The sequence below is a fragment of the Bacillus sp. SIMBA_005 genome (genome assembly GCF_046535585.1).
In the GTDB taxonomy this organism is placed as follows: Bacteria; Bacillota; Bacilli; order Bacillales; family Bacillaceae; genus Bacillus; species Bacillus pumilus.
In genome coordinates, this window is record NZ_JAWRWI010000009.1 from 1 (window position 1) to 115,343 (window position 115,343).

Below are 115,343 nucleotides of genomic sequence, written 5' to 3' on the forward strand. Positions count from 1 at the left end.
CACTGTCAAAGAATACATTTATTATTATAACAACATTCGTATTCAAACGAAACTAAACAACCAATCACCGATAAACTGTCGGCAATTGGCTGTATAAAGGTGTTTTGATCCCTGTCTCAATAACGGGGGTCAGTCCCCGAGATTGGGTGTTTTTTGTGTGCTCAAACTACACAATTCCTGCTAGACTTTGCGCTTGCTTGTCTAAACTGCGGGCTGCTTCTCCTATATTGATAAATTCCTCGTTTGCCTGCTTCACAAGATCACGATTTGTAAACACCGTTGTTTTGGCCCGGCTCGTTCCGCTGCTGACCTTCTCTACTTCCGCATGAATCGCCTTTACATATTGATCTACTTTGACGATCGCTTCTTTTGAATTCGTTGCAAGCTTTCGAATTTCTGTCGCCACTACACTAAAGCCATTTCCATAGGAACCTGCGTGGGCTGCTTCGATCGCCGCATTTAATGCAAGGAGCTGGGTTTGTGAAGAAATGCTGTTAATTGTTGTAGCGATGGAGCTGATGGACTCTACCTGCTCTGTTAATCCTTTTAGTAAGCTCATATTTTGATCTGTTTCGTTTGCTATATGATCAAAGGAGACATTGACTCTTTGACTATGCTGGATGCCCACTTCTGCTCGCTCCATTAATTTTGCAGACATCTCCTTTAAATCGTCTACGACCTGTTTCATCGTGTTTTCTCTCTCTGTTATGTCTGTTGCGACTTTCACAACACCCACTATGTTTCCCTCTTCATTACGGACAGGTGTATAGGTTGCTTCAAGCCATAAGCTGTCACCATTCTTCGTCATCCGCTGCACCTTTTCCTGAAAGACTTGCCCCTCTTTCAAACGCTTCCAAAACATTTGATAGCTTGCGTGCTCTGCAATATGACGAGGACAAAACTGTCTATGTTTTAAACCAATCATCTCTTGCTTTGAATATCCCATGGCTTTTGCAAAAATATCATTGACCCATAGGACTTCTCCTGTCACATCAAATTCAATCATCGCCAGTGAGTGTTCCAATGCACGAAGTACTGCTGATCGCTCCAATACTTGTGATGATAAAGTGTTTGTTGTTTGCATCATCGCTTTCATTCCCCCAATCTAACTCGAATCAATAGTACATACTTACCCATACTTTCGTACTATCTAAACGTATCATTCAAGGGACTGGATCACCAGTGGAGGATTTTTCCCAAGAAAAAGCCAGTGATCTAAAGAGAAAGATCACTGACTGCTTCGTTTGAAAAAGATTATTTTTTCGCTTCTGCCACTGCATGTTTCACAAAGGCTTCAAGATCCATCGTTTCTGAATCTTGCTCTCCGTATTTTCTAACATTGACAGCGCCATTTTCTGCTTCTTGATCTCCGACGACGAGCATGTACGGGATCTTTTGCATTTGCGATTCTCTAATTTTGTATCCGATTTTTTCATCACGGCTGTCAAGCTCTACACGAAGACCTTCAAGCTGCAAACGTTCTTGTACTTTTTTCGCATAGTCTAAATGGACAGACGGTGAAACCGGGATGACTTGGAATTGTACAGGTGCCAGCCAAGTTGGAAGGGCTCCTTTGTATTCTTCAATTAAGAAGGCTACAAAACGCTCCATTGTAGAAACAACACCTCTATGAATCACGACTGGACGATGGTGCTTGCCATCTTCTCCGATATATGTGAGATCAAAGCGCTCTGGAAGTAAGAAATCAAGCTGTACAGTAGACAATGTCTCTTCTTTTCCAAGAGCTGTCTTCACTTGAACGTCAAGCTTCGGACCATAAAATGCCGCTTCGCCTTCTGCCTCATAATAGTCATGACCAAGCTCGTCCATTGCATCCTTTAGCATCGATTGCGCTTTATTCCACATCGCATCATCGTCGAAATACTTCTCAGTATCTTCTGGATCACGGTAAGATAAGCGGAATGTGTAGTCATTCAAGCCAAAGTCTTGATACACTTCTTCAATTAGGCGAACTGTACGAATGAATTCGTCTTTGATTTGATCTGGACGAACAAAGATATGGGCATCGTTTAATGTCATACCGCGTACACGCTGAAGGCCGGATAAAGCACCTGACATTTCATAACGGTGCATTGTACCAAGCTCTGCAATACGAATTGGCAATTCGCGATAGCTATGCGGCTCGTTTTTGTAAATCATCATATGGTGCGGACAGTTCATCGGACGAAGAACAAGATCTTCGTTGTCCATTTCCATCACAGGGAACATGTCTTCTTGATAATGCGCCCAGTGTCCTGATGTTTTATACAATTCAACATTTGCAAGAACTGGTGTATACACATGCTCATAACCAAGGCGTACTTCTTTATCAACAATATAACGCTCAATGACGCGGCGGATCGTAGCACCTTTTGGCAGCCAAAGTGGTAGACCTTGACCTACCTTTTGAGAGTTCGCAAACAGTTTCAGCTCTTTTCCTAGTTTACGATGATCACGTTCTTTCGCTTCTTCAAGCAGACGTAAATGCTCATTTAGATCATCTTTGCTGAAGAAAGCTGTACCGTAAATACGCTGAAGCATTTGATTGTTGCTGTCACCTCTCCAGTATGCACCTGCAAGGCTTAACAGCTTAAACTCTTTGATTTTCCCTGTTGATGGCAAGTGAATGCCGCGGCAGAGGTCAAAGAATTCACCCTGCTCATAAATCGTAACAGCTTCACCTTCTGGAATCGCCTCTAACAGCTCAAGCTTTAATTGATCACCAATCGCTTCAAAGCGTTTTTTCGCTTCTTCTCTTGATACTTCAATTCGTTCGATTGGCAGATTGCTGTTAATGATTTTTTTCATTTCTTTTTCAATCTTTGGTAAATCTTCCGGTGTGATGGCAACATCGATGTCCACATCGTAGTAGAAGCCATTTTCAATCACAGGACCTACGCCAAACTGAACGTGATGCTCTTTTCCATACAGACGTTTGATTGCCTGTGCTAGCAAATGAGCTGTGCTGTGGCGCATAATGTCGAGCGCTTCATCACTTTTATCTGTAATGATCTCAATTGTTCCACTTTCTAATAGCGGCGTACGCAGATCTATTTCTTTGCCGTTCAATTTACCGGCAAGCGCTTTTTTCTTTAGGCCTGGGCTAATTGATGCCGCGATGTCTTCTGTTGTAGCTGTTTTGTCAAACTCCTTGACTGCTCCATCTGGAAATGTAAGTTGAATTTGTTCTGACATCTCTGGTCACTCCTTTTTTTGGCAATATAAAAACCCCGCCCCCTGGAAAGGGACGAGGTTGAATAAAACGGAATCGTGGTTCCACCCTTTTTCCCGTATTTGCAGCTTACTTTTTCATAAGCAAACACGGCTTGTGGTTCGATAACGGGAATTCCCGTCAGCCATTACTAAAACGTTCACAGCTGATGTTCAAAGGTGGTAAAGCAAATGGTCCTCTGCTAGGAAGCTTTCAGCCGCGGCTTCCCTCTCTTTAAGCGGGTGTTCATTTGTTCATGTCCTTATCAATACGGTCTCTGTATGAAGTTACACCGTATTATAAAACGTTTTTTCGTGAAAATCAAGAAAGCTTTTCACTTTTCTGTTCCAAATGGTCATGGACAAATTGAACATTGTGTTCTTGAAATGAATGAGCCGGGAATACCTCAACCCTTTCTTGAAAAATATTTTGAATGGTCTGTACCATCGAGTGACCTGTATCATTTGTAAACAGATCAATCTTTTGGGGCGCTATGGATACGAGTGGTGCAATCAGCTGCGAATCAATATACATTGGATGCTCTCTTACAAACTGTCTGTCTATGTATTGTTTTTGATCACGCTCAGAAGCGTACCGAAATTCCCAAATCATCAGGCGATCCTGATGCACAACATGTACTTTTTCGAGCTTTGGTTCTTTTGCCATCACATAGTCTCGAAGCGATTGAATGAAGTTTTGATATTCTTGTTCCATTTTGTATTCTTCAATGGAGACTTCAACATAGTTCTTCAGCCTCCTGTCATACTCTGACAGTCTGAATGTCATAAATGAACCAATTGAAAAAATACCTTGCTGTAAAGAAATCGTCTCAAGCTCCTTTGTTAACAGGGCTTCTCTTGACGGTTCTTGATGAATGCCGGGAATATCATCTAAATCCCCATTCATGATGCTGTGGGCGATGGAAAGAATTTGGTGCTGCTCTTCAGGATCTTTAAATAAATACGTGTTTTCAAGAATGTTGCGCATGCGCTCATTTTCTTTGCATTCCAAAAAAAAGTGAACCAGTAATGGCCGCACAATAGGCTCAAGTCCTTCTTTTGATTCCTTCGCCTCTATGAGAAGCCGGTCTTTCCCTTGTTGAATTGACATGTGATGCCGACTGTCCAAGTGTTCAGCAAGATGTAAAAAAGCGGCGGTATCATATTCATCTTCAAAGATTATTTCAAGCATGTTTGTCCCCCCTAACGACATCTGTTACATATATATGGGGAGAACATAAAAAATAGACGCCTAAAATAAATCAGGCCTCTTTCTTTTTAAAATAAGTGGAACTGAGATAAAGATCAGATAAATCAAACAAACGATTGCTAAGGCGGCATAATTGCCGCTGACAAAGCTTGATCCAAGGACATTTAATGCCACTGTACCCGGTATTAACCCTAAAAAGGTAGCTGCCGTAAATGCACGATAATTCGCACGTGAAGCTGCTGCCGCATAGCTGACAAAGTCAAAATGGATTGGGGCAATACGCAATAACAAAATGTAAAGAAAGCCATGCTCCTGAATGCGGGATGTCACCGCTCTCAGCTTCCGGCTGCTTGATTCTGTTTCCTTCTTTTTGGAGCGAAAGGTTGTGGCAAGCAGGAAGGAGCCTGTTGCCCCGGCGGTAGCACCGACGAGAGCATAAATCGTCCCAAGAACACTTCCAAAGGCCAAACCCGCTGCCAGCGAAAAGACCGTAAGTGGGACGAGAACAAACGGGCGAAAAAGAGATAAGAAAAGAAAAACAAAGGGGGCCAGCAATCCAAATTGAAGCACCCAATTCTTCACATCTTTCGGTGCCAGCTGAAGATGCTGTTTGTTCAGCCACCAAAGTAAAACAGCGAGACCTGCAATCACGAGAAAAAGCAGCCATTTTCTTTTGTTCATTTCATTTGCTCCTCCTTCACGTGATAGACGTTTTTATAAATGACGGCGGTTTTCTCCTTCGAGCAAGACTGCCTCTGCTAAATAGAGAATCCGTTCCATTAAACGAGCGGCTTTGACCTCTTCTTTTTCCCCGCGCTGTGAGTACGTAAAGTGATGCTTCAGTTCACTTGGTGAGAAATTAGAAGAGAAGAAAGTCGGCAGCTGCTCTGCCATACGGTATTGTAAAATCGTTCCGAGCAGTTCATCACGAACCCAGCTTGTCATCGACTCTGCACCAATATCATCAAGCATTAGAATAGGGGTGGATTTGACCATGTTCAATTTTGATTCTAATGTATGATCGGCTAACGAATTTTTTAACTCTCTCACAAATTCAGGCACGTACACAAGGAGAGATGGATATTCCTTCTCCGCTAACTGCTGCGCAATGGCTGCCAGAATATACGTTTTTCCTACTCCAAACTTCCCGTGTAAATATAAGCCCTTCCCTTTGCCCGTCTCATCATAGCTTTGCAGAAATTGTCCTACTTTTTGAATGACTTCCTGTCTTCCCACAACGTTCAGATCAGCAAACGTTGCTTGAAGAACATTTTGCGGAATGTACATGCTTTTCATGAGCTCTTGCTGTTTTTTCTGTCTATCGAGCCGCAGCTTGACTGGACAAGGGGAATATTCAATATCAATACTCTGACCTTTGATCACAAGCTTCGGGTGATAACCGTCTAAAATCGCATTGACGTTCTCTTCATCTAAGCAATATGAACAGCCCTTCGACTGCTGCACATATTCAAAAAGCCGGTTCAAGCTGCGATTGATCATGTCTTCGTGTATGTCTTCTTGGTGCTCCTGTAAAAAGGCTTTTACGTTTTCATCAGATAACACACTCTCTTTAATCTGATTGTATCTCACACGAAAATCTACGCGCCCTTTTAGCTGTTCAAATGAACGACCGATCGGTTTCATCCTCATCTCACCTCATCTTAATGTGCATTGTACTTTTTCATATTTTTAAACTGATCTAACAGTTTTTCTTTTTCTCGTTCGAGGTCTTCTGTCGATAGGCTGTCTGTTTGTTCTTTTGCCGGCTGTTCTTTCGTTTCAGTTTCTTTCATCCAGTCAGGAAGCTTCTCTTCACGGACGACTTTCCCTGATCCGTACGTGCTGCGCTGCTTTTTCTGCTGCGCCCACTCTGTCATTTGCCTGTTCTCTTCTTTGGCAATTTTCATGGCAGCCGCTACGGTTTTAATTTTCTTTCTCACCCAATGAGCGGCAATTTTTTGCATATATGTTTTCGTCAGCTTCATATCTGTTTTCAGTAATGTATAGTAGATCAAAACGTTCATGACACCTGGCTCCAGCTGCTGCTCAAGCATAATATCTTCGACAATTCTTAAGTCGGCATATGTTGGCTCAATGCCATCTGCCATATCTTTTAGCAGCTCCCTAGGCGAAATATGATCAAGCTTTTCAATCAATTTTGCATCTGGCGTATCTAATACCGGCGCTTTTGAAGCATCTTGACGCAAGTGTCTCGGCTGTTTTTGATCAATGAGTTTTGGCTGCTCGCCTCTGTATTCAATTTGGTACCAGTCTCTTGCTGCTTTTCTCAGTTCTTCTGTTGAGATCATTTGATCAGAACCGCAGGCGCCTGCTACAATATTTTGCATTTGAAGCGGGGTGATGCCGTATACAACCGCTAACTTCTTAATGGTTTCTTTCACCTGCTTAGTCAAAGCCTTTCTTGGAATCATCATATCAGACATGCCTGCTAACAATAGATCGAAATCAAAGGAATCGTCTGAGAGCGGAGCAGGCTGACTCGATCCAACGGTGACATATTCATAGCCTTGATCAAGTGATGACGCCTGATTGATTTCTTCTGTCATCCTGCGTTCACCTGGCTGCAATACGTGAAAGACTTCTTCAAACGACCGTGAGATGTTCCTTGCCTCTGCCGGAACACCAGGATATGAGAAATAATCACGAAGCTGCATATATTTCGCTTTCTCCACACGATGGTACAGCAGGACATTCAGCATACCATCTTGGAAAAACTCATCTGGTCTTAGCGGCGGTACAAGCTCATATGTAAACAGTCTGCCTTCTTCCGTTTCCTGTTCATATGTGCGCAGTAAACCAATCGCTTCAAGCTTTAAACGTTCCTCAAAAATATCATTCAAATTCGTTTGCAGCATGACCATGAGCTGCCGATGAGGTGCGGGTTTCCCCCACATACGATTTTGTTCCAGCTCTCCCCACAGCGTCATATATAAGCTGAAAGCGGACATGCCTATAAGCGGCTGATATAAAAGAGTGATGAGCTGTCTATCGATGTCACCGAGCAATGAAGCGCTTTTGACGACATACGGATCGACGGCTAGCACTTCCTTCCAATGCTCTGTCATATGCTGATCCTCCCCATGAATTGCAATTGTTTCTATTGTACACCCTTTTTACGTTTTACGCTTTACGCAGGAAAAAGAGCGTGAAGAATCTTCAGCTCTTTTTTAGCGTTCTTTCTTTAATAAATCTTTTAATTCATCAATAAAGACATTGATATCTTTAAACTGCCGGTAAACGGAGGCAAACCTGACGTAAGACACTTCATCAATTTTTGCCAGCTCGTCCATCACCATTTCACCTACAAGCTCACTTTTCACTTCTGACATACCTTGATTACGCAGTTCTTTTTCGATATTAAAGCAGACATCCTCAAGCTGCTTTAAAGCAACTGGACGTTTTTCACACGCTTTAATGAGTCCTCTCAGCATCTTTTCGCGGCTGAACTCTTCACGAATTCCTTCTTTTTTCACCACAATCAGTGGTAATTCTTCTAATTTCTCAAACGTCGTAAAGCGATATTGGCAGCTTTCGCACTCTCTTCTACGACGGATGGATTTCCCTTCATCTACTGGTCTTGAATCAAGCACCCTTGTACCAAGGTGCTGACATGTGGGACATTTCATTTCATCAGCTCCGATCTATTCTTGGAAGTTGTTTGTCTAGTTCATCATAAAGGGAAAAAACCGTTTTCTCACTATAGCCAAAATCTGTTGGCAGTGCTGTTTCTGTTGTCACATTAAAATCGACAGCTGTTTCAAAAGGACGAATTGAAATGACTGTCGCTACGAGAAAGGCTTTTTTCGGCATTGTGATGTTGGCGCTGATTTCACCTCGTTCTGCTGAAACAGATGTCACTTGATAGGAAGCGTGCCCGGAAAGCATGGCTTCCAGCGCTTGAAAAACTTGCGCATTCGTCGATTTGTAGTAATGGCTTTTCAGTTCTGGTAGTGGATGCTCGTCAGATGTTTCTGTATGGTTTGACATGAATCGTTTGAACTTTTGTCCTAAAGTCATATACGTATCCCCTTTGCCATAATACCTCTTCTTTATTTTATAAAAAAAACCTTTGTTTTCCTAGAACAAAAGTATAGGCAAGTTGGGGAATGTTGGATTTTCTCTATCAAACAAATATAAAAAGGAGCATAACACAAAGGCATTTCAATGCTTTTGGCCAGCTCCCATTGCGATCTTTTTTTATGTTTACAGTGCTTTGGCTTGTGCCTGTTTCACTTGTACAGGTCCCATGCCTCGAGGAATTTCAATGTTTTCTCTTGTTTCAGCGCCTAATTCATCTCCGATATGATCTGCTGCGATATTCGGATCTAGGTCGCCGCAAGTATAAACATCTATGCTCGCATAACCATGTTCAGGAAAGCTGTGAATTGTCAGATGAGATTCAGAAATAATGACAACTCCACTTACTCCTTGAGGTGCAAATTTGTGAAAAGCAACCTCTCTTACTTCAGCTCCTGATTTCAAAGCTGCATTTACAAACGTTTTTTCAATAAAATCCATGTCGTTCAGTTTATCACAGTCGCATCCCCATAACTCGGAGATAACGTGACGTCCGATTGTTTCCATCATGGACCCCCCTTAAACAAGAATGAAAGAGTGAAGTTCTAAGCAGCCGGACCGGACATATACCACGGGGGAAAGTTAGTCCAAAGAGGTCCTAACCCTTTAAGTATACCCGAATGAGTCTGCGAACAAGAAGTTCACGAAAAATAGTATACTTTGTTTAGACCCATTTTGCAAGCTGTGTTTTCAATGGGATTTTCTCTCATTTCTTGAAAAGGGACGTTCGTCTTCTTCATTTCAAACAGCAGAAAGCTCTTTCATCTGCGATCCGACAAACTTCACAAGATCCACCACTCTGCATGAATAACCCCATTCATTGTCATACCATGCAAGAACTTTTACTTTTCTATCCCCCATCACCATCGTTGTCAGTCCATCTACGACAGCTGAATAAGGGTTCGTATTAAAGTCTGTAGAAACAAGCGGCTCATCCGTGTAATCTAAAATACCGGATAGAGAAGTTTTTGATGCATTTGAGAAGGCTGCATTGACTTCTTCTGCTGTGACATCTTTTTTCAAGTCAACGACAAGATCAACCATCGATACGTTGGAGACTGGCACGCGCAGTGCAAGTCCATGCAATTTCCCTTTCATGTGCGGCAGCACTAAAGAAAGCGCTTTAGCGGCACCCGTCGTAGTTGGAATAATGGACTGGGCACATGCTCTTGCCCGGCGCAAATCCTTATGCGGGTTATCGATATTTTTTTGATCATTTGTATACGCATGAACCGTTGTCATTAAACCGTTGTCGATACCGAATTCATCATCTAACAATTTGACAACTGGTGCTAAACAGTTTGTTGTACAAGATGCGTTTGAAATAACGACGTGCTTTTCAGGATCAAGATCATCCTCATTGACACCCATTACAATTGTAACGTCTTCATTTTTACCTGGAGCTGTAAGTACGACCTTTTTTGCTCCGGCATCTATATGGCCCATCGCTTGATCTTTTGAATTGAATTTTCCTGTTGCTTCTATGACGATATCAATCCCAAGCTCTCCCCACGGAAGCTGCTTTGGGTCTCTGTTATTGAGCAAAAGCACTCTTTTCCCATTTACAATCAGGGCGTCATCTTCTGCTGTCACATCGCATTCGTAACGTCCATGATTTGTGTCATATTTAATTAAATGTGCTAGCGTTTCGGCAGGATAGCTTGCGTTCACCGCTACAATTTGAATTTGATCATCAAGCATTGCTTTTCTGAAGACCATGCGTCCAATTCTGCCAAATCCATTGATCGCTGCTTTTACCTTCATGAACAGGTCACTCCTCTATTATGTGTTATACTCAATAAATTTATTTATGAAATTAGTATATCACATTAGAATGTAATTGCCAGTATATAAACGTATATTTTCTAAAAAGGGCTGTTCTTTTCAAAGGAAATCAGAATAAAGCATAAAAAAAGAAGAGTACGTGTATGTACTCTTACTTATCTGTATGTTCCCATTCATTTAATATGTTCTGCAATTGCTTTCTGATAAAAGCGAGATCTTGTGTATTTTCAATCACCCGGTCTGCTTTCTTACATTTTTCCTCAAGTGGGTGCTGAGAGTGAATCCGATTCAGTGCTTCTTCCGCACTAAGGTCGTTTCGATTCATAAGTCGTGATAGCTGTAATTCTGGTGTTGTATACACCACAATAATCCGATCGACAAGACTTTCCAGCTGACTCTCAAATAAAAGCGGGATATCCAGGACAACGAATGTTTCTTGGCTGTCGATTCCTTCATCACGCTGCCTGAGCATTTCCTTTCGCACTTCTGGATGAACGATTGCATTTAGCTGCTTTCTTTTCTCTTCATTAGAGAAAATAATGGCTCCCAGCTGCTGCCGGTCCAGCTCTCCATTTGGGAGGAGGACACCCTCACCAAAGGTTTGAACGATATGATGAAGGGCGGGTGTTCCTTTGGCGACCGCTTCTTTTGCAATTACATCTGCGTCCACAACCCGTATGCCCTGCTCTTTTATCATCTGCGAGACTGTGCTTTTTCCGCTAGCAATCCCGCCTGTTAATCCAATGACAAGCGTCAATTGATTTCCTCCTTTTACAGCTTCCAAACCCCAATTAATATGAGCAGAAGCCCTGGTAAACATGCGAGTTTATCGATCCAGCGCCAATTTGCCAAGTAATGACCGGCTCGGAGCCCGATACATACAAAAAGTGAGCTCATCACTGCGACCGTGATACTCATGACAATTGGAGAAAAGCCTAGAATCGCTGCGCCAATCCCTGCGCCAAATGCATCAATGGATAAAGCAATTCCAAGAAGTAACGCTTCTATTCCATTAATCGTCCCAGATCGGTCAATATCTGCACTTGTCGGCTTTCTTAAAATGTGAATGACAAGCCCAAGCGATTGGACTTCCACATTAAGCAATGTCTTTTCATGAAGAAGCAAATCGCGCTCTTTCGCTGGTTTATAAAATTGATACAGGACCCAAAGACCAATGGCAATTAAAATGCCTCCCCCCAGTTTATCGGTCACTGAGACAGGGAGAAATGTCGTCAGCAGGCTGCCAATCAGCATAGAAATGAGCAGCACAATCCCTGAGCAGCATGCAATAATGACGATGGCTTTAAATGGGATTCTCATTTTGCGAAGACCATACGTAAAACCTACAGAAAAGCTGTCGATGCTGACTGCAATAGCTAAAAACAGGAGCGAAATCGAAATCATACCTGAACTCTTCCTTTCTGTTCATGCAACGATGATCAAGAGTCTCTAGGCGTTCTTAGACTCTTCTCCACTATATGAAGAGCAGGTGGGCTGTGTGTCAGTCTACACCTTGCTGAAAAATGAATGTTTTTTATCGTATGCATCGCAAAAAGGAAGCATGCCCATGGTTAAGCTTTATTAGGGACGTTTTTGGCAGGTCACACAAAAGTGCGTGCCGCGCCCTCCGACTACTGTTTTCTCAATGATACTTCCGCATGTTTGGCAAGGCTCTCCCCGCCGGTCATATACAAGAAGCTGCAGCTGAAATGTGCCAATATCTCCTTGTGAGTTGATATAAGAACGAATCGTACTTCCGCCCGCATCTACCGCCACTTGAAGCGTATCGATGATCTGTTTGTGAAGCACTTTGCAGGATTCCAGACTGAGCTGATTCGCTTTCGTTTCTGGATGAATCCGTGATTTAAACAGGACCTCATCTACGTAAATGTTACCAAGTCCTACGACAATCTTTTGATCAAGCAGCGCTGTTTTGACCACGCGGGTAGTTTTTTTCAATTGCTCCCATAAATACTCAGGAGTGAACTGTTTATCAAATGGTTCATATCCCAGCTGTGATAGCGGGAGTTCCTTTTCCTCTTCACCCGGCTGAAATAAGTGCATCGTACCAAATTTACGCACATCATGGTACCGAAGCTCCATCCCATCTGTAAACGTAAAGACGACGTGTACATGTTTGTCATAAGGCTCATGCGCTTCATGTACACGGTATTTCCCTTCCATCCTTAAATGAGAGACCATCACATAATGGTCTAAATGAAAGAGGAGGAACTTCCCTCTTCTTTCAATGGTTTGTATGGTTTCTCCTACCATTTTTCTTGCGAACTCTTCCGGCTCCCCAGGACGTTTGATGATATTTGGCCATTTGATATCGACCGTTTCAATCGTCTTTCCTTCGACTAACCGCTTGAGAGTGCGCCGGACGGTTTCAACTTCTGGTAATTCCGGCATGCTCCTCGCTCCTTTTTCTCTCTATGATTTATTTCGCATCGTACCAAGATGGACCTGAAGCAAAATCAACTTTTAGTGGCACATCAAGCTGAAGTGCATTTTCCATGACTTCAGGAACAATCTTTTCAAGGATCGCAATTTCTTCTTTTGGCGCTTCGAAGATCAATTCATCGTGCACCTGTAATAAAAGATTTGTTTGCAGGTTTTCTTCTTTGAGCCTTCGCGCCATATCAATCATCGCCTTTTTAATAATATCGGCGGCGCTGCCTTGGATCGGTGTGTTCATGGCTGTTCGTTCTGCAAAGCTTTTAATATTAAAATTACGGCTTGTGATGTCCGGGATATATCGTCTGCGTTTAAGAAGCGTCGTGACGTAGCCTTTTTGTTTCGCTTCCTGGACGATTTCTTCCATATAGGTTTTCACGCCTTTAAAGCTTGTTAAATAGCGCTCGATAAATGCGGCTGCTTCTTTTCTTGTGATCCCAAGGTTTTGAGAAAGTCCATAGTCGCTGATTCCATATACAATACCAAAGTTTACTGCCTTGGCTTGTCTTCTCATAGCGGAAGTCACTTCTTCTTCTGAGACATGGAACACATCCATCGCTGTTTTCGTGTGAATGTCCATGTCCCTCGTAAATGCTTCGATCAAATTCTCATCTTGTGAAATATGAGCGAGTACACGCAGCTCGATTTGTGAATAGTCAGCTGCAAACATGAGCCAGCCTTCTTTTGAAGGAACGAATGCTTGACGAATCTTCCGTCCTTCTTCTAAACGAATCGGGATGTTTTGAAGATTTGGATCTGTTGAGCTTAATCTTCCTGTTTGCGTGAGTGCTTGATTAAATCTTGTATGCACTTTATGGGTATCCTTACGCGTAACTTTCATTAACCCTTCTACATAGGTCGATTGCAGCTTTCCAATTTGTCTGTAGTGTAGAATGGACCGAATGATTTCATGCTTATCTTCAAGCTTTTCAAGCACATCTGCAGACGTCGAGTAGCCTGTTTTTGTCTTTTTAATAGCTGGGAGACCTAATTTTTCAAAAAGGATGACACCAAGCTGTTTAGGAGAATTGATGTTAAACGTTTCTCCTGCTAAGCGGTGAATGGTTTCTTCATATTCTTTGAGCTTTTTCGTTAATTCTTCACCCATTTTCTCTAGGCGTTTTATATCTACCTTTACTCCAAGAGATTCCATTTCACCTAAGATGAGTGCTAGCGGCAGCTCTAAATCTTCATATAGTTCATGCTGATCATTTTTTTCTAATGCTTCTAGTGTTAAATCATGCAAGGCTGAGATCGCCGCTGCCTTTCGTCCAAGATGTTCTTTCAGTTCATCTTCAGGTGGAATCGCCTGTTTTGCTCCTTTTCCGTATACTTTTTCATCAGAAAGAGCGATATTCAGACCATACTCCTTCGCTACACTTGCGACGTCTTCGTATGATTTCTGCGGGTTGACGACGTAAGAAGCGAGCAGAACATCATTGTCGACACCTTTTAGGTCTACATCATGCCATCTGAGAGCGACAACTGCTCTTTTTGAATCAAAGACCCATTTTTTCTTCGTTTCATCCTGTACCCATTCTTTAAATGCATCTGATTGAAGTGCATCTTCTTTCGTCATAAAAAATGCACCATTTTCATTATGGATCGCAAAACCGATCAAATCCGCTTCGTGATAATTATCTCCAAGCTGTTCTACCACAAGGGCTGCATGATCTGTCAGCATGTCGCCTCCTGCAGCTGTCATTTTCTTCACTTCTAAAGCATCTACTTCAACCTGTTCATCTGTTTCTGGTGCTTCTCCTAGACGCTCTAGCAGCGTTTGAAAGCCTAATTCTTTATAAAGAGAAATCACTTGATCCATGTGTGGACCTTCGTAGGCGAGATCTTTGCTTGACACATCGATAGGTGCTTCTACGAGAATGGTTGCCAGTTCTTTACTCATGACTGCTTGCTCTTTATATTCTTCAAGCTTTTCTTTGAGCTTTTTCCCGCTCACTTCATCAATATGTTCAAGCAGGTTCTCGACTGTTTCAAACTGCTTTAACAATTTAATGGCTGTTTTTTCGCCTACACCTGGGACGCCTGGGATATTATCTGATGAATCTCCCATCAGCCCTTTCATATCAATGATTTGATCTGGTCGCAGACCATATTTTTCTTCAATATGGGCAGGTGTATAGTATTCTACTTCTGTGATGCCTTTTTTCGTAATAGCCACTGTCGTATGATCAGTTGAGAGCTGTGTTAAGTCTTTATCTCCTGAGAAGATTTTGACTTCAAAGCCGTCTTTTTCTGCCTCGACAGCCAATGTACCGATAATATCATCTGCCTCATATTGAGGAAGCTCGTATCTTTTCACCTGATAGGCATCTAATAGTTCACGGATGAACGGCATTTGTTCTGATAGCTCTGGCGGGGTTTTTTGTCTTCCGCCTTTATATTCTTTAAATGTCTCATGGCGGAATGTTGTTTTTCCCGCATCAAATGCGACGAGCATATGAGTTGGCTTCTCGTCCTCCAGCATTTTCATTAAGATCATCGCAAACCCATAAATAGCATTTGTATGTACGCCTTTATCATTTGATAATAGCGGCAAAGCAAAAAAGGCTCGATATGCGAGACTGTTTCCATCCACTAACACTAATTTCTTTTTGTCTGTCATGTTTTAATCCTCCATCGGCTGAGCCATCTCAGCCGTCTCTTTCACACATTGTATCTTCATTTTATCAAAGTTTATTTTGAAAAGAAAATAGTCGAGCCTGCATAAAAAAGGGACGAAAACAACAAGTGTTTTCGTCCTTCCAAAATTGGCTCCTTGGATGAAGGGGTTCCTATTCATCCTATCAATGAATGTTTAACAAAACATGAATTCATTGTAAAGATCATGTAAATTTTAACGTGACTTTCCTTTTTTCTCTATGTTGATTTCAGGCTCACTGTAAAAGTCGTTCCTTTACCTTGTTTGCTGCGGACAGAAATTGTTCCTTCATGCGCTTCCACAAGGTGTTTGACAATGGCAAGACCAAGACCTGTACCGCCTGAATTCCTGCTTCTATCTTTATCAATTCGATAAAATCTCTCAAATATTCTTGGAATCTCACTTTTCTTCATGCCGATTCCTGTATCTGCTACATCAAATTCATAGGCACCTTTTCGCGGTCTTGCTGTGATGGTGACACTACCTCCCTCTGGTGTATAGGTAAGGGCATTATTAACGAGATTGAGGAAGATTTGCTTTAACCTTAGCGGATCTGCCATGACATAGACCGGTTCTTTTGGGACACGTACATGTAGTTGAATGCCTTTTTCTGTAGCCTTTTGACTTAACAGCACTTGAATCTCTTGGATGATTTCTGTCGCATTGGCTTCTTGAATATTCAGCTTGAATTGCTGCTGCTCAATTTTAGAAAGATCAAGTAAGTCTTGAATCAATGTTTCTAGGCGGACACTCTCCTTTAAAATGATAGAAAGGAATTCTGTCAGTGCTTCTTTGTCATCAATTGCGCCATCAAGAAGGGTTTCAGAAAATCCTTTAATCGACGTAATCGGTGTTTTTAACTCATGAGACACATTGGCGACAAAGTCTTTTCGCATCTGCTCCAGCTGCTTCGTTTCTGTCACGTCATGAAACACGAGGACAATTCCTTTCCATTCATCGTCTGTACTTAAAATGGGTACACCATCCACTTGGAAGTAGCGGCGTTCAATGTCAACGGCTAGACGTAAAAACTTCCGCACCTTCGTTTCTGTCATGAAAATTTCGTCAATTAATTCGATAATCTCTTCATGGGTAAACGCTTCGTGATACAGCTTGTGCATGTAAATATGCTTTTGCACCTTAAACTGCTTGCGGAAGGTTCGATTGACGAGGTGGATATACCCCATCTTATCAATCAATATAATCCCCGCTCCAATATTTTCAATGACCGTTTGCAGCCGGTCTCTCTGCATTTCACCGGCACTTGTCATTTCTTGCAGACTTCCCGCCAAACGCTTCATGGAAGTATTCAGTTCACTTGTTTCAATCATCAGCTCTTCGTAATTATTCGTATCATAGTTCCCGCGTTCTAGCTGTTTGGCTACCTTTGTCGCATAATCAATTGGTTTCACATATTTCATCGACATGCGGTACCCGAAGAAAACAATGATGATGATCGCCGAGCCAAGACAAAAGGCTAAGGCAAGCCAAAGCTGGCCGTCAATTTCATTTAAAGGCTCGTATGACGCATGGAGAAATAAATAACCCGCCGGTTCGTTTTGTTGTTTTAAGATCGGGACAGCATAATGGAACAGCGCATCTTTCTCATCGTCAATAACGACCCCTTTTGTTTGGAGACGTTCATTGTTCAGTGTGTTTTGAATGATGGCCTTTTGTTCTGCTTGACCCGTTGTATGTATGATATTCCCCTTTAAATCGACAATCGACGCATTCATATCAAAATGCTGCTTTGCTTGGTTGAGGACCTCTTTGTTTTGCTTCGCCTTTAGATCATCACCATTCATAGAAGACAGGAGAAAGCTCGATTCCTTTTCCATTCGTTCTGTTAATTTTGTTTCATAGAAAACATGGAACATGTGATCCAAGAAAAGACCAAGTGCCACAAACACAATAAAAAGGAGAAAAATGAGTCCCGAAAACAGACGGGTTCTAATTTTACTCATTTGGCTTTGGCTCCTCCAATTTGTAGCCTAAGCCGCGAATCGTTTTAATGTATGTTGGTTTTTTCGTGTTCTTTTCAATTTTGTCCCGCAAGTGGCTAATATGAACATCCACAATACGAGTGTCACCTGCAAAGTCATAATTCCAAACGGCACTTAGCAATAAATCACGCGTGAGGACACGTCCTTTATGCTTCGCCAAATAAAGCAGCAGTTCAAATTCTTTTGGCGTCAGCTCTAGACGTTCTTCCTGGAAATAGACCTCGTAGTGTTCTGGTAAAATACGCAGTTCACCAATTTTGATTTGATCTGCAATCATCTCTTCCTTCTCCTCTTGCGTGGGGGCAGGCTGAGATTGCTGTGCTCTTCTCAAGATGGCTTTTACCCGAGCACCCACTTCTCTAGGACTGAATGGCTTTGTCATGTAATCATCGGCCCCAAGCTCAAGACCTAGCACCTTATCAAATTCATCGTCCTTTGCTGTCAGCATTAAAATAGGGAACATCATTTTTTGAATTCTCAGTTGTTTGCACACTTCAATGCCGTCCATCTTCGGAAGCATTAAATCTAATACAATGAGATCAGGTTGTTCACTTGCTGCTTTTTCAAGCGCTTCTTCCCCGTCTCTTGCTGTGACGACATCATAGCCCGCTCTTTCAAGGTTATAGCTTAGAAGTGTTACAATCGATTCTTCATCATCCACAACTAATATTTTTTTATTCATGTTGTGCCTCCAATTAGTGATTTCCCCTGCATCCTTTTTTGTATCTTATGTGAAAAGCGAGAAGTCATGCTTTCTCTTTCATTTTAACGAAAGCTTAACAAGAGAACAATTTAAAATTTCGACAAGATTTGTTTTGTAAACAAAAAGAAGACTCCTCATCAGAGAAGCCTTCTTTTTTATTCATACTAAGACAATACTTTCATGACATTCTTAACAGATTCAACAGAACGGTCAAGCTGACTTCTTTCTTCTTCTGTCAGCTCAAGCTCGATGATCTGCTCAAGGCCATTTCCACCTACGATTGTTGGTACACCTAGGTAAATGCCTTCGTAGCCATATTCACCTTCAAGGTAAGCAATCGTTGGCATGACGCGTCGCTGATCTTTAAGGATCGCCTCAACCATTTCGACTAGTGAAGCAGCAGGAGCATAATATGCACTACCGTTACCTAATAGGTTGACGATTTCGCCGCCGCCTTTTCTTGTTCTTTCAACAATTGCATCAATTCGCTCTTTAGGAATCAATGTTTCAAGCGGGATACCGCCTGCATAAGAGTAACGAACAAGAGGAACCATGTCATCGCCATGTCCGCCAAGCACAAAGCCCGTCACGTCTTTAACAGATAGGTTTAATTCTTGAGCTACGAACGTACGGAAACGTGCTGTATCAAGAATGCCCGATTGTCCAATGACTTTTTCTTTTGGTAATCCTGATTCTTTATAAACTGCATACGTCATTGCATCAACAGGGTTTGTTAATACAACAATGATGGCTTCTGGAGAATATTTAACGATTTCGCGTGTCACGCTGCGCATGATTTTTTCATTTGTTGACACGAGATCGTCACGGCTCATTCCCGGCTTTCTTGCAATTCCCGCCGTAATGACCACGACATCAGAACCGGCTGTATCTTCGTAGTTAGAAGTTCCTGTAATGTTTGCATCGAAGCCTTGAACAGGACTTGCTTCCAGCATATCAAGTGCTTTCCCTTTTGTTGGGTTCTCAAGCTGCGGGATATCGACTAATACGACGTCCGCTAATTCTTTTTGAGCCGTTAGAAATGCTGTAGTTGCTCCAGTAAAGCCCGCTCCGATAACAGATACTTTTTTACGCTTGTTTGCCATTTCCTTTTTCCCCTTTAACTTTAAAGTTTAAGAATCAAGACAAGTTTTTGATGAGCTCGTCAGCAAACTCAGAACATTTCACTTCTGTTGCGCCATCCATTAATCTAGCAAAATCGTAAGTGACGACTTTTGATGCAATTGTATTTTCAACAGATTGAATCACTAGATCAGCTGCTTCCTGCCAGCCTAGGTGCTCAAGTAAAAGCACGCCTGATAGAAGAACAGAAGATGGGTTCACTTTATCAAGACCAGCATATTTAGGTGCTGTTCCGTGAGTCGCTTCAAAAATAGCGTGTCCTGTTTCGTAGTTGATGTTCGCACCTGGTGCGATACCAATTCCACCAACTTGTGCTGCAAGAGCATCTGAGATGTAATCTCCGTTTAAGTTCATTGTTGCCACAACATCGAACTCAGCTGGACGAGTTAGGATTTGTTGAAGGAAAATATCTGCAATGCTGTCTTTGACAATAATTTTGCCAGCAGCTTCTGCTTCACTTTGCGCTTTGTTTGCCGCATCTTTTCCATCTTGTTCTACAATACGATCATATTGTGCCCATGTAAAGACCTTGTCGCCAAACTCTTTTTCAGCCACTTCGTAGCCCCAGTTTTTGAAGGCACCTTCTGTAAATTTCATGATGTTTCCTTTGTGAACAAGCGTCACAGACTTACGGCCTTGGTCAATTGCATATTGGATAGCCGCTCTGACAAGGCGAGAAGTTCCTTCTTCAGAAACTGGCTTGATTCCGATACCTGATGTTTCTGGGAAACGGATTTTGTTAACACCTAATTCGTTTTTCAAGAAGTCAATTAACTTCTTCACTTCGTCTGATCCTTTTGCATACTCGATGCCAGCATAGATATCTTCTGTATTCTCACGGAAGATGACCATATCTGTGTCTTCTGGACGTTTCACAGGAGACGGTACGCCTTTGAACCAGCGAACTGGACGTAAGCATGTGAATAGATCAAGCTCTTGTCTAAGTGCCACGTTTAATGAACGGATTCCTCCGCCGATTGGTGTTGTCAGTGGTCCTTTGATCGCGATTAAGTATTCACGAATGTCTTCAAGTGTTTGCTCAGGAAGCCATTCTCCAGTTTTATTGTAAGCTTTCTCACCGGCATATACTTCTTTCCAAGTGATTTGCTTTTCTCCTTTATATGCTTTTTCTACAGCTGCTTCAAGTACTCTTGATGCTGCTTTCCAAATGTCAGGACCGATTCCGTCCCCTTCGATAAACGGGATGATTGGATTATTTGGTACATTCAATACGCCGCCAGTAACTGTAATTTTTTCGCCTTGTGACAATGATATTACCTCCCAGGTTATGTAGTGAATATTTGAAACTTCTTGGCTTGATGTCTGCAAGCGAAGAAGTTTTTCACGTGATTCGTTTTTGTTGATATAGAGGCTGATTGGCCTTCCCGAGATCAGCCCCTGCTTATTCTATAAACATTAGTCTCTTTCACTGATCGGAACAAACGTTTGAAGATCAGGTCCAATATAGTCAGCTCTTGGACGGATGAGACGGTTGTTGTCATACTGCTCTAGAATGTGAGCAATCCATCCAGAGAATCGGCTGATCACGAAAATTGGTGTAAACAAGTCATGATCAATCCCAAGACTGTGATATACAGATGCAGAATAAAAATCAACATTTGGTGGAAGATTTTTCTCTGATGTCACGATTTCCTCTGCGCGAACAGACATTTCATACCATTTCGGTTCGCCAGTCAGGTTTGTTAAACGCTGGCTCATTTCTTTTAGATGCTTTGCACGCGGGTCACCTTGACGGTATACGCGGTGGCCAAAGCCCATAATTTTTTCTTTCTTCTCTAGCTTACCATGAATATAGGAATCTACGTTTTCAACTCCACCAATTTCTGAAAGCATCTTCATCACGCCTTCGTTGGCTCCGCCATGAAGTGGTCCTTTCAGCGCACCGATAGCCGCTGTTACACCAGAGTAGATATCTGATAGTGTAGCAACACATACACGTGCTGTAAATGTCGATGCATTTAATTCATGATCCGCATGTAGAATGAGTGCCTTATCAATTGCCTCAATTTCTACTGGTGACGGCTCTTCGCCATTTAGCATATACAAGAAGTTTGCAGCATAGCTGTATTCTTCTTTTGGCTGTACAGGCTCAAGTCCCTTACGAATACGTGAAAATGCAGCGACTAGTCCAGAAATTTTCGCCTGTAAGCGAATGGCTTTTCTGTAATTCGCTTCTTTGTCCATAATCTCTGATTCGTTATCAAGTAATCCTAGTAAGGATACCGCTGTACGAATCGCAGACATTGGATGAACCCCATCCAGCGAATACGATTTAAAGTGCTCAATGATTTCTTGCGGAATGTGAGCATTTTCGTTGAGCTGCTGTTTTAACTCACTCAGCTCTTGCTCATTCGGCAGCTTTAAGTGCCATAACAGGTAGACAATTTCTTCGAATGTAGCTTTTTCAGTTAAATCATCGATATTGTACCCTACATAAGTAAGAGTATCATCAATAATTGAGCTTACGGATGAAGTTGTTGCCACAATACCTTCAAGACCTCTTGTTGCTGTCATGTTCAATCTCCCCTTTTTAAAAAGATTCCCCTTCGTTGCAGAATTCTCGCTTTTTGAAAGCGCTATCCAATCCGAATAAGACGGCAGGTTCAGAAAAGAAAATGCTTACATTTACCTATACGGTTAGAGCGCTTTTAGCCTCATATCTCTTGTGTGATCAATGAGTTCAAAATTAAGCCTATTCCCATTATAAACAATAATCAGACATTTGTTAAATGTTTAACTATAATTTTTTTTGATATTTTTTTTTCCAGTCTTCCATATAAGGCATGGAATAAAGGGATTTTGCTTCTTTTATTATATTTAATTATGTTTTTTTGCAAAAGCTCACACAAGAAAAAAATAAAAAAGAAAGTGGCATGAACCACTCTCTTTTCAACCGCTGAAAAATTTCACAGCCTGCATCGCTAAATAAGCAATTCCTGCTCCGATCAGCGGACCGACAGCTACACCTTTAAATAAGCTGACTGCCAAAATCGTCCCGAACACAAGCGCTGCCGTGATATGTGGATCATTTTCGAGTAGCACAATACCGTTTTTTGCAATTAATGCTACTAATATACCCGCTCCAAGTGCAATCCAAGCATAAGAAGATTTCACGGCTTCTCCAAGCTGCTTAAATCCAATATCACCTGTTGCAATAGGGACAAGCACAGCAATTGTAATAACGGTGACCCCCCAATTGATGCCTTTTGATTGGAGAACTGGGAAAATTTTTTGATCCAAACCAATCAGCTTAATCCCAATGAGCACAGAAACCGCTAAAATTAATGAATTGTTTTTTGCAATAAGTGCAATAACGAGTAAAAGAACCAAAAATAAATTTGCTTGAGTAAACATACGCCGCCCCTTCCTTTCTTTTTATTGCGACCTTTTCATATTACTAATCTTTTTGAATAAAATGAAGTATCGGACATGCTTGTTTGTTGGAGGGGATTGTGTGAATCACACCTATATGGCCATTTTTCTACGAAGTTTGATGATGATCAGCATTGCTGTATTTGCGGTTATCTTTTTATATCACTCTTTTCCTTTTCTATATCCTTTTTGGATTGCACTTATTGTATCCTGCCTCATCCACCCTGCCGTATGCAAAATAGAAGAGATCACCGGAATGCCAAGAGGATTTGTTGTAATCATTGTATTACTGCTCTTTTTATTAGTAGCCGCCGGTTTCATCACACTCTTAGTAGCAGAAATCATTTCAGGAAGTGCTTATTTGGCAAAGGTTCTGCCTGGTCACCTTGATCAAATGATTGGGATTGTTGAACGGTTTTTTACAGATAAAATCCTGCCTTTGTACCATGATGTAACCGCCCAATTTAATACGCTTCAAGCAGGGCAAAAGGAATCGATTTTGGGACAAATCCAAGCACTGGGCGATGAAGCTGCCGCCAAAATAGGGACTTTTCTTTCAAAAACACTCGAGCTCATCCCAGCTTTTTTAGGTCTTTTGCCTGATGCAGCCGCAACCCTTTTGTTTTCTGCACTAGCAACTTTTTTTATCACGAAAGATTGGTTTACATTAAAAAAATATGGTTCTCGTATCTTTCCCGCAAAATGGATGCAGCATACACGAGCCATTTTATCTGAAATCAAAAAAGCCATTACCGGTTTTATGAAGGCGCAGCTTTTGCTTGTTGCAATGACCATCGGCCTTGTCATCATTGGTCTGATCATCTTAAAAGTCGAGCACGCCCTTGTCATTGCTTTATGTATTGGGTTTGTCGATTTACTTCCTTATATCGGGAGCGGCACTGTTTTTCTGCCATGGATCATTTACTCTGCCATGACAGGAAACCTTACCCTCGCCATCGGGCTCGGCATTTTGTATATTGTCGTGCTCATTCAAAGACAAATTTCAGAGCCAAAAGTCTTGAGCAAATCCATTGGGCTTAATCCTTTAGCCACACTTGTGGCGCTATTTGTCGGGTTAAAATGGCTCGGTTTCCTCGGACTCGTCATTGGCCCTGCTTCCCTTGTCGTGTGGCAAGCATTTCGTAATGCAGGTGTTTTCAGGGATATCTATCAATACATTCGGTACGGCATGCAAAAGTAAAAGAGACCTTCAGTTCAAGGTCTCTTTAGCGAATAATCGTATAGCGACTGCGATTAGACATGTTCCTGAGCCAACGTTCAAAGAGCGGCTTGATTTGCTTTCTCGTCATCGGAATGAGCAGCAGCGCACCGATGATATCTGATAAGAAGCCGGGAATGAGCAGGAGCAGACCACCGATTAGAATGCAAAAACCATCGACAATCGTTACCCCTGGCATTTTGCCATATTGTAAATCTCTTTGCACTTTTTGAAATGCTTCGATTCCTTGTTTTCTTGCAAAATAAGCACCTAGTGCACTCGTGAGTACGATCATCAGCATCGTTGGCAAAATGCCAATGATTTTACTTGATATTAAAAATAAACTGATTTCCACTGCAGGGAACAGAATCAATAATAGTAGCAAATATTTTTTCAACCATATCACCTCATGGGGTATCTATCACCCGAAAGCTGTTTTACTTTTTTAGTGTAACATAAAAAAAGAGAGGAGTCAGACAACTCCCCTCGTGTGTATGATTTAAAGGACGCTTGCACGGCCTTTGTAGATCGCTCCGCGTGCCGGATCTACTGTAATCTCTTCGCCTTCTTTTAGCAATGTTGTTGCACCATCAAGACCTACAATCACTGGAATGCCAAGGCTGAGTCCAACGACTGCTGCATGGCTTGTTAAGCCGCCTTCTTCAGTGATCAGGGCTGATGCTTTCTCTAAAGCACCCATCATATCACGGTCTGTACAGTTTGCGACAAGAATCGCACCATCGTACATTTTTTCATCTGCTTCTTTTCCGCTTTGTGCAATAACAACCGGTCCAAATGCAGATTTACGGCCAATTCCTTGACCTTTCGCAATGATGTCACCGACAACATAGACTTTCATTAAGTTTGTTGTACCTGTTTCACCAACTGGCACACCAGCTGTAATGACGATTAAATCGCCGTGTCTCACGTAGCCTGTTTCAATCGATTTCTCGACTGCATTCTCAAGCATTTCATCAGTAGACGTCGTTTTTGATCCGCTCTTTGCAAATACACCGAATACAAGAGACAGCTTTCTTGCAACTGATTCGTTTGCTGTGACCGCTACGATTGGTGCTTTTGGTCTATATTTTGAAATCATTCTCGCAGTATGACCGCTTTCTGTAGGTGTCACAATCGCTGCAACGTCAAGCTTCATCGCTGTATGTGCAACAGATTGACCAATGGCATCTGTAATGCTGACTTCTACTTCTTCGCTTCTGCGAGAAAGAATGGCTTTATAGTTGAGTGCATCTTCTGAGCGTGATGCAATGTTATGCATCGTTTGTACAGCTTCCACTGGATACGTTCCTGCTGCTGTTTCACCAGAAAGCATAATCGCATCTGTGCCATCAAAAATGGCATTTGCCACGTCACTTGCTTCCGCACGGGTTGGACGAGGATTACGCTGCATGCTGTCAAGCATTTGGGTCGCTGTGATGACTGGTTTGCCTAAGCGATTGCATTTTTTGATCAGCATTTTTTGTACAAGCGGTACTTCTTCTGCCGGGATCTCTACACCAAGATCTCCACGCGCAACCATCAAACCGTCTGATACCTCAAGGATTTCATCGATGTTATCAACACCCTCTTGGTTTTCAATCTTAGGGATGATTTGAATGTCAGCCGCGTTATTCTTTTCAAGAAGCTCACGAATTTCAAGAACATCAGAAGCTCGTCTCACAAAAGAAGCTGCGATGAAATCGACGCCTTGTTCAATTCCGAACAGAATATCATTGGCATCCTTTTCTGTAATACCTGGCAGGTTCACACTTACACCTGGTACGTTAACACCTTTTTTGTTTTTGAGCGTGCCTGTATTCATGACCTTTGTGACGATTTCTTTGCGGTCCATGTTCAGTTCTTTGACTTCTAAACCAATAAGACCATCATCTAAAAGGATTGTTGAACCCACTTCTACATCATGAATCAAATCTTCATATGTCACACTGATTTTTTCCGTATTTCCAACAATGTCTTCCATACTTACGATAAGATCTGCACCAGCGACTAGCTCAATTGAGCCGTTTTCGACTGTACGTGTACGAATCTCTGGACCTTTTGTATCAAGAAGGATCGCAATGTCCTTGCCTAATGTTTTACCTGCTTTACGAATGTTTTCAATGCGTGCACCATGCTCTTCAAAATCTCCGTGAGAGAAGTTTAGTCTGGCTACATTCATTCCTGCTTCAATCAATTCAGTCAGCTTTTCAATGGTTTCACTTGCTGGACCGATTGTACAAACGATTTTTGTCTTTCTCATTACTGTTCCTCCTAAGGTCTTCTCGTTTTATATAGAGAGCTCTTGTGAAAGTCGGTACATGTTTTGATCGACTGTATGTTTTTTATCTAAGATATCTAAAATATCGTGGTGAACGAGTTCGTTGCTTTGAATACCCACACAGCGTCCGCCTTTTCCTTCAAGTAGAAGTTCTACTGCATATGCTCCTAAACGGCTTGCGAGTACTCGGTCAAACGCACTTGGAGAACCTCCGCGCTGAATATGTCCTAAGACAGATACACGGGTTTCAAGGCTTGTCTCCTCTTCAATTCGCTTACCAAATTCAACACCGCTGCCTACGCCTTCTGCGACGATGATGATACTGTGCTTCTTGCCGCGCTCGTGCCCTCTTCTTAATCTCGCGATAATTTCATCCATGTCATAGTCTGCTTCTGGAATCAAGATAGATTCGGCTCCGCCTGCAAGACCTGACCAAAGGGCAATATCACCAGCATGTCTTCCCATTACTTCCACTACGTATGTACGTTCATGAGATGTGGCTGTATCACGAATTTTATCAATGGCGTCAATGACTGTATTCAGTGCTGTATCAAAGCCAATAGTGAAATCAGTACCTGGAATATCGTTGTCGATTGTACCCGGGACACCTACACATGGAAAACCAAGCTCAGTTAATTTCTTTGCTCCCATGAATGAACCGTCTCCGCCGATCACAACAAGTCCTTCAATACCGAATTTTTTTAAGTTTTCAATGCCTTTTTCACGACCTTCAACTGTCTTGAATTCAGGGCATCTTGCCGTGTAAAGTTTTGTTCCTCCACGATGAATAATATCGCCAACTGAACCTATTTCAAGTTTTTCAATTTTACCGTTAATTAGACCTGAATATCCATTATAAATACCGTAAACTTCAACATTATGGTAAATCGCTTTCCTTACAACTGCGCGCACAGCTGCATTCATTCCTGGGGAATCCCCACCGCTCGTTAAAACTCCTATACGCTTCATCTTTTTCACCTCAGAGACCATATATGAATTAAACATACCATTTCCACTGCTTGAAAACAATCATGAGCAAAACAGGATGTTTTCAATTTGTATTTCTAAAACCGTACTTATTATACAATTAAATAAACCGTTTTTAAACAAAAGTTAAGAAAGTATGAAAGCAATTCTTTCAAAAACGAGGAAGATCACCCCCTCTAAAGCCTACCATATCAAGGTTTTCAGACGTTTCAAATTTTATGAAAACAAATGAAAATTATTTTCAAATAGCGCTTACATGAGGAAGGTTTTCATGAAAAAAGGTGAAAAAAATAAACGCCAGCCAAAAAGGCTGTACGTTTATTTAGTTTACCCCAATATATTGATTTTCAACCGATACTTTCCCGATTGCTTTGTATTTTTGATATCTTTGTTCGACTAGTTCTTCAGGTGTTAGTTTGAGCAAAGATGTAAGTGACTGTTTTAATATTTTTTCAATGTAGGCTGCTTGTTGTTTCACGTCTCGATGTGCTCCACCTTGCACTTCTTTAATAACATCATCTATAATATCTAATTCTTTTAGGTCTGGAGCCGTAATTTTCATTGATTCTGCAGCTTTTTTCGCAAGTGATGAGTCCTTCCAGAGCAGTGCTGCTGCACCTTCAGGTGAAATCACTGAATACGTTGAATTCTCTAGCATGTATAGGTGATTTCCTACGCCTAAGCCTAGTGCGCCGCCACTTCCGCCTTCTCCAATGACAATACAGACAACCGGTACACGAAGTCCTGCCATTTCGAATAGGTTTTTCGCAATTGCTTCACTTTGCCCGCGTTCTTCAGCTGCTTTACCAGGATAAGCTCCTTTTGTATCAATAAAGCAAATGATCGGACGATTAAATTTATCTGCTTGTTTCATCAAGCGCAGCGCTTTACGGTAGCCTTCTGGATGAGGCATTCCGAAATTACGGCGCAAGTTTTCTTTTGTATCTTTACCGCGCTGGTGGCCAATCACCGTGACAGGAAGCCCTTTAAACGTGGCAATTCCTCCAACGATCGCTTCATCATCGCCATAAAAACGGTCACCGTGACACTCGAAAAAGTTGTCAAACAGCTCTTGAATGTAATCGAGAGTTGTTGGACGCATCGCATGACGAGCAATCTGTACTCTGTCCCACGGCTTTAAATTTGTATAAATGTCTGCTTCAAGTTTGCTCAGACGTGTTTCAAGACGCTCAATTTCTGCACTTAAATCCATTTCTGAGTTTTGTGTGAACTTTTTCAGTTCATCAATTTTCGCTCGAAGTTCAATGACAGGTTTTTCAAATTCTAGTTCTCCAGCCACTCTCGTTCACCTCCTGTGCTGTGTAACGCTAAGATTCGGCCTAGTGTTTCTTTCATCTCTGCACGATGAATGACAGCATCCAGCTGTCCATGCTTTAACAAAAATTCAGCCGTTTGAAAGTCCTCTGGCAGGTCTTCACGAATTGTTTGTTCTATGATTCTACGACCTGCAAACCCAATTAAAGCACCCGGTTCTGCAAAGTTGTAATCACCAAGAGACGCGAAGCTAGCTGATACACCGCCAGTTGTTGGGTTCGTCATCACAGAGATAATCAAACCTTGGTCCTCGCTGAACAGTTTTAATGCTGAGCTTGTTTTTGCCATCTGCATAAGACTGAGGATCCCCTCTTGCATTCTCGCTCCGCCTGATGCAGTAAAGATGATAAATGGCACCTTGTCCGCTTTTGCTTTCTCGATCGCAAGTGTGATCTTTTCACCAACAACCGAGCCCATGCTGCCCATACGGAATGTGGCATCCATGACAGCGATCACAGCACGCTTGCCTTCGATTTCACCTTGACCTGTGACAATGGCTTCATTCAAAGATGTTTTTTCTCTGTCTTTCTCAAGCTTTTCTTCGTAGCCTGGGAATCCGAGCGGGTTTTCTGAGATCAGGTGCCCGTTAAATTCTTCAAATGTGCCTTCGTCAACAAGGCTGTCAATACGCTGTTTTGCATTCATTTGCAAATGTCTGCCGCAATTCATGCAAACACGTAAATTTTTATCTAGTTCTTTGGTGAGCATTATTTTTTTACATTGCGGACATTTGGTCATGATGCCTTCAGGCACATCTTGACTTGCCTGTTCAGAGGGTACAGATGCATATTTTTTCTTTTTACTGAAAATATTTTTAATTGACAAATGACTACCTCCCTTTTTGAAGGGTTTTTTCTTTACACGCACATCCACTATTATAGGACATGTCATAACTGTACCGAAACTATTGTACTTTTTTTGTCAAACGCTGTCATCCTTCATTCAATTTTTTCAGTGGGGAATTGATGAGAAATGAGTATGTGTTTGGGGCGCTGAGCAGTTGATATAGGTGAATTGTGAACGTCTACAAAAAAATATCATTCCGGATGAAAAAATTTTCACGTATGAGAGGAAATGGTGCACGTCTTTCCTCCAATTTCAGAAAGAACGTGCACACTTTTCCAATTGATTATTCGCCGATAATCGTTAATTTTCTTGTTTTTTCAGCGACTTCTTCTGGGTCGACTTGGATTCTTGCAACACCAGTTTCCATTGCTGCTTTTGCTACCGCTTTTGCTACCGCTGGTGCTACACGTGCATCAAATGGTTCAGGGATGACGTATTCAGCTGACAATTTATCATCTGAAACAAGAGAAGCAATTGCTTCTACGGCTGCAATTTTCATTTCTTCGTTAATGTGGGTTGCTCGTACATCTAATGCTCCGCGGAAAATTCCTGGGAATGCCAGTACGTTGTTTACTTGGTTCGGAAAGTCAGAACGGCCAGTTCCTACAACACTTGCGCCTGCTGCATGTGCATCTTCTGGCATGATCTCTGGATTAGGATTCGCCATTGCGAAGATGACAGGATCTTTTGCCATTTTGCCAACCATTTCTTTTGTTAGAGCGCCTGCTGCTGAGACCCCGATGAAGACGTCAGCGCCTTCAATCACTTCTTCTAATGAACCTTCTTTACGGTCTTGGTTCGTGAATTTAGCCACTTCATTTTTCACTGCATTCATACCGTTCGGGCGGCCTTCATAAATTGCGCCTTTTGTATCACACATGATGATATCACGTACACCGAAATGATATAGAAGCTTGATAATCGCAATTCCCGCTGCTCCAGCGCCGTTTGCCACCACTTTGATAGAGGACATTGATTTTCCAGACAGTTTCAGCGCATTTACAAGTCCTGCTACTGTCACAATCGCTGTTCCGTGCTGATCATCGTGGAACACTGGAATGTTTGTCTCTTTTTTCAAGCGCTCTTCGATAATAAAGCAGTTTGGAGCTGCAATATCTTCAAGGTTGACACCGCCAAACGTTGGCTCAAGAAGCTTTACTGTTTCAACGATTTTGTCTACATCGTTTGTCGCAAGTGCGATTGGGAAGGCATCAACGCCAGCGAAGCTTTTGAATAGTACAGCTTTTCCTTCCATTACTGGAAGAGAAGCTTCTGCACCAATATTTCCAAGCCCTAAAACAGCGCTTCCGTCTGTGACAACAGCGACCATATTGCCTTTCATTGTATAATCATACACTTTGCTTGTGTCGTCATAAATATCTTTACATGGTTCTGCAACACCAGGTGAGTAAGCCAAGCTCAAGTCTTTCGCATTTTTCACTTGTACTTTTGATTTTGATTCAAGTTTGCCTTGATTCTCTTTGTGCATATGTAATGCTTCTTCTCTTAATGACATGTGATGAACACTCCTTCAAGTGGAAAATGATTTAATGAATTGCTAAGTTGATAAGCACATACTGGCAGTTTTAAATACACAGAATCTTTAAAATGATAACACAATAGGTGAATTTGTAAAACATATTCAGGCGATTTGTCATCATTTAATCACAACGTTTTGTTCACCAAGCAGCTCTTTTAACTGGAAAATGACAGCATGATCTGCATGAACTTTGTATGCATCTGGAAGTCTCACTGTCTTTTTTTGCTTCTCATAATACAAATAGACATCTGCTTCTCCGCTATGCATCGAGATCACCCGCTTTACTTGCTCTAGCAGCTCCTGCGTATGATTTTCTTCTTTCACCCGAATGTAGACAGACTCTTTTCTTTGTGTGCCCATCTCTTCAAGCAGAACGGCTTCTTGCACGATGATCTGGCTGCTGTCATTTCTGACATCTATTCTGCCTTCAACATAAAGCATGGCGCCCTCCTCAAGTAAGGGGGACAGCTTTCTAAATTGCTCTGGAAAGACGACGCCTTCCATTTCTCCCGTTTCATCCCCAAATGTGACAAATGCCATCGATTGTCCATTTTTTGTTCGAATCGATTTCACCTTTGTCAAAAGACCACCCATTGAGACCTTTCGCTTTATATAGGAAGAAAGTCTGATGATTTCCACTGCACCATTCTCTCTTAAGCGATCTCGGTACGCTTGTACAGGATGATTTGATAAATATAGTCCAAGTGCCTCTTTTTCAAATTGCAGAAGATCGACAAGCGGCAATTCTTCTATCTCTGCATATTTTGGCTTAATGGAGAAGGTTGTATCCCCCAGAAAGTCAAGCTGATCATCTGGATTTAAAAATGACACGTGGTCTAATGCAATATCTATTGATGCCAATAACGAAGCACGATTTGGATAAAGCTCATCCATCGCCCCTGAAAAAATGAGCGCTTCAATCGTTTTTCGGTTGACACTCTTTGCTGATACTCTTGCGCAAAAATCAAATAAATCTTCAAACGGCTTTTCCTGTCTTGCCCTGTATATATCCTTTACAGCTGACACTCCGACATTTTTGATCGCTCTTAAGCTGTAGCGGATCTCCCCTTTTTCAACCGTAAATGGAAATTCACTCTTATTAATAGAAGGCTTCAACACAGATATCCCTTTTTCCTTTGCCTCATAGAAATATTGAGCAACTTTGTCATCATTTCCAATCACACTCGTTAAAAGTCCGCACATAAAATATAACGGATAATGCGCTTTTAAGTAAGCAAGCTGAAAGCCAATCATGCTATATGCAACAGCATGGCTTCTATTAAAACCATAGTTTGCAAATTTGACGATTAAGTCATAAACGTCATTTGCAATGTTAACAGGATACTCCTTTTTTAGGCATCCTTCAACAAAATGGCTTCGCTCTTCATCAAGAACCTTTTTATCCTTCTTTGAAACTGCTCTTCTTAATAGATCTGCCTCGCCAAGCTGAAATCCTGCCATCTTCGCTGCAATCAGCATGATTTGCTCCTGATAGACGATGACTCCATATGTGTCTTTTAAAATGTCATACAAATCAGGATGCGGGTAAGAGACCTTGACTCTGCCGTGCTTTCGGTCGATAAAGAGCGGGATATTCTCCATTGGACCTGGACGGTAGAGGGCATTGACTGCCACAATGTCTTCTAAACTAGAGGGCTTCAAGCGTCTCAGCACCTGACGCATTCCTTGTGATTCAAGCTGGAAAATCCCAGTTGTATCCCCCGCTGATAACAATTCAAATGTTTTCTGATCTTCATATGAAATGTCACTAAAGTTAATGTGGACGTTTTCCTGTCTTTCAATCTGGTTTTTAATGGATTCAATTAAGGTTAAGTTTCTAAGTCCTAAGAAATCCATCTTTAAAAGTCCGAGATCTTCTAAATAATTCATCGCATACTGCGTTAAATACACACCATCATGGCCGTCTTGAATCGGAACGACCTCTGTCAGAGGCTCCTCGCTCAGCACAACGCCGGCTGCATGTGTCGAGGTATGTCTTGGCAAGCCTTCCACCTTTAAAGCAGTTTGAAAGACTTGCCTGAGCTCTTCGGACTGCTGGAGCATTGTTTTTAATTCAGGAGATGCAGTGAGCGCTTCTTTCAGCGTCGTTCCTGGCTTTGACGGAATCAGCTTTGCAAGACGATCCGCTGCCTTTGAATCAATCCCCATCACACGTCCTACATCTCTTAAAGCTGCTTTTGCTGCAAGTGTTCCAAACGTGACAATTTGCGCCACATGCATGTCTCCGTATTTGTCTTTTACATAAGAAATGATTTCATCTCTTCTCGTATCAGGGAAATCTATATCAATATCAGGCATACTGATTCGCTCAGGATTTAAGAAACGTTCAAATAACAAACCGTGACGGAGCGGATCAACATCCGTAATAAACAGTACATAGGCAACAAGTGATCCTGCTGCCGATCCTCGGCCCGGTCCTGTGACAATGCCTTGGTCATGGGCATACTTCATAAAATCCCACACGATGAGAAAATAATCACTGAAATTCATTTTTTGGATAATGCTCAGTTCGTACTCAAGTCTTTTCACATACGCTTCATTTGAAGCAATCTTTCTTTGCTTCATCCCTTCCGCACACACTTTGCGTAAAAACTGATCTGCTGTTGATTGATCAGGGGTCGGATAGGATGGGAGTTTTGTCTGCCCAAGATTTAAATCAACTTCACAGCGGTCTGCGATCTCCACCGTTCTTGTGAGCAGCTCCGTATCCTGCGTATACCATTCCTTCATTTCTTCAAAGGTTCTGAAATGCTTTTCTGCTTGGTCTTCCTCAACCTCAGGCAGCTGCTGCCCTGCTTTAATCGCCTTTAAACACGTATAGGCCGTTTTGTCTTCCATGTTGATGTAGTGGACATCTCCTGTCGCAACAAGAGGAATGTCCGCACTTTTTGAGACATCCCTCAGTTTACCTGTAAGCGATTCGTCTTGCTGAAATGGCTGAAGTGCGATGTACACATGTCCCTCACCGAAAATATGTTTCAATTGTTTCGCCGCATCATGCGCCTCTTCTATCTGATCGTGCTGAAGCAGCGTTTCAATGTAGCCAGAAACGCCTGGTGTGATGGCAATGAGCCCACGGTGATAGCTTTTCAGCCATTTCTCTTTCAGTCCAGCTTTTGATTTTGATTTCAGCACACTGCTGATTTTGATCAAGTTTTGGTAGCCTTCATTGTTTTTGGCAAGGAGCACCAAGGGATAAGCCTCTGTCTCTTGTTCATCTATGAAGACAGAAGCTGTTAAACCGATGACCGGCTTGATGCCATGTTTTTTACATTCCTTATAAAATTCAACCGTTCCATACATCACATGGTCATCGGTAAGAGCGAGCGCCTTGCAGCCAAGTTCTTTTGCTTTCAGCACAAGCTCCTTTACTTTTGCTGCACTGCTTAATAAGCTGTATCCACTGTGGACCTGAAGATGAACATAAGACATGCTTAATCCACTCCTTTCGTCTAAAGTCATTCTTTCATTATAAAACGCGATGCGATGAGAAACAAATGTTCTTTCTTTTCTGTCCGTTCATACTTGTCCCGCACGCACCATATATTGAATAGAGTGAGGTGGACAAAATGGATGTGAAGGAAGCTTTTATTCCAAATTTTATTAGCTGTTATTTTATTGCGCTTGGAGTCATTTTGGGTGGTGCCATTATTGGCGGTGTTGGTGCTTATTTGTCTGGTCAGCCGCCTTTATCCATTATTACGAGTCTTGCCAATCGATTAAAGATCTGGGCGCTTGTCGCAGCCATCGGGGGAACGTTTGATGCTGTTTATAGCTTTGAACGAGGCATTTTTGAAGGGAACACGCGTGATATTTTCAAGCAGATTTTATTAATTGTCTCTGCCATGGGCGGTGCGCAAACGGGTTATCTTATTATCACGTGGCTCACACAGGAGCATGTGTCATCATGAGGGTGCCGGAGCTTTACAAACGTCCAGGCTGGCAGCGTTTTTTTGCGGGGATGATGTTTGGTGCGATTGTGAGCTGGCTCATTTTCCTCTTTACATACGGAACCTTTCAGGAAAAGCAGGTCACACTGCTGAGAAGCCAGCAGCACCATATGGACGGTCTGAAAGAACAAATCACACTCTATCGGGAAGATTTGCATAAGTTAAATGAGGATAATAAGAAGCGTCTGCTGATCCAAAGCGTAGATGTCCATCTCGTCAATCGTGAGCAGTATAAAATCCCAGAGCCAGACACGCTAAAATTTGAAGATCAGGTCAAGGAGGATATCTCAGAGGTTATTACAAAGGATATTGAAAGTGTCTATAAAACAAAGGAATTATTAAAACGCACGGTCGAAAACAAAGAATATACCATTCGGGAAAAGGCATACCGCGCCAAAGTGACAGAGCTGACAATTTATACGAAGCTTACACTTGAAGTGCGCATTTCATTTGCTGAATAAATGATCATGTGGAATTTTTATGAATTTCTGCCCTCAATGATCGCTTTTCCCCCTTAATTTTTATACACTAAAAGTAGAACGAGATCTAAAATAGAAAGAGGTGAGGACAATGGAGGTTTATAGCTATCGTCAAATGGCACGAGACAAAGCAAGCCGGATCAAGGACGGCATGTGCGCTTATGCTGAGACAGAAATGATGGCTCATTTAATTAAAAAAGAATTAAAGCATCAAAATCTCCAAGCCTATGAAGATTCAACTGACATCGGCTGCTGGTTTATCCCTGTATGCAAGTAACCCTTTTCTCCATGACAAAAAAAGAGAGAGGGGACTTGAAGCCCCCCTCTCTCATGATGATGATTTACATACTTCCTCTAAATCACGCAAAATCTCATCTGCCACGGCCCAATCATAAATAGACGCACCAGCTGCAAGCGGGTGGCCGCCGCCATGATATTTTTTCGCAATGGTATTAATGACGACACCTTTCGAACGGAATCTAACACGAATCTGATCATTTTCTTCCACAAAAAAGACCCATGCCTTAATCCCTGCAATATTTCCAAGTGTTCCAACAAGCTGTGAGGCCTGCTGCGCTGTCGTTTGGAACGATTCCAAAATATCCTGCTTAATGAAAACAGAAGCGACTCCATTCTCTGACAAAGAAATATGTTGAAAAATATAGCCATTTAATTTCACGACATTCAGATCCGTCTCATACAATTGATTGAAAAGGTCTGAAGATGAAAATGGATATTCAATCAGTTCTCCTGCATATTTGAGCGTCTTTTTCGTCGTGTTTGGGAAAAGGAAGCGGCCTGTGTCTCCTACAATGCCGGCATAAATGAGTTCAGCCGCCTTTGTATTCAGCTGATATCCTTCTTCTTTCCCCTCTAAATACAATTCATAAATCATTTCGCTCACAGAGCTTGCCTCTGTATCCACCCAAAGTAAATCACCATAAGGATCTTCATTTGGATGATGGTCAATTTTCATCAGCTTATCGCCCATTGAATAGCGCTGATCATCAATTCTTGCTTGATTGGCTGTATCGCAGACAATGACAAGGGCATCTTTGTACACGTCATCCGGCACTTCATCAAGTTCATATAAAAATGAAAGGGATGGCTCCGGGGTTCCTGTCGCATAAATATTTTTTTCTGGATAGGTGGCACGCAAGATTTCCGTAAGGCCGCACTGCGATCCATACGCATCAGGATCTGGTCTTACATGTCTATGAATGATGATGGTGTCATATAATGATATGGTTCTAATCAGTTCTTTTTTCATAAAAACTCCTTCTTATCCGATACTCTTTTTATTATTAAATCATAATCTATCCTGACGGAAAAGTGAGGAATAGACAATTTATTCTAGTAAGCAAGCCTATTTACGTTTAAAATAGGGTTGTAACCACTTACAATGGAGGCTTGGCACATGCTTGTTTTGATTGTGTTTATTATTTGTTCTGCCATGTTTTATTTATACTACAAAGCAAAGAATGTCCGTACGAACCGCCCAGTTGAAAAGAAATTCTGGTCGGCGAAATCCAGTATGGCACTTGGCTGCTTTGTCCTGCTCTTCGGTGTGAATCAATTATTTTTAAACCGCTCGTCACTCGCATTTGTCATTGGATTTATTTTTGTTGCTGTCGGTATCGGCAGTACGTGGGCTGGATATAAAGCCTACAAGCATTACCTTCCGCTCTTTTTAAAGGAAGGCGAAAAAGATCACGCATAATAGGAGAGAAGGGCTAAAATGATGTTTATTTTAGCCCTTTGTCTTTTTCAGCAGATTATCCTCTCTCCATGAGCTGCACCATCAGCATGGCTTTACCGACGATATTCGATTGATGATAAACTTCCACTTCCAGCTTTCCAAACTTGCGTCCTACTTCTAAAATATTTGGCTTGATCTGTATCGTGGATTCCATTTGAACCGGTTTTAAGAAGTAGACAGAGAGACTTTCGACAATTAGCTCCCCTTTTTTATGAGACTTTAAGAAGCGATTGGCGGATTCAATTAAAATTTGCGTGAACACGCCATATGAAATGTTTCCGAGCTGGTTTGTCATTTGTGGTGTGACCTCATATTGATACACTGCATCTGCCTTTGGTTTTTCTGTATCGGTCTCTTTAAACCCTCTTGAGACGACATCATCCAGTTTTTCTCCGACCTGCGGCTGCTTTTGAATCATTTGAAGCGCCTTCAGCACGTCCTGACGGCTGATCATTCCAATCAGTTTCGTATAATCATCTACAACTGGCAGCACCTCAATGCCTTCCCATACCATCATTTGAGCAGCAGAAGCGACAGAGGTTTTGCCAATGACTGTCAGTGGGTTTTTCGTCATCACCTTTTCAATCGGTGTGGAGCGGTCATGACCTGCGATATCCTTTGAGGTGAGAATGCCGTGAATCTTCATTTGGTCGTCTGCGACTGGAAAACGTCCGTGGCCAGTTTCATAATTTTTTTCATACCATTTTTCAAGCTTATCCTCTGGTGATAGATACACCGTTCGTTCTATCGGCGTTAAAATATCTTCCACAAGTACAATCTCTTTTTTTATGAGTTGGTCATAAATGGCCCGGTTAATGAGAGCTGCTACGGTAAATGTATCGTAGCTTGTCGATAAGATCGGCAGTTCAAGCTCATCTGCGAGCTGAATGATTTCATCATCTGTTGAGAATCCGCCTGTAACAAGTACAGCCGCCCCTGCCTCTAATGCTTGTCTGTGGGCATTGATCCGGTTTCCGACAATCAGCAGGTTTCCAGCTGCCGTATAGCGCATCATCGCATCAAGCTCCATCGCTCCGATGACAAATTTGTTTAATGTTTTATGTAAGCCCGCTCGTCCCCCAAGCACCTGTCCGTCAATCACATTAACTACTTCTGCATATGTCAGTTTTTCAATATTTTCTTTTTTCTTCTGTTCAATTCGAATGGTGCCGACTCGTTCAATGGTACTCACGAATCCTTTATTTTCGGCATCCTTAATAGCCCGATAAGCGGTCCCTTCACTCACTTTCATTTCTTTCGCAATACGCCGGACAGAAATTTTCTCTCCGACATCTAATGAATCAATATACGATAAAATTTGTTCATGCTTTGTCGCCAATCCCGTTCACCCTTTTTGTTTTCAGCGTTTTCATCTAACTTTCATTATAAGGGCAGGAGGCTTTTAATAGCAATTTGTCTTTTTTCAGCACGATACATGTAAATAAAAAAAGCCGGCATTTGAGTGCCGGCTTTTTGCTATGTTGATTAAATCTCGATCGATTCTCCGCTGTTTAACACATGACCGACGCCGCCATGCAGGCTGTCTGCAAATGCATGTGGGTCCTGCTCAATCGGCGGGAATGTGCTGTAATGAACTGGCACGACTTGCTTCGCCCGAAGCCATTCGGCTGCGATTCTTGCATCGTCCGGTCCCATCGTGAAGTTATCACCGATCGGAAGGAATGCAAGCTCAATATGATTCAGCTCACCAATCAGCTTCATATCTGAAAAGAGTGCAGTGTCTCCGGCATGATAAATCGTTTTGCCCTCTGCAGTAAATAAAATACCTGATGGCATGCCTGTATACGTAATCGTTTTTGCATCTTCATCAATGATAGCAGAACCATGGAACGCTTGAGTGAGCTTCACTTTACCAAATTCAAACTCACGTCCGCCCCCAATCGATAGCGGGTGCGTTTTCACACCTTGCCAGCTTAAATAAGTGGCAAGCTCGAATGGCGCAATAACGAGCGCATCATTGTTTTTAGCGATTTCAATGGTGTCACCGACGTGATCTCCATGCCCGTGGGTCAGCAAAATGGCATCCGCTTTGACATCTTGCGGTTTGATATCTGTGTGCTTATTTCCATTTAAAAATGGATCAATCCAAATATGGTATCCGTTTGTTTCAATGTGTACGACTGAATGTCCGTGATATGTAGCTTTCATGTGAGTATATCCACCTTTCGAATTTGATCTCATTTCATCTATTCCCTGTATAAAAAACTGAAAAACTTAATGCCTGTGAATGACGTTAAGACCACCTGTTGCTTCAATAACAGTTCCTGTAATCAGATCAGAGCGGTCATCGCATAAAAAGGAAATGATGCGCCCGATATCTTCTCCAGTACCAGATCTGCCAATCGGCGTTTCGTCATCTTTCATCTGGCGTGCTTCTTCTATTGTCGATTCTTTCATGTCTCCAACGATTTTGCCTGGACAAACCATATTGGCCGTGATGCCGTTTTCGGCTTCTTCTATCGCAATGGTTTTCGTCAGTGACGCGAGCCCCACTTTTGCTGCTCCGAAGGCTGATCTGTGCATCCATCCCGGCGCATGGTCTGCACCTTGGAAGCCATATGTGACAATTCGGCCGAAGCCTTGCTTTCTCATCATTGGGATGACCATACGGAACAAATGGAACACAGCAGATAGGTTGCCTTCCATCATTTGATACCATTCATCTTCGGAATAATCCGCTAGTTTTTTTCGTTCAAAAATATAAGGTCCAGCATTGTTAATCAAGGCATCGATCCGCCCAAATCGCTCAGCTGCCAGCTCGACCATGTTCTTTAAATCTTCTTTGTTTGTCACATCACCTTGGACAAATTGAAGCTTTTCTTCATATTCCTGCAATTCTTCTTTCATCTGCCGTACAGCTTCATCATCACTTCGATAATTGACTGTCACAGAATACCCCATATTCAGTAAAGACTCGGTGACTTTCCTGCCAAGTCCCTTAGAACCCGCTGTTATTAATGCGTGTCGCACACAATCTCCTCCTAAAGCAAAGGTTGCAAGTTCACATGTTTCTTATCTTTACTTTACTATAAACCTGCATCTGGCGCACTTATGAACCCTTTCTGTTATTTCTATTTAGAATGAAAAAATGAAGGATGATTCATCCACTTTTGGATATCCCACGAGCCATGAATATCAAGAAGCAGCGAAACAAAACGATAGCATTCTCTCACCTCATGAAGCTGGTGAGGAAGCGGGCAAATCTCTTCATAGCCCAACTGAACATCGTGTGCAGCTTCTTTCGTCAAAAGGTATTCCAATGCAATAAAATCAAATGCAGCTGGTCCAAATACAACATACTCCGTATCCACTAGACTCGTCACTTGATCATCTTTTTCAATATATTGCGATGGATCTAAATCAATTAAAATAAGACTGGCTGAATCAGGAGGATTGAGGTGATCTAGCTTTTGCTGCACCATTTCTCCATAGCACTGAAATTCAGGCTGATCAGCATAATAGCGGCTTACAAGTTGGGAGACAGCCTTTTTTAAAAGAGCATGAAATCCTCTCAAATGTCTCGTTTCTGCACCGTATACTGCACCGAAAGAGTTTGTTCGATATGAATGAAGAAGCGCTAGTTTCCTCCCGTAATCTTTATAGAAATGTGATGAGCGCCCCTCAAAAGATGTTAAAGGGATTCCTTCTATTTTTTCCATGACATCATAATGTTTCCCTGCCTTCTTCACTTTACGAACAACTTTCGGAATATGAAAGGAATTCGTCATAGCCAGCTTTTCATTGATTTGATCGAGATGTTCTTGTCCTATATGAGCATTTACTCCATAGATTATGTCGATCCCATATTCAAACTCACTTTCTACTTTTGTCATTTTAGGAGATTTCACGACATATTCCGTTTTGTCTTGTAAGGAGATCAGCCATACATCATTAGCCCGTCCGTCGTACTGTTCTCCTAACATTTTAACTGATACGATGGGCTGGTCAAACAAAGCCTGAAGCGTTCTCTTCATGAACTGCTGTCACTCCCTCTTCAGCTTAACACTGGTATGATTTCAACTTCTCCAATGATGATCAATCTCCTTTTCCCAAGACAAAAAACCATCCGTATTAACGAATGGTTTTTTGTCAGTTACGCTAGACAGGCTTTTGCTTTTTCTAAAGCGAGCTGAATTTGTTTAAATCCAGTTCCCCCTGCGCTTGTTCTTTTTTCAACAGCAACATAAGGATCAAGCACGGTGTAAATGTCTTCTTCAAAAAGAGCGCTCGCTTCTGTAAATGTCTCAAACGGAAGATCACTTAAGTAGATGCCTTTTTGAATGCATGTATACACGAGCTTGCCAACGATTTCGTGTGCTTCACGGAATGGCATGCCTTTTTTCGCAAGGTAGTCTGCCACTTCGGTCGCATTTGAGAAATCTTCTTTTGTTGCTTTTTTCATGACATCTTCGTTCACTGTCATTGTTTGAATCATGCCTGTGAAGATTTGCAGGCTGCCAGCAATGGTTTTCACTGTATCAAACATGCCTTCTTTATCTTCTTGCAAGTCTTTGTTATACGTAAGCGGCAAGCCTTTCATAATCGTGAGAAGCCCCATCAGGTTGCCATACACACGGCCTGTTTTCCCGCGGATTAATTCAGCCATATCCGGGTTTTTCTTCTGCGGCATCATGCTGCTGCCTGTTGCATAAGTGTCATCAAGCTCAATGAATTTGAATTCTTGAGAGCACCATAAAATGATTTCCTCACAAAGACGTGAGAGATGCATCATCACAAGGCTGCTATTAGACAAAAACTCTAAAATGAAATCCCGATCACTTACGCCATCAAGGCTGTTTTCGTAAATATGATCAAAGCCAAGCAGCTCTGCTGTATATTCACGATCAATTGGGAATGTCGTTCCTGCTAACGCTCCGCACCCGAGTGGAGACACGTTAATTCGCTTCAAAGAATCTTGAAAACGCGCTTTGTCACGCTCTAGCATCCAGAAATAGGCGAGCATATGATGCGCAAAGGAAATAGGCTGTGCACGCTGCAAGTGCGTATATCCTGGAAAAATCGTTTCAACGTGCTGTTCTGCTTTTTCCACAAGCACTGTTTGAAAGGAAGAGATCAGTTCAATGATATGCTCTACTTGGTTATTCAAATATAAATGCATATCGGTGGCAACCTGATCATTCCGGCTTCTCGCTGTGTGCAATTTGCCGCCAAGCGGACCAATCTCATCAATGAGCATTTTTTCAAGGTTTAAATGGATGTCCTCATAATCCACTGAGAATTCGAGTTCATCTTCCTCTGCCTTTTTCATGAGCGTATTCAGTCCATCTTTAATGGCAGCGGCCTCCTCATCATCTAGGATACCGCATGTATTCAGCATACTTGCATGAGCAAGGGAGCCGGTCAGATCTTCTTTGACTAATTGTTTGTCGAAATGAATGGACGCGCCAAACTCATCGACCCATTTTTCAGGTGTTTTTTGAAATCGGCCTCCCCAAAGCTTTTTCATGCTTTAACCTGCTCCTTTTTATTCACGATGCTGTTTACTTTTGTTGGTAAGCCCCAAAGGTTAATAAATCCTACCGCTGCATCATGATCGAATTCATCTGCTTTTGTGTAAGTTGCTAGATTTTCATCATAAAGTGAATATGGTGATTTACGTCCTTCAACAATGGCATGACCTTTAAATAGTTTCACACGTACAACACCTGTTACGTTCTGTTGTGTTTCTTGTAAGAAAGCATCTAGTGCTCCTTTAAGTGGTGAGAACCATAATCCGTTGTATATTAATTCAGCCATTTTTTGTTCAACGATTGGCTTAAAGTGTGCAACTTCCTTCACTAGCGTTAAGTCTTCAAGCTCTTTGTGCGCTTTTAGAAGTGTGACAGCACCTGGGCATTCGTACACTTCACGAGATTTAATGCCAACAAGACGGTTTTCAACGTGGTCGATTCTGCCAACCCCATGCTGACCAGCGACTTCATTTAAATGAAGAATGAGATCAGATAAGGAATACTGAATACCATCAATAGCTGTTGGTTTTCCTTTTTCAAACGTGATTTCAATGATTTCAGGCGTGTCAGGAGTTTTTTCAAGTGGCGTTGTTAAATCATACGCTCCTTCTGGCGGTGCAGCCCAAGGATCTTCTAAAATGCCGCACTCGTTACTTCTGCCCCAAAGGTTTTGGTCGATTGAATATGGGCTGTCTAAGTTAATTGGAATTGGAATACCATGTTTTTGTGCATAATCGATTTCTTCATCACGAGACCATTTCCACTCACGCACTGGTGCAAGAACTTCTAGGTCTGGATTCAATGCTTTAATGGAGACTTCAAAACGGACTTGGTCATTTCCTTTTCCAGTACATCCGTGCGCAACCGCTACTGCATTTTCTTTTTCTGCAACTTCCACCAATTTTTTCGCAATAAGCGGACGAGATAATGCAGATACTAGCGGATATTTCCCTTCATACATCGTGTGTGCTTGTAAGGCAGTTAGTGCAAATTCCTCTGCGAACTCTTCTTTTGCGTCAATCATGTAAGACTGAACCGCTCCGACTTGAAGTGCTTTTTGTTGAACGAATGCTAAGTCTTTTCCCTCGCCTACGTCTAGGCAGCAAGCTACGACTTCGTATCCTTGCTCTTGTAACCATTTAACTGCAACAGAGGTATCAAGACCTCCGGAATATGCTAATACGACTTTTTTATTTTGTGACATGATTGAAAAGCTCCTCTCACTTGTTTTGATTCTGTGAATGTTTTTTGCATAAAAATAAGTTTTAATTTATAAACATGCATTTAGTATGTATACACTGTAACAAGGAAAAATTGTTTTTTCAACCCCTTTATGAAAAAAACTCCGCCAAATTTTCTTGGCAGAGTCATTTCAGACTATTTTTGATCCTTTTCAAGCTCTCGTAAGACGTGAGGAAGCTCTGGAATGATGAGTTTTGTCATGGCTAAACGAACAGCTCCAGTAGAACCTGGTGTGGCAAAGACGGCTTTTTGATTGACGATCCCAGCCGCGGCACGGGACAAGATAGCGGCTGAACCAATGTCTTCTGTATAGCTCAGCATGCGGAAGATTTCGCCAAAGCCAGGCAGCTCCTTCGAGAAAAGCGGGGTGATCGCTTCAATGGTGACATCCCTTGCGGCAATTCCTGTGCCCCCGTTTAACAAGACGGCATCTATTTTTGGTTCGCCTGTTCCCTCTAGTACAGCGTCTTGGATCGCTCCAATGTCATCTTTTACAATATCGTATGCAAGAATGAGATGTCCCTGTTCTTTAAGCAAATCAATCATTAGACGGCCGCTTTTATCTGTTTCTTTCGTTCTTGTGTCACTGACCGTAATGACTTTCACATAAAGCCTCGCTTTCGCCTCACGTTTATGTTCTGTCACGCTCATTTTTCGCACCGCTCCTTTCATATTGCCTCACATTATAGCATGCTGATTTCAATAGAAAAAAGCCCTTTTCCGCTGAGGAAAAGAGCTTCAAAAGGATGTTACGCTAAACGCATAACGTCTCTTGCAATCATAACTTCTTCGTTCGTTGGAATCACGATTACTTTTACAGGAGAGTGCGGGTAGCTGATGAATGCTTCTTCGCCTCTCATGTTGTTAAGAGAAGGATCCCAGTAAACGCCCATGAATTCAAGACCACGAAGGACACGTGCTCTAACTTCTGAACTGTTTTCACCGATTCCAGCTGTGAAGATGATCGCATCTACGCCATTCATTCTCGCTGCATAAGAACCGATGTATTTATGAATACGGCTTGCAAAAATATCAAGAGCTACTTCTGCACGGTCGTTTCCTTCTTCTGTTGCTTCTTCGATATCACGAAGATCACTTGATAGACCAGACACACCTAAAAGACCACTCTTCTTATTCAAAGTAGAAAGTACTTCTTCAGCTGTATGTCCTGTTTTCTCCATAATAAATGGAATAAGAGCAGGGTCAATGTTACCTGAACGTGTACCCATCGCAACACCCGCAAGCGGCGTGAAGCCCATTGAAGTATCGATTGATCTTCCGCCTTCAACTGCTGCGATACTCGCACCATTTCCAAGGTGACAAGAGATCAAACGAAGTTCTTCAAGAGGGCGGCCTAATAGCTCTGATGCACGCTCTGTTACGAACTTATGGCTTGTCCCGTGGAATCCGTATTTACGAATACCAAAGTTTTTGTAGTAGTCGTACGGAAGGCTGTATAGGTAAGACTGCTCTGGCATTGTTTGGTGGAAAGCTGTATCGAACACAGCAATCGCTGGTACGTCAGGCAGAATTTGTTTGAATGCTTTGATTCCTACAACGTTTGCAGGGTTGTGCAGTGGTGCTAGCTCTGAAAGCTGATCAATGTCATTAATGACTTCATCAGTTAAAAGAACAGAGTCGCTGAATTTCTCTCCGCCGTGAACAACACGGTGTCCTACGCCATCAATTTCATTAAAGTCTTTGATGATATTAAATTCAATTAGTTTTTCAAGCAGCATTTTAACCGCTACTGCATGATCTGGAATATCTGTGACTTCTGTTTTCTTTTCTCCATCTACAGAAATCGTGAAGATACTGTTGTCCATTCCGATTCTTTCAACAAGACCTTTTGTTAAAACGGTTTCTTCTGGCATGTCGAACAATTGGAATTTAAGAGATGAGCTTCCTGCGTTGATTGCGATAATTTTAGACATTCTTGTCGCTCCTTTTACTCAGTTGTTATATAAGGTTTCACGTTTTTTCCGGTGCTATATTCAACCTGTATGACGGGTCTTTTATAGTTTAACGATAAGTCCGAAAAATATCTGACTTTTTCATTTAAACATTGAAAACTTTGCATTTCAAGTGCACCTTTGAACTGTTACCGCTTACATCGATAAGTCGTTATTTTCTGAATAATAAAAAAGCCAGACATCACTCTGGCTATTCTTTCGTTTCTTTTTCTTCTATAAACCATTGGTCTAATTTTCTCATGACACCCACCATTGATTCTTTTTGTGAGAAAGACGGCAGATTGGCAAACAGCATCCGTTTTGGTGCTTCGAGCCCTTCCTTTTTCTTTTGCATCACAAACAAGCTTTTGGCGTGCTTTTTGTCTTTGAACATGGAAACCGGCAGCTGAATTAATGCATTCATATATGCTTGATCTTTGATAAAGTCCTTTAATTGCACGCTTTCTTTTCCTTCAAACAAATCGTTTGGAATGATGAAGAACAAGAAGCCGCCTTCTTTTGTATAACGAAGGCTTTGTTCAATAAATAAATAATGCGCAAAGGCATGTCCTTCTTTTGCCTTTAATTCATAGTCTGCTGCACGTTCATCATTTGGATAATAACCAACTGGCAGACTGCATACAGTGACATCTACTGGAGAGATCAAAAGCGGCTCAAGGCTGTCTTGATGGAAAAGCTCGACTTCCTTCTCTTCCAAATTCGCCTGTGCCCATGCAATTTTAATGAGGACATCATCAATTTCAGACGCAAAGCCGCGCTTTGTTTCTGCAGTCAGATTATTTAAGACAGCAAGCAATAAGTTCCCTGTTCCTGCTGCTGGATCAAAGACAACTAGCTCTTTTTGACCTTCTAAAAATTTATTCACCAAATAGCTGACAAACAGCCCGATCGTATCTGGGGTCATCTGACGATTTGGATGGGAAATATCCTTTTGTCCTTTCAATACGGCGAGCTGAAACGCTTTACGAATCTGCTCATGATCATAAGAGGCAAAATCTGCTTTCTCTATTACATCCTTTAGTAAACCGTCTCGATCATTTGCTTGGAAAAAGGCTTCTCCTGCTTCAGCCAATGCCTCAATATAGGAAATACTTTGTGCCTTTTTTAATCGAATAGAAGCTGTATCGAGCAGCTCAAAAATCGTACTTACTTGATCTTTCTGCAATGCTTTTCTCTCCTCGCTTTGTTAAAAGCTATATGTTCTCATTGAAAAGAGCCCCAGTATGAAGCCGGAGCTCTTGTCGATGCTGCTTTTATAACAGTGATTTTGCAGCTTCAATGGCTTTTTCATAATTTGGGTGATTCGTTGCTTCGCTTACGTATTCAGTGTAAACCACTTTCCCATTAGGGTCTAATACGAAAACTGCACGCGCCAATAAACGCAATTCTTTCATATATACACCGAATGCTTCACCAAATGACATATCTTTGTGATCAGATAATGTTTCGACATTTTCAATTCCGTTTGCTCCGCACCAGCGTGCTTGTGCAAATGGAAGGTCTGCACTAATTGTATAAATATTGACCGGACCTAAACCGGCTGCCTCTTCATTGAAACGTCTTGTTTGTGCGTCACACACACCTGTATCAATAGAAGGAATCACTGAGATGATCGTCACTTTTCCTGTTAAATCTGAAAGTGAAACTTCCCCTAGTGAATTCGTTAATACCGTGAAATCTGGAGCCTGCTCGCCTACTTTTACTTCATTTCCTACAAGCGTGACAGAACTCCCTTTAAATGTGATCGATGCCAAAACAATTCCTCCCTTATCAAATGTATGGTTCTATCATAGTAGAGAAAGCAAAAAACTGCAAAGCCTAATCGTCGCTTTTGAAAAAAAAGTTAACTGCAGCGCAGCTAACTTTTTAAAGGTCTATGTCATCTAGTTTTCGTTCTTTATGACGGTTCTCCCGTTCATCCTTCTTAAACATGTGCTGAAGACGTTCAATTGCTTGAGGAGCAGAATCCAATATTTTATCAAGCAGATGTGTATGTTCATCCAAATGAAGCATTCGAACGCCATTTGTTCCGACAATTAAGAAGGCGATTGGTGTAATAGACACACCTCCGCCGCTTCCTCCGCCAAATGGGAGTCTCGGTTCTTTTCGTTCTTGATCATCAGAACGTTTTTCTTTCTTTTGGTTCCCGTTAAATTCACTACCGCCGGCTGCAAATCCAAAACCAACCTTTGACACAGTAAGAATGACACTGCCATCAGGGGTTTCGACTGGATCGCCGATGATCGTATTCACATCTATCATTTCTTTTAAGTTTTCCATCGCTGTCTTCATAAGACCTTGGATTGGATGATCTGCCATTTTCGGGTTCCTCCTTAAACAGATGATTCATTCTTCGTTGCTTGAAGAGAGGCACTTTTTCTCGCCTTTCTTCCTTTTAACCAATGGACAAGTAAACGAATGGCTGCAAGCATAGCATGTCCAATACGAAAATAAGCTATACATGTAAACTGGGTCTGTGACACATTGTGCTGAAAGGCAGGAATAACTTCATATACCGGTTTATGCTTAAAAGTGAGATGCTCCTGCATAAAGGCAAGCAATGCTCCTTTGACTGACCACACCCCGCCGGCTGCTACACCTGTTAAAGCGGCGTCATGAAAACCGATCCATGTTGACCAGTGAAACGATACAACCCTCATGTGAATGAAGAATTTACGCATGATCCGGTTTAAATCGACGATCTCTTTTGTGATGCGCTCCATTTGATGAAGGATTTGCTTCATATCACGCTTTCCCACTTTTTTATGTATGGATTCTTTTTCGTGACTAGGGGTTTTGGCGCTCGCCATCTTCTTTTCACGTATATCAATCGTTTGATCTTCTGGATTGATCTTCACCATCGGAATGTCTTTTTTGAGTCTGATGATTCCATATAAAGTGATGATCTTCAGTGCAAGATGGTCATTGTCATTTGCATGTGAATAATCCAGTGAAATGGTCACTTTCATGAAGATCAATAAGATCCCAAGGAACAAAAAAGCTGCGATCCAAACGTAAAGCACTGTGCTCACTTCCTCTATAACAAATGATGCTTCCTCTACGATTATGGCTCTCATTCTGGATTTTATACCCAATCATAAAAAAAGAGTTTGACCGGTACCCGGCCAAACTCCTCTGATTATACGTTTGCTTCTGTTTTTTCATATAGGTGTTCATGGACGACCACCGTATCGGCAAAGTAATCATGAACCCCTTGCTTTTTCGGTGTGAACCCAACAACAGCATAGAGTACAAAAAGCGTATTAATATAGCGTCCCACAATCTCTCTAAAGAAAATGACATCCCATGCCAGTTTCTTCTCAGGCTGAAGTGAGACCACTTTGATCCCAAACACCATTTTTCCAAGCGTTTGTTGAAAGATTTTCGTCATGATGGCGAAATAAAGCAGGAATACAATCGTCGTTGTGACAGAGAATGGAGAAAACCATCCTCCTCCTTTGGACCAGCCAAACAGACTAAAGATTGGAGAAACCGTCAAATGGTTGACACCCCAGACGACGAGCCAATCAAGAATAAACGCCCAAAACCTAATCCAAAATCCTGCAAACGCCTGTGCTTCAATCATTGCACGTTTCGCAAGAGCCGGATTCGATTCTTCTTGGCTTCGGCTTTCGGTTACTTCATCGAATGTAGAATCCATCTATGATCCCTCCTTTATTTTGAATAGAGATACATCGGTTTAGACCCATTTGAGCCAGCCAGTGTTTCTTTTAGATTGAGAAAATCAATTTCACTTTTAAAGAGTTTGCTTGCGCTCATATTGAAGAGAGAGTTCCAGCCGAAGCTTTGAGAATAGCTGATCACTGTCGCTCCTTTTAACCCTTTTTCATTTTTCTTCATTGCTTTGATTGCATCTTCATAATATCCAAGCTCATCAACTAATCCGTTCGATTTTGCCTGTGTTCCGTCATAGACCCGGCCGTCAGCAATTTTCTTCACGTCTTGTTTTGACATGCCGCGTCCTTCCGAGATCACTTTGACAAATCCTTCATACGAGTTATCGACCATGCTTTGCATGATGTCTCGCTCATCTTTTGTCATATCACGATTTGGTGACATGATGTCTTTGAATTTTCCGCTCTTAATTGTTTCGTATTTAATACCTAAATTATCTGCCAGCTTTGAATAGTTCAAACTTTGCATGATCACACCTAACGAACCTGTTAATGTTTCAGGTGAAGCAAAGATTTTCTTGGCTGGAGTTGATACATAGTAGCCGCCAGACGCTGCCATTGAGCCCATGGAGACGTAAATCGGCTTCTTCGCTTTTTTCACTTCTTCTAATTTTTTATGTATTTCTGCACTTTCATAGACACCGCCGCCAGGAGAGTTAACGCGCAGCAGTACACCTTTTACTGAAGCATCATCTTTCGCTTTTTCTAGTTCCTTGAGGAATGCACGGTGATCATAACCTTCTCCGCCTAACAGACTTGATGCTCCGCCATTATCTTGGATGGTTCCATTAATCTCAAGAACCGCAATTTTTCCAGCACCGCTTCCATCCTCTAGTACCTTCTCTTCTATTTCATCTCCAAATTGATAGCTCATTTTATTGTCATTGAAGCTTTCATACAAAGCCGTCGTGACACTAATCACAATTGAAAATCCGAAAACTCCAAGTGCAATGATTAACGCTACCCATCTTTTCGCATTCATCTTTTTCTCCTCCTTTTTGTCTCTCTTCATTGATACGAATATTCACATGAAATGTTTCACAGGAATTGTGGTTTTTTTACATTTCAATTCATCATATGATAGCACCTCTTTTCATTCACGATCAACTTTACATCGTCTGCCAAGTCATACGCATGACGAAAAATTGGCTTTTTTCTCCTCTCTCTGCACCTAATAGGCTAGAGCTTCACCACAACGAAACACCTAAACCACTCTTTCATGAGAAAACAGCTATTCAATTATGCTCAAATTCTGCCCTTTTCAAATCCCTTACATTGACTCATTTCTCAAAACGAATGCCATTATCACAGAGGTTTTTCTAATATTTTTACTTTCATATGAAAAAAGTGTAAAATGTGAGCAAGGCTTCATATGTAAGCCCTTTATTACTTTAAATCTACTTTTGACAACGAAGGGGAGAACGTCAATGACAGACAATCGTCGCAATGTATTTTTCTTTTACAAAAAAGATCATGAATTGGATGAACACATTTCTTCTCTGGAGAAGCTCGCTACCGATCAAGGCTTTCAAGTCGTCAAGCGTGCAGAGGATGCCCATATTATTGCTTCAATTGGCGGAGATGGCACATTTCTTCAAGCAGTCCGCAAAACGAACTTCCGGGATGACTGCTTATATGTAGGGGTATCAAAAACAGAGAATTCGCATTTATACTGCGATTTTTCATTAGAACATTTTGATAAAATGATTGATGCCATGAACACTGAACAGATTGAAGTGAGAAAATATCCGATCATTGATGTAAGCGTTGACAGTACAAACCAGTTCCATTGCTTAAACGAACTGTCGATCCGCTCAAGCATTATTAAGACATTTGTGATCGATGTGTATATAGATGATTTCCACTTTGAAACATTTAGAGGAGACGGAATGATTATTTCTACTCCGACTGGCTCAACAGCCTACAACAAATCGGTAAACGGCGCAGTGGTTGACCCGATGCTCCCTTGTATGCAAGTCACAGAGCTCGCTTCGCTAAACAACAACTCGTACCGTACACTAGGTGCTCCTTTCATCTTAAGCAGTGACCGCAAGCTAACACTGAAGGTTGTGCAGGACGGAAACGACCATCCGATTATCGGGCTTGATAACGAAGCACTTGGCACAAAACACGTCAAACAAATTGACATCGGACTTTCAGGAAAAGTCATTAAAACGGTGAAATTAAAAGACAACTCCTACTGGGAAAAAGTAAAACGCAGATTCCTTTAATCAAAAAGCTCCTTTACGGGGCTTTTGTTTTCTTTTCAGCGTGATAGAAAACCTTTGAAGTCTAGGAAGAGTGAGCACCGGAACGGAGCGAATTTGACATTCGTGAGTACCGGAGCTCAAATCTGACACCGAATGCGAGGGTTTGTCTACACGCTGAAAGCTCCTTTACGGGGCTTTTTTTCATGTCTTTTCATTCACGGTCATGATTATGGTATGATGTCACAAGTATGAATGTACGAAAAGGAGAACACGATGACATTACAACAATTTGATCAATATCCATTAAGCGATGATTTAAAACAAGCGCTAAAAGCACTTCACTTCCATACACCTACACCTGTTCAGCACGAGACATTATCCGTTGCTTTTTCAAAGCAGGATCTGATCGTCAAATCTCAAACAGGCAGCGGCAAGACGGCAGCCTATGGTTTGCCGATTTGTGAAATGGTCGATTGGGCTGAAAATAAACCTCAAGCCCTCATCCTCGTTCCAACGCGAGAACTCGCCATGCAGGTCAAACAGGATCTCACAAGCCTTGGACGATTGAAACGAATTAAAGCCGCAGCCATTTATGGAAAAGCCCCTTTTCAAGCTCAAAAAGTAGAGCTTGCACAAAAAAACCACATTGTGTGCGGAACACCGGGACGAGTCTTGGATCACCTTGAGAAAGGTACTCTTTCCTTAGAAAACCTTAAATTTTTTGTATTAGATGAAGCGGATGAAATGCTGAACATGGGGTTTATTGATCAAGTCTCCTCTATTATTCAGTATCTGCCGCCAAAGCGCATGTCAATGCTGTTTTCAGCGACCATGTCTGATGAGATGAAGAAATTAAGTGAACAGTTTTTACATTCACCAAAAGTAATTGAAATTGCACGGGAAGAAACGTCTGTACCACAAATCACTCACACCGTGATTGAAACGGAGGAAGAAGCGAAATTCTCTCTTCTTCAGCGTACGATCGTGATTGAAAATCCAGATAGCTGCATTATTTTCTGTAATACCCAGGACCGAGTGAACGAACTCACATTGAAGCTGGATGAATGGGATGTGCCTTGTGACAAAATTCATGGAGGCATGAGACAAGAAGACCGCTTCGCTGTCATGGATGAATTCAAAAACGGTGAGTTCCGTTATTTGATCGCAACCGATATAGCAGCCCGGGGTATTGATGTCAGTGATATGACACATGTGATTCATTATGACCTTCCCTATGAAAAGGAGCGCTATATTCACCGAACAGGAAGAACGGGCAGAGCGGGAAAAAGCGGAAAAACCATTGCGTTTATGACGAAAAATGCAAAGCCTCTGATTGATGAATTAAAAGAGGAAGCAGGTATTGATTTCAAGACGCAGCCATACCCAACAAAGGAAGACGCAGAGCAGCATGTAGAAAGCTTTGAAGAAAAGATTGAAACGCCGATTCAAAAGGAAAATAAACAGGCAGGCGTTGAAAAGGATATTATGAAGCTTTATTTTAACGGCGGGAAGAAAAAGAAGCTGCGGGCTGTTGATTTCGTTGGGACCATTGCCAAAATAGAAGGCGTTGCCTTTGATGACATTGGGATTATTACCATTCAAGATACGAAAACATACGTCGATATTTTAAACGGCAAAGGCCCTCTTGTGCTGAACGCCATGCGCCACACAACCATTAAAGGCAAGCAGTTAAAAGTTCATGAAGCACGTCAATAAAAAGTGAAGGCTAAGCGCCTTTACTTTTTTATTTAAAATAAAATAAGCTTACAACCCTTGAACCATCAGCCTTTCCTGCGTTCAACATGACAAATGTCATATTGAATACATGATGGGTGCTACTATGAGCATGACGCCTTTCCTTCTATACTTTGAAGTAGAAAGAAACGGAAAGGACTTGAACTTTCATGACAACTTCAACAAACACACAACAGCAAGCCACCTTAAGAAAACAAGTAGGCCAATTTTCTGGTGCTGACTCGAAAAAAAGTATCATGCAGCTCTTCAATACATTTATTCCATTTTTGGGGCTTTGGTTTCTTGCCTATTATAGCCTGAACATCTCCTACCTTTTAACCCTCTTCTTTGCGGTTATTGCAGCTGGTTTTTTAGTACGTGTCTTTATTATTTTTCACGACTGCTGCCATCAATCCTTTTTCAAACAGAAGCCACTAAATCACCTGTTCGGTTTTGTAACGGGCGTACTCACCCTTTTCCCTTATCTTCAATGGCAAAGAGATCATTCAATTCACCATGCCACAAGCAGTAATCTAGACAAACGAGGTACTGGCGACATTTGGCTCCTGACAGTCAAAGAATATCAAGAAGCATCAGCTTGGACGAAATTCCGCTACAGATTTTATCGTAATCCTTTTGTGATGTTTATTTTAGGACCGATCTTTGTTTTTCTCTTAAAAAACCGTTTCAACGTCAAAAATGCTCGTAAAAAAGAGCGCTGGAACACGTATTTCACAAACGTGAGCATCATTGCGCTAGCAGCTGCAACGTGTCTTCTTTTTGGCTGGCAGGAGTTCCTACTTGTCCAAGGTCCAATCTTCCTGATCTCAGGATCAATCGGTGTATGGCTGTTTTATGTGCAGCATACATTTGAGGATTCTTACTTTGAAGAAGATGAACATTGGAATTATGTGCAGGCAGCAGTAGAAGGCAGTTCTTTTTACAAATTGCCAAAGCTTCTTCAGTGGTTAACAGGCAATATCGGTTATCATCATGTCCATCATTTAAGTCCAAGGGTACCGAATTATCACTTGGAGCATGCACATGATCATAGTGAGCCGCTTCAAAATGTTCCAACTATCACTTTAAAAACAAGTATCGAATCAATGAAATTTAGACTTTGGGATGAAGAAACGAAAGCATTCGTTACCTTTAAAAAAGCACGGCAATCTAAGAAGATGCCTGCACCTGTCATTAAAGGAGACATTCTGAAGAAAAATGCATAATTGGTGCAAGCTCTTTCTTACACTAGAAGGAGCTTGTTGCCATTTACAGGATGCAACCATATGTTGAATTTGATAAAGTAAGGAAAAGAACGAAAACGGAAAAGGTGGCACACGGATGAAAAAACAGTTTAAAATTCAAAAATTGCATGGGATTTCTCCCTATATATGGGCCATTTTTTTCATCCTGCCCTTCTATTTTATCTTAAAAACGCCTACGACTTTAGGTATTGTCATTGGCATTATTTTGAATGTGGTTTTTTTCGGAGTGTATCGTTTTGCCTTTGTCGCAAAAGGATGGGCTTTATATGTACTCGGTCTTTTATTGATTGCGATTTCTACAGGCTATGTGATGCTCTACAGCTATATTTATTTCGCTTTTTGCATCGCCTATTTCAATGGGCATATTAAAGGAAAAGTACCTTTTTATATCTTATACTATATTCATCTAGGGAGCGCCGCCGTAGCAGTGAACTTTAGCTTGATTTTAAAAAAGGGATGGTTTCTCACACAAATTCCTTTTGTTGTGATCACACTCATTAGTGCCATTCTCCTTCCTCTCAGCATTCGAAGCCGTAAAGAACGTGAACGCCTTGAAGAGAAATTAGAAAATGCCAATGAACGGATCGCCGATCTTGTAAAGCTTGAAGAAAGGCAGCGCATCGCACGTGATCTGCATGACACCCTTGGACAAAAGCTTTCTCTCATTGGCTTAAAAAGTGATCTTGCCCGTAAACTCGTCTATAAAGATCCTGAACAAGCTCGCGCCGAACTGAAAAGCGTCCAGCAGACAGCCAGAACGTCTCTTAATGAAGTTCGCAAGATTGTTTCTTCCATGAAAGGCATTCGAATCAAAGATGAACTGTCGAACATCGAGCAAATTCTCGAAGCAGCGGGGATTGAATTGATTTATGATGAAAAGGAAGCGCCAAAACACATCTCTCTTCTTAACGAAAACATTGTGAGCATGTGCATCAAAGAGGCCGTGACAAATGTCGTCAAACATAGTGATGCGACCGTTTGCAAAATCACCATTCATCAAAAATCAAAGGAAGCTATCATCACAGTCGAGGATGACGGGACATTTAAAGGCGATGATCCACTCTCTCCAATGAAGGGGCATGGCCTTTTAGGAATTAGAGAAAGATTGGAATTTGCAAATGGGCGCCTGCGTATTGAGACAAAGGACGGAACAAAGCTGATCATGAGCATTCCAAATGATTCAGCAGCAAAAGACAAGGAGGGGATGAAATGATCAACATTTTTATCGCAGAAGATCAGCAAATGCTGCTCGGTGCGCTCGGTTCACTTCTTGATTTAGAAGACGATATGAAGGTTGTTGGAAAAGGTACGAACGGCCAGGACGCCATCGATTTTGCCAAAAAACACCCTGTTGATATTTGCTTAATGGATATTGAAATGCCAGGAAAAACGGGACTTGATGCAGCGGAAGAGCTCAAAGGAACAGATGTAAAAATCATCATTTTAACGACCTTTGCCCGCTCTGGTTATTTCCAAAGGGCGCTCAAAGCTGGCGTCAGCGGCTATATGCTGAAAGATAGTCCAAGTGAAGATCTGGCAAGTGCCATTCGCAGTGTGATGAAAGGGAAAAAGGTGTACGCCCCTGAATTAATGGAAGACTTATATAGTGACGAAAACCCTTTAACAGATCGAGAGAAATCCGTACTTGAACTCGTCGCCGACGGCAAAAACACAAAAGAAATTGCTAAGGAGCTCAGCATTAAAAGCGGCACTGTCCGAAACTACATTTCCATTATTTTAGATAAGCTAGAAGTGAAAAACCGCATTGAAGCCATTACACGCTCAAAAGAAAAAGGCTGGTTTAAATAAGAAAAAAGATCAGGACACATGCTGCCTTGATCTTTTTTTCTACCAAAAATCTCCTCTCCTATTTTTTATCACCAACGATCAAAATGTAATTGACAACAGACCGCACTTCTATGATATGATATCCAAGTGATAATAATTATCATTATCACTCATACAATCAAATACCCGGCTTATGTGCCGATTTCAAAGGAGTCTACATTCATGAAGAAAATATTGTTCCCTCTGATGCTCATCTTTGTACTTGCATTGAGCGCATGTGGCAATAGCAGCAGCTCTTCCTCAAATAAAGGAAATCCATCAACATCATCAGACAAAATTACATATGAATCTGAAAATGGCCCTGTGAAGCTGCCAGCGCACCCAAAACGTGTCGTTGTACTTGGTTCCTACACAGGTAATGTGATGTCACTTGGTGTGAACCTGGTCGGCGTCGACTCTTGGTCAAAAAAGAACCCTCGCTTCCAAAAGGAATTGAAAAATGTGGAAGAAGTGTCGGATGCCAATGTCGAAAAAATCATGAAGCTTAAGCCTGATGTCATCATTGGCTTAAGCAATACAAAAAATGTAGAAAAACTTAAAAAAATCGCACCAACCGTCTTGTTTACGTATAACAAAGTCGATTACCTTCAGCAGCATATTGAAATTGGAAAAGTATTAAACAAAGAAAAAGAAGCCAAAGCATGGGTAAAAGATTTTAAAGAACGCGCAGCTGAAGCAGGAAAAGAAATTAAAGCAAAAATCGGTAAGGATGCGACCGTTTCTGTATTTGAAAGCGGCACAAAAGATCTTTACGTGTTTGGAGATGCATGGGGCCGCGGCACAGAAATTCTCTACCAAGCAATGAAACTAAAAATGCCTGAAAAAGTGAAAGAAAAAGCATTAAAAGCTGGCTACTATGCCGTTTCACAGGAAGTCATTCCTGAATTTGCTGGAGACTATATGATCATTAGTAAAAACAGCGAAATGGACAATTCCTATCAAAACAGTGAAATTTACAAGTCCATCCCAGCTGTGAAAAAACATCGTGTGTATGAGGCAAATGCAGAAGAATTCTATTTTAATGACCCACTCACACTCGAGTATCAACTATCATTCTTTAAAAAGCACTTCTTAGGTAAATAAACTGAAGCAAGGGAGCCCTTCCCTTGCTTTTTTCTTGTCTGCTTCTAGCGGCAGCGTCTTTTTTCCGCTACAATTACATACAAGCGAATACAAAAAGTGTGGTGCTGGTTTTGTTTAAAATTTTACTGATTGAGGACGATACAACCCTCTTCCAAGAAATCAAAGAACGTCTAGTGAACTGGTCCTATGATGTATATGGGATTCACGATTTTCAACAGGTGATGCAGGAATTCACTTCTGTTCAGCCTGATCTCGTCATTATCGATATACAGCTTCCAAAATACGATGGTTTTCACTGGTGCCGGATGATTAGGCATCATTCAAATGTACCGATCATCTTCCTCTCCTCTCGTGACCATCCTGCTGATATGGTCATGTCAATGCAGCTCGGTGCCGATGATTTTGTACAAAAGCCCTTTCACTTTGACGTGCTCATTGCCAAAGTCAGTGCCGTTCTTCGCAGAGTGCATGATTATAATGCAGAACCGGCCAGCTTAAAGGTATGGTGCGGCGCTACGATTGATCTAGAAAAAAACACCGTGACCAATGATCACGGTGAAGTGGAATTAACAAAAAATGAACTGTTTATTCTCAAGGAATTGATTCAGCATAAAAATCATATTGTCAGCCGGGAATCACTCATTCAAGCATTGTGGGAGGATGAACGGTTTGTCAGTGACAATACACTTACTGTGAACGTCAATCGTCTTAGAAAAAAACTAGATGAGATCTCCCTTGGAACCTACATTGAGACAAAAGTAGGCCAAGGTTATCTTGCAAAAGAAAAGGATGATCAATGATGCTGCAAGCATTTTTAAAAGAACGAAGAAGCTGGATTCTGTTCTTTCTTAGTTTGCAGCTCCTCATTCTGTTTGTTGCTTTTTTGGATACGACCATTCCAATGGCGTCTCTTTTTTATATTGTTTTATTATCTACGTTTTTCATGATCGTCTTTCTCTTTTTCCGATACCGTAAAGAAACGGCGTATTATGAGCGTCTGAAACAATGGGATGATCATATTGATCATCAAATGCGGCTTACTCCATCTTCCCCATTTGAGCAGCTTGTACATGATGCGACGTCTGAGCAAATTGCCCGCTACCGGAAAATGGCGGCAGAACAGCAAATCGCTCTTGAAGAAGAGAAGGATGAATTGCTCTCATGGATACATGAAGTGAAAACACCTCTCACAGCGATGCACTTAATGATTGACCGCTTAACAGAGCAGCCGCTCAAATCGAATATGACGTACGAATGGCTCAGAATTCATTTATTACTCGATGCCCAGCTGCACCGAAGCAGAATACGTCATATCGAAAATGATTTATTTATTGAACAGCTGGACCTACAAAGCATCCTATCAAAGGAAATCAAAGCGCTCCAATCATGGTGCATGCAAAAAAGGATCGGGTTTGAACTCACGCTTGAAGAACGTCACGTATTAAGTGATGCAAAATGGTTATCCTTTATGATCAGACAGGTGCTCACAAATGCAGTCAAATACAGTCATTCGTCTGATATTGCCATTGAAAGTAAGCAAATCAATGACCAAGTGATGCTGACGATTACAGATCAAGGCAGAGGAATAGATCCAAGAGACCTGTCTCGTATTTTTGAAAAAGGCTTTACCTCAACGAGACATCACAATGACACCGCCTCAACAGGAATGGGGCTTTATTTAACGAAAAAAGGAGCAGACGCTCTTCATATCAAAATCGAGGTCAACTCCACGATAGATCAAGGCACAACCTTCACCTTCATCTTTCCGAAAAAGAATGATTTTGTGCATATTGCGAGCATGTGACAAAATAGACCAATCAAAATCTCTTCGCATTTGGTTCCCAAGCAAGTGCGAAGAGATTTCATTCTTTTATTTAAAAAATGCTCTCTGCCTCTTGACGCACAACATCTCCCATCTTTCTACGTCTATAAATACTTAAAATCATCCCAACAGCCATCAATTCTAACAGAATATGAGAACCGCCATAGCTCATGAAAGGCATGGCCAATCCAGAAAAAAGCAGCAAGCCGAAATTATTAGCAATGCTTAAAATTAATTTTGCTGCAAACACAGCTGCAAAACCTGTCATCAGCATTTTTCCATAAGCCATTTTTACGCGTTTTGTTGTATGAAAGAGTCGGTAAATAAAAATGACAAACAACATGAGTACAACGGCTCCTGCTAGCCAGCCAAATGAAAAAATGACATATGTAAACATCCAATCAGTGTGAACCTCCGACATTGCAGAAGGAATGACATGAAGTCCGTTTGGGCTAAATTCATGGACTGTGTAAAGGTGCCTACCTGCTTGTAAATGAAAAAATAATTCAAACATTAGATATAAACCACCTGCTGCTGCCAGCGGAATGATTTGTCTTAAACGTGCACTAGACACATACATCATCGTTAGGCACATGACAAAACAGATGACAGTTGCAGGAAGAAAACCGATTGTACTGATTAACATAACTGGTAAAGCCATCAATCCTACTCCAAGCCAAGCTTTAAAACCATTCTCCCAATTCCATGAATGAAAAATACCTGCTAAAGATACAGTCACAAGAAATGGTACGACCTCTGTCAAATTGATTGAGATATCGCTTAATCTTAAAAACAGAACACCGTTTACTCTTATGCCAAAAATCATCGTCAGAAGCACCATTCCAAGCGTTCCTATGTATAAATGCCAAGAGTATGACAATAAGCGCCGGTAATCGAAGGAAAATAAAACAAACATAAGCACTAGTCCAACTAAATAATAGGTGAGACTTTTATAAAAAATATTCATATCTTGAAGATTTGTAAACCCTGAATGAAACTGCAAAAAGTACATGACAAGCAGCCCAAAAGAACAGGCGGCTAACACAAGAAAAATCATTTTAAAATCCATTTGAGTTTTATGTGTTTCATGAAGTTGCGCTCCAAGAATGGCCGCTTCCCCAATTTGTTCTAGCGCTTGATCCACCGCCTCTTCTTCAGACATCCCAGCATTCATCGCTTCCTCTTTTAGTGTATATAAATGATCCATAAGTTCAAGCTTGATTTCCGAATGGACATCTTTATTTTTGACTCGTTTACATACATTCTTCATATACTTTTCAAACTTTTTCTCTAATCCCATGCGATTTTCTCTCCATTCAACACGCCATCCACTGCATTTTTGAAAACATCCCATTCTTCTTTCTTTTCCTTCATAAATGCTTTTCCTTGTTCATTTATTTTGTAATATTTTCTTTTCCGGTTGCCATTCCCTTCGCCCCAGTAAGAGATAATGAATTCTTTCCCCTCTAAGTTGTGCAAAATAGGATAGATTGTTCCTTCTTTAAAGCTGAAAATACCTTCCGACTTCTCCTCCAATGCTTTGATCATTTCATATCCATACATTGGCTTTTCACTTAACAAGCTTAATATTAGGGTAGCAGTACTTCCCTTTAAAAGCTCTTTACTTACTTTCATTTCTGGTCACTCCCAATACATAGATTTACTATGCATATATTTAATATGCATATCATACATGATTAAAATGACCATGTAAACTCCTAAACGTCTTAATACCAAGAAAAATCCAAGAAGATTGATACATTACAATGAAAAACAGATAAAATGAATGTGTGAGAATCAGAAACAAACTTAAACAAAACATGTGAACTGTTTTAAAAAACAAGCATGTGACAACAATGTCACATGCTCGCCTGTTTTGTTCGCCAAATCGAAGGAAGTGCGGCGGGCTTCTTTTTATACTAGAGGTATCAATTAAATAGAAAAGGGGATCGACAAATGAACATTTTAGAAGCTCGCAAAATATATAAAAGCTACGGAAATAAATTCAACAAACAAGAGGTGCTGAGTGGCATTGATTTGACCATTGAAGCTGGAGAATTCGTCAGCATTATGGGGCCATCAGGCTCGGGGAAAACAACCCTTCTGAACGTATTGTCCTCTATTGATCATGTGTCCAGCGGATCCATTCGTATCGCAGATGCTGAGATGACACAAATGAAGGATCAGCAGCTCGCAGAATTTAGAAAAAAGCAGCTTGGCTTTGTTTTTCAGGATTATAACTTACTTGATACACTCACGGTCAAAGAGAACATCCTCTTGCCATTATCCATCTCCAAAACGCCGAAAAAAGAAGCTTTTGAACGTTTTCAACAGCTTGCTGAGGACATGGGCATCTATGAACTAAGAGACAAATATCCAAACGAACTCTCTGGCGGACAAAAGCAGCGGACATCAGCGGTTCGTGCCTTCATTCATGAGCCGAGTCTTATTTTCGCGGATGAACCTACCGGAGCGCTTGATTCAAAATCTGCATCTGATTTACTCAATAAGCTGCAAGATTTCAATCGAAAACGAAAAGCGACCATTGTCATGGTGACACATGATCCTGTGGCAGCAAGCTATTCAAGACGCGTCATTTTTATCAAGGACGGCCAAATCTATACTCAGCTGAATAAAGGTGCTTTAGAGAGAAAGATGTTTTTCGAAGATATTATGAAAACGCAAGGTGTTTTAGGCGGTGTGAAGCATGAACATTAATCAGCTCATCCTCCGTAACTTGAAGAAAAATTTAAAAAATTACTATTTATATGTGTTTGCTCTCGTGTTTAGTGTGGCGCTCTACTTTTCTTTTGTCACCTTGCAGTATTCACCAGCACTTGATGATGTAAAAGGGTCCATTAAGGGCGGTGCATCGATCAAAGCCGCTTCGGTACTGCTCATCGCCATTGTTGGGATCTTCCTGTTATATGCGAACAGCATTTTTATTAAACGCAGAGGGAGAGAAATAGGCCTCCTTCAGCTCATTGGCATGACGAAACAAAAAATTGCCAAACTGCTTAATGCAGAAAATTTTATTCTATACGTATTCTCCATGGCTGTTGGCATCATAGCTGGATTTATCGGTTCAAAACTCATGCTGATGGTGCTATTTAAAGTATCCGGCGTCAGCGCCATCGCCAACCTGCACTTTTCAGGCATGGCCCTTTTGCAGACACTGATCGTCTTTTTCATCATCTATGGATTAATCATGTTAAGAAATCGATGGTTTATTAACAGACAGACCATTTTATCTTTGTTTAGAACTACGTCTTCTACAGAGCAGCGTGTGAAAAAAATCTCTGTGTTTGAAATTATCATTGGGGTTCTAGGTATTGTCTTGATCAGCTCAGGCTATTATATTTCTTCTCAGCTTTTTAGCGGCTCATATACGTCCATGCTTGAGTTATTGTTAGCCATGATCTATATTCTAGCCTCTGTCATTATTGGTACCTTTCTTTTCTATAAAGGCTCTGTTTCATTCATTGCCAATATCGTACGTAAAAGAAAAAATGGCTATCTCGCTATTCATGAAGTTCTGTCTCTTTCATCTATTATGTTCCGGTTAAAATCAAATGCACTGCTTTTAACGATTATTACAACGGTATCTGCACTTGCCATCGGGTTGTTATCTTTAAGCTACATTTCCTATTACTCAGCAGAAAAAACCGCTGAACAACAGATTCCATCCCATTTCGTCATGGGCTCAGAGAAAGAAGCCGATACCTTCACTCGTGCACTTTCTGACAAACATATTGCGTATGAAAAAAAGCAGTTCAAGGTCATTCAAGCGAAGTTTGACGCAAAGAAGATCATGGATTCAGAGATAAAAAATATGAATAATGATCCAGGCGTCTTAACACTGCCTGTGATCAGTGAGAAAAACGCACCGAATATTCATGTGGAAGGCAACGAAATCATCTTAAGCGGCTACAGTGATTTATTGAAGAAATTCATGCCGATTCAAAGCTCAGGTGATGTGAAACTACTTATCAAGAAACCCCTTGATTTAAAGGTCATTGATATGAAGAAAGATTACCTCATCTCTTACAAATTCACTTCTGGTGGTCTGCCTGTTGCCGTCGTCAGTCAAAGTGTCTTTGAGCAGCTTGACCAGCAGAAAGATCCTAAGCTGCAACTTGAGAATAACCAATATAATGCGGTCAATATAAAAGATGATCAAAACCTTGAACAATCGAATGATGTGTTTACCTCTTTAAAACTAGGTGACAACAGCATGTCTCAATTAGCTTCAGCTCAGCAGCAAAAGCAAACAATAGGACTGATGATGTTTGTGGTTGGATTTCTAGGTCTAAGCTTCCTTGTCACATCAGGCTGTATTTTATACTTCAAACAGATGAATGAAAGTGAAGAAGAACAAAGCTCTTACACGATCTTACGTAAGCTTGGCTTTACAGAGAAAGACCTATTAAAAGGCATCCGACTCAAACAACTGTTTAACTTTGGGATTCCGCTCATCATTGGATTGCTGCACAGCTACTTTGCTGTACAGTCAGGCTGGTTTTTATTCGGCGGTGAATTGTGGACTCCAATGCTCATCGTCATGTCGATTTATACGGTTTTATATTCTATCTTTGGATTCCTGTCTGTCCAATATTATAAAAAGGTCATTAAAGAATCCTTGTAATCTAATCCCCATAGGCAGCTGCCTATGGGGATTGTTTGTTTATGATGGAGTTGATTCAAACTTGTGCGATAGAATATGATCTCTTGCCGCATAAGCTTTCCGTTTGACCTCTTCTAGGTTCACACCGACAAGTTTTCCGTTTCGTTTCACTGCTTTTCCAGCCACATAAACAGAATCAACATTTGAAGGGTGTGCCGTTTGTACAACCGCTCCAGCCGGATCTGTCATCGGCAGAAGATTCATGCTTGTCCGGTCGATTAGGATGAAATCAGCTTCTTTTCCAGGTGTGAGCGAGCCAATTTTATGATCAAGCTGTAATGCACGAGCCCCATTGATCGTCGCAGCCTCAAGCATTTGTTGAGCAGAAATTCCAAGTTCAGGCCCCGGCATGATTCCCTCCATCAGCAATGCTTGATTTTGGAGCGCGCGCTCTGCCTGAAGTCCGAATTTCATTTGAGCAAACAAATCTCCGCCTGTCGCTGTAACCACGTCTACACCGAGCGTTGGAAGAACACCTTGTTCAATCGCAAGTCCTGTCACAGGATAACCGTGACCCATCATCATTTCAATTTCAGGTGTAATGGATATGGAGCTTCCGCTGTCTGCCAGCATCTTCATTTGATCTGCATCGATTGCATTGATATGCACCATGTTGAGGTCAGGTCCAAGTAACCCTGCTTTGTGAAGCCGCTCAATCGAACGATCCTCCGCTCCCCAGTTCCCAAAGCCAATATGCATACTGCATAGAGCATCTAGAGACCGGGCTGTCTTAATTTCAAATACTGAAGTTTCCCATGAAGAAAACTCTGGTCCACGAATCGCAAGCCCCATTGTCAAAAGCTGATCTGACGATTGAAAATGCGTTTTTTTCACGCGTGCTGCGTCCTCCATATTGGTGAGCGTGCTCTCCCTATCCCAATACTCAGCATCTCCAGAGGAACCGAAAGCAAAAACAGCTCGAATGCCCGCATCCTTTAATCCTCCGATGAGCTCTTCTGTATGATCCATTGAATTGATCATCGTCCAGTCTAAACATGTGGTCACTCCTGCATCTAATGCCTCTAATGCCCCTAAATAATTCGCGATTCGATCATCGGATGGGCGTCTCATCGCACCATAGTTTCCGTAATAGATTTTGCTCAAATATGTCTGCAAAGACCAATCTGTGCCTATGCCTCGAATGACTGACTGCCACACATGACGATGTGTATCCACAAGCCCTGGCATGATCACCATATCGGACGCATCGACAATGTCAGCATCATTTGCTTCAATGAAAGGTCCAACCTCTAAAATGTGTGTCCCTTCAATTAATAAATCTCCTTTTTCTAAAAAACCTAAAGTTGGATCAAGTGTTAAAAGCGCCGCATCTTTAAACAATGTTTTCTTCATCCATATCCCCCTTTTCAAATGACGAGGAAGAGTTCTCCCACCCTCACTGTCATTTTAAAACATAAAAGGATCCAATTAGAAGAAAGGTGACTTCACTAACTGTTTTATGAGCTGATTTTTCTGAAATAGTTATAGATTCGTTTTAATTTGACGTCATGTTTTCCTTTTGGGCTTTCCATCATGCCGAACTCAAAGAACTTCACAGGTTTGATTCCGACATATTGTAAGAGGGCTCGTTTCATTAACACCTTGTGTGCATTTTGCAAAAAGAAGAGAGGGTAGTTGGTTGGCCCTTGCATCGTCGATACACAAACAGCACTTTTTCCTTTTAACAGTCCTTCTGGAAGCAGCCCGCCTGTTTGACGATAAGCAAAATTCGCAGCAAACATGCGGTCAATAAAGCCAAGCAGCATGGCTGGCGGTCTTCCCCACCAAATAGGATATACGAACACGATTTTGTCCGCCCATTTGATCTTCTCCTGATGCACCCGAATGTCAGGGTCCTTATGCATGTCACGCCTTTTTTTCTCTTTATTAAAAATCAGCACAGGGTCAAATTCTTCTTTGTATAAATCGATGATTTTCACTTCATGAACTAGTGGATTTTCTTCACTGCCTTTCATGATTTCTTTTAAGAAAGCACCATTTAAACTATTGTGATGGGGGTGAGTATAAATAATGAGTACATTCATGTATGAGCTCCTTTTATTATCATTTGATAACTAAATGATATACCCCTGTTGGATAGTTGTCAAATGATAATTGTTTTTTGATAATAATTTTGGTATGTTACGTAGGAGGTGATAAACATGAAACATCCCCATTTCTTCAAGGAATTCGTAGCATTTGCTTCTACTTTTTCAGAACTAAAACATGACCTAATGTACAAAGTCAAACCAGCTAACTTAACGACCTTACAATACTTGATACTAGAGCAGCTAGCTGTCAGCGAGCCGCTTACGCCAAGTGAAATTGCCGACTGTCAGCACATGTCTCTTCCGAATGTCAGCAGAGAACTGAAAAAACTACACGAGAAACAATTCATTGATAAAGAAGAAGACCGTGATGACAAACGAAAACACGTCATTAAGCTATCTGACAAAGGCCGTACTTGTATGAATGAAGCCTTCCAACATATCGAAGGGGTGCTATTAGACAGCCTATCTTCCTCCGATATAGAACAAATGGATGATATCGTACAAGCTCTCCGCCTTTTAAATCAAACGATTTTCAAAAAAGAACCTAAAAAAGCATGAGCGTATCGCTCATGCAAAGAAAATACAAAAAAGCGCAGGCCTCTCATCTGCCCAAACGCTCCTCTCTATTTTCTCTATGTACCTTTATACAATCAATTGATACGCAATGTATAACGCGACAAGCCAGATCATGACCGCTGAAGCTTTATTGATACGGTTCATCCACTTGCCGTTTGTATCTAACTTCCCTAGCATCTTCCCTAAAAGAGCGAGCCCAATAAACCATAACCAGGACACGATGTTACAAGCGAGTGTAAATGCCCATTTTTCTGCCCCGCTATATTGAAGCGAATTTGTGCCAATCACGCCAATGGTATCAAGAATGGCGTGGGGATTTAAAAGTGAAACTGAACAGGCAAAGAGAATTTGTTTTCTCGCAGGCATGAATTCCTGCTTCTCTTTAGCATCTGTTGATGAGCTTGTGTTCCATACGGACCATCCCATATAAACTAAAAAACAAAATCCAATGAGATAAAGACACATTTGTAGCATAGGAATGGTGAACACCACAACAGAAACCCCAATGACAGCTAACGCAATTAAAAGTGTGTCACAAAGAGCAGCAGTAATCACGACAGGTAAAGCCTGATATAATCGCGGCTGAAGGGCTCCTTGCTGAAACACAAATACATTTTGTGCGCCTAATGGTAAAATGAGGCCAAAGGCAAGCACAATTCCATGAATGATGGCAATGAACATCTTCTAACATTCTCCTTTTCCAGCAATTCCTACACATTTTAACATAAAACATCATGATCGCTTCCAGCAGATTTGTTTTTCCATAAAAAAAGCGCTGGATGCTTTCATCCAAACGCTTTTCGTTTATTCATCATGATCCTTTTCGTGCAAGCTCTCTTTCTCTCAGCTCGACACGACGGATTTTCGCTGACGGTGTTTTTGGCAGTTCGTCAATGAATTCAATTTCTCTTGGGTATTTGTAAGGTGCTGTTGTGTTTTTCACATGAGTTTGCAGCTCTTTGATCAGCTCATCACTTTGCGCTGATTCATCACGCAGGACAACATATGCCTTCACGATGGATCCTCTGATTTCATCTGGACTCGCCACAACCGCACATTCTTTAACTGCTGGGTGTTTAATCAGTGCATCTTCTACTTCAAACGGCCCAATGGTATAGCCTGAGCTGACGATGATATCATCTCTGCGGCTTTCAAACCAAAAGTACCCATCTTCATCCTTTTTCGCACGGTCACCGGTAATAAAGTAATTCCCGCGGCGCTGCGTCTTTGTACGCTCTTCATCTTTGTAGTATTCCTTAAATAAAGCCGGCGTTTCGAGATGGACCGCAATGTCACCAACTTCTCCAGGAGCGCACACGCTGCCGTCCTCATCAATGATCTCGACTTCGTTGCCAGGTGTGGGTTTCCCCATACTGCCAGGCTTGATGTCCATTCCTTTTAGCACCCCTACGAGCAGTGTGCTTTCTGTTTGGCCATAGCCGTCTCGTACTTCTATATCGAAATGCTTTTTGAATGTATCAATGACTTCACGGTTGAGCGGCTCTCCCGCAGACACGGCACTATGTAGCTTTGGAAGCTCGTACTGACTTAAGTCATCTACTTTCGCCATAAATCGGTATTCTGTCGGCGTACAGCATAGGACATTGATTTCATTTTTTTGAAGCAGCTCTAAGTACGTATTTGGATTGAACTTCCCTCCGTATACAAAGCCTTCTGCCCCGCTTCCTAACACAGATAAGAGAGGGCTCCATACCCATTTTTGCCAGCCTGGTCCTGCTGTCGCCCATACTTTATCCCCTTCATTAATGGAGAGCCATGCTTTGGCAGCAGTGCGTAAATGTGCATATGCCCAGCCATGTGTATGAACAACCCCTTTTGGGTTGCCTGTTGTACCAGATGTATAGGATAAGAACGCCATATCTGTACGTGTTGTCGGAGCCATTTGCAGCTCGCTTGATTGCTCTTCCTTTTGCGCAAGAATGTTTGTCCACCCATGATCGTTTTCACCGATTGAGAATGTTTTAAAATCGTTTGGCTGGTTGGTTCCGTCGAACGATTGAATGAATGAAGAGTAAACGATCGCTCCCTTTGCTTCTGCATGTTCAATTCGGTAATCTAAGTCTTTTGCACGCAGCATTTCTGAACAAGGAATGACGACCATTCCTGTTTTCAAGATCGCTAAATAAATGCTATATGCTTCTAGCATGCGCGGCACCATCACAATGATTTTATCGCCTTTTTTAAAGCCTGCATTTAATAATACATGACCAATTTTATTTGCTTCTTCCACTAAAGATGCATACGTCACATGTGCTTCGTAGCCATTTCCATCCTGCCAGTGCAGGGCCTTTTTCTCCTTGTCATGACTGAACGCTTCAATCTCACTGACTAAGTTATATTGTTCTGGTGCAATTAAGTCTTCTCTTTTCATGGTACAGCTCCTTTTAGCCTCTTTCTATGAAACGAAACATGTTTCAATTTACCTATTCTAACACTCATAACTGAAAAATGCTTGGATTAGGACCTACTCCTAGTATTATGCCATAATTTTTTCATTCCGTCTTCTTTTTTGTAAATATTCAAACTATTTTTATGTACAAATAGAAAAGAGCGGGAATGATCCCGCTCCTAAGCCATAGCTTTTTAATTGTGTGTCTTAGAAAGATCCGCCACCCATATGTTGTTGAGCGTAAGATACAAGACGCTTAGTGATTTCTCCACCAACTGATCCGTTAGCACGAGAAGTTGTTTCTGCACCAAGGTTTACTCCGAATTCAGAAGCGATTTCGTACTTCATTTGGTCGATTGCTTGTGCAGCGCCTGGTACTAGTAATTGGTTAGAACTGCTTTGTCTGTTTTGTTGAGCCATGTGTTCTCACCTCCTTGTGAATATAGAATGTGTAGAAACACATGACTTCATGCGATTGTTTTTATGGTAATTATTATGAAATTTTTATTTTAGAATAAATCAGCGAATTCGTCTGCCGCTTTCTTCTCTTTTGTGACGATGATCGTTTCGATTTGCTCCACTGCCTCATCGAGCATTGGCTCGAAATCAGCAAAGCTTTCGTATCGTTCTACTTTCTCAAGCTTTGGTTTTGTTTTAGGAGATGGCGGCGTAAAGATTGTGCAGCAGTCCTCGAAAGGCTGAATGCTTGTCTCGTATGTGCCAATTCGTCTCGCTTCATCAATAATGTCATTCTTATCAACCGCAATGAGCGGGCGAATGATTGGTGTATTGGTTACATGGTTAATGGCATACATGCTTTCAAGTGTTTGACTTGCGACTTGTCCAAGGCTTTCACCCGTAATAATCGCAAGAGCATCACGCTTCTCTCTTATTTTATCTGCAATTTTCAGCATCATTCTCCTTGTTGATGTCATCGTATAGTTTTCAGGTACTTGTTTGTGGATCAGCTCTTGAATTTTTGTAAAAGGGACAATGTGAAGCTTCACTTCGCCTCCATATGCAGCTAAGCATTCTGTCAGGTCAATGACCTTTTGCTTGGCACGTTCACTTGTATATGGGGGACTAAAGAAATGGACAGCCTCAATTTGAATCCCGCGTTTCATCGCTTGATAGCCGGCAACTGGGCTGTCAAAGCCGCCTGAAAGCATGAGCATCGCTCTTCCACTTGAACCAACCGGCAGTCCGCCTGCACCTTTGACATCTTTGAATGTAATATATGTCGCATGTTCCCTTATTTCAATACGCAAATGCACATCCGGCTGTTTGACATTGACCGTTAAGTTTTCTGTATTCCTCAGCACATGTCCGCCAATTTCGCGGTTCATTTCATTTGAATCAAGTTCAAATTGTTTATAAGAGCGTTTCGTTGAGACCTTAAATGTATTTCCTTGTTCATATACTTCCTGTACAGCTGTGAGTGCCGCTTCTTTGATGGCATCGAGATTTGTCTCACATTTCACCGCAAGACTAAAGCTTTGAATGCCAAATACACCTTTAAGCTGTTCTGAAATCGGTTCAGGGTCTTCTCCGTTCAGCATAATCGTAATGCGGTCTCTATCAGATGCATACTTTAATGCTGCAAAGTCTTTCAATACAAACCGGATATGCTGCCTTAGTTTTTCAATAAATTTCTTTCTATTTTTCCCTTTTGTTGAAATTTCACCAAAACGGACTAAAATATGATCATATTTCATGTTGTTATCTCATTCCTTTTAATTTTTTCACACTTTGTGCGATCGATGTGATGATTTGCGGTGCTAGCTCTGGTCCTTGTCCATACGTCAAGCTGATTCTCATACTGCTTTTTGCCACTTCTTCCGGTTTCCCCATCGCTAGGAGAACTTGGCTTGGCTCCTTTTTCTTAGCTGAGCAGGCAGAGGTTGTCGAAACATATATCCCTTCTTTTTCAAGCATATGGAGAAGGACCTCGATCTGAATACCTGGCACTGAAAAATTCACAATATGCGGCGCACTTTGCGTCAGCGGTGTGTTGATGACAATACCTTCTATTTCTCCAAGCTGCTTTAGCAGCTGCATTTTTATGTTGAGCATTTCATCATGATGTTTTTTCAGCAGCTCGAATGATTGTTTCATGGCTTTTGCTAGGCTGACAGCACCAGCAGGGTTTTCAGTACCTGAACGCAGGCCTAATTCCTGCTCTCCTCCTGTGATAAAAGGGGCAAGCACTACACCTTTTTTTAAAAAGAGCGCTCCTGTGCCTTTTAAGCCATGAATTTTATGACCAGATATCGTCAAAAGATCCACATCCAGTTGTTTATCAAGTGCTACTCTGCACATCCCCTGCACCCCATCGACATGAAAAAGGGCATTTTCAGCATGCTCACGAATCATGCCAGCAGCTTCTACAATCGGCTGGATGGCACCCGTTTCGTTATTAACGTGCATCATACTGACAAGAACTGTATCAGGGCGAAGCACTTCTTTTAAATGATTCATATCTGCATGACCATGCTCATTTACTTGAATATAGGAGATATCAAAACCAAATAAAGCCTTCAGCTGTTCAAACGATTCGATGACAGAGGGATGTTCAACGGCTGTTGTCACAATATGTTTCCCCCGGTTCATTTTGGCGAGAGCTGCTCCTTTAATGGCAATGTTGTTCGCTTCTGTTGCACCAGAAGTAAAGATAATCTCATATTGTTTCAAGCCTGTATAGTGAAGCATTTGTTTTCTCGTTTCATTTAGCAGCCGGCTTGCATCAATTCCTAGCTGATGAAGCGATGACGGATTACCAAAAAAACGTTCACTCACTTGCTGATATACTTGTAAAACCTCTGGGTAAGGCTTGGTTGTTGCACTATTATCAAGATAGATCATATTGTAACTCCTTACAAAAAACTTAAAAAATAAATGCATTTATATGTTACCATAATGAAGTCAGACATAGAATTTTCTGAAAATGGCAGTTGACAACTTTTCATTTTCACTATATCATCCATAGTGCCATTGGCACATAAACATTTTAATTGTCAGAATATTTTAATTTGGCACACTACACTGATTAAGGAGGAACTATTTTGAAAAATAGTTTAAGTATAAAGGAGACGCTAGCCATTGGCCTAATGCTTTTTGCATTATTCTTTGGCGCAGGAAATATGATTTTCCCACCTGTTCTTGGACAATATGCGGGTGAGAATGTATGGCTTGCCATCGGTGGATTTTTACTCACAGGAGTAGGTCTTCCGCTTCTTGGAGTGATTGCAGTCGCCCTTACAGGTACCGGTGCAAAAGGCCTTGCAGATAAAGCACACCCAAAATTCGGGACCATCTTTACCGTTATTTTGTATTTATCTATCGGGCCATTTTTCGCTATTCCACGAACTGGTACGGTTTCGTATGAGATAGGATTAGCTCCATTTCTTTCAGGTGCCCAATCCACTTCATGGGTACCACTATTCATCTTTACTGTAGTATTTTTCACTATTTCATACTTGCTTGCTTTAAATCCTTCAAAGCTGGTTGATCGAATTGGTAAAATTTTGACACCGATCTTATTAACTGTAATTGCTATTATTGTCATTAAAGCCATTGCTACGCCAATGGGAATGATCGGTGCTCCTGATGCAACCTATAAAGCAAACCCGCTCTTTACTGGATTTTTAGAAGGCTATAAAACAATGGATGCTCTTGCTTCTATCGTATTTGGAATCGTCGTGGTGACAGCTGTTAAGGACAGAGGCATCACAGAGCGTAAATCTCTTGCAGCAGCTTGTATTAAAGCAGGACTCGTGGCAGCTGTTGGGCTGGCACTCGTATACATTTCACTTGCTTATGTGGGTGCTTCAAGTCCCGATGCGACGGGAATGGTTGGAGCAAATGATGGCGGCAAACTGCTTTCACTTTCTGCAAACTTTTTATTCGGTTCTGCTGGTAACATTGTTCTTGGCGCAGCCATTTTATTCGCTTGTTTAACGACTAGTGTTGGACTTATTTCATCTTGTGGAGAATATTTTTCAAAGCTCTTCCCTAGCCTGTCTTATCGCACAGTCGTTCTGATCGTATCTTTATTTAGTACACTGGTTGCAAACCTTGGACTGGCACAAATTATCTCTCTATCTGTTCCAGTTCTTGTAACGATCTATCCACTAGCCATTGTCATTATTTTATTGTCATTCCTTGATCGCTGGATTAACGGAAGAAGACTCATTTATATCGTATCTCTTATCTTTACTGGTTTCTTCGCCATCATTGATGGATTATTAGCTGCCGAAGTTAATCTAGGCGGCTTGCCTGGCATCTTGAAATCAATTGTTCCGTTTTACGATTTAGGCATTGGCTGGATCATACCAGCTGTTATCGGTGCTGTGGTTGGTTTACTTATTTCGATGTTTACCAGCCCGCCAAAGCAGCTTGTCTCATAATCATCGCAAGCTAAAACATCCCCTTCCAAAGAAGAAGGGGATGTTTTTTTATTGTTCTTCATATACTAAAATAGAAAAATTCATGACTTTTGTACGTAAACACATGTTGACATCAGGCGTACATCCTTTATAATTAGTGATTGTTAATGATGAACGGTTACCTAGCAACTAATTAACAGAATATTTCAACATAATAATGGAGGCTTTAAATGCAATGAAGGCAACTTTGTCGACGAAAGATACGGTTATCATAGGTTTTATGCTGTTTGCTCTATTCTTCGGCGCCGGTAATATGATTTATCCACCAGAGCTTGGGCAATATGCTGGGCAAAATGTGTGGAAAGCAATGGGCGGATTTTTATTAACAGGTGTCGGTTTACCTCTTCTAGGGATTATTGCAATCGCTCTGACAGGTCGAGATGCGAAAGGATTAGCTGATAAAGCTCACCCAGCTTTTGGAACAGCGTTTACCGTCATTTTATATTTATCTATTGGGCCACTTTTCGCTATTCCTCGGACAGGAACGGTTTCATATGAAATTGGTGCATTACCCTTTTTAGCAGGTGTACCAGCTTGGCTCTCACTTCTTTTATTCACACTTGTCTTTTTTGGTATTACGTATTATCTTGCTCTAAATCCAACGAAGATTGTGGATCGTGTAGGGAAAGTATTAACACCAATTAAATTTACGATTATTTTTATCATTATTGTCAAAGCCATTTTAACGCCGATGGGCGTCATTGGCACACCTGATGTATCCTATAGCAATGGGTCATTTTTCAAAGGATTTTTAGAGGGCTATAAAACCATGGATGCTCTTGCTTCTATTGTGTTTGGGGTTGTTGTCATCAACGCCATTAAAGGACGCGGTGTGACAAGTAAAAAGGCACTGACTTCTGCTTGTATCAAAGCGGGTCTGATTGCAGCTTGCGGATTAACATTTGTTTATCTATCTCTTGCTTATTTAGGCGCTTCAAGTACACACGCCATTGGTTTTGTTGGAGATGGCAGTAAAATCTTGGCTCAGTCTTCTCAATTTTTATTTGGCAGTTTAGGAAATATTGTGTTGGGTGCTGCGATTACGGTTGCTTGTTTAACGACAAGTATCGGTCTCGTTACATCATGCGGAGAGTATTTCTCGAATTTATTACCTAAACTTTCTTATAAAATGGTCGTTACACTCGTGACATTATTCAGTTTTATTATTTCAAATTTTGGACTTGCTCATATTATCGCTTTCTCTGTACCAGTTTTAACTGCCATATACCCGCTAGCGATTGTCATCATTGTTTTGTCGCTAGCAGATAAATGGATTGGTCAAAGAAGACCTGTATATGTCCTTACTTTGATTTTAACAGGCTGCGTCAGTTTGTTTGACGGCTTAGTAGCAGCGAAACTCCCGATTGGACCAGTGGAGGATCTCTTTCAAACGATATTACCTTTATATGATCTTGGTATTGGATGGGTTGTTCCTGCTATTTTCGGAGTGGTCATTGGGTTCATTCTTTCTCATTTCACTTCTTCTGCTTCCCAAAAGCGGGAGAAACAAGCATCTTAACAGAAAAAAGCTGAAGTCCTGTAAATGGACTTCAGCTTTTTTATTGATGCTGATACTCTTTTTCTTGCTGAGCTAACAGCTTTTGTACAGCGCCTGGTGATGCTTTTTCAACAGCCGCTGCTGCTATATCAAATGATCCGTTGTAATCATAGGCGTAAAATCTTCGTTCTGCCTCTTTTAATTGTTCTGAAAGAATATGGTTTTGACTTCTAAAACGATTGCCGTATTGAATGATTCGTTCAATTTGATCCACTTTACTGAGCATTTCTTCTGTCTCATCCACAACATTTTTGACTGTGTCAGAGGCATCTTTTAATTGCTGATTTACTGCCGGCATGTTGAGTGGCAGGTTTTCTAGCTGCTCGTGCACTTGATGAATCATCTCCTGTGCTTTTTCAGCGCTCTCTTTCATCTCAGCAGGTACACCTGGAATATTACTTTTATGCAGCTGGCGTACTGTATCTGTCAGCATCGTTTTAAGCTCAGCCAGTGTTTCTCTCGCTTGTAATTCTTCTTTTCTTAATGATTGAAGATGACCTTTAAATGTGTCATGCAATGCTTTTGCATCTTCGATGAAGGTCTCCAGCTGATTGATTTCATCCATTAATAATGAATATGCCACGTGATCACGATCAAGCTTCTCGCGGATTTGTTTCATCAGCTTTTCAATTTCTTCTATACGTTTTTCGAATGCTTTCTGTTGATCGAGTTCTCCTGCTGTCAGCTTGTAGCTTTCTTTCACAAGAGCCGTTTCTGCCTTTGTTTGTGTGTGATCTTGCTCGAGCTTTTCGAATGCTTCTGTGAGCTCAGGCATTCTGCTTTTGATTTCCTGACCTGCCTCTACTTCTGCCTCCAGCTGATCATAAAGCGTCTCAATCGCATCATCGATCATTTGCAAAATGCTTGATGCCTCTTCTAAATTGAGTTCATCAATGAGCAATTTTTCCGCTCTCGCAAGCTGTTTGTTTAAAGTCTCCAGCTCTTTCGTGATCTGGATGTGCTCCAGCTTGTAACCTTTTTCCGACATTTCCTGATATCCGTCTTTCAGCTTCGTCAGCTGACCTGGTACGGTTTGTTTGCAGTCTGCAATAAGCTTTGGTACATCATTGATATATAGTTGAAGCTGGTCGAGTCTGCGGTCTTGCTCAAGCAAAATTTTTCTTGCTTTCATGTAGTTTCCGTTTTCTGTTTCTTCCTCGTACTGCTTGATCCCTTCCCAGGCCTCATCTAAGTCCTGCTCCATTTTGTCATAAAGGGTGCCATATAAATGGCTGTACGCAAGCAGATTTTTTCGAACCGTTTGATATTGCTCCTTGACCTTTTCAATTTCCTTGCGATTTTGCTCCTCGCTTGTGACAAGGTCTGCAATTTCTTTTAAAATGTCTTCAATGTTCGAATCAGCAGCACTCAGCAAGTCCTCAATATGCGTTAGAACCTGCTTGGCTTTGGAGAATCGATATTTATCAGAATACTCTTCTGCGTCATATAATAGCTCCTCTACCTTTGGAAGATGGGCTGTCACGATATCGTCCCACTCTGCACGCCATCTTTCAAAAAATTGCTCTGTTTCTCCGGTCATTTTTAAGTGTTTGATTTTTGAAATTTCTTCTACAATTGATCTGTTTAAAATTTCAATTTTCCATGCTTCCAATCGGTCAATCTCTTTATATATATTTTTTCTGAGGAAATAACCGACTGAAAACAAAGCAAGCAAAATGACAATTAAACCGATGATAAACTCCATAATGAGCCCCCTTGTTGTGATCTAAGTGATGTCAGGGTAAAAGTGTCCCGAGTAGACCTGAGAACCCTTTCGTGTCCGCTTTGCATTTGTCTTTTTATAAACAGGATCGTATGTTTTCCAATACCATCCATTCACGGTTTTATGTATGTTTTTCAAGAAAGTATTTGAGCGCTTTCTATCATTTGATCACACGTATCCATGTGACCTGCTTTTATGTATGCGGAAGCTGTCGTTTTCATTGTTATTATGATACCATGTAACCAGCATTTTTGGTCATGATTTTTCATTATTTTCGCTGATAAACATGACGTTTTTCAAAATATCGACAAGAGGTGACGACATGCTGAAGCAAGATGCACATCTACATACACCGTTTTGCCCGCACGGCTCGCTTGATTCATTTCATTCTTATATTGAAAAAGCCATCAAAAAGGGATTTGATTCCATAACCTTTACCGAGCATGCCCCTCTGCCTCCATCGTTCCATGATCCAACACCAGAGCAGGATAGTGCCATGAAGCTCCAAGAACTTGAATCGTATATAACGAAATTGGATCAGCTGAAACTGGAATACACAGGCCAATTAATAGTAAAAACTGGGCTTGAGGTTGACTATATCAAAGAGTATGAAGAGGAAACAAGTGCCTTTTTAGACTGCTATGGTCCAGAACTAGACGATAGCATTTTATCTGTTCACTTTCTTCCTGCTGGCGATGATTATATTTGCCTTGATTTTGACGAGAATGCCTTCCAGCAGCTAATAAGCCTCTATGGCACCATCGAACAGGTCTATCAGAGCTACTATGACCAAATTCATTCTTCTATTCTATCATCTTTAGGTCGTTATAAGCCAAATAGAATCGGTCATATCACCCTTGTGCAGAAATTCAAACAGCTTTTCCCATTTGAGATGACACCTGCACTTTGTCAAAAGGTCACCCTTTGTCTTGAAGAAACGGCAAAAAAAGGCATGTCCTTAGATTTTAATACATCAGGTCTTCGTAAAACATATGCCAGAAGTATCTATTTAGATCAATGGATGATTGATCTTGCAAAACAGAAAAAAATCCCGCTCATATTTGGGTCTGATGCCCATCAAGCGGAAGATCTCGGATATGCTTATGATCAATTCGAAGACATCATGAGTTTTAAATGAGAATCTAATGCCGGCTTTTTTGGTTCTAGTAAATGATGAAGAGAGCGGCTCAGTTCCTTAAAATACGTTTGATAGAAATAAGGCTCATTTGGATTTAGATAAAGCACCTCCATTAAATATTGCGTCTGTAAATAGGGCATCATGAGTAGTGATTTCAGCTGAATCATAAAAGATGAGATGGAGAGCTGCTCACAAATCACATGGGTGTTTTTTCCTTTTTCAATGATGAGCTGAAACAAATATTTTTCTTTCGTTAAATAGGTCGACATAATTTCTCTAATGAGCGTCGAATCAATCGTTACCTCTCGATAAACGAAACGGGTTAATTGACGGTGCTCGTGCTGATAAGATAAAATATCAAAAACCACATGTAGTAAACATTCTTTTGCATGACGAGTTTCCATGTGATGGATATGTGATTCAATCATGTGAATATAGCCTTCATAAAAATCGGATACGAGCTGCTCAAGCAGCCCTCCTTTTCCTTGAAAGTAATAAGAAATGTGGGCAACGTTGACGTTTGCTTCCTTCGCAATCTCACGGACAGAGGTTCCAGAAAATCCTTTTTGGTTAAAAAGTCTGATGGCAGCTTCAATAATACGGTCTTTTGTTTGCATGGTTGTTGATGTTTTCATCCGCTCACCCCTCTTCATGTGTACATACTTCAAGATGAAGGTGGAAGTTCCTTTTACAATTGCTCGACAAATCCCACATGCGAGACGCAAGTTATGTATTTTTGAGATAGAAAGTAGGAGATTTTCATGTTTCATGTCGAAAAACAGTCTGGCGATCCATCAAAAGACTATCAATTGCTCGTTAAACAGGTCGAAGCCATTACAGATGGTGAGCCTGATCTAATTGCCAACCTGGCAAATGCTGCGGCGCTATTGTATCATTCACTCCCAGAGGTTAATTGGGCAGGGTTTTATTTAGCTAAAGGCGGCGAGCTTGTGCTCGGACCGTTTAACGGACTGCCTGCATGTGTGCGTATCCCATCTGGAAAAGGTGTTTGCGGTACTGCGTTTGCAAAAGGTGAAGTCCAGCGTATCGCTGATGTTCACGCATTCCCTGGACATATCGCATGTGATGCAGCATCACAATCTGAAATTGTCGTTCCGCTCAAGGTAAATGGAGAGATCATTGGAGTACTCGACATTGACAGCCCTGTGAAAGACCGTTTCAGTGAAGTAGATGAAACCTACTTAATTCAATTTACCGAGGTACTCCAGAATGCGTTATCCGCCTCTACAAATGCGTAATCTTACAAAAAGCAGACATATTGTCTGCTTTTTTATTTTTCTTCGCAGACGCAAGGCACCGCCATTGCTTCTAAATAGGTTGACTTCTCCTATCCAGCGTCCTATAATAGAGTTTGTGTGAAATATGGCAGCCTTTTTGTTCGGCTTTTTTGTATCATTTTGTTCCTTCTATATGAAGGTGCATCTTGTAACTCCCTGCTGCTGGAGCGAGGATGCATGAAAACATAATGACGGAAAAGACAAAGAACAGACGGTTTTTATTTTTCACAAATAAAAACAAATAAGGAGGAGTCACATTATGGCTCGCTATACAGGTCCAAGTTGGAAGATTTCCCGCCGTTTAGGCATTTCATTAAGCGGAACAGGTAAGGAACTTGAAAAACGCCCTTACGCTCCAGGCCCACATGGTCCAGGACAACGCAAAAAACTATCTGAATACGGTTTACAATTACAAGAGAAGCAAAAGCTTCGTCACATGTACGGTGTCAACGAACGTCAATTCCGTACACTATTTGACAAAGCTGCTAAAATTCCTGGTAAACAAGGTGAAAACTTCATGATTCTTCTTGAAACTCGCCTTGACAACCTAGTATACCGTCTTGGCCTTGCTCGTACTCGCCGCCAAGCTCGTCAGTTAGTCAACCATGGTCACATCCTTGTTGATGGAAGCCGTGTAGACATCCCATCTTTCTCTGTGAAACCAGGTCAAACGATTGCTCTTCGTGAGAAATCTCAAAACCTTGCAGTTGTGAAAGAATCAGTTGAAGTGAACAGCTTCGTTCCTGAATACCTTACTTTCGATGCTGAAAAGCTTGAAGGAACTTTCACTCGTCTTCCAGAGCGTTCTGAATTAGCGCCTGAAATCAGCGAACAACTAATCGTTGAGTTCTACTCTCGTTAATTTCATGACTCTCCAAAGAGAGATCAAAAAAACCCTAGATCCCTTGATTATTCAAGGATTTCTAGGGTTTTTTGTTTGCTTTCTCCTATGAACAAATGAATTTAAAACATAGATAGAAAACAGACTATGCACAAGATGAGCACCAGGCAAAGCTTCTAAAAGCATCTCTACACATTTAAGTTAGTCTAACTTTTTAATAATAATAGAAGCGTTCACGTTTGTTTGGGTCCCTCCTGCTAAAGTTTGAAGAGTAACTGCTGCTGTGGAAGTATGGTTTACAAGAGTAAGCGTGTCACCTGCTGCTAGAGCGAGGATGGCCTGACCGTTGTTCTGTTGAGTACCAGCTCCTGAACCATAAACTGTGTTCGTCACAGGAGCTCCATTTACAAATAGAGTGAATTGATTTGGTTCTACACCAGAAACTGAAAAAGTAACCTCGTAGTTTCCTGGGTTGGTGACTATAATTTGAGAAGTTCCAGGGGCATGGGTAATACCAGCAGTAGTAATTCCAGTTGAGTCAAAAATCACTGGGGCCTCTAAAGCTACTGTTTCAGCACTTAGATTGTATACATATGCAAATTCAGCTAGCCCTGCACCTGTGACTCCTGTTGCTCCGGTATCTCCTGTGGCTCCGGTGGCTCCAGTGGCTCCAGTGACTCCAGTGGCTCCGGTATCTCCTGTGGCACCCGTTGCTCCGGTGGCTCCGGTATCTCCCGTGGCTCCTGTTGGACCAATTGCTCCGGTATCTCCCGTGGCTCCCGTTGCTCCAGTGACTCCAGTGGCTCCGGTATCTCCCGTGGCACCCGTTGCTCCGGTGGCTCCGGTATCTCCCGTGGCACCCGTTGCTCCAGTGACTCCAGTGGCTCCGGTATCTCCCGTGGCACCCGTTGCTCCGGTGGCTCCGGTATCTCCCGTGGCACCCGTTGCTCCCGTGGCTCCGGTATCTCCCGTGGCACCCGTTGCTCCCGTGGCTCCGATATCTCCTGTGGCACCCGTTGGACCGATCGCTCCGGTATCTCCCGTGGCACCCGTTGCTCCGGTGGCTCCGGTATCTCCCGTGGCTCCTGTGGCTCCGGTGGCTCCGGTATCTCCCGTGGCTCCAGTGACTCCAGTGGCTCCGGTATCTCCCGTGGCTCCTGTTGGACCAATCGCTCCGATATCTCCTGTGGCACCCGTGGCTCCGGTGGCTCCGGTACCTCCCATGGCTCCTGTTGGACCAGTGACTCCGGTATCTCCCGTGGCTCCCGTGGCACCCGTTGCTCCCGTGGCTCCTGTTGGACCAATCGCTCCGATATCTCCTGTGGCACCCGTGGCTCCGGTGGCTCCGGTATCTCCAGTGGCTCCTGTTGGACCAATCGCTCCGGTATCTCCCGTGGCACCCGTTGCTCCCGTGGCTCCGGTATCTCCCGTGGCACCCGTTGCTCCCGTGGCTCCGATATCTCCTGTGGCACCCGTTGGACCGATCGCTCCGGTATCTCCCGTGGCTCCTGTTGGACCGATCGCTCCGGTATCTCCTGTGGCTCCTGTTGGACCAGTGGCTCCGGTGGCTCCTCGAATCCCTCGTAGTCCTCGTAGTCCTCGTAATCCTCGTCGTCCTACAATTACTTTTGTTTCACAAATGATGCAGCAGTTTGATTTTGATAGTTTCTGTTTACAACAAGGGCATTTTTTATACTTATCACAACCCATCAGTTGTTCATCTCCTTTATCATTATTCTTATGTTACATCAGTAAATAGGTGCGATTAAGTTGTGAAGATTTGATTGTATTTTGCGCTAAATTTGTCTATTGTTTTTTCATGATGACTAGCCAGTCTCAAGAAGCTATTCAAAACTATATAATCTATCATGAAAAAAAATCCCCTAGAATTCTAGAGGATTTTTTTGTTCCATGGTTCATCAAGTATTATTAAGCGTATAGCGATATTTTTTATTTTACCATCCAATTACTAATCAATTGATCTGTTGTCAGCACAGTCGCAAATTCATCATGGAGTGTGGCAAGTGAGAGCCGATGGATTGTTTCTGGGTCAAAATATGTACCAGTTTGATCTGTTAGCCCAAAGGCAGCTGTTGCGTCCGAAATCAGATACGTATCAAAGCCCAGGTTTCCGCTCATTCTTGTAGTTGTGGATACGCAGTGCGGTGTTGTTAATCCTGCGATCACGACTGAGTCAACATGGTTTGATCTTAGTTGTTCTTCCAAGTTCGTACCAATGAAACTGCTGTTCACTTTCTTTTGGATCACCGTTTCTTCCTCTAACGGTCTGGCAATATCTTTGAACAGATGTCCTTCATTTGCTGGATGAAACACAGAGTCTGGATTGTCGGCTGTATGCTGAATATGAATGACTTTCCAGCCTTTCTCTCTCCAAAACCTCAATAGGCGGCTGATATTTTCCTCTGCCTCTAGATTATTTCGTTCTCCCCATTTTTCATGCTCGAACGCCTTCTGTACATCTACAATGATTAAAGCTTTTTGACTCGTTTGCACAAACGCTCACCTCCGAAGATTCTTATTCACTACATGTAGTGTACGTAATGGTGATCCATTTGTACATGCCTTTACTGCTGTTTTGCCTGTTTTTGCATTAAAAAAATAAACCACACACTAGTGATGATATAATAGATACCGATAATCGATGTATAATTAGACATCACCTCGCCCATTTGAACTGATTTGACGAACTTCATCCAAATAAAATAGATCATGAGAAATGAGCATGGAAAATAGAGAAAGTATCCGAAGAAATATTGTTTGAGTCTGTGTGTCAACGTGTGGCCTCCTTATTCCCCTACACCAACTAGCTCCTGCCATATGGCGATGACATCAAAAAAGACAGCACAAGTCGCTGTCTTTTTCATGTTTTAATTCGTATTCTGTCCTCCGCCATTCAATCCTTCTTTCACATACCCTTTCACTTGGCTAGAGGTTAATAGACCGATATGTCCAACGCCGTGGATCAGGACATTTCTTGCGCCAATTAAACGAGAGAGGCTGTTGACAACAATCATATCTGCTGAGCTATAGACAGATGTGTAAAGAATTTTTTGATTTGGATCAGTGCCTGGTAATGCTCTGAGTGATACGAGTCCATTCGCTCCTCCAAGTGTGACGACGTTTTCAATTTTATCGCCGCCGTCTAGATTCTTAATATAGTATAACGTGTTCGCCCCGCCCATACTATGCGCCACAATATCTACTTTTTTGGCACCCGTTTTGTCTAGCACATCTTTGACGAATCTGGATAGACGAGGACCATTGTTGCGGTTATTACCTGTTTTGTCTATGAAATCGATAGCAAATAATTGGTTTCGATCCCAGCCTTGTGTAACCAAATAACTTTTAATCGAAGCGAAGTTATAAGACGCTCCTCCCATACCATGCACCATCACTACCGGATTATGCTCAGCCGCTTTGATTTCTTTCGGCTGGATGAAAGCCATTGAACCTAGCACTAAGGCAAGGGCAACAAGAATTTGCAAACTCTTTTTCTTAAATCGAATCACTTTCATTCCCCCTTATTCATCTTATTCGACTCTATTTTATACAAGAAAAATATGTCAGAAAAGTGAACAAGGCACTGTTTGTTGCTTTATTTCACAGAAAATAATTACTGAAAAAGCACCTTTGACTTTCTCAGCGCCAATGCCAAAAGACTAGACAAAGTCTCTATGAACAGTCTAATAGACTCTTAACTGAGCACCCGTCTCACATTTTAAATAAAAAAAGCAGCCGGTTATCACAGCCGGCTGCACATCGTTCTTATTTGTAATTCACAAGGAAGTATTTCTTTTTCCCTCTTCTTAAGACGGTAAATTGGTTTTCAATTCTATCTTCCGCTGAAAGGACGTAGTCTTTATCGGTTTGTCTCTCTCCGTTGATGGAAACTGCACCATTTGTGATGTCTTCACGTGCTTGACGTTTTGATGGTGACAGCTTCGATTCCACAAGGACATCGACAAGTGTCAACTCTTCTGTGCTGCTTTTCTCCATTGATGGAACATCTTTAAAGCCTACTTTGACTTCTTCGGCTGAAAGAGATTTAATCTCACCTTTAAATAGGGCATTTGAGATGTTGACTGCCTGTTCTAGTGATTCACGGCCATGTACGAGTGTTGTGACTTCCTCTGCTAGACGGCGCTGTGCTTCACGTTTTTCAGGTGCTGTTTGCACTTTTTCTTCGTAAGATGCGATCTCTTCTTTCGATAAGAACGTAAAGTATTTTAAGTATTTCACAACGTCACGGTCATCTGTGTTGATCCAGAATTGGTAGAACTCATATGGAGATGTTTTTTCTTTATCTAACCAAATGGCGCCGCCTTCTGTTTTACCAAACTTCGTGCCGTCTGCTTTCGTGACAAGCGGCATCGTTAAACCAAATGCTTTTGCCCCTTCTGCTTCAGACTTACGGATCAGCTCAAGTCCAGATGTAATATTTCCCCACTGGTCGCTTCCGCCAATTTGCAGTTTACAGTTTTCATTTCTGTAAAGGTTTAAAAAGTCTAAAGATTGCAGGATGACGTAGCTGAACTCTGTGTACGAAATACCTGTCTCAATCCGTGAGCTGACGATATCTTTTGCCAGCATGAAGTTCACACCGAAGTTCTTCCCAATATCACGAAGGAATGTGATCACATTCATTTGGCTGATCCAGTCGTAGTTATTCACGATAACGGCTGGGTTCTCGCCTGCTTCAAAATCAAGAAATTGAGAAAGCTGTCCTTTGATTTTATCTGACCACTGTTCGACGATTTCTGCTGGGTTTAGTGAACGTTCTGCTTTTTTGAAGCTAGGATCACCGATTAGTCCAGTTGCACCGCCAACAAGAGCAATCGGGTGATGACCTGCTTCCTGGAATCTGCGTAATGTTAAAATTGGCAATAGGTGACCAATGTGTAAGCTGTCCGCTGTTGGGTCAAAACCGGAGTATAGCTTGATTTTTTCTTCTGCTAATAATTTTGTTAAACCTTCTTCATCTGTTTGCTGCTGAATTAATCCTCTAAACGATAACTCTTCCATCAATTGACTCATATCTCATTCTCCTTTTTTACAATTCAACATAAAAAACGCCCCTTCGAATGAACGAAGGGACGATATATATCGCGGTACCACCCTGCTTAAAAGACAATACATCACGTCTTTTCACTTACACTGATAACGGACAGATCCGTTCTTTCACTAATCAGGACAGCGTGCATGCTCCTTTTCGTAAAAGCGGTTCGTGAGGGTAATTCGAATATCTCTTTGCACTGACTCGCACCAGCCGTCAGCTCTCTTGGACAGGGAAAGATGATTCTACTGAATCTCAGTCAAAACCTTTACATATTCAACTAATGTCATTTTAAACATATTTTTGATATCAAGTCAACTGATGAAAAAATTAATCTTCCATTGTCGATAGGTCGCCAGCCGGTAAATTCAGTTCCCACGCCTTTAGCACACGTCTCATAATTTTTCCGCTTCGCGTTTTAGGGAGTTTGTCTTTAAACTCGATTTCTCTCGGTGCCGCATGTGCAGCGAGTCCTTTTTTCACAAACGTACGAATCTCTTCTTTCAGCTCATCTGTCGGCTCATATCCGCTTCTAAGCGCAATGAATGCCTTAATAATTTCACCGCGGACCGGATCTGGTTTTCCAATGACACCAGCCTCTGCAATGGCCGGATGTTCAACCAGTTTGCTTTCCACCTCAAAAGGACCAACCCGCTCTCCTGATGTCATGATCACATCATCGACACGTCCCTGGAACCAAAAGTATCCGTCTTCGTCCATATAAGCTGAATCTCCTGAAACATACCAATCTCCCGGCATAAAGTAAGATTCATATTTTTCAGGATTGTTCCAGATCGTATGCATCATAGACGGCCAGCCTTTTTTGATGGCAAGGTTGCCCATCCGATATGGCGGAAGTTCATTTCCGGCATTATCCACAATCGCAGCTTCTACACCTGGAATCGGTTTCCCCATTGAACCTGGTTTAATGTCCATGCATGGATAATTACAAATCAGCTGTGCACCGGTTTCCGTCATCCACCAAGTGTCATGAATTCGTTTGCCAAATACAGCGTCTCCCCAGCGAATGACTTCTGGATTAAGAGGCTCACCTACACTTAACACATGACGAAGCGAGCTGAGATCATATTTTTGAATGAGGTCATCTCCTGCCCCCATTAGCATTCTAAAGGCGGTCGGTGCACTGTACCAAACGGTCACACCTAGTGATTCAATCGTTTCATACCACGTATCAGGGTTAAATCTGCCGCCTAAAATGACATTTGTTGCCCCGTTTAACCACGGTGAAAAAATGCCGTACACTGTGCCTGTTACCCAGCCCGGGTCAGCTGTACACCAGTAGACATCGTCTTCTTTCAGATCAAGCACCCATTTACCGGTCTGATCCTGCTGCACCATTGCACCATGGACATGTAGCACACCTTTTGGCGTACCTGTCGACCCTGACGTGTAATGAAGCAGAAAGCCGTCTTTTTCATCCATCCATTCGATTTCAAGATCCTTCGCCGCCTGGTCAAAGGCTTCTTCATAATGGATGGTCCGAACGCCATCGATATCTTCCTTTTCACCGCCGACAATAATGACAGATTCAAGTTTCGGAAGCTCTGCAAACGGAATTCGTTCAAGCAGATCTGGCGTTGTCACAATGACCTTCGCCTCGCTATTTTCTAAACGGTCTTTGACCGCACCTTCCATAAATGCCTCAAATAACGGGCCAACGATCGCACCAATTTTAACTGCGCCAAGCAGAAGAAAATAGAGCTCAGGGGATCTAGGCATAAAGATAAATACGCGATCTCCTTTTTGCACATGCGCCTTTTCTCTGAATAGATTGCCCGCTTTATTTGTGTTGATTTTCATATCTCTGAACGTATACTTTTCATCCCGCTGTGAATCTTTGTAATGAAGCGCCACCTTGTTCTTGCGAAACGAGTCCGCATGTCTGTCAATCGCTTCATAGGCTGCATTTATGTTTCCTGTTTCATACCATGAGAAGTTTTTTCTTGCTTCTTCCCATGAAAATTCTTTGTATGCCTGCTCATAATCATTTAAATGATAGTCCCCTTTTACTGATGGTAGCGTTTCCACTTTCATCAAACAGTCCCCCTTTGCATACGTTTACAATGACCATTATAGTATAGATGACTTTTTTTCTCAATTTTTAAAAAACTTATAGTGAAACCGTTTTAATTCTTGCAGGTTTTAAGATAAAATAGAGACGACTCACTAGAATTTGAGGCGGTGGATACGTGGAGCATCCTAAAACTTATTATTCAAAAATCATTGAGCGAGAAACAGGTTCCATCCTTATTGAAGGTCCGGTACCTGCATCAGAGCTTGCGAACTATACATTTCATGAAGGCCTAACGGCATTTCGCACGCCAGAGGAACAGAAACAGGCACTTGTTGAAATAGCAGATCTTCCAGAAGGACGTATTATCATTGCAAGAGTGGATGAGCTTGTTGTCGGCTATGTCACGTATTTATATCCTGATCCGCTTGAGCGCTGGTCAGAGGGCAACATGGACAATTTAATCGAGCTTGGCGCGATTGAGGTCGCTCCTCCATTTAGAGGCTGCTCACTTGGCAAGCATTTACTTGATGTGAGCATGATGGATGAGCAAATGGAGAATTATATCGTCATTACAACTGAATATTACTGGCATTGGGATTTAAAGGGGACAAAGAAAAACGTGTGGGAGTACCGCAAGATGATGGAGAAAATGATGAACGCAGGCGGTCTTGTTTGGTTTGCAACAGACGAGCCAGAGATCAGCTCACATCCAGCCAATTGTTTAATGGCCAGAATCGGGAAAAATGTGAGTCCTGATTCGATTGAGCGTTTCGATCGTCTTCGCTTCCATCAACGCTTTATGTATTAACGTTCAATTCGTTTTTTTGGCAAAGGGGATTGGTAAACAATGATGATTGAACAAATTATGGAGCGTGATGTGATCACGCTGCGAAAAACCGATACGATTGAAGAGGCTGTAAAAAAAATGAGTGCACATCACATCCGGCATATTCCGATCGTATCTGATCAAGGTTCTGTCATTGGGATGGTGACAGATCGAGATATTAAAAATGCCAGTCCAAGTATATTTGAAACAGAAAAAAGACAGCTCTTTATTCAGCGTCCTGTTGAGGAGATCATGGTATTAGAGACGATTACTGCTCATCCGCTTGATTTCGTTGAAGAGATTTCAAGTGTCTTTTTTGAGCACGGAATTGGTTGCCTTCCAGTGGTGAGACGCGGCAAGCTTGTAGGTATTATCACAAAGACTGATTTGCTTCGTACGTTTGTCAGACTGACAGGTGCAGATCAGCCTGGGTCACACTTAGAGGTTGAAGTGGACCAAATGACAGAAGGTCTTGCAGACATCACGGCCATTTTAAAGGAACAGCATATTCAAATGTTGAGTGTGCTTGTGTATCCGCATGCAAATGAATCGTCTAAAGTGCTCGTCTTCCGCCTTCAAACCATGCATGCAGATCATGTGACGAAGCTGATTCGCGCAAAAGGATATAAGGTGCTGTGGCCAATGGAGCAGACGATCAAATGAAGGAAGCGACCTTTGTTTTTTCACCCTCTTTTCAAACGTACCAGTTTCACCAAGACCATCCCTTCAATCAGCTTCGTGTCTACTTAACATATGACCTGCTTCAAAAAATGAAGGCGTTAACAGATGATGAGATCGTCGCACCGCGTATGGCGACCCTTGATGAATTAAAGCTCGTCCATACAGCCGATTATATTCAAGCTGTGCAGCGGGCTAGTGAAGGAAAGCTCTCTACAGCAGAGGGTGAGCGCTACGGTCTTGGCACGGAGGATACACCGATGTTTGCAGGTATGCATGAAGCAGCTTCTCTCCTTGTTGGCGGGACACTCACAGCCGTTGACCAAGTGATGATGGGACACACGCAGCATGCACTGAATCTTGGCGGTGGACTTCATCACGGGTTTAAAGGACGTGCATCCGGCTTCTGTATTTATAATGACAGCTCAGTGGCGATTCAATATATTCAAAAGACATACGGTGCAAGAATTTTGTATATTGATACGGATGCCCATCACGGAGATGGTGTACAATTCAGCTTTTATGACGACCCTGAGATTTGTACGGTCTCGATTCATGAAACGGGACGCTATTTGTTCCCTGGAACTGGACAAGTACAGGAAAGAGGTCACGATAAAGGCTATGGCTACGCCTACAATATTCCGCTTGATGCATTTACAGAAGACGAATCGTTCCTTGAAGCATACCGAACAGCAGTGACTGAAATTGCTGCTTTTTTTAAACCAGATGTGATTTTGACGCAAAATGGTGCAGATGCACATTACTATGATCCGTTAACCCATTTATCTGCTACCATGAAAATATATGAGGAAATTCCTAAACTTGCCCATGATTTAGCGCATCAATATTGTGATGGCAAATGGATCGCTGTCGGCGGAGGAGGATATGATATTTGGCGGGTCGTGCCAAGGGCATGGAGCCGAATTTGGCTTGAAATGAAAGGCATTATACCCCCTGATGAACTGCCTCAGGACTGGGTTCAGGCTTGGCATAAACAATCGCCCGTCACTCTGCCATCCACATGGGGAGATCCTGACGATTTATATCCACCGATCCCAAGAAAAGCTGAAATCACAGAAAAAAATGCTCAAACTGTAGAAAAAGCACTGATGCCCGTTAGAAGAGAAAAGAAAAATGCATAAGAAAAGCAGGCATTCACTGATGTGTAAGCCTGCTTTTTCGTTTTATTTTGTTGATTGTCTTTCTTCAATTCGGTGTGGAAGTTCCACAATTTGTTCATCCACTTGCTCTTTGTTCATCAGCTTCGTCAGCAGTCTCATTGCGACAGCGCCAATATCATACGTCGGCTGAACAACAGTTGTCAGCTGAGGACGCACCATGAGAGAAAGTCTCGTGTTATCAAAGCCAATCACTTCTAAATCCTCAGGAATCGATACGCCTCTATCTTGTGCTCCATGAATGACACCTAACGCCATTTCATCTGTAGCCGCAATAACAGCTGTCGGCTTATCAGACTGCTCAAGTAGATGAGCAAGTGATTCAATTCCAGAATCATAAGAGTAATCGCCTTCAGCGACGAGCGCATCGTCAAATGCGATGCCTGCTTCTTCAAGCGCACGTTTATAACCTGCAAGCTTTCTCATAGAGTTAATCGGTTCTGACATTGGGCCAGATACGAAGGCAATTCGCTTATGTCCTTTTTCAACTAAAAGTTGTACTGAATCATAAATCGCTTGCTCATAGTTGATGTTGACAGATGGTGTTTGAGCCTGCTCTTCAACAGATGCTGCAAGAACAATTGGCACAGGAGAGCGCTTAAATTCTTCAACAAGCACATCTGTGATGTTTCCGCCCATAAAGACAATCCCATCTACTTGTTTACCTAGCATAGTATTTAATAGATGAAGCTCTTTATCGGTATTTTGATCTGAGTTGCTCAAAATGATGTTGTACTTATACATTGTGGCGATATCTTCAATTCCGCGAGCAAGCTCCGAATAGAAGATACTAGAAATATCAGGGATGATGACCCCGACCGTTGTTGTTTTTTTACTTGCAAGGCCTCGTGCCACAGCATTCGGACGGTAGCCAAGACGATCAATCGCTTCAAGTACCTTTTTTCTTGTTGTTGGTTTTACATTCGGATTCCCATTCACTACTCGTGATACCGTTGCCATACTTACATTTGCTTCTCTTGCTACATCATATATTGTAACATTATTCACATAAATCACTCCTTCAAATACACTTCATATCTATAGCATTCACCAATTGGATAGAGACATGTCAGATACGAGGAAAATAATATCCTATTTGTCATTAAAACGATGAAAAGAGACACATAATTTTTCAATCTACATCAAAATGACATTCTTTTATGAAATTATACACGTTTTTTCATCATATGAAAACGTTCCCTTTCTTTTTATAACTAAATTAAACAAACTTTAATGAGCTTGTTACCTGTAAATTGAATCATATTTCATGAAAAACCGTCGAGAACGTTAGCTATGACAATGATCTTAGCAGATTGTATTGAATTTTAAAAATGAAAACATTGTGAACAAGCACGTTTGAGGCTTGCAATGTGCTCTTTTCCTTTCATTCCCAATCTTTATCCTATTTACTCCATAGAAAAACCGCCGGGCAGTCATCCGGCGGCTTTTCTATCTATGATTATGCGTGAATGTTAACAAGTGGTCTTAACGCATCTAACCATTTTTCGAATTGTGGAATGTCCATTTGCTGTGCTGAGTCAGATAGAGCAACAGATGGATCTGGATGCACTTCTGCCATGACACCGTCTGCTCCAATCGCAAGAGCTGCTTTCGCTGTTGGAAGGAGAAGATCTCTACGTCCAGTTGAGTGCGTCACATCAACGAAGACTGGTAAATGTGTCTCTTGTTTCAAGATTGGCACAGCAGAAATATCTAGTGTATTTCTTGTCGCTGTTTCGTATGTGCGGATACCGCGCTCGCAAAGGATGATTTGATCATTTCCTTGGGCGATGATGTATTCAGCTGCATTGATGAATTCTGAAATCGTCGCTGCAAGACCGCGTTTTAAAAGAACAGGTTTTTTCACAGATCCAGCTTCTTTTAAAAGTTCGAAGTTTTGCATGTTTCGTGCACCGATTTGGATAACATCGATATGCTCAATCGCTTCTTCAATGTGAGCAGGATTGACGATTTCACTAATGACAGCAAGACCGTATTCATCCGCTACACGCTTTAGAATTTTTAGACCATCTACACCAAGTCCTTGGAAGTCGTATGGACTTGTGCGAGGTTTAAATGCTCCTCCGCGAAGAAGTTTTAGTCCTTGCTGTTTCGCTGCTGCCGCCACTTCTGCGACTTGCTCGTAGCTTTCAACAGCACATGGTCCAACGATGAAGCGCTGTTTCCCATCTCCGATCGCTTCTCCATTTATATTTACGATTGTATTTTCTGGTTTTTTCTTACGAGAAACAAGAAGTGCTTTGCTGTGATCATCTTCTTGAAGTTCTAGACCTGCTTTGAAAATCTCTTTGAAAATATGCTGAATCGTTGAGTTTTCGAATGGTCCATCATTTTCTTCAAGAATTTGGTTTAGCATTGTGCGCTCTCTGACAGGATCATAACGGTTGACACCTTGCGCTTCTTTCGCTTTTCCAATTTCTTTTACAATGTTTCCTCTTTCATTGATCAGTTTTAAAATTTGGAGATTTAGTTCATCTGCTTGCTGTCTCAATTGTTCTAGTTCATTGTTGCTCATTTTTGTCATCCTTTCCTCTGCCCGCTCTCGCTTTTTATTATTTCATTCTCTCATGATAGGGTTTATTATAAACAAAGATTTCGGAATTGTCACGAAAATTTTCTTTATTACCCAAACGCTTTTAAGCGATAAAGTATTATGTGTAAGATTATAGCATAGTTTTGATTGAAGTAAACCTTTTTTTATAAAAAAAACGTCAGCAATTGCTGACGTTTCTTTTACACATTATGTTCAAGCGCTTCTTTTGTAATGCTTGAGTGAGATGCATGCCATTTTACTTTTCCACCACTAAAGACGAGTGCCTGGGGACTTTCGTGCTTTACCCCCGACTTTTCTGTCACATAGGATGAAAGCTCCCTTGTGTTTTGAATTTGCAAGAAATAAGTTGGCACGTCTTCATGTGCAGACGCAAATGCTTCAAACTCTTGAAAAGCCGCTTGACTGATCGGACATGTCAAACTGTGCTTAAAAAAGACAAAGGTCCCATCTTGATTCGTTAGTTGATCAAACTGTTCTTCTGTTTCAATGAGTTGTTTTGACATGATGTTCTCCTTCTTCACTCTGTGCAGTAAGAGTTAGCCTTTAGTCGATTGTTCGACTTTTTCTTTGACATCTTTTATGCCATCTTCAATTTCTGATTTCGCTTCTTGTGCTCGTACTTTTGCTTCATCTGCTACATCTGATGCTTCACTTGCTAGGTCAGCTGCCGCATCTTCTGCTTCACTTTTCACATGATTAGCTTTTCCAGCTGCACGCTCTTTTATGTCTTTCACTTTGTCTAAAATTTGGTTTGACTGTTCTGCCACCAGTTGGGACAATTCAGACGTTTTATCTTTCGCAATCGTCACATATTCAGTGCCTCTTTCTTTTGCATCTGTTGTGAGTCGATCTGTTTTTTCTTTTAAAACATTCGCTTGGGTGTTCAAATCATCGCGAAGCTCTTTCCCTGACTTCGGTGCTAAAAATAAAGCTGTTGTTGCACCCACAATGCCACCAATAAGTGTTCCGATCAAAAAGTCTTTGCTATTGATTCCGTCTTTGCTCATGATTATTCCTCCTATGCGAAAATGGTTTATTTTTGGTGTTTTCGTTGTTTCCACTTTTTATAAATTTCAAGTGCTGCGTTACTCCAGCTTACCACATCCGTGACTTTTTCTTGATTTCGTTCAACGGATGAAGAAACCGCACCAGCTGCCTGCTTTATGCTTGAATTAAATTGGTTAATCGAGCCGCCAATTCCCTGCACCGCATCCACAACTGTGCCTAGTTTTGCCGATTTGTCTTGGATATCTTCAGCAAGCTGATTCGTCTTATGTAGCAACTGTGCTGTCTCTGTGGTGATCCCTTGCATCTGACCTTCAAGACCTTCTAAAGTTGATGCGACATTCTTTAATGTCAGCTGTAAGGATTTTAATGTTTTGGACAAGTAGATGACAAGAATGAGGAAAGCAATTGCGATCAGTGCAACGCTTAGATATAGAATAATAATCATCTGATACCTCCTTTGCTGCGGGCATATTCAATTCAATACCCTCTCGTTGTATCATTCAAACATCGCCTAGAATGACCGTTTGAATAATAATTCTACACTTATTCGCTAATTCCTGTCCACAGCGAACGAAAAAATGCGGCAGATGTTGACACAATTAGCCCCTTTGTCACATTTTATTCAAAATAAAAAAAGTGCCGATCAAAACGGCACTTTTCGTTTAAGTATTTATACAGCGACTTTTTCATAAGCACGCAAATATTTTTGAATGTCTCCTGCTCCCATAAAGATCAGAATCGCATCTTCGTGCGCTTTCAGCACAGATGTGTCTTCTTCTGCAATCAATTGGGCCTGCGGGATTTTTTCTCGTAAATCTTCAATGCTCAGCTTCCCAATGTTTTCACGGGCTGAACCGAAAATATCGCATAGGTATACATAGTCCGCTTTCTTTAGACTGTCAGCAAATTCACTTAAGAATTGCTGTGTACGAGTGAACGTATGAGGCTGGAAAACAGCCACAATCTCACGGTCTGGATACTTTTGGCGTGCTGCTTCAATTGTGACTTCAATCTCCGTTGGGTGATGGGCATAGTCGTCAATTAAAACCTGCTCACCGACTACTTTTTCATTAAAGCGGCGTTTGACTCCGCCAAATGTCGTTAGTGCCCCTTTGATGAGCTCTACATCAATGGCTTCATAGTGACATAATGCAATGACTGCTAATGAATTAAGGACATTATGATTTCCATAGGCAGGAATGTAGAAGGTATCATAAAACGTATTGCGTACGAACACATCAAATGTAGTGCCTTCCGTGTTTTTTACAACATTGCGTGCTTGGAAATCATTTTCTTCATTGAAACCGTAGTACACAACAGGTACCTTCGCTTGAATCTTAGGCAGATGCTCATCATCACCGCAAGCGATAATGGCTTTTTTCACTTGAAGCGCCATGTTTTGAAACGCATCAAACACGTCGTCAATGTCCGAGAAATAATCAGGATGGTCAAAATCAATATTGGTCATGATCGCATAGTCTGGATGATAGCTGAGGAAGTGTCTGCGGTATTCGCATGCTTCAAATACAAAATACTCGCTGTTTTCTTTCCCCATACCAGATCCATCACCGATTAAGTATGAAGTTGGTTTCGCTGATTGCATCACATGGGCAAGCAGTCCTGTTGTTGACGTTTTACCATGAGCACCAGTAATCGCAACGTTTGTGAATGAATCCATGTATTCTCCAAGGAATTTATGGTAACGAATGACAGGAATCCCTTCAGAAAGGGCACGTTCAATCTCAGGGTGTGTATCAGGAAATGCATTACCTGCAATGACGGTCATCCCTGGCTGAATATTATCTGGGTCAAAAGGAAGAATTTTAATATTTCGTTCTTCTAATGCTTTTTGTGTAAAGATATGTTTTTCGATATCCGATCCTTGGACAGTATACCCAGTATCATGAAGAATTTGGGCCAGTGGACTCATACCTGTCCCTTTTATTCCAACAAAATGATAAACAGTCATAATTGTACCTCCAACAAACGTCTATCTGACTTACAGTATATGACGCTCATTTCAATTTGCAACTTGTGATTTTCGCCTCTAGCGGGTCACAGATCGCAGCTCCAAATAAAGATTTTTTCCGATCTTCCTATTCTAATCAATATTAACTATGATTAGTATCCGACAACTTTCCTATTTCTAACACCTGCTTTCGCTCATTTTACATAAAAAAGCGTTCTGACAGGCATGCGAAAAGCGTCCAATTCCAAAATTGCACCTATGTGCTATCATACCATGTTTATGAAAAAAATGAAGTGATTTTGTTTAGATCAGCTGTTCTAAGTCACTCAGTGTCATAAGGACTTCCCTTGGCTTACTGCCTTTTGCACCAGAGATCATGCCCTCGCGTTCCATCATGTCGATCAATCTGGCTGCACGATTGTAGCCAATTCTAAATCTTCTCTGCAAACTCGATGTACTAGCGCTATTTTGCTCAATGGCAAAACGGCAGGCATCCATAAACAATTCGTCTTCATCTGTAATCGCAGAGCCTTGGAGCATTAATTCCTCCTGTTCGAAAAGGAATACTGGCTTACGCTGTTTTCTAACATGTGCCACTACTTGATCGATCTCGCGGTCTGATACAAAGTTTCCTTGCAGCCTCGTCGGCTTGCCGGAGCCATTTTCTAAGAAGAGCATGTCTCCTTTTCCGAGAAGCTTTTCTGCACCTGCCATGTCGATGATCGTTCTAGAATCTACCTGACTTGAGACAGAGAAAGCAATTCTTGTTGGAATATTGGCTTTAATCAGACCTGTAATGACATCAACAGAAGGTCTTTGTGTGGCAATCAATAAGTGAATGCCGCACGCCCTTGCTTTTTGCGCGATTCGGCAAATGCTTTCTTCGACTTCGTTTGGTGCGACCATCATTAAATCAGCGAGCTCATCGATCACCACGACAAGATAAGGTAGTTTTTCACCCATTTGTTTTTCTTTGACAAGCTCATTGAATCGTTTGATTTCTCTCACACCAGAGTGCGCAAACAGTTCGTAGCGTCTTTCCATTTCATCCACTACCCATTTCAGCGCAGCTGTCGCTGTCTTGGCATCGGTGATAACAGGACTCACAAGATGCGGAATATGATTATAAGGCGCTAATTCGACCATTTTAGGGTCAATTAACAGCATTTTCACTTCATCTGGTGACGCTTTAAACATTAAGCTCACTAAAATGGTATTGATGCAGACACTTTTTCCTGAACCGGTTGCTCCAGCAATTAAGCCATGCGGCATTTTTTGCAGATCAACGACAACAGGCTGTCCTGAGATATCTAATCCGAGTGCTGCTGTTAAAGGAGATGGATTGTCTCTAAACGCACTGCTTCTGATCATCTCTCGTAAGAAAACCATTTTACTGTGAAGGTTCGGCACTTCGATCCCAATCGTGTTCTTTCCTGGAATTGGTGCTTCAATTCGAATATCCTTTGCGGACAAACTGAGTTTAATATCATCTGACAGGTTCGTGATTTTGTTCACTTTGACACCTGGTTCTGGATGTACTTCAAACCTCGTCACAGAAGGGCCTTGCGTGACATGAACGACACTTGCTCTGACATTGAAATTTTTCAGCGTGGCATTGAGCAGCTCTGCCCGCTCTTTCACCCATGTCCCGTCCTCTTCTTTTTGAGCTGGAGGTACGTCTAATAGGGCGAGGCTTGGAAACACATAACCTTGGGCATCTGCTGCTTTCTTTTGTCCTTGCACACGCTGATCACTTTTTAACATCATGACGTTAAAAGGAACCGTTGAGGTTTGTCCGCTTGCACGCTCTGTCTGAGGAGATGTCTGTTTCGGTTTTTCTTCCATCACTTCATGCAATTGTTCTTGCTTTTTTTGCTGCTCTATGACAGGTTCTACTCGTTCAGCAGCGGTCTGTTCGTCTGCTGCTTGTTCTATTGGCATCACTTGATCTTCTACTATTTCCGCTTCTTCTAACATTTGATCTTCTTGCAGATCATGTTCGGCAACTGGCTCAGTTTCTTCCAATGCTGCCGCTTGCACTTCTTCTTGATGGTCTTCTTCGATGGAATCAATTTTTATTTCCTCGACCGGTTCTGCTGAGATGTCGTCTAGTACCTCTACTTCTTCTGCCGGCATGTCTACTTCCATTTCAATTGCGGGATGCGTGTCTTCCGCTGTTTCGAATGTCAACGGTTCTATTTCCTTTGTATGATCGACAAACTGTTCTACTGGCTCAGCTTTTATTTCTTCGTCTTCACTGGAAACATCCTGTACCAGCTCAGACTCTACCGGCGGTTCGTGATACACTTCGGCTTGCTGATTATGTAAGTCAGCTTCAATATGGTCTTGAGACTCAGAAAAGACTGGCTCTTTTTCCTCTGTTTGAATGAAAGGCTCGTCATTTAAACGCTCCATCGTCGATTGAACGTGATCCTGATAAGCGAGTTCCTCTTGCAAATTAAGCGGGGTCACGTCTGTTTGCATGTCCACTCTTTCTTCTGCTGGGGCTGGGGCTGGAACTGTTTCTTCCATACGATTTTCTTTCCGTATTGACGGAATGTTCATTTGCTGTCTGACATTTCGTTCACGCTCTGCCTCTTCTGATAACAGGGTGACTCGCTGCGCTGTTTCTACTGCTTTCATTTGAACAGAAGATGATTCTTCTTTCGTCTCTGTTCGTTTCGGACGCATATCCTGATGATAGCCATAGATTGGTGACGGAATTTGCTCTGGTTTGAATGGCTTTTTATGAATGTCAGGCTGCACCGTTTGTTTTGACTCATAGGTCTTCTGCTTGGCCTTTGGGTGGCCTTGCTTCGGGCGTCTTCTTTCCTGCTTTACTCCGTCTCGCTGAGGTTCATCTGGAACGAGCGGAAAGCGGAAGTTTCCTGCTGGATATTCATAATAGACTTTTGTATCTTCAATTTTTTTATATTCTTTATGCTGTTCAAAAACTGGTTGCTTTGGTGCAACTGGACCTTCCTCAGGTCTCACAGCTTTTTCTTCTTTCTTTTCTTCTCCTAAAAATACACTAAAAAATTTATCTAACCAACTCATCATTTATCACTCACTTTAACTCCCCTTACGTTTTCTTGGGCGATTTTTAGTATACCATTGCTTTTTCATGCAGAAAAGCGAGAAAAGTGCCGCTCCTTGCTATTTGTACTGTCTGTAGATGAAAAAAAGTCACTAAGTACGTACTTAGTGACTTTTGGTATAACACATTCTTCGCTCTGATGTGCCCGTTTATGGGAGGTTATGCTTGAAAGGGTTCGCCAGCTTGATGGCTTCCCTCTAGAACAAGAATCCCTTTTTCAGCAGGCGCGTCTGGAAGATCTAGTTCTTTTGCTGAACAAATCATACCGCTTGATGGAACACCTCTTAGCTCAGCATCTTTGATGATTAAACCGCTTGGCATCACTGCCCCAACCTTCGCAACCACGACATATTGCCCTTGATCAACGTTTGGTGCACCGCACACGATTTGTAATGTTTCATCGCCAACATCCACTTGGCAAATGTTTAATTTATCTGCATTCGGATGCTTTTCTTTTTCCTTTACATAACCGACAACAAATTTTGGTGATAGATCGACAGTCAACGTTTCACTGACACCGTTGCGGTTTAAAATTTCGTTGATATCTTGAACAAGTGTTTCAGAAAGCGGTACAGATCCGTTTTCTTCAATTTTCATGTAAGTAGATGCATTGAAGATATTAAAGCCTGTTGTTTCTTTTGTTTCTTGATTGAAGATTCTTACGACATCTCCAAACGTCTCATGACCTACTTCTTCTCTCGTCACATCTTTCAAGGAAATAAGGAGTGTGTCGCCTACACCTTCTGCATTATAAAAAACGTTCATTCTTCAAAATTCCCTTCTACTGCTGTTTTGGTCTGCTTTTAGCAAGAATAAAGATCGGTTCAAGTTTGCCCTCATCATATAAAAATGACAATGCGGTAATCGGAACCGTGCCGCTGGCGAAGAAGCTCATCGACATCTGTCCTAAAATATCATAGCCTGATTCATTGCGAACATCTGCAATGATGAATACATCTTGATGGGGGACAGAAATGGCCATCTGTCCTTCTATTTTTTGCGCATACTCTTGTAAAATCGATTCATTTAAAAGTCTGCTGGCATCATATCCGTCATTTGCACGGAAGAAATAAAACCGGTTGCCTGCCACTTCATCCATTTTCACCACTGTTTCAAGTGAGCGGACATTGAAGCTTGCAGTTTCCCTAATTCGTTCTTTTGTCCAGTTTTCCTTTTGAAGCATCTTTTCATCAATTAATCTGTAGGAGCTTCCAAGGTCAAGTGCATAGTAGATTCTCGTTTCAGCTGTATGCTCATCAAAAACGAGCGGAATGCCATCACTTGATGTCTCCGGAAAGGATGTGGATCGAATGACCGGATAAATTTGCTTTTCTTTTCCTGAGATGTGCTGCGCTTCGCCTTTCATGGCACTTAGCGCCTCTTTCACATAATAAACGATCTCATCCAATGTTTCATCAGGCTTTACTTCCCACTTTGCAATGATTGGCGGGAGCTCTAGTGTGATTCCTTTACCTGTTTGTTTATCTTCAATACGAAGCGTATCTTTTTCTCGGTCAAACTGGTGTAACCAGCTGTCATTTGTCAGACGGCTTTTGAGTTCGTTCGCAAGCTGTCTTGATGTCATTTTTGCCATGATTTAGACTCTCCTTTCATTATTTAGAAAGAGAATCTGTTAAAAATGCTTCAATCTCTTCCTTCGTTTTACGATCCTTGCTGACAAAGCGGTTAATCTCTTGTCCATTTTTAAATACTAAAAAGCTTGGAATGCCGTAAATTTCCCACTCTGCGCAAGTGTCAATAAATTGATCTCTATCCACATAGAAGTACTCAAATTCTGGGTAGTTTGCTTCAAGCTCTGGCAAGAATGGTTCGATAAAGGTGCAGTCCGGACACCAGTCCGCTGAAAATAGCAATACTGTTAAGTCTTCTTGAATCACTTTTTGTAATTCTTCATTTGATTCAATTTTTTTCATGTTTCATTCCTCCAGTTTGTATGGTTAAATCTCCGAATTGTATATAGCCTTTCTTTCTCATCCATTCTGATACTACCAAACTAATCACTGCTGGGCCAACGATATGCAAAAGAGCGATCGCCAGAAAAACGGATGGATGAAATCCCATAACGGTCAGTGTCATGAGCTGTCCAACGAGGCCGCTCGTTCCCATTCCTGCCCCTGCCGCATTATTGACCATCCCAAAGCCAATGATACCAATTGGCGCGAGAATGAGGCCCGCTATCGTTGGCGGAATAAGGATAAGGGGATTTTTCACAATGTTCGGCAGCTGTAATTTTGATGTGCCAATACCGACAGCGGCAAGACCGCCAAAACGATTTTCTCTAAAGCCCGCAGCGGCAAAGCCGACCATTTGAGCGCAGCAGCCGATTGTTGCAGCACCAGCAGCTAGACCGCTTAAGTCAAGCATGAGTGCAAGCGCAGCACTTGAAATCGGTGAGCTGAGGGCAAGTCCAACAATGGTTGCGACTAGCATGCCCATGATCAGCGGACTTTGGTCAGTCCCCCACATGATGAGCCTGCCAAGCCCTGTCATCATGGCTTCAATCCCAGGACCGATCAAAGCGGCGGTGGAAAAACCAGTGATGATGGTGACAAGCGGTGTCAAAATGATATCAATTTTTGTCTCACCACTGACCAGCTTACCGATTTCCACACCAATTAATGCTGCGGCAAAGCTTCCAGCAGGTCCACCAAGCTCTGCTCCTGCAGCACCTGAGACAACACTTGCAAAAATGATCAAAGGAGATGCCTGTAACCGGTACGCAACGGCTACACCGATCGCTGGTCCCATGAGCCCCATGGCGAGTGTTCCCATTTTGATGATGAGCGGAAGTGATAACAGACCGCCTGCTGTTTTTAAAATCAGACCTACTACTAGTGTAGCAAATAGACCTAAAGCCATATAAGAGAGTGCATCAATGAAGTATACTTTTGGCGAAAGGGAGATTCCCTTTCTTTTCAAATAAGTCATCAACGTCGTCTTCCTGCTTTCTCATAGGAAAGACGAAGAGGCCTGTCCTTCCCATTATATGTAGTATTCTTACGATGAAAAATAGTCTCTACCATGAATATCATAATCATATTTTTTTTGCTTTATCAAGCACTTCTTGTGTAACATGAAAAGAAACAGGGCAAACCTTTACTAAGTTTGTACAAAAGGAGGAGATTGTTATGCAACTAACCGTCTATTTAGCAGGAGAAATTCATAGCCAGTGGCGCGATGAAATCAAGGAGAAAAGCCAATCATTGAAACTGCCAGTAACATTTGTTGGTCCAATGGAGAATCATGACCGCTCCGATCACATTGGTGAGGACATTTTAGGTGAGCAGCCAAATGCCATTTTCAAAGATGATGCTGCTTCTGATTTGAATAATTTCCGTACTGAGATCCTATTAAACAAAGCAGACATCGTCATTGCCCGCTTTGGTGAGAAATATAAACAGTGGAACACGGCAATGGATGCATCTGCTGCCATCGCTAAAGGGAAACCTCTCATTTTGATCCGTCCAAAAGAACTGCACCATCCGTTAAAGGAACTATCAAATAAAGCGAATATCACTGTGGAAACCGTGAACCAAGCGATCAAAGCATTATCTTACGTGTTTGAACAGCAATAAAAAAAGGCTGCTCTCTTGAAAGAGGCAGCCTTTTGTTTACATTTAAACTTGTTGATATATAGAATCCACTGTACTTTGATCACAGTTTTTCACAAGACGGACGATTAATTCTTTTGCCGCTGCATAATCATCCACATGCAATACTGAATGACTTGTGTGAATGTAGCGAGCACACACTCCAATGACAGCAGAAGGCACGCCTTGGTTTGAAATATGCACACGTCCAGCGTCCGTACCACCTGGTGATACGAAGTATTGGTATGGAATACTGTTTGACTCAGCCGTATCGAGCACAAAGTCTCTCATCCCGCGGTGCGTAATCATGGTTCGATCAAAAATACGCAGAAGTGCACCTTTGCCAAGCTGGCCGAATTGTGTTTTGTCACCTGTCACATCGTTTGCAGGGCTTGCATCTAAAGCAAAGAACAGATCTGGCTGAATCATATTCGCAGCTGCTTCTGCCCCTCTAAGCCCTACTTCTTCCTGAACCGTTGCACCTGAATACAGATGACAGGAAAGTGGTTCGTCTTTTATTTCTTTTAATAATTCAATCGCAAGTCCGCAGCCATAGCGGTTATCCCAAGCTTTTGCTAGGATCTTTTTAGGATTCGCCATAGGGGTAAAGACTGTTGCAGGCACGATTTGCTGTCCTGGGCGAATGCCAAGTTCTTTTGCCTCTTCTTCACTGTCTGCCCCAATATCAATGAGCATGTCTGATGGTTTCACAGGTTTGCTTTTTTGTTCTGGAGTCAGAAGATGAGGCGGTGTACTAGAGACGACACCAGGAATTGGCCCGTGATCGGTATGAACGTCGACACGCTGTGCCAGCATGACTTGACTCCACCAGCCGCCGAGTGTTTGGAAGCGTATCATCCCATTCTTCGTAATGGATGAAACCATGAATCCCACTTCATCCATATGACCAGCCACCATGATTTTAGGTGCGTTCTCTGGTCCCTTGCGTACCCCAAACACACCGCCAAGACGATCCTGAATGAGTTCGTCAGAATATTTCTCAAGTTCCTTTTTCATAAAAGCACGCACATGGTGTTCATTACCTGGGGTGCCTTGTAATTCTGTTAAATTTCGGAAAAGCGACAACGTTTCTTCATTCATTCTACGATTTACCTCGTTTCTATGTAATGACCATATATATTCCTATAAAAATAACACTCACTTTATACTATAAGAATTCTTTCGGTTTTCCAAGTATCTCTCCAGAAATTTTGAATATGCTTTCAACTATTCGGATTCCTTAACATCAATGGACAAGTTTTGTATAATGGAAAAAACAGCAATACGGAGGTGCAGCACGTTGAAGTTAAAACATGTTCTGATTGGTGCGAGTATTGGCGTAGCCGCTGCAATTGTTGCAAAGAAAGTATTTTTCCCTACGTATATCTCGTCTGAAAAAGCATTAAAAATTGTGAAATCCGCTTTTAAACAGCGCGGCCCGATTGATGGCTCTTGGATTTATACTGTACCAGAACCGTATACCGTAAATGGTGAAACGATTGATGTGTACAAATCTGGCATTACTCGCTCAGCCTTTGGGGAGCTTGAACAGTACGAAGTCATGATTGATGCCAAAACAGGCATGATTGTGGATGTCATTGATTCTGTGGCTTGATAAAGAAAGCTTCGCAAAGGTGTGTCCTTGCGAAGCTTCTTTTTTATATGGCTTTGATTTTTTTGTACACAGGATGCCACATAGCGTCCTGTACAGCCTGAATAAGGTCCTCAGGCGTTTCCTCTGCAATTCCTTCATCAATCGCTGCTTGCGCCACACGGACAGCCACTGTCGCTGAAACGGTTCGAAGCTGATCAACACTCGGCAGCATCGCTGCACCCGGCTTTCCGACATTGACCATGCTGGCAATCGCTTCAGCACTCGCAACAAACATGCTGTCTGTCATGAGGCGTGCTTTAGACACAATCGTTCCAAGACCAAGCCCTGGGAACACTAGAGCATTATTCGCTTGCCCAATTTCATATGTGACGCCGCCATATTCGACAGGATCAAATGGGCTTCCTGTTGTCACGAGGGCGCGTCCTTCTGTCCACTCAATGAGATCTTCTGGCTTTGCTTCTGAAAGAGGTGTTGGGTTCGACATCGGTAAAATCGCTGGGCGCTCTACGTGCGACGCCATTTCTTTTACAATTTCCTCTGTAAATGCTCCCCCTACTGTCGAGGTGCCAATTAAGATCGTTGGTTTTGCCTGTTTGACGACCTCTAATAAATCAATGGAATGCTTAGGGCCATTACGGGCATAATCCTTTACTTCGTCAGAACGTCTTGCATATGGCTTTTGAAATGGCTGAATATCAGGCGAATCATCTGTAAGCAATCCTGTTTTATCAATACACCAGAAATGATCATATGATTCCTCTTCTTTGACTCCGTCTCTGACGATCGCATCACGGATCTGCTCCGCTATGCCAATCCCTGCAGTACCCGCTCCGAAAATGATGATTCGGTGGTCTTTCAGCGGAACCTTTGAAGCTTTTGCACATGCCAGAACCGCAGCAAGTGAAACAGCTCCAGTCCCTTGAATATCATCATTAAATGTACAAATTCGTTCCTTATATTTTTCCAATATAGCTCGTGCATTTTTTGTCCCAAAGTCTTCCCAGTGTAGGAGTGCATTTGGAAAGGTTGCGCGGGCAAGCTCTACATATTGATCGATGAACTGATCATAACGCTCTCCTCGAACGCGAGAATGCTGATTTCCAACATAAAGCGGATCATTCAAGAGACTTTCTTGGTTCGTCCCCGCATCAAGCACAACGGCCAGTACGCGGCTAGGATCAATGCCTGCTGCAGCTGTATAAACAGCAAGTTTCCCGACTGAAATGGCAATACCGCCAACACCCCAGTCTCCAATACCTAAAATGCCTTCTGCATCTGTCGCAACGATTAAGTCAATGGATTCATCCACACCGTAAGAGGCAAATATCTCTTCCATGCCTTCCAAGTCATCAATTGATAAATAAAGCCCTCTTGGCTTTCGATACTCGTGGCTATAACGCTGAATGGCTGTTCCAACCGTCGGTGTATAGACAATCGGCAGCATCTCTGCCAAGTGCTCATTTAGTAATTTGTAAAAAAGCACTTCGTTTCTGTCGTGAAGTGATGTTAAATACACATTTTTTCCAAGCTCATCCGGCTGTGCCTTGAACTGCTCATACGCACGCTTTGCCTGATCCTCTAATGTTAAAACTTTAGGCGGTAGAAACCCCTTTAAACCAAGCTCTTCCCGCTCTTCTTTCGTAAATGCAACCCCTTTGTTTAAATAAGGGACGGACATGACTTCCATCCCTCTTAATGGTGTTTCAATGACATCACCATGTACACGATAAGATTGGTTCACCTGCACTCTTCCTTTCACAAGTTCATTTTGTCGTTATTTTGTGTGAAAGGCGAAAAAACATGCAGATGATCTTTTATCTTCCTGTTTCTCTTTTAACTTCATGTGCGATTTGCCCATCTTCATCCCACTTAACAGCGCGGTAAATCGCATCATGATAAAACAAGTACCACGCATTTTTTTCTTCTGCAAATGCCTGCCATTTTTGCTTAGCTGGAATCGAGGTCATTGGATAATCATCATAAGCCAAGACCCATAATGGATTTTTATGAGCGTGCGTTGGCATGATGTCAGCTAAATGAATCGCTGTTTCGCCCTGACTTGTGAGCGTTAAGATGCTATGGCCATTGCTATGACCGCCTGTATGATGCAGCTCAATGCCTTCTACTACTTCGATGCTTTCTTCAAATGGCACCACTTGATCTGCGATTGGCTCCCAGTTTTCTTTCCAATATGTATTTCTTGAACGGATGTTAGGTGCCCTCATTTCATCCCATTCAATTTTGGATGTGATGATTTTTGCTTGCGGAAAAACAGACACGAGTTTTTCTCCTTCACGTTTTGTTAATCCGCTTGCATGATCGAAGTGAAGATGCGTCATTAAGACGTAATCAATATCTGCTGTTTGCAGACCGAGTGCCGCGAGTGACTCTTCCAATTTCGTCTCTTCTGTTACGCCGTAATTGCGTTTTTGTTTATCCGTCAGCTTACCTGATCCGATGCCGGAATCCACTAAAAAATGGAGACCATTCCACCGTATGAGGATCGGGTCACACCGCAGTTCAATTTGATTGCGATCGTTCACCGGGTATTTTTTTGACCATAACGGCTTTGGCACCACACCAAACATCGCACCGCCGTCCATGTGTGTATCTCCCCCGTTTAACCAAAACAGTTCCATGTCACCTATTTTCATTGTCTCCATTGCTGTCATCCCTCCTTTTTCTATCGTAGCAAATACAGCTGAAAATCGCATGCATCAATCTTTTCATGAAAAAAGCTGACTGCAATTTTTTTGCAGCCAGCTTGATGTCACTTGTTATTCTGGAAATTTCACTTCTGATCGATAGATAGGTTGTCCCATAGACGAGAATTTCTCTTCGTATTCCGTCATCACATTTCCTTCTAGTCCGTCCTTATGTAAATCTAAGCTTACATACGTTAAAAGAAGTCCATATGCAGAAAAGCTCTTTAAGGAATATTCAAATAACCCGCGGTTATCTGTTTTGAAATGCAACTCACCGCTTGGACGGAGAATATGTTCATATCGCTCTAAAAAGGCTTTAAACGTCAATCTGCGCTTTTCATGCCTTGCTTTTGGCCACGGGTCAGAGAAATTCAAATACACCCGGTCAATCTCATTTTCCGCAAACACATCTGTCAGCGTTTCCGCATTAATGTTCAAAAGCTTTACATTTTCAACATCTGTCTCTTTGATTTTATCTACTGCTGTCACAATGACACTTTTAAATAATTCAATGCCAATATAGTTGATATCAGGATGAAGCTTGCCCATTCCAGCGATAAAGCTCCCTTTTCCTGTGCCAACTTCGATATGGATTGGATGATCATTTCCAAACAGCTCATGCCATTTCCCTTTATATTGCTCGGGGCTAGCTAAGGCAATATGAGCATTTTCAGCTAAGTAATCATCAGCCCATGGTTTATGTCGCATTCTCAATTTGATACACCTCTATTTTCTTTACATTTTATCAAGATACCATGAAACATAAAGACCCGCAAGACGGCATCTTTATGCGCATACGAAAAAGACCAGCCCTTCGCTTGAGCTGGTCTGCCGCATGTATAAATTGGGCGCTGAATGCACAGTTTAACCACATAAATGACACGCAGAAAAGGAGCATACGTATGGGATTAAACCGTCAACATCAGCTTCAATTAATCAAAGATATTTTAACCGATCACCAGCTGGATTGCTGCGGGACTGTTGCAGAATATGAACAGGTGGGACGCGTGATTCAATTAATGCTGGCAAAAGAAGACCTTGATGCCGATATTCGTCAATTATTAACAGATATTTATGATTACAGCCAAAAGGGCACCTCTGTCAGTTCAATTGATGCACATATTGAGGCGCATCAATCGCATTTGTCAGAGTGGGTCGAGAATATTCCTCTCTCTTAATGAATGTTTAACCGCTGTAAAAGTGCGCTCAGCTCCGCTTGCACTTCTTGCTGCGCTTTTTCATTCCCTTTTCTTTTATGCCACACGACAAAAGATACAGTTTCAGCGAGGACGTACCAAGCCATACGTTTTCGCAAATTGTCCGTCAGCGGGGCACCGTACATTGAGAGCCAGCTTTCCCAGTTCTCTTCTTCAACATAATGGTATAAAAGTGGTCCAAGATCAATGGCTGGGTCAGCAATCATCGCCCCATCCCAATCGATCAAGTAAAGCTGGTTTTCATCTGTCAGCAGCCAATTATTATGATTGAGGTCACAATGACACACGACCTTGTCTTCAAATTGAACTGCCTCCACATGCTTCTCTAAGTACTGGATGGCACGTGTGATGTCCGAAGAATCAATTTGCTCTTTTAATATGGACTGTTTTAAATGCTTCAGAATGGATGCTGGGTCTAGAGAGTGCTTCTCTAATCGTTTCAGCATATCAAGCAATTCTTTCGATGTATGAATTTTTCTTAGCTGCTCTGCGACAGGACGGTCATTCATGTCCTTTGGCTTCAGCTCTCTGCCGCTCAGCCAGTGCTGCGCAGTAATGACATCCCCATTTTCCATCCGTTTTGTCCAGACAAGCTTCGGCACAATGCCTTCAGCTGACAAAACCGCAAGAAACGGTGACGTATTGCGTTTTAAAAATAGCTTTTGGTCATTGTGTGTTGCGAAGTACGCATCTCCCGTAGCGCCTCCAGCAGGAGAGATGTGCCATTCGCTACCTAATATTTGTCCCAACCAGTTCATATCAATTTTCAACCCATCATTTCTTAAAATATTTTAAATCGTGCTTTTTTAGTCGACAAAATTCAGCCGATTGAAGGTCAATAGGCTGTTTCTTTTTTTATTTATATGATCATAAAAACAAAAAGGACAGCTATTGAGAATGAGATGCTAAACAATAGCCGTCCTATAGATTTTATCGTTACCTTCTTATACTCGTCAAGCAAAACTAGAAAATCAGGACAAGAACCTTATGACTAGGACATTCATGAGACATGGTTTAAGCACGTAATTTTAAAGAGCGATCACTCGCCTTCACAAAAACAGGCGTTGCACCGATCACTTCTCCATCTGCATGAAATAAGATTTTTCCGTCTGCCTCCAAGTACGCTTCCTCGTGCTGAAACAGGGTAACCCCCTTCATTCCAAGGTGCTTACGAAACACCATCGCACTTAGAAACAAGAGCACTTTGAATGGATTCAAATCTGTGACAACAAGCGTTTGAAAGCCTGGCTGTCTCGCGCTCACTTCTGGTGCTGCTTCCAGCCCGCCTCCGTAATAGGGGTGATTACAAACAATCACAAACCATACTTGGCGAAAGACCTTTTTCTCATTTTCAATAAACAGTGCAAGGTCGAACGGCTTAAAGGACCATAAAGAATGGAGAAATGACAGCGGGTAGATGATAAACCCAAGTCTCAGCCGTTTCAGCCACTTTCCCTCTCTAAAATGCACTGTTTTCCTTAGCACATGCGCATCAAACCCAGCACCGATATGATTGAGAAAGAGAACGGATTGTGCGCTTTCTGCGTGATCTTGAAAGGAGCCGAGAGAAAATGTTTTGGTCAGCATTCTCTTTTGCTTTCTCACTTCTTTAAGGACATCTTGACGATGGATGCCAAGCCCCTTCGCCGCATCATTCCAATGACCGGCGGGAACAAAGCTTAGCTGCACATGTTCCATTTCCTTTAAGCCATTCAGGACTTCATGAATGGTTCCGTCACCGCCAATGACAATCAGGCGCTTCAGCCTGTCATCTTGCATGGCGCTAATTTGTCTTGCCAATACTTCTGCATGACCTTCATGCTGGGTGAGAAACGATCGATATGAGATCTCCACCTTTTGTAGTTCTTTCTCTATGCTCCTCCATGTACGAAGTCCTTTTCCATGTCCTGCTGCTGGATTAACGATAAAGTACCATTCATTCATATATTAGCTCCACTCAGGTCTCGTTTTTCGTGACCATCCATTATGCCTTTAATCGAGCCATTCCTGCCTTCTTTTGCTGTCTGATTCACCATATGCAAGCAATGCCTTTGTCGCCTTAAATTGCTGATGCTTTGTCGGCGCGGTATTTTTCCGCTGCTTTTCAAACCAATCTTCCGCCTTCTTCTTATCGACAACCTCCATCCCGTATGGAACTTCCGGTAAGTCAATATAAGAGGTACGGCTGATCAGGATTTTTTTCACAGGAAGATCGACTCCGCTTTGCTGTAAAATCTTTGACACGACGGTGCCAGAGCGTAGAAGGCCTGCACAAGGATTCAAAACGGACTGAACCGCTTTCCCATTCGCCCGCTTTTCCCAAAAACGTTCCTTCGTTCCGATATATACGCTGTCAGGCTCTGCCTCTAAGAAGGATAAACAAATCACTTCCAGCGGCGTAATGAGAACTGGACATAATTCCATCTCTGCTTTTTGAATGAGCAGCACCGGTTTGTACATCACAAAATATGAATCCGGAAGCTGTCTAGCAAGCATGCGCAGCTTTTCATCATACCGAATATGATGAGAAACAGTCGAAATGTGGGAAATCGTCGAGCTCGCCCATTTTAATTGAACATCATATAGATGATCTTTAAAAAAATGAATGAGCTTCGTTTCATCTGTAGGAACGTTTGTAAAGACACCTTGCTCTATATCTGTTGGCTCGTTAAAAAGACTCAGGTCCCGTTCCTTCTTCATATCGGCTGCTTTCGGCTTTCTCTTTAAGGAGAATTTCTTTCTCTTTTCCTCCTCTTGTTCAGGCACTTGTTCAGAGATTTGGTCAAATGAATGCTGCGTCTTCTCTTTAGAAGCTTTTTTTAACTCGTCCCACCTTTGCTTTTTCAAGCGAATGAATTGATTGATGTAGTGATGCGGGTCTTGTTCATATCGTGATATATAATCTTGAATTTTGATAATTTGCGCCATCTGCTGCTCACTCCAACTTTTAGAATCATTTATGTAGTGCAAATTGTTTGATTGCGTGATAACGCGGGGTTTCACTCGGACGTATTTCATATAAAGTCATATAAGAAACCTCTATCACGTATGGCTCTTTGCGTAAAGGCGCTTGTTCTGCAAAAGAGTGATCCGCGTTCCATTTGCGTGCAATCGTCATATGCGGATGAAACGGTCTCTTTTCAACAGGATGTCCTGCTGACAATACGGCTTTTTTCACCTTTTCTCTTAATTGCATGAGCGGTTCACTTTCATCAGGTTTTGCAAAAAAGACTCTCGGGCGCTCCTTTGTGCCAAACTGTCCAACCTCATTCAGCTCGATTGAAAATGCAGCAGCTTCCTTTGAGAGGATCTCAAGCAGCTCGATGATCTTCTTTAAGCGCTCATCTGGAATGGCCCCTAAAAAGATCAAGGTCACATGATAATCATGAGGTGCTGTCCATTTTTGAAAAGACAGTCCGCTTCTTTGATCAATGTCTTTTTTGATTTGATGCGCAAGCTGTTCAGGGATATGAATCCCAATAAAATAATGACGGTTTTCTGACACAATATCACCTGTCCTTTTTTAACAAACTTTACGAATCCCCATTGATGATAGTATAACTAAAGAAATGCGGAATGAGAAGAAAGGGTGTCACATGATGAGGGTTGCACAAAATATAGCTGAGCTAATTGGCGATACACCACTTGTTCAATTACAGAGGCTTCAGCCAGACAATGCAGCAGCTGTTTATTTAAAGCTGGAATCGTTCAATCCTAGCGGCAGTGTGAAGGACCGCGCTGCTTACAATATGATCGTCGAGGCTGAAAGACAAGGGAAGCTGACAAAAGGAGCGACCATTATTGAACCGACGAGTGGGAATACAGGGATTGGTTTAGCCATGAACGCAGCAGCTAGAGGGTATCAAGCCATCCTTGTGATGCCTGATACGATGACAAAGGAACGAATCAATATTTTGAAGGCTTACGGGGCGGAGGTCATTTTAACCCCAGGAGAAGAAAAAATGCCAGGCTGTATTCGTAAAGCAGAGGAACTGGCAGCTCAAATTCCTCATAGCTTTATCCCGATGCAATTTGATAATAGAGCGAATCCAGATGCTCATAGAGGCACAACGGCTGTTGAAATCATAGAAGCTGTCAAGCAACTTAGAAAGCCCCTTGGAGCCTTTGTCGCAACAGCAGGAACTGGCGGAACCATTACAGGCACTGGTGAGGAATTAAAGAAAGCATTCCCTCATTTGACCATACGTGTGGCAGAGCCGAAGGGGTCTCCAGTCTTATCTGGCGGGAAACCTGGCAAACATAAACTCGTTGGCACGAGCCCGGGATTTATTCCCCATATTTTAAACGAGCATGTCTATGATGAGATCGTGCAAGTAAGCGATGAAGATGCGTACACAATCACACGTCAGCTTGCCCGGCTTGAAGGAATTTTAGTTGGTCCATCATCTGGTGCAGCCTGCTATGCTGCAATTGAAACAGCCAAGCAATTGCCGTCAAATCAAATTGTGATCTGTATGACAGCAGATACAGGCGAACGATACTTATCAAGTGATGTTTTTCAAGATTAAAAAAGGAACAGGGCAATGAATCCCTGTTCCTTTTTCTTCGTTTTTCGGTTAGGACGATTTAGCAGTGTTTATCACAGTCTGCTCCCCTGTGATGAGTAAAGCCTGTTCATCAGTAAGCGGGCATAAATCGAGCGTCTGCTCATACTTCTTTAGGATTTGCTGCGCAGCATCCCCTAAATAGGTATTGTGCACATGCGGTACTGGATAGCAGCTTACCTCATTGAACCCTCGATAGGATGAAAGCTCTGGTGCCTTCTGCCGCTCATCCATCAAGGAGATATATTCAATGCTTGGCGCCATGATGATACTCCCTGCGGATTCGCCGATGTACAGCTTACCTTTATTGATTTCTTCTTTCAGCACGTCATCGAGACCGTGCTTTCTCAATTCCTGCAGCAAATAAAAAGTATTGCCTCCTGATACGTACACCACATCATTTTGTTTCATCATCTTTGCGATTTCTTCGGTAGACTGCTCAGCTATCTGAACGATTTCTAGCTGCATACCGAGTTGATGAAAGGCTTCTTTCGCTGCATCCACATAGTGTGTGACTTCTTCCACGGCACTGGCTGTTGGGAAAAATGTCACACGTTTTCCTTTTAACGATTCACCCGTAAAATCAGACAAGAGAGAATAGCTGTCTTTGAATGAAGAGCATAAGAACATTTTTTTCACTGTGAATCCCTCTTCTCTTTTCCTATTTTGCCAATTCATACATGGCTTGTGCATATAGTGCGGTTGCTCTTAGTAGATCGTCGATTTCGATATATTCATCCTTCTGATGTGCACAATCTGGTCTGCCAGGGAAAAGAGGACCAAAGGCAACACCCGCTTCTAAAGATCTCGCATACGTTCCCCCACCAATCGCAATCAGATGAGCTGGATTTCCAGTTTGTTCCTCATATACCCGCTGCAATGTTTTCACAAGCGGATGATCTTTTGAGACGTGATGCGGAGGGCTGTCGTCAAATTTCAGAAGGGTAGCCCCTTTGATGCCTTCGATCCCTTTTTTAACGTCCTTGCCGTCTGCTGTCACTGGGTAGCGGACATTTAATCCTAGCTTCGCTTCTTCGCCTTGTGTATAGCGGATTGTGCCAACATTTAAAGTTAAATCTCCGCTAATGTCATCTTTGCAAGCAATTCCTAGCTTTTTCCCTCTTGTATCCTGATCAAATAAAGCATTGATTTGAGAGGTAAACGCAAGGCCGCCTTCATCTAATTCTTGTCCACTTAGGAAATTGGCCATATGAATGCCCGCATTGATGCCATGCGCCGGCTCCATGGCATGAACTGATTCACCTTTTAATGTGAAATGCAGTCCATCCGCTGCATTCTTAACCTCACCTAATAATTGATTGTCAGCAAGATATGCTTCAAAAGCTGTTTTTAATGATTCAGCATCGTGTTCTTGTGCCGCTGTCACAGTGGCAGTTGCCTCATCCGGCACCATATTCAGCCGCATACCCGATGTGAATTGCTTGAGCGTATAGTGCTGATGTTGTTCTGTATGTTGATATGTAAATGACACAATGGCATCAATGATCCCTTTTTCAGCATGAATAATCGGAAAATCAGCATCTGGCGCAAATCCAATTTGCGGCATCGCCTCATGCTTGAAATAATGGTCCACACATCGCCAATCACTTTCTTCATCTGTTCCAATGATCATTCGAATCTTTTTTGACAGCTTCATCCCTGTATCTTTTAACATCTTCAGTGCATAGAAAGCCGCCATGGTTGGCCCTTTATCATCAATGGCGCCTCGAGCAAATATTTTATTTTCTCTTATATCTGCTGAAAATGGCGGGGTTGTCCAGCCGTCACCAGCAGGCACAACGTCCACATGGCATAGCACACCTACAATGTCTTCGCCTTCTCCATATTCAATATGACCTGCATAGCCATCCACATTCTTGACTGTGAAGCCTTCGTCTTCCCCTTTTTTCAGCATATACTGAAGGGCCTGATCGACTTTTTCACCAAATGGCTTTCCTTCTTTTCCACCTTCTTCATCAAGGACACTTTCAATTTGTAAAAAAGATTGTGTGTCCTCAATCAAATCGTCTTTTTTTCGTATGACTTCAGCTTCCCAATTCATTTTTTCCATTCCTCCTTGAAAAAAGGTTGCATTCCACCCATAAAACGAATATTATATTAATTGTTTTGTAATAATGTTCGTAAATGGAGGATTTTATGTTTCAGTTAAAAGAAAACCAAACCAACATAAAGAGAGAATTAATCGCTGGTATGACGACATTCTTTACCATGGTCTATATTGTTGCCGTTAACCCAGGAATTCTTTCAAAAGCAGGCATTCCTTTTGACCAAGTCTTCACTGCAACAATTATCGCTGCTGTCGTCGGTACACTCTGGATGGCATTATTTGCAAACTATCCGATTGCGATTGCGCCAGGTATGGGGCTGAATGTCTATTTCACCTTTACAGTTGTCGGTGGTGGCGGCATCAGCTATCAAACAGCATTCAGTGCGGTATTTGTTGCTGGTATACTCTTTATTATTTTATCGTTAACATCCCTTAGAAAACAACTGATTCAAGCCATTCCAGATAATTTAAAATACGGCATTACAGCCGGAATCGGGCTTTTTATTGCCTTTATCGGCCTCCGTCAGTCTGGAATTATCGCAGCTGACCCGGAAAATCTAGTGAAGCTTGGCAACTTAAGCTCGCCTGTTGTCATTTTAACGCTTGTCGGCTTAATGATCTCTGTTATTTTAATGGTACTTCAAATCAATGGCGCTCTGTTTATCGGCATGTTAGCGACGACATTGATTGCGCTAGTAACAGGACAGCTTCATTTCCCTAAAATGCTGATGGACATCCCTGCACTGCCAGAAGGTATGCTGATTACAAATCCATTCGCTGCCTTTGGTGATGTATTCTCTCATCATTTATATGCGGTCGTCTTTTCCTTCTTACTAGTAACGATTTTTGATACAACGGGCACAATGATCGGAGTGGCTGAACAAGCAGGACTCATGAAAAAAGGCCAGCTGCCAAAGGTACGAAGAGCCTTGCTCGCTGACTCTGCTGCAACGACGATTGGT

Annotated in this window: 110 protein-coding genes and 1 other annotated feature (1 of these 111 running past the window's edge); of the genes, 30 read left to right on the forward strand and 80 right to left on the reverse strand. The window is 42.0% G+C overall.

Annotated elements, in window-relative coordinates; genetic code table 11:
• The coding region (locus tag SB660_RS15255) for an IS3 family transposase (protein WP_410583281.1) at positions 1 to 97 on the forward strand (97 nt) is incomplete at its 5' end.
• 69 nt (positions 98 to 166) lie between these two features.
• Here SB660_RS15255 and SB660_RS15260 read toward each other — a convergent pair.
• The 20 genes from SB660_RS15260 to SB660_RS15355 form a co-directional block, all read right to left on the reverse strand.
• Complete coding sequence (locus tag SB660_RS15260; RefSeq protein WP_410583171.1) at positions 167 to 1,087, reverse strand: methyl-accepting chemotaxis protein; 921 nt, start codon at positions 1,085 to 1,087, stop codon at positions 167 to 169.
• A gap of 167 nt (positions 1,088 to 1,254) precedes the next feature.
• A complete protein-coding gene (gene thrS, locus SB660_RS15265) occupies positions 1,255 to 3,195 on the reverse strand; it encodes a threonine--tRNA ligase (protein WP_058015105.1) in 1,941 nt (646 codons plus the stop codon).
• A gap of 337 nt (positions 3,196 to 3,532) precedes the next feature.
• On the reverse strand, positions 3,533 to 4,402 hold the full coding sequence (ytxC, locus tag SB660_RS15270) for a putative sporulation protein YtxC (RefSeq protein ID WP_410583173.1): 870 nt from the start codon (positions 4,400 to 4,402) through the stop codon (positions 3,533 to 3,535).
• A gap of 60 nt (positions 4,403 to 4,462) precedes the next feature.
• Positions 4,463 to 5,101, reverse strand: a complete 639-nt coding sequence (locus SB660_RS15275; protein ID WP_061409046.1) for a TVP38/TMEM64 family protein — start codon at positions 5,099 to 5,101, stop codon at positions 4,463 to 4,465.
• A gap of 33 nt (positions 5,102 to 5,134) precedes the next feature.
• On the reverse strand, positions 5,135 to 6,064 hold the full coding sequence (gene dnaI / locus SB660_RS15280; protein WP_061409050.1) for a primosomal protein DnaI: 930 nt from the start codon (positions 6,062 to 6,064) through the stop codon (positions 5,135 to 5,137).
• Between the two features lie 17 nt (positions 6,065 to 6,081).
• The gene (gene dnaB / locus SB660_RS15285; protein WP_410583176.1) at positions 6,082 to 7,506 is read right to left on the reverse strand and encodes a replicative helicase loading/DNA remodeling protein DnaB; all 1,425 of its coding nucleotides are present in this window, start codon (positions 7,504 to 7,506) and stop codon (positions 6,082 to 6,084) included.
• 102 nt (positions 7,507 to 7,608) lie between these two features.
• A complete protein-coding gene (nrdR, locus tag SB660_RS15290; RefSeq protein ID WP_003216720.1) occupies positions 7,609 to 8,067 on the reverse strand; it encodes a transcriptional regulator NrdR in 459 nt (152 codons plus the stop codon).
• 4 nt (positions 8,068 to 8,071) lie between these two features.
• Positions 8,072 to 8,458, reverse strand: coding sequence for a hypothetical protein (locus SB660_RS15295; protein ID WP_058015100.1), 387 nt, complete (start codon positions 8,456 to 8,458; stop codon positions 8,072 to 8,074).
• Between the two features lie 186 nt (positions 8,459 to 8,644).
• A complete protein-coding gene (speD, locus tag SB660_RS15300) occupies positions 8,645 to 9,025 on the reverse strand; it encodes an adenosylmethionine decarboxylase (RefSeq protein ID WP_003216492.1) in 381 nt (126 codons plus the stop codon).
• 234 nt (positions 9,026 to 9,259) lie between these two features.
• Positions 9,260 to 10,282, reverse strand: coding sequence for a glyceraldehyde-3-phosphate dehydrogenase (locus tag SB660_RS15305; RefSeq protein WP_061409055.1), 1,023 nt, complete (start codon positions 10,280 to 10,282; stop codon positions 9,260 to 9,262).
• Positions 10,283 to 10,454: 172 nt separating this feature from the next.
• Positions 10,455 to 11,060, reverse strand: a complete 606-nt coding sequence (gene coaE, locus SB660_RS15310; protein WP_180310388.1) for a dephospho-CoA kinase — start codon at positions 11,058 to 11,060, stop codon at positions 10,455 to 10,457.
• 14 nt (positions 11,061 to 11,074) lie between these two features.
• A complete protein-coding gene (gene ytaF / locus SB660_RS15315) occupies positions 11,075 to 11,707 on the reverse strand; it encodes a sporulation membrane protein YtaF (protein ID WP_058015096.1) in 633 nt (210 codons plus the stop codon).
• A 177-nt stretch (positions 11,708 to 11,884) separates the two neighbouring features.
• Positions 11,885 to 12,715: a DNA-formamidopyrimidine glycosylase gene (gene mutM, locus SB660_RS15320; RefSeq protein WP_180310387.1), complete on the reverse strand. Its 831-nt coding sequence runs from the start codon at positions 12,713 to 12,715 to the stop codon at positions 11,885 to 11,887.
• A gap of 28 nt (positions 12,716 to 12,743) precedes the next feature.
• Positions 12,744 to 15,383: a DNA polymerase I gene (gene polA, locus SB660_RS15325; protein WP_180310386.1), complete on the reverse strand. Its 2,640-nt coding sequence runs from the start codon at positions 15,381 to 15,383 to the stop codon at positions 12,744 to 12,746.
• 254 nt (positions 15,384 to 15,637) lie between these two features.
• Positions 15,638 to 17,383 (reverse strand): two-component system histidine kinase PnpS, encoded by a 1,746-nt coding sequence (gene pnpS, locus SB660_RS15330; RefSeq protein ID WP_058015094.1) that lies wholly within the window; start codon positions 17,381 to 17,383, stop codon positions 15,638 to 15,640.
• A complete protein-coding gene (locus SB660_RS15335; protein WP_058015093.1) occupies positions 17,376 to 18,104 on the reverse strand; it encodes a response regulator transcription factor in 729 nt (242 codons plus the stop codon). Before SB660_RS15335 ends, pnpS begins: the two co-directional genes overlap by 8 nt.
• Before the next feature lie 185 nt (positions 18,105 to 18,289).
• Positions 18,290 to 19,228, reverse strand: coding sequence for a malate dehydrogenase (mdh, locus tag SB660_RS15340; protein WP_007501693.1), 939 nt, complete (start codon positions 19,226 to 19,228; stop codon positions 18,290 to 18,292).
• 34 nt (positions 19,229 to 19,262) lie between these two features.
• Complete coding sequence (gene icd, locus SB660_RS15345) at positions 19,263 to 20,534, reverse strand: NADP-dependent isocitrate dehydrogenase (RefSeq protein ID WP_012010859.1); 1,272 nt, start codon at positions 20,532 to 20,534, stop codon at positions 19,263 to 19,265.
• A gap of 147 nt (positions 20,535 to 20,681) precedes the next feature.
• Positions 20,682 to 21,800 (reverse strand): citrate synthase, encoded by a 1,119-nt coding sequence (citZ, locus tag SB660_RS15350; protein WP_410583183.1) that lies wholly within the window; start codon positions 21,798 to 21,800, stop codon positions 20,682 to 20,684.
• A 375-nt stretch (positions 21,801 to 22,175) separates the two neighbouring features.
• Positions 22,176 to 22,640: a DUF441 domain-containing protein gene (locus SB660_RS15355; protein WP_034320955.1), complete on the reverse strand. Its 465-nt coding sequence runs from the start codon at positions 22,638 to 22,640 to the stop codon at positions 22,176 to 22,178.
• Positions 22,641 to 22,740: 100 nt separating this feature from the next.
• On the opposite strand from SB660_RS15355, the gene ytvI reads away from it, so the two are divergent.
• On the forward strand, positions 22,741 to 23,859 hold the full coding sequence (gene ytvI / locus SB660_RS15360; protein WP_410583185.1) for a sporulation integral membrane protein YtvI: 1,119 nt from the start codon (positions 22,741 to 22,743) through the stop codon (positions 23,857 to 23,859).
• A 25-nt stretch (positions 23,860 to 23,884) separates the two neighbouring features.
• On the opposite strand, the gene SB660_RS15365 is transcribed toward ytvI, so the two are convergent.
• The 7 genes from SB660_RS15365 to dnaE form a co-directional block, all read right to left on the reverse strand.
• Complete coding sequence (locus SB660_RS15365) at positions 23,885 to 24,274, reverse strand: FxsA family protein (protein WP_061409064.1); 390 nt, start codon at positions 24,272 to 24,274, stop codon at positions 23,885 to 23,887.
• Between the two features lie 102 nt (positions 24,275 to 24,376).
• Positions 24,377 to 26,137, reverse strand: coding sequence for a pyruvate kinase (pyk, locus tag SB660_RS15370; protein ID WP_306011039.1), 1,761 nt, complete (start codon positions 26,135 to 26,137; stop codon positions 24,377 to 24,379).
• A 27-nt stretch (positions 26,138 to 26,164) separates the two neighbouring features.
• Positions 26,165 to 27,124 (reverse strand): 6-phosphofructokinase, encoded by a 960-nt coding sequence (gene pfkA / locus SB660_RS15375; RefSeq protein ID WP_012010865.1) that lies wholly within the window; start codon positions 27,122 to 27,124, stop codon positions 26,165 to 26,167.
• Positions 27,125 to 27,464: 340 nt separating this feature from the next.
• The gene (gene accA, locus SB660_RS15380) at positions 27,465 to 28,442 is read right to left on the reverse strand and encodes an acetyl-CoA carboxylase carboxyl transferase subunit alpha (RefSeq protein WP_058015088.1); all 978 of its coding nucleotides are present in this window, start codon (positions 28,440 to 28,442) and stop codon (positions 27,465 to 27,467) included.
• On the reverse strand, positions 28,427 to 29,302 hold the full coding sequence (accD, locus tag SB660_RS15385) for an acetyl-CoA carboxylase, carboxyltransferase subunit beta (RefSeq protein ID WP_012010866.1): 876 nt from the start codon (positions 29,300 to 29,302) through the stop codon (positions 28,427 to 28,429). The genes accA and accD overlap by 16 nt, the downstream gene beginning before the upstream one ends.
• A gap of 304 nt (positions 29,303 to 29,606) precedes the next feature.
• Complete coding sequence (ystJ, locus tag SB660_RS15390; RefSeq protein ID WP_058015087.1) at positions 29,607 to 30,839, reverse strand: NADP-dependent malic enzyme; 1,233 nt, start codon at positions 30,837 to 30,839, stop codon at positions 29,607 to 29,609.
• A 141-nt stretch (positions 30,840 to 30,980) separates the two neighbouring features.
• Entirely contained in the window at positions 30,981 to 34,316 is a 3,336-nt protein-coding gene (gene dnaE, locus SB660_RS15395) for a DNA polymerase III subunit alpha (protein ID WP_061409070.1), read from the reverse strand.
• A 137-nt stretch (positions 34,317 to 34,453) separates the two neighbouring features.
• Between dnaE and ytrH the strand changes: the two genes are divergently transcribed.
• The 3 genes from ytrH (at position 34,454) to SB660_RS15410 (ending at position 35,590) form a co-directional block, all read left to right on the forward strand.
• Complete coding sequence (gene ytrH, locus SB660_RS15400; RefSeq protein WP_034661856.1) at positions 34,454 to 34,795, forward strand: sporulation membrane protein YtrH; 342 nt, start codon at positions 34,454 to 34,456, stop codon at positions 34,793 to 34,795.
• Positions 34,792 to 35,295, forward strand: coding sequence for a sporulation membrane protein YtrI (gene ytrI, locus SB660_RS15405; protein ID WP_410583190.1), 504 nt, complete (start codon positions 34,792 to 34,794; stop codon positions 35,293 to 35,295). Before ytrH ends, ytrI begins: the two co-directional genes overlap by 4 nt.
• 109 nt (positions 35,296 to 35,404) lie before the next feature.
• Positions 35,405 to 35,590 (forward strand): YtzJ family protein, encoded by a 186-nt coding sequence (locus SB660_RS15410; protein WP_003216400.1) that lies wholly within the window; start codon positions 35,405 to 35,407, stop codon positions 35,588 to 35,590.
• A gap of 51 nt (positions 35,591 to 35,641) precedes the next feature.
• On the opposite strand, the gene SB660_RS15415 is transcribed toward SB660_RS15410, so the two are convergent.
• Positions 35,642 to 36,583 (reverse strand): DHH family phosphoesterase, encoded by a 942-nt coding sequence (locus tag SB660_RS15415; protein ID WP_003216520.1) that lies wholly within the window; start codon positions 36,581 to 36,583, stop codon positions 35,642 to 35,644.
• A gap of 147 nt (positions 36,584 to 36,730) precedes the next feature.
• Here SB660_RS15415 and SB660_RS15420 point away from each other — a divergent pair, with 147 nt between their 5' ends.
• A complete protein-coding gene (locus tag SB660_RS15420; RefSeq protein WP_003216665.1) occupies positions 36,731 to 37,033 on the forward strand; it encodes a YtpI family protein in 303 nt (100 codons plus the stop codon).
• 55 nt (positions 37,034 to 37,088) lie between these two features.
• On the opposite strand, the gene SB660_RS15425 is transcribed toward SB660_RS15420, so the two are convergent.
• The 14 genes from SB660_RS15425 to sppA all read right to left on the reverse strand — a co-directional run bounded on the left by SB660_RS15425 (position 37,089) and on the right by sppA (position 50,456).
• Positions 37,089 to 38,411 (reverse strand): DRTGG domain-containing protein, encoded by a 1,323-nt coding sequence (locus SB660_RS15425; protein WP_410583193.1) that lies wholly within the window; start codon positions 38,409 to 38,411, stop codon positions 37,089 to 37,091.
• A 146-nt stretch (positions 38,412 to 38,557) separates the two neighbouring features.
• Positions 38,558 to 39,241 carry a metal-dependent hydrolase gene (locus tag SB660_RS15430; RefSeq protein WP_144462564.1) on the reverse strand — a complete coding sequence of 228 codons (684 nt, stop codon included), beginning with the start codon at positions 39,239 to 39,241 and terminating at the stop codon, positions 38,558 to 38,560.
• A gap of 66 nt (positions 39,242 to 39,307) precedes the next feature.
• The gene (locus SB660_RS15435; RefSeq protein ID WP_058015082.1) at positions 39,308 to 40,063 is read right to left on the reverse strand and encodes an SDR family oxidoreductase; all 756 of its coding nucleotides are present in this window, start codon (positions 40,061 to 40,063) and stop codon (positions 39,308 to 39,310) included.
• 101 nt (positions 40,064 to 40,164) lie between these two features.
• Positions 40,165 to 41,067 carry an aminoglycoside phosphotransferase family protein gene (locus SB660_RS15440; protein ID WP_180310378.1) on the reverse strand — a complete coding sequence of 301 codons (903 nt, stop codon included), beginning with the start codon at positions 41,065 to 41,067 and terminating at the stop codon, positions 40,165 to 40,167.
• Positions 41,068 to 41,186: 119 nt separating this feature from the next.
• Entirely contained in the window at positions 41,187 to 42,560 is a 1,374-nt protein-coding gene (argH, locus tag SB660_RS15445) for an argininosuccinate lyase (RefSeq protein WP_410583196.1), read from the reverse strand.
• A complete protein-coding gene (locus SB660_RS15450; protein ID WP_003216486.1) occupies positions 42,557 to 43,768 on the reverse strand; it encodes an argininosuccinate synthase in 1,212 nt (403 codons plus the stop codon). The genes argH and SB660_RS15450 overlap by 4 nt, the downstream gene beginning before the upstream one ends.
• Before the next feature lie 173 nt (positions 43,769 to 43,941).
• A complete protein-coding gene (locus SB660_RS15455) occupies positions 43,942 to 44,457 on the reverse strand; it encodes a MogA/MoaB family molybdenum cofactor biosynthesis protein (protein ID WP_058015079.1) in 516 nt (171 codons plus the stop codon).
• A 98-nt stretch (positions 44,458 to 44,555) separates the two neighbouring features.
• The gene (locus SB660_RS15460; protein WP_003216471.1) at positions 44,556 to 45,740 is read right to left on the reverse strand and encodes an acetate kinase; all 1,185 of its coding nucleotides are present in this window, start codon (positions 45,738 to 45,740) and stop codon (positions 44,556 to 44,558) included.
• A gap of 229 nt (positions 45,741 to 45,969) precedes the next feature.
• On the reverse strand, positions 45,970 to 46,944 hold the full coding sequence (locus SB660_RS15465; protein WP_058015078.1) for a class I SAM-dependent methyltransferase: 975 nt from the start codon (positions 46,942 to 46,944) through the stop codon (positions 45,970 to 45,972).
• Positions 46,945 to 47,032: 88 nt separating this feature from the next.
• Complete coding sequence (gene tpx, locus SB660_RS15470) at positions 47,033 to 47,533, reverse strand: thiol peroxidase (RefSeq protein WP_058015077.1); 501 nt, start codon at positions 47,531 to 47,533, stop codon at positions 47,033 to 47,035.
• A 112-nt stretch (positions 47,534 to 47,645) separates the two neighbouring features.
• A complete protein-coding gene (gene ytfJ, locus SB660_RS15475) occupies positions 47,646 to 48,098 on the reverse strand; it encodes a GerW family sporulation protein (protein WP_003216488.1) in 453 nt (150 codons plus the stop codon).
• Positions 48,099 to 48,112: 14 nt separating this feature from the next.
• On the reverse strand, positions 48,113 to 48,820 hold the full coding sequence (locus tag SB660_RS15480) for a DUF2953 domain-containing protein (RefSeq protein WP_410583283.1): 708 nt from the start codon (positions 48,818 to 48,820) through the stop codon (positions 48,113 to 48,115).
• 98 nt (positions 48,821 to 48,918) lie between these two features.
• Positions 48,919 to 49,440 carry an RDD family protein gene (locus SB660_RS15485; protein ID WP_061409079.1) on the reverse strand — a complete coding sequence of 174 codons (522 nt, stop codon included), beginning with the start codon at positions 49,438 to 49,440 and terminating at the stop codon, positions 48,919 to 48,921.
• Between the two features lie 14 nt (positions 49,441 to 49,454).
• Positions 49,455 to 50,456: a signal peptide peptidase SppA gene (sppA, locus tag SB660_RS15490; protein WP_012010881.1), complete on the reverse strand. Its 1,002-nt coding sequence runs from the start codon at positions 50,454 to 50,456 to the stop codon at positions 49,455 to 49,457.
• Between the two features lie 445 nt (positions 50,457 to 50,901).
• Between sppA and SB660_RS15495 the strand changes: the two genes are divergently transcribed.
• From SB660_RS15495 to SB660_RS15530, 8 genes are all read left to right on the forward strand, one after another.
• The gene (locus tag SB660_RS15495; protein WP_144520966.1) at positions 50,902 to 51,705 is read left to right on the forward strand and encodes an NAD kinase; all 804 of its coding nucleotides are present in this window, start codon (positions 50,902 to 50,904) and stop codon (positions 51,703 to 51,705) included.
• 252 nt (positions 51,706 to 51,957) lie between these two features.
• A complete protein-coding gene (locus tag SB660_RS15500) occupies positions 51,958 to 53,400 on the forward strand; it encodes a DEAD/DEAH box helicase (RefSeq protein ID WP_410583201.1) in 1,443 nt (480 codons plus the stop codon).
• A gap of 188 nt (positions 53,401 to 53,588) precedes the next feature.
• On the forward strand, positions 53,589 to 54,644 hold the full coding sequence (desA, locus tag SB660_RS15505) for a Delta(5) desaturase DesA (protein WP_180310373.1): 1,056 nt from the start codon (positions 53,589 to 53,591) through the stop codon (positions 54,642 to 54,644).
• A 115-nt stretch (positions 54,645 to 54,759) separates the two neighbouring features.
• On the forward strand, positions 54,760 to 55,896 hold the full coding sequence (locus tag SB660_RS15510; RefSeq protein WP_410583203.1) for a sensor histidine kinase: 1,137 nt from the start codon (positions 54,760 to 54,762) through the stop codon (positions 55,894 to 55,896).
• Complete coding sequence (locus SB660_RS15515) at positions 55,893 to 56,492, forward strand: response regulator transcription factor (RefSeq protein WP_268466365.1); 600 nt, start codon at positions 55,893 to 55,895, stop codon at positions 56,490 to 56,492. The genes SB660_RS15510 and SB660_RS15515 overlap by 4 nt, the downstream gene beginning before the upstream one ends.
• A gap of 201 nt (positions 56,493 to 56,693) precedes the next feature.
• Positions 56,694 to 57,614, forward strand: a complete 921-nt coding sequence (locus SB660_RS15520) for an iron-hydroxamate ABC transporter substrate-binding protein (RefSeq protein WP_180310370.1) — start codon at positions 56,694 to 56,696, stop codon at positions 57,612 to 57,614.
• Between the two features lie 110 nt (positions 57,615 to 57,724).
• Entirely contained in the window at positions 57,725 to 58,414 is a 690-nt protein-coding gene (locus tag SB660_RS15525) for a response regulator transcription factor (protein WP_148660152.1), read from the forward strand.
• A complete protein-coding gene (locus SB660_RS15530; RefSeq protein WP_410583206.1) occupies positions 58,414 to 59,418 on the forward strand; it encodes a sensor histidine kinase in 1,005 nt (334 codons plus the stop codon). Before SB660_RS15525 ends, SB660_RS15530 begins: the two co-directional genes overlap by 1 nt.
• A 70-nt stretch (positions 59,419 to 59,488) precedes the next feature.
• Here SB660_RS15530 and SB660_RS15535 read toward each other — a convergent pair whose 3' ends face one another.
• A complete protein-coding gene (locus SB660_RS15535) occupies positions 59,489 to 60,736 on the reverse strand; it encodes an FtsW/RodA/SpoVE family cell cycle protein (protein WP_410583208.1) in 1,248 nt (415 codons plus the stop codon).
• Complete coding sequence (locus SB660_RS15540) at positions 60,727 to 61,071, reverse strand: PadR family transcriptional regulator (protein WP_058015067.1); 345 nt, start codon at positions 61,069 to 61,071, stop codon at positions 60,727 to 60,729. Before SB660_RS15540 ends, SB660_RS15535 begins: the two co-directional genes overlap by 10 nt.
• 321 nt (positions 61,072 to 61,392) lie before the next feature.
• Here SB660_RS15540 and SB660_RS15545 point away from each other — a divergent pair, with 321 nt between their 5' ends.
• Together SB660_RS15545 and SB660_RS15550 are read left to right on the forward strand one after the other, a co-directional pair.
• Positions 61,393 to 62,154, forward strand: a complete 762-nt coding sequence (locus tag SB660_RS15545; RefSeq protein WP_012010889.1) for an ABC transporter ATP-binding protein — start codon at positions 61,393 to 61,395, stop codon at positions 62,152 to 62,154.
• Complete coding sequence (locus SB660_RS15550) at positions 62,144 to 64,081, forward strand: FtsX-like permease family protein (protein WP_410583210.1); 1,938 nt, start codon at positions 62,144 to 62,146, stop codon at positions 64,079 to 64,081. The genes SB660_RS15545 and SB660_RS15550 overlap by 11 nt, the downstream gene beginning before the upstream one ends.
• Positions 64,082 to 64,120: 39 nt before the next feature.
• Here the strand turns inward: SB660_RS15550 and SB660_RS15555 are convergent, their stop codons facing one another.
• Positions 64,121 to 65,473: an amidohydrolase family protein gene (locus SB660_RS15555; RefSeq protein ID WP_410583212.1), complete on the reverse strand. Its 1,353-nt coding sequence runs from the start codon at positions 65,471 to 65,473 to the stop codon at positions 64,121 to 64,123.
• A gap of 104 nt (positions 65,474 to 65,577) precedes the next feature.
• Entirely contained in the window at positions 65,578 to 66,165 is a 588-nt protein-coding gene (locus SB660_RS15560) for an NAD(P)H-dependent oxidoreductase (protein ID WP_410583214.1), read from the reverse strand.
• A gap of 117 nt (positions 66,166 to 66,282) precedes the next feature.
• Here SB660_RS15560 and SB660_RS15565 point away from each other — a divergent pair, with 117 nt between their 5' ends.
• Positions 66,283 to 66,729, forward strand: a complete 447-nt coding sequence (locus SB660_RS15565; protein WP_268496744.1) for a MarR family winged helix-turn-helix transcriptional regulator — start codon at positions 66,283 to 66,285, stop codon at positions 66,727 to 66,729.
• Positions 66,730 to 66,813: 84 nt separating this feature from the next.
• On the opposite strand, the gene SB660_RS15570 is transcribed toward SB660_RS15565, so the two are convergent.
• From SB660_RS15570 to SB660_RS15590, 5 genes are all read right to left on the reverse strand, one after another.
• On the reverse strand, positions 66,814 to 67,428 hold the full coding sequence (locus tag SB660_RS15570; RefSeq protein WP_410583216.1) for a LysE/ArgO family amino acid transporter: 615 nt from the start codon (positions 67,426 to 67,428) through the stop codon (positions 66,814 to 66,816).
• A gap of 130 nt (positions 67,429 to 67,558) precedes the next feature.
• Entirely contained in the window at positions 67,559 to 69,139 is a 1,581-nt protein-coding gene (gene mbcS, locus SB660_RS15575; protein WP_061409103.1) for an acyl-CoA synthetase MbcS, read from the reverse strand.
• Between the two features lie 225 nt (positions 69,140 to 69,364).
• Complete coding sequence (locus SB660_RS15580) at positions 69,365 to 69,577, reverse strand: alpha/beta-type small acid-soluble spore protein (protein WP_024424829.1); 213 nt, start codon at positions 69,575 to 69,577, stop codon at positions 69,365 to 69,367.
• Between the two features lie 89 nt (positions 69,578 to 69,666).
• A complete protein-coding gene (thiI, locus tag SB660_RS15585; protein WP_339163472.1) occupies positions 69,667 to 70,872 on the reverse strand; it encodes a tRNA uracil 4-sulfurtransferase ThiI in 1,206 nt (401 codons plus the stop codon).
• 4 nt (positions 70,873 to 70,876) lie between these two features.
• Positions 70,877 to 72,019 carry a cysteine desulfurase family protein gene (locus SB660_RS15590; RefSeq protein WP_339163475.1) on the reverse strand — a complete coding sequence of 381 codons (1,143 nt, stop codon included), beginning with the start codon at positions 72,017 to 72,019 and terminating at the stop codon, positions 70,877 to 70,879.
• A 200-nt stretch (positions 72,020 to 72,219) separates the two neighbouring features.
• Between SB660_RS15590 and brnQ (SB660_RS15595) the strand changes: the two genes are divergently transcribed.
• On the forward strand, positions 72,220 to 73,563 hold the full coding sequence (gene brnQ / locus SB660_RS15595; protein WP_061409113.1) for a branched-chain amino acid transport system II carrier protein: 1,344 nt from the start codon (positions 72,220 to 72,222) through the stop codon (positions 73,561 to 73,563).
• A gap of 214 nt (positions 73,564 to 73,777) precedes the next feature.
• Positions 73,778 to 75,121, forward strand: coding sequence for a branched-chain amino acid transport system II carrier protein (gene brnQ / locus SB660_RS15600; protein ID WP_410583218.1), 1,344 nt, complete (start codon positions 73,778 to 73,780; stop codon positions 75,119 to 75,121).
• Positions 75,122 to 75,161: 40 nt separating this feature from the next.
• Here brnQ (SB660_RS15600) and ezrA read toward each other — a convergent pair whose 3' ends face one another.
• Positions 75,162 to 76,865 carry a septation ring formation regulator EzrA gene (gene ezrA, locus SB660_RS15605; protein WP_410583220.1) on the reverse strand — a complete coding sequence of 568 codons (1,704 nt, stop codon included), beginning with the start codon at positions 76,863 to 76,865 and terminating at the stop codon, positions 75,162 to 75,164.
• Between the two features lie 340 nt (positions 76,866 to 77,205).
• Here ezrA and hisJ point away from each other — a divergent pair, with 340 nt between their 5' ends.
• Positions 77,206 to 78,021, forward strand: coding sequence for a histidinol-phosphatase HisJ (gene hisJ / locus SB660_RS15610; protein ID WP_061409119.1), 816 nt, complete (start codon positions 77,206 to 77,208; stop codon positions 78,019 to 78,021).
• Here hisJ and refZ read toward each other — a convergent pair.
• On the reverse strand, positions 77,991 to 78,656 hold the full coding sequence (gene refZ, locus SB660_RS15615) for a forespore capture DNA-binding protein RefZ (protein WP_061409122.1): 666 nt from the start codon (positions 78,654 to 78,656) through the stop codon (positions 77,991 to 77,993). The two genes, hisJ and refZ, sit on opposite strands and share 31 nt — an antisense overlap.
• A gap of 126 nt (positions 78,657 to 78,782) precedes the next feature.
• Here refZ and SB660_RS15620 point away from each other — a divergent pair, with 126 nt between their 5' ends.
• Positions 78,783 to 79,280, forward strand: coding sequence for a GAF domain-containing protein (locus SB660_RS15620; protein ID WP_268466382.1), 498 nt, complete (start codon positions 78,783 to 78,785; stop codon positions 79,278 to 79,280).
• A gap of 298 nt (positions 79,281 to 79,578) precedes the next feature.
• A complete protein-coding gene (gene rpsD / locus SB660_RS15625; RefSeq protein ID WP_058015054.1) occupies positions 79,579 to 80,181 on the forward strand; it encodes a 30S ribosomal protein S4 in 603 nt (200 codons plus the stop codon).
• 180 nt (positions 80,182 to 80,361) lie between these two features.
• Here rpsD and SB660_RS15630 read toward each other — a convergent pair whose 3' ends face one another.
• The 6 genes from SB660_RS15630 to acsA form a co-directional block, all read right to left on the reverse strand.
• Positions 80,362 to 81,870 (reverse strand): BclA C-terminal domain-containing protein, encoded by a 1,509-nt coding sequence (locus tag SB660_RS15630; protein ID WP_410583223.1) that lies wholly within the window; start codon positions 81,868 to 81,870, stop codon positions 80,362 to 80,364.
• 240 nt (positions 81,871 to 82,110) lie between these two features.
• Complete coding sequence (locus SB660_RS15635; protein ID WP_061409130.1) at positions 82,111 to 82,674, reverse strand: cysteine hydrolase family protein; 564 nt, start codon at positions 82,672 to 82,674, stop codon at positions 82,111 to 82,113.
• Positions 82,675 to 82,745: 71 nt separating this feature from the next.
• On the reverse strand, positions 82,746 to 82,955 hold the full coding sequence (locus SB660_RS15640) for a hypothetical protein (RefSeq protein WP_410583225.1): 210 nt from the start codon (positions 82,953 to 82,955) through the stop codon (positions 82,746 to 82,748).
• Positions 82,956 to 83,048: 93 nt separating this feature from the next.
• Complete coding sequence (locus SB660_RS15645; RefSeq protein ID WP_391509996.1) at positions 83,049 to 83,627, reverse strand: esterase/lipase family protein; 579 nt, start codon at positions 83,625 to 83,627, stop codon at positions 83,049 to 83,051.
• Positions 83,628 to 83,946: 319 nt separating this feature from the next.
• Positions 83,947 to 85,215 (reverse strand): tyrosine--tRNA ligase, encoded by a 1,269-nt coding sequence (gene tyrS / locus SB660_RS15650; RefSeq protein ID WP_058015049.1) that lies wholly within the window; start codon positions 85,213 to 85,215, stop codon positions 83,947 to 83,949.
• 52 nt (positions 85,216 to 85,267) lie between these two features.
• Positions 85,268 to 85,506 (reverse strand) — a binding site (T-box leader).
• A 58-nt stretch (positions 85,507 to 85,564) separates the two neighbouring features.
• Positions 85,565 to 87,289 carry an acetate--CoA ligase gene (gene acsA, locus SB660_RS15655; RefSeq protein ID WP_058015048.1) on the reverse strand — a complete coding sequence of 575 codons (1,725 nt, stop codon included), beginning with the start codon at positions 87,287 to 87,289 and terminating at the stop codon, positions 85,565 to 85,567.
• Between the two features lie 155 nt (positions 87,290 to 87,444).
• Here acsA and SB660_RS15660 point away from each other — a divergent pair, with 155 nt between their 5' ends.
• From SB660_RS15660 to SB660_RS15670, 3 genes are read left to right on the forward strand one after another with little or no spacing between them, the layout of a single operon-like run.
• Positions 87,445 to 88,077 (forward strand): GNAT family N-acetyltransferase, encoded by a 633-nt coding sequence (locus tag SB660_RS15660; RefSeq protein ID WP_012010911.1) that lies wholly within the window; start codon positions 87,445 to 87,447, stop codon positions 88,075 to 88,077.
• A gap of 39 nt (positions 88,078 to 88,116) precedes the next feature.
• A complete protein-coding gene (locus SB660_RS15665) occupies positions 88,117 to 88,758 on the forward strand; it encodes a CBS and ACT domain-containing protein (protein ID WP_061409135.1) in 642 nt (213 codons plus the stop codon).
• Positions 88,755 to 89,915, forward strand: coding sequence for an acetoin utilization protein AcuC (locus tag SB660_RS15670; protein ID WP_061409138.1), 1,161 nt, complete (start codon positions 88,755 to 88,757; stop codon positions 89,913 to 89,915). The genes SB660_RS15665 and SB660_RS15670 overlap by 4 nt, the downstream gene beginning before the upstream one ends.
• A 42-nt stretch (positions 89,916 to 89,957) precedes the next feature.
• Here the strand turns inward: SB660_RS15670 and ccpA are convergent, their stop codons facing one another.
• The 11 genes from ccpA to SB660_RS15725 all read right to left on the reverse strand — a co-directional run bounded on the left by ccpA (position 89,958) and on the right by SB660_RS15725 (position 101,549).
• Entirely contained in the window at positions 89,958 to 90,959 is a 1,002-nt protein-coding gene (gene ccpA, locus SB660_RS15675; protein WP_061409141.1) for a catabolite control protein A, read from the reverse strand.
• Positions 90,960 to 91,410: 451 nt separating this feature from the next.
• On the reverse strand, positions 91,411 to 92,487 hold the full coding sequence (locus SB660_RS15680; RefSeq protein WP_058015046.1) for a bifunctional 3-deoxy-7-phosphoheptulonate synthase/chorismate mutase: 1,077 nt from the start codon (positions 92,485 to 92,487) through the stop codon (positions 91,411 to 91,413).
• Positions 92,488 to 92,705: 218 nt separating this feature from the next.
• Entirely contained in the window at positions 92,706 to 93,029 is a 324-nt protein-coding gene (gene ytxJ, locus SB660_RS15685; protein ID WP_003217729.1) for a bacillithiol system redox-active protein YtxJ, read from the reverse strand.
• Positions 93,030 to 93,062: 33 nt separating this feature from the next.
• Entirely contained in the window at positions 93,063 to 93,533 is a 471-nt protein-coding gene (locus tag SB660_RS15690) for a YtxH domain-containing protein (protein ID WP_058015045.1), read from the reverse strand.
• A 26-nt stretch (positions 93,534 to 93,559) separates the two neighbouring features.
• Positions 93,560 to 93,979, reverse strand: a complete 420-nt coding sequence (locus SB660_RS15695; RefSeq protein WP_169056733.1) for a DUF948 domain-containing protein — start codon at positions 93,977 to 93,979, stop codon at positions 93,560 to 93,562.
• 225 nt (positions 93,980 to 94,204) lie between these two features.
• Positions 94,205 to 95,503, reverse strand: a complete 1,299-nt coding sequence (murC, locus tag SB660_RS15700; protein ID WP_058015043.1) for a UDP-N-acetylmuramate--L-alanine ligase — start codon at positions 95,501 to 95,503, stop codon at positions 94,205 to 94,207.
• A 303-nt stretch (positions 95,504 to 95,806) separates the two neighbouring features.
• Positions 95,807 to 98,563, reverse strand: a complete 2,757-nt coding sequence (locus SB660_RS15705; protein ID WP_410583230.1) for a DNA translocase FtsK — start codon at positions 98,561 to 98,563, stop codon at positions 95,807 to 95,809.
• Between the two features lie 196 nt (positions 98,564 to 98,759).
• The gene (gene ytpR / locus SB660_RS15710; protein WP_044142204.1) at positions 98,760 to 99,365 is read right to left on the reverse strand and encodes a YtpR family tRNA-binding protein; all 606 of its coding nucleotides are present in this window, start codon (positions 99,363 to 99,365) and stop codon (positions 98,760 to 98,762) included.
• A gap of 16 nt (positions 99,366 to 99,381) precedes the next feature.
• Positions 99,382 to 100,194 (reverse strand): DUF1444 domain-containing protein, encoded by an 813-nt coding sequence (locus tag SB660_RS15715; RefSeq protein ID WP_081106463.1) that lies wholly within the window; start codon positions 100,192 to 100,194, stop codon positions 99,382 to 99,384.
• A 19-nt stretch (positions 100,195 to 100,213) separates the two neighbouring features.
• A complete protein-coding gene (locus tag SB660_RS15720; protein ID WP_003217665.1) occupies positions 100,214 to 100,534 on the reverse strand; it encodes a thioredoxin family protein in 321 nt (106 codons plus the stop codon).
• Positions 100,521 to 101,549 (reverse strand): PTS sugar transporter subunit IIC, encoded by a 1,029-nt coding sequence (locus tag SB660_RS15725; protein WP_058015041.1) that lies wholly within the window; start codon positions 101,547 to 101,549, stop codon positions 100,521 to 100,523. Before SB660_RS15725 ends, SB660_RS15720 begins: the two co-directional genes overlap by 14 nt.
• A gap of 200 nt (positions 101,550 to 101,749) precedes the next feature.
• On the opposite strand from SB660_RS15725, the gene SB660_RS15730 reads away from it, so the two are divergent.
• Positions 101,750 to 102,196 (forward strand): YtoQ family protein, encoded by a 447-nt coding sequence (locus SB660_RS15730; RefSeq protein ID WP_058015040.1) that lies wholly within the window; start codon positions 101,750 to 101,752, stop codon positions 102,194 to 102,196.
• Between the two features lie 42 nt (positions 102,197 to 102,238).
• Here SB660_RS15730 and SB660_RS15735 read toward each other — a convergent pair whose 3' ends face one another.
• The gene (locus tag SB660_RS15735; protein ID WP_144462542.1) at positions 102,239 to 103,312 is read right to left on the reverse strand and encodes a M42 family metallopeptidase; all 1,074 of its coding nucleotides are present in this window, start codon (positions 103,310 to 103,312) and stop codon (positions 102,239 to 102,241) included.
• Between the two features lie 199 nt (positions 103,313 to 103,511).
• Here SB660_RS15735 and SB660_RS15740 point away from each other — a divergent pair, with 199 nt between their 5' ends.
• Entirely contained in the window at positions 103,512 to 103,826 is a 315-nt protein-coding gene (locus SB660_RS15740; RefSeq protein WP_003217759.1) for a PepSY domain-containing protein, read from the forward strand.
• Between the two features lie 43 nt (positions 103,827 to 103,869).
• Here the strand turns inward: SB660_RS15740 and SB660_RS15745 are convergent, their stop codons facing one another.
• From SB660_RS15745 to trmB, 3 genes are all read right to left on the reverse strand, one after another.
• A complete protein-coding gene (locus tag SB660_RS15745) occupies positions 103,870 to 105,567 on the reverse strand; it encodes an NAD-dependent malic enzyme (RefSeq protein WP_339163502.1) in 1,698 nt (565 codons plus the stop codon).
• A 73-nt stretch (positions 105,568 to 105,640) separates the two neighbouring features.
• Positions 105,641 to 106,489, reverse strand: coding sequence for a YtnP family quorum-quenching lactonase (locus SB660_RS15750; protein WP_339163504.1), 849 nt, complete (start codon positions 106,487 to 106,489; stop codon positions 105,641 to 105,643).
• A gap of 114 nt (positions 106,490 to 106,603) precedes the next feature.
• A complete protein-coding gene (gene trmB / locus SB660_RS15755; protein ID WP_339163507.1) occupies positions 106,604 to 107,245 on the reverse strand; it encodes a tRNA (guanosine(46)-N7)-methyltransferase TrmB in 642 nt (213 codons plus the stop codon).
• A gap of 188 nt (positions 107,246 to 107,433) precedes the next feature.
• Here trmB and SB660_RS15760 point away from each other — a divergent pair, with 188 nt between their 5' ends.
• Positions 107,434 to 107,709 carry a YtzH-like family protein gene (locus tag SB660_RS15760; RefSeq protein WP_061409164.1) on the forward strand — a complete coding sequence of 92 codons (276 nt, stop codon included), beginning with the start codon at positions 107,434 to 107,436 and terminating at the stop codon, positions 107,707 to 107,709.
• Here the strand turns inward: SB660_RS15760 and SB660_RS15765 are convergent.
• From SB660_RS15765 to thpR, 4 genes are all read right to left on the reverse strand, one after another.
• Positions 107,706 to 108,506 carry a phosphotransferase family protein gene (locus tag SB660_RS15765; protein ID WP_186306825.1) on the reverse strand — a complete coding sequence of 267 codons (801 nt, stop codon included), beginning with the start codon at positions 108,504 to 108,506 and terminating at the stop codon, positions 107,706 to 107,708. The two genes, SB660_RS15760 and SB660_RS15765, sit on opposite strands and share 4 nt — an antisense overlap.
• A gap of 256 nt (positions 108,507 to 108,762) precedes the next feature.
• Entirely contained in the window at positions 108,763 to 109,692 is a 930-nt protein-coding gene (locus tag SB660_RS15770; RefSeq protein ID WP_410583236.1) for a YegS/Rv2252/BmrU family lipid kinase, read from the reverse strand.
• A gap of 48 nt (positions 109,693 to 109,740) precedes the next feature.
• A complete protein-coding gene (locus SB660_RS15775; protein ID WP_058015033.1) occupies positions 109,741 to 110,676 on the reverse strand; it encodes a hypothetical protein in 936 nt (311 codons plus the stop codon).
• 25 nt (positions 110,677 to 110,701) lie between these two features.
• A complete protein-coding gene (gene thpR, locus SB660_RS15780; RefSeq protein ID WP_410583238.1) occupies positions 110,702 to 111,253 on the reverse strand; it encodes an RNA 2',3'-cyclic phosphodiesterase in 552 nt (183 codons plus the stop codon).
• Between the two features lie 94 nt (positions 111,254 to 111,347).
• Between thpR and cysK the strand changes: the two genes are divergently transcribed.
• Positions 111,348 to 112,277 carry a cysteine synthase A gene (cysK, locus tag SB660_RS15785; protein WP_410583240.1) on the forward strand — a complete coding sequence of 310 codons (930 nt, stop codon included), beginning with the start codon at positions 111,348 to 111,350 and terminating at the stop codon, positions 112,275 to 112,277.
• Positions 112,278 to 112,325: 48 nt separating this feature from the next.
• On the opposite strand, the gene SB660_RS15790 is transcribed toward cysK, so the two are convergent.
• Both SB660_RS15790 and pepV read right to left on the reverse strand, forming a co-directional pair.
• Positions 112,326 to 112,952, reverse strand: coding sequence for a Type 1 glutamine amidotransferase-like domain-containing protein (locus SB660_RS15790; RefSeq protein ID WP_410583242.1), 627 nt, complete (start codon positions 112,950 to 112,952; stop codon positions 112,326 to 112,328).
• A gap of 22 nt (positions 112,953 to 112,974) precedes the next feature.
• Entirely contained in the window at positions 112,975 to 114,375 is a 1,401-nt protein-coding gene (gene pepV / locus SB660_RS15795; protein ID WP_410583244.1) for a dipeptidase PepV, read from the reverse strand.
• A 95-nt stretch (positions 114,376 to 114,470) separates the two neighbouring features.
• Here pepV and SB660_RS15800 point away from each other — a divergent pair, with 95 nt between their 5' ends.
• On the forward strand, positions 114,471 to 115,343 hold the 5' portion of the coding sequence (locus SB660_RS15800; protein WP_058015028.1) for an NCS2 family permease. 426 nt of this gene lie beyond the right edge of the window; the window shows 873 of its 1,299 coding nt (coding positions 1-873); its start codon is at positions 114,471 to 114,473; its stop codon lies off the right edge, out of view.

Coding starts and splice junctions, on each gene's coding strand:
- SB660_RS15620 (WP_268466382.1), top strand. CDS start 78,783: ATGTTTCATGTCGAAAAACAGTCTGGCGATCCATCAAAAGACTATCAA.
- murC (WP_058015043.1), bottom strand. CDS start 95,503: ATGACTGTTTATCATTTTGTTGGAATAAAAGGGACAGGTATGAGTCCA.
- mbcS (WP_061409103.1), bottom strand. CDS start 69,139: ATGAAAAGAGAAGACTTAATTGCACCAGAACAATATAACTTAGTCAGT.
- SB660_RS15695 (WP_169056733.1), bottom strand. CDS start 93,979: ATGATTATTATTCTATATCTAAGCGTTGCACTGATCGCAATTGCTTTC.
- mdh (WP_007501693.1), bottom strand. CDS start 19,228: ATGGCAAACAAGCGTAAAAAAGTATCTGTTATCGGAGCGGGCTTTACT.
- dnaB (WP_410583176.1), bottom strand. CDS start 7,506: ATGACAGAGCATTGGAAGGAAGTGCTAGCCGTCGATCCGTATGTCGTC.
- SB660_RS15775 (WP_058015033.1), bottom strand. CDS start 110,676: ATGGCGCAAATTATCAAAATTCAAGATTATATATCACGATATGAACAA.
- SB660_RS15260 (WP_410583171.1), bottom strand. CDS start 1,087: ATGATGCAAACAACAAACACTTTATCATCACAAGTATTGGAGCGATCA.
- SB660_RS15520 (WP_180310370.1), top strand. CDS start 56,694: ATGAAGAAAATATTGTTCCCTCTGATGCTCATCTTTGTACTTGCATTG.
- ytrI (WP_410583190.1), top strand. CDS start 34,792: ATGAGGGTGCCGGAGCTTTACAAACGTCCAGGCTGGCAGCGTTTTTTT.
- SB660_RS15665 (WP_061409135.1), top strand. CDS start 88,117: ATGATGATTGAACAAATTATGGAGCGTGATGTGATCACGCTGCGAAAA.
- ytfJ (WP_003216488.1), bottom strand. CDS start 48,098: ATGGCAGATCATCCAATCCAAGGTCTTATGAAGACAGCGATGGAAAAC.
- refZ (WP_061409122.1), bottom strand. CDS start 78,656: ATGAAAACATCAACAACCATGCAAACAAAAGACCGTATTATTGAAGCT.
- ytxC (WP_410583173.1), bottom strand. CDS start 4,402: ATGCTTGAAATAATCTTTGAAGATGAATATGATACCGCCGCTTTTTTA.
- hisJ (WP_061409119.1), top strand. CDS start 77,206: ATGCTGAAGCAAGATGCACATCTACATACACCGTTTTGCCCGCACGGC.
- brnQ (WP_410583218.1), top strand. CDS start 73,778: ATGAAGGCAACTTTGTCGACGAAAGATACGGTTATCATAGGTTTTATG.
- SB660_RS15645 (WP_391509996.1), bottom strand. CDS start 83,627: ATGGCTTTCATCCAGCCGAAAGAAATCAAAGCGGCTGAGCATAATCCG.
- polA (WP_180310386.1), bottom strand. CDS start 15,383: ATGACAGACAAAAAGAAATTAGTGTTAGTGGATGGAAACAGTCTCGCA.
- SB660_RS15430 (WP_144462564.1), bottom strand. CDS start 39,241: ATGAAAGCTACATATCACGGACATTCAGTCGTACACATTGAAACAAAC.
- SB660_RS15760 (WP_061409164.1), top strand. CDS start 107,434: ATGGGATTAAACCGTCAACATCAGCTTCAATTAATCAAAGATATTTTA.
- SB660_RS15415 (WP_003216520.1), bottom strand. CDS start 36,583: ATGAAAAAAGAACTGATTAGAACCATATCATTATATGACACCATCATC.
- pfkA (WP_012010865.1), bottom strand. CDS start 27,124: ATGAAGCGTATAGGAGTTTTAACGAGCGGTGGGGATTCCCCAGGAATG.
- SB660_RS15765 (WP_186306825.1), bottom strand. CDS start 108,506: ATGAACTGGTTGGGACAAATATTAGGTAGCGAATGGCACATCTCTCCT.
- ytpR (WP_044142204.1), bottom strand. CDS start 99,365: ATGAACGTTTTTTATAATGCAGAAGGTGTAGGCGACACACTCCTTATT.
- SB660_RS15510 (WP_410583203.1), top strand. CDS start 54,760: ATGAAAAAACAGTTTAAAATTCAAAAATTGCATGGGATTTCTCCCTAT.
- SB660_RS15420 (WP_003216665.1), top strand. CDS start 36,731: ATGCTTGTTTTGATTGTGTTTATTATTTGTTCTGCCATGTTTTATTTA.
- mutM (WP_180310387.1), bottom strand. CDS start 12,715: ATGCCGGAATTACCAGAAGTTGAAACCGTCCGGCGCACTCTCAAGCGG.
- pepV (WP_410583244.1), bottom strand. CDS start 114,375: ATGAATTGGGAAGCTGAAGTCATACGAAAAAAAGACGATTTGATTGAG.
- SB660_RS15440 (WP_180310378.1), bottom strand. CDS start 41,067: ATGAAGAGAACGCTTCAGGCTTTGTTTGACCAGCCCATCGTATCAGTT.
- argH (WP_410583196.1), bottom strand. CDS start 42,560: ATGAAAAAGCTTTGGGGAGGCCGATTTCAAAAAACACCTGAAAAATGG.
- dnaI (WP_061409050.1), bottom strand. CDS start 6,064: ATGAAACCGATCGGTCGTTCATTTGAACAGCTAAAAGGGCGCGTAGAT.
- SB660_RS15580 (WP_024424829.1), bottom strand. CDS start 69,577: ATGGCTCAACAAAACAGACAAAGCAGTTCTAACCAATTACTAGTACCA.
- SB660_RS15570 (WP_410583216.1), bottom strand. CDS start 67,428: ATGTTCATTGCCATCATTCATGGAATTGTGCTTGCCTTTGGCCTCATT.
- SB660_RS15460 (WP_003216471.1), bottom strand. CDS start 45,740: ATGTCTAAAATTATCGCAATCAACGCAGGAAGCTCATCTCTTAAATTC.
- SB660_RS15455 (WP_058015079.1), bottom strand. CDS start 44,457: ATGAGCGTGACAGAACATAAACGTGAGGCGAAAGCGAGGCTTTATGTG.
- SB660_RS15515 (WP_268466365.1), top strand. CDS start 55,893: ATGATCAACATTTTTATCGCAGAAGATCAGCAAATGCTGCTCGGTGCG.
- SB660_RS15555 (WP_410583212.1), bottom strand. CDS start 65,473: ATGAAGAAAACATTGTTTAAAGATGCGGCGCTTTTAACACTTGATCCA.
- SB660_RS15530 (WP_410583206.1), top strand. CDS start 58,414: ATGCTGCAAGCATTTTTAAAAGAACGAAGAAGCTGGATTCTGTTCTTT.
- citZ (WP_410583183.1), bottom strand. CDS start 21,800: ATGACAGCAACAAGAGGTCTTGAAGGTATTGTGGCAACAACTTCATCC.
- thiI (WP_339163472.1), bottom strand. CDS start 70,872: ATGAAATATGATCATATTTTAGTCCGTTTTGGTGAAATTTCAACAAAA.
- SB660_RS15305 (WP_061409055.1), bottom strand. CDS start 10,282: ATGAAGGTAAAAGCAGCGATCAATGGATTTGGCAGAATTGGACGCATG.
- pyk (WP_306011039.1), bottom strand. CDS start 26,137: ATGAGAAAGACAAAAATCGTTTGTACAATCGGTCCAGCAAGTGAAACC.
- sppA (WP_012010881.1), bottom strand. CDS start 50,456: ATGAATGCGAAAAGATGGGTAGCGTTAATCATTGCACTTGGAGTTTTC.
- ytaF (WP_058015096.1), bottom strand. CDS start 11,707: ATGATTTCGATTTCGCTCCTGTTTTTAGCTATTGCAGTCAGCATCGAC.
- SB660_RS15355 (WP_034320955.1), bottom strand. CDS start 22,640: ATGTTTACTCAAGCAAATTTATTTTTGGTTCTTTTACTCGTTATTGCA.
- ezrA (WP_410583220.1), bottom strand. CDS start 76,865: ATGGAGTTTATCATCGGTTTAATTGTCATTTTGCTTGCTTTGTTTTCA.
- SB660_RS15715 (WP_081106463.1), bottom strand. CDS start 100,194: ATGGCAAAAATGACATCAAGACAGCTTGCGAACGAACTCAAAAGCCGT.
- SB660_RS15495 (WP_144520966.1), top strand. CDS start 50,902: ATGACAGACAATCGTCGCAATGTATTTTTCTTTTACAAAAAAGATCAT.
- ystJ (WP_058015087.1), bottom strand. CDS start 30,839: ATGTCATTAAGAGAAGAAGCATTACATATGCACAAAGAGAATCAAGGC.
- SB660_RS15295 (WP_058015100.1), bottom strand. CDS start 8,458: ATGACTTTAGGACAAAAGTTCAAACGATTCATGTCAAACCATACAGAA.
- speD (WP_003216492.1), bottom strand. CDS start 9,025: ATGGAAACAATCGGACGTCACGTTATCTCCGAGTTATGGGGATGCGAC.
- SB660_RS15485 (WP_061409079.1), bottom strand. CDS start 49,440: ATGGATTCTACATTCGATGAAGTAACCGAAAGCCGAAGCCAAGAAGAA.
- SB660_RS15690 (WP_058015045.1), bottom strand. CDS start 93,533: ATGAGCAAAGACGGAATCAATAGCAAAGACTTTTTGATCGGAACACTT.
- SB660_RS15735 (WP_144462542.1), bottom strand. CDS start 103,312: ATGAATGAAGAAACGTTGTCGCTTTTCCGAAATTTAACAGAATTACAA.
- SB660_RS15705 (WP_410583230.1), bottom strand. CDS start 98,563: ATGATGAGTTGGTTAGATAAATTTTTTAGTGTATTTTTAGGAGAAGAA.
- SB660_RS15725 (WP_058015041.1), bottom strand. CDS start 101,549: ATGACTTATTTGAAAAGAAAGGGAATCTCCCTTTCGCCAAAAGTATAC.
- pnpS (WP_058015094.1), bottom strand. CDS start 17,383: ATGAGTAAAATTAGAACCCGTCTGTTTTCGGGACTCATTTTTCTCCTT.
- SB660_RS15545 (WP_012010889.1), top strand. CDS start 61,393: ATGAACATTTTAGAAGCTCGCAAAATATATAAAAGCTACGGAAATAAA.
- SB660_RS15540 (WP_058015067.1), bottom strand. CDS start 61,071: ATGAAAGTAAGTAAAGAGCTTTTAAAGGGAAGTACTGCTACCCTAATA.
- SB660_RS15630 (WP_410583223.1), bottom strand. CDS start 81,870: ATGGGTTGTGATAAGTATAAAAAATGCCCTTGTTGTAAACAGAAACTA.
- SB660_RS15335 (WP_058015093.1), bottom strand. CDS start 18,104: ATGAATAAAAAAATATTAGTTGTGGATGATGAAGAATCGATTGTAACA.
- SB660_RS15565 (WP_268496744.1), top strand. CDS start 66,283: ATGAAACATCCCCATTTCTTCAAGGAATTCGTAGCATTTGCTTCTACT.
- ytrH (WP_034661856.1), top strand. CDS start 34,454: ATGGATGTGAAGGAAGCTTTTATTCCAAATTTTATTAGCTGTTATTTT.
- SB660_RS15670 (WP_061409138.1), top strand. CDS start 88,755: ATGAAGGAAGCGACCTTTGTTTTTTCACCCTCTTTTCAAACGTACCAG.
- ytxJ (WP_003217729.1), bottom strand. CDS start 93,029: ATGTCAAAACAACTCATTGAAACAGAAGAACAGTTTGATCAACTAACG.
- SB660_RS15750 (WP_339163504.1), bottom strand. CDS start 106,489: ATGGAGACAATGAAAATAGGTGACATGGAACTGTTTTGGTTAAACGGG.
- SB660_RS15770 (WP_410583236.1), bottom strand. CDS start 109,692: ATGAATGAATGGTACTTTATCGTTAATCCAGCAGCAGGACATGGAAAA.
- SB660_RS15550 (WP_410583210.1), top strand. CDS start 62,144: ATGAACATTAATCAGCTCATCCTCCGTAACTTGAAGAAAAATTTAAAA.
- SB660_RS15410 (WP_003216400.1), top strand. CDS start 35,405: ATGGAGGTTTATAGCTATCGTCAAATGGCACGAGACAAAGCAAGCCGG.
- SB660_RS15560 (WP_410583214.1), bottom strand. CDS start 66,165: ATGAATGTACTCATTATTTATACTCACCCCCATCACAATAGTTTAAAT.
- SB660_RS15590 (WP_339163475.1), bottom strand. CDS start 72,019: ATGATCTATCTTGATAATAGTGCAACAACCAAGCCTTACCCAGAGGTT.
- acsA (WP_058015048.1), bottom strand. CDS start 87,289: ATGAAAGTGGAAACGCTACCATCAGTAAAAGGGGACTATCATTTAAAT.
- tyrS (WP_058015049.1), bottom strand. CDS start 85,215: ATGAGTCAATTGATGGAAGAGTTATCGTTTAGAGGATTAATTCAGCAG.
- SB660_RS15275 (WP_061409046.1), bottom strand. CDS start 5,101: ATGAACAAAAGAAAATGGCTGCTTTTTCTCGTGATTGCAGGTCTCGCT.
- SB660_RS15535 (WP_410583208.1), bottom strand. CDS start 60,736: ATGGGATTAGAGAAAAAGTTTGAAAAGTATATGAAGAATGTATGTAAA.
- cysK (WP_410583240.1), top strand. CDS start 111,348: ATGAGGGTTGCACAAAATATAGCTGAGCTAATTGGCGATACACCACTT.
- SB660_RS15720 (WP_003217665.1), bottom strand. CDS start 100,534: ATGAAAAAAATTGAATCAAATGAAGAATTACAAAAAGTGATTCAAGAA.
- rpsD (WP_058015054.1), top strand. CDS start 79,579: ATGGCTCGCTATACAGGTCCAAGTTGGAAGATTTCCCGCCGTTTAGGC.
- SB660_RS15680 (WP_058015046.1), bottom strand. CDS start 92,487: ATGAGCAACAATGAACTAGAACAATTGAGACAGCAAGCAGATGAACTA.
- thrS (WP_058015105.1), bottom strand. CDS start 3,195: ATGTCAGAACAAATTCAACTTACATTTCCAGATGGAGCAGTCAAGGAG.
- SB660_RS15730 (WP_058015040.1), top strand. CDS start 101,750: ATGCAACTAACCGTCTATTTAGCAGGAGAAATTCATAGCCAGTGGCGC.
- desA (WP_180310373.1), top strand. CDS start 53,589: ATGACAACTTCAACAAACACACAACAGCAAGCCACCTTAAGAAAACAA.
- nrdR (WP_003216720.1), bottom strand. CDS start 8,067: ATGAAATGTCCCACATGTCAGCACCTTGGTACAAGGGTGCTTGATTCA.
- dnaE (WP_061409070.1), bottom strand. CDS start 34,316: ATGTCTTATGTTCATCTTCAGGTCCACAGTGGATACAGCTTATTAAGC.
- SB660_RS15450 (WP_003216486.1), bottom strand. CDS start 43,768: ATGTCACAAAATAAAAAAGTCGTATTAGCATATTCCGGAGGTCTTGAT.
- SB660_RS15500 (WP_410583201.1), top strand. CDS start 51,958: ATGACATTACAACAATTTGATCAATATCCATTAAGCGATGATTTAAAA.